A 95381-nucleotide genomic window follows, 5' to 3' on the forward strand; every position below is an offset into this window, starting at 1 on the left:
CTCAGCAGCAGCGAAAGGCTGGCGAGCAACAGGCGTGTCGGTCTTTCAATGATCATTGCTTCGTCCTTCTCATGAACTCATCCGGTTTTCAGGCGTTATTCCACAGCCATGATGCCGTTGGGTTTCCAGCTTTTGTCGAAATAGGCACCGGTTGGCGCATACAGCGGCAAGTAGCTGAACACACAAGCGCCAAGGCTCACAAATAAGCCTGAATAGCCAGTTGAAAGTCCAGTTCGGCGTAGCGTTTGGCAATGGCGTCGCGGGACGGCAGTTCGCCCTGCATGTTGATTGGGCCGAGGCGAGTGTCCAGAGACTGAGCTTGAGCCTGAGCACCGACGCCACAACTTGCGAAAAGCGCCATCAGGCTGAAACCCGCTGCGCGAAGAAAAACATTCATAGCAACTTCCTTATTTTCCGAAGGTGACATTCAGTCCGGCAAGCAGCGTGAATTGCGGTACGCCGTCACCTTTGCGCTCAGCTGTGTTGTAGCGTTTGGGGGTTGGTTGTCCCCTATTGCGCAAAACGCAGGCGATAACGTTGCGGCCAATAACATGGCGGGCGCATGTAGAGTTTTCGACATCATTCCCCCGATTCCTTCGTGGCTCAGTGGACGACTCGGCACTTCATGGCCGATTGATATAGCTTTTCGCTCTAGGACTCCAGCAGGACGCTTCTGATGAAACTAGCAGGGAAAGTCGACTTAGCCAGTGGAAGGCATTCATTCGTTGGGTTTTGTGCACGGCTTTGCCGGGGTTGAGGGGGCGGACGGGCAAGTTCTTCGTAGCAGCTGCCGAAGGCTGCGTTCGAGCGCGTAGCGGTCGTAAAACCGGCGAGCGCTTCCTTCCTGAAAACAGGCGGTTCACTCAATTGCGACTGCTGCGCACTCGAACGCAGGCTTCGCCAGCTTGTGTCTTGGGCATAGAAGTGTTGCCCGGCCTTCTCCGACAGAGGATCGCGTCACATTAGTGGGAGCGAGGCTTGCCCGCGATAGACGGTCCGTCATTCAACGTAGAAACCTGCATCTGCTGACGAGCGTGTATTACAGTCATGAGCAGGACATTTCAGGTAATGGAACGGGAGTTATTTGTCAGCAATACGGGATAGGCCGCAAAGCACTTTCGTGTTTAACTTTGGCTCCTCGAAATGTTCAAGATTTCTCACCACAACTCCTCTCAAAAGGACTCCGTTCATGGCTCAAGTCACTCTTAAAGGCAACCCGGTTCAAGTCAACGGCCAGCTGCCGCAAGCCGGTTCCAAGGCGCCTGCGTTCTCCCTGGTTGCTGGCAATCTGTCCGACGTTACCCTGGCGAGCTTTGCCGGCAAGCGCAAAGTGCTGAACATTTTTCCAAGCATCGACACCCCGACCTGCGCCACTTCCGTGCGCAAGTTCAATGCCCAGGCCAACGACGTGGCCAACACGGTTGTGTTGTGCATTTCGGCTGACCTGCCGTTCGCCCAGGCGCGTTTCTGCGGCGCGGAAGGTCTGGAAAACGTCCAGAACCTGTCCACCCTGCGTGGCGTCGAGTTCATCCAGAACTACGGCGTGGCTATCGCTGACGGTCCACTCAAAGGCCTGACTGCTCGTGCCGTTGTCGTCCTTGACGAAAACGACACTGTGCTGCACAGCGAACTGGTCAAGGAAATCGCTGAAGAGCCCAACTACGAAGCGGCGTTGGCCGTTTTGAAGTAACAGGTTTTACGATTATTGACGGCCTGGCCTTGTCCAGGCCGTTTTTATTTGTGCGTCAGTGGTTTAGCAAGCACTGACGAACGTAAGCCCAACGTAAATTGCCGGTAAAGGCGCTTTGCTAAATCCCCGCCAGTGCTTATCTTTCAGCCTTCAGTAGAAGATGCTCACGCGCCCAATGGTTGATCCTTCCATGCAATCCACTGCTTCCCGTAACCCCCGTCGCTGGCTGCTCGGCCTGCTTGTCCTGTTGGTCATCGCTGGTCTGTGCTGGAAGTTCTGGCCAACCGACGTTGCTCACAAAGAAGCCGCAGCGCAGAAAGCCAGCACCGGGCATACCGGCAAGTCCGGCCTCATGCGCCCGGGGTTCGGCGGGTCCGCCGGACCGGTTCCGGTACGCGTGGCGGCAGTAACGCGTGGAGATTTCCCGCTGTACTACAAAGCACTGGGTACCGTCACGGCGTTGAATACCATCAATGTGCGCAGTCGCGTGGCTGGCGAGCTGGTCAAGATCGCGTTTGAGGAAGGGCAGATGGTCAAGGCCGGCGACTTGCTGGCCGAGATCGACCCGCGTCCCTACCAGAATGCCTTGCTTCAGGCCGAAGGCACCTTGCTGCAGAATCAGGCGCAACTGAAAAATGCCCTGGTCGATCTTGAGCGCTACCGCGGCCTGTACGCCGAAGACAGTATCGCCAAACAGACGCTGGACACCGCCGCGGCGCTGGTGGGCCAGTATCAGGGCACGGTCAAGACCAATCAGGCGGCGGTCAATGACGCCAGGCTCAACCTGGAGTTCACCAGGATTCGCGCACCGATTGCCGGACGTCTGGGCTTGCGTCAACTGGACGTCGGTAACCTGGTGGCGGCCAATGACACCACGGCGCTGGTGATCATTACCCAGACTCAGCCGATCAGCGTGGCCTTCACCTTGCCGGAAAACAGCCTGACGACGGTCCTTGAGCGCTTCCACAGCGGTGCCCGATTGCCAGTGGAAGCCTGGGACCGCGGTGACGTGAAATTGCAGGCTACCGGCGTCTTGCAGAGTCTGGATAACCAGATCGACATCACCACCGGAACCCTGAAATTCAAGGCGCGCTACGAGAACCGTGATCAAACGCTGTTTCCCAATCAGTTCGTCAATGTGCGCGTGCTCGCCGACACCTTGAAAGGCGTAGTGCTGGCGCCGTCGGCAGCGATCCAGTTCGGCAACAACGGTACCTTTGTCTACGCGATGGACGGCGATAAAAAGGTCAGGATCCTGCCGTTGAAGGTGGGTGCCAGCGACGGCGATGTAACGGTTATCAACGAAGGCCTGAGCCCGGGTGATCGTGTGGTTCTGGAGGGCACCGATCGCCTGAAAGAGGGCAGCGAGGTGGAAGTGGTCAACGACAGCCAGGAGATTCCGGCCACCCCGGCCAAGGATCTGCAAGGCACGCCGGCAAGCAGCGCAGTTGAACCAGCAGCCACTGGCAAGGCGATAAAGGGCAGCGCATGAACATCTCACGGCTGTTCATCCTCCGTCCGGTGGCCACGACCCTGAGTATGCTGGCCATTATTCTGGCCGGCCTGATCGCCTACCGGCTGTTGCCGGTCTCGGCATTGCCCCAGGTCGATTACCCGACCATTCGGGTGATGACGCTTTACCCCGGTGCCAGCCCTGATGTGATGACCAGTGCGGTCACTGCGCCGCTGGAACGTCAGTTCGGGCAAATGCCAGGGCTGACCCAGATGACCTCGACCAGTTCTGGCGGCGCCTCGGTGCTGACCTTGCGTTTCAGCCTCGAGATCAATATGGATGTCGCCGAGCAGCAGGTGCAGGCCGCGATAAACGCCGCCACCAACCTGTTGCCCAAGGATCTGCCGGCACCGCCGGTGTACAACAAGGTCAACCCGGCGGACACCCCGGTTCTGACGTTGGCCATTACCTCCAGGACCATGCTGTTGCCCAAGCTCAATGATTTGGTCGATACCCGCATGGCGCAGAAGATCGCCCAGATCAGTGGCGTCGGCATGGTCAGCATCGCGGGTGGTCAGCGTCAGGCGGTGCGGATCAAGGTCAATCCCGAGGCTCTGGCGGCCAACGGCTTGAACCTCTCGGACGTGCGCACCCTGGTCAGTGCCTCTAACGTCAACCAGCCCAAGGGCAACTTCGACGGTACGACCCGGGTCTCGATGCTCGATGCCAACGACCAGCTGACCTCGCCCAAAGACTACGCCGAGCTGATCCTCGCCTATAAAGACGGTGCTCCGCTGCGTCTGAAGGACGTGGCACAGATCGTCGACGGCGCCGAGAACGAGCGCCTCGCCGCCTGGGCCAATCAAAACCAGGCCGTGTTGTTGAACATCCAGCGTCAACCTGGCGCGAACGTGATCGAAGTGGTCGACCGGATCAAGGCATTGTTGCCGAGCATCACCGACAACCTGCCGGCCGGCCTTGACGTGATCGTGCTGACCGACCGTACCCAGACCATCCGCGCCTCGGTCACCGACGTGCAACACGAACTGCTGATCGCCATCGCCCTGGTGGTCATGGTGACGTTCCTGTTTCTGCGCAGGGCCAGCGCGACGATCATTCCGTCGGTTGCCGTACCGCTGTCGTTGATCGGTACCTTTGGTGTGATGTACCTGGCCGGATTCTCGATCAACAACCTGACCCTGATGGCCCTGACTATCGCCACCGGCTTTGTGGTGGACGACGCCATCGTCATGCTGGAGAACATCTCGCGCTTCATCGAGGAGGGTGACAGCCCGCTAGTGGCGGCGCTCAAGGGCGCCAAGCAGATCGGCTTCACCTTGATCTCGCTGACACTGTCGCTGATCGCGGTATTGATTCCGCTGCTGTTCATGGCTGACGTGGTAGGGCGGTTGTTCCGCGAGTTCGCCATCACCCTGGCGGTGGCGATCCTGATTTCCCTGGTCGTCTCCCTGACCCTGACACCGATGATGTGCGCGCGTTTGCTCAAGCGTGACCCCGGGGAGCAAGAGCAGGGCCGTTTTTACCGTGCCAGCGGCGCCTGGATCGACTGGATGATTGCCGCCTACGGGCGCAAGTTGAAGTGGGTGCTGAAACACCAGCCACTGACCCTGCTGGTGGCCATCGCCACTCTGGGCCTGACGGTGTTCCTGTATATGGTAGTGCCCAAGGGGTTCTTCCCGGTGCAGGATACCGGGGTGATCCAGGGCATTTCCGAGGCGCCGCAGTCGATTTCGTTCGCTGCGATGAGCCAGCGTCAGCAGGAGCTGGCCAAAATCATTCTGCAAGACCCGGCCGTACAAAGCCTGTCGTCCTACATCGGCGTCGACGGCGATAACGCCACGCTCAACAGCGGGCGCCTGTTGATCAACCTCAAACCCCATAACGAGCGTGGCCAGAGCGCAACGCAAGTGATTGCGCGCTTGCAGCCCGAACTGAACAAGTTGGTGGGCATCCGGCTGTTCATGCAGCCGGTGCAGGATTTGACCATCGAAGACCGGGTCAGTCGTACCCAGTATCAGTTCAGCATGTCCTCGCCGGATGCCGACATGCTCAGCCTCTGGAGCGGCAGGCTGGTCGAAGCGCTGGCCAGGCAGCCGGAGCTGACCGACGTTGCCAGCGATTTGCAGGACAAGGGTTTGCAGGTCTTTTTGGTGATCGACCGCGATGCGGCGTCGCGCATTGGTGTGTCCGTGTCGAACATTACCGATGCGCTGTATGACGCCTTCGGCCAGCGGCAGATTTCCACCATCTACACCCAGGCCAGCCAATACCGTGTGGTGCTGCAGTCGCAGTCCGGCGAGAAGATCGGTCCGCAGGCTCTGGAGCAGATCCACGTCAAAACCACCGCTGGCGGTCAGGTGCGGTTGTCCAGTCTGGCCCATATCGAGGAGCGTCAGGCGCAACTGGCGATTACCCATATCGGCCAGTTCCCCGCAGTGATGATGTCGTTCAACCTGGCGCCCGGCGTGGCGTTGGGGCAGGCGGTACAGCTGATCAACAAGGTGCAGCAGGATATCGGCATGCCGATCGGCGTGCAGACCCGGTTCGAGGGCGCCGCCCAGGCCTTTGAAGCGTCGCTGTCGAGCACCTTGCTGCTGATTCTGGCGGCGGTGGTGACCATGTACATCGTGCTTGGCGTGCTCTACGAGAGCTACATCCACCCGGTCACCATTCTTTCGACCTTGCCCTCGGCGGCGGTTGGCGCCTTGCTGGCGTTGATCCTCAGCGGCAATGATTTGGGGATGATCGCGATCATCGGCATCATTCTGCTGATCGGTATCGTGAAAAAGAACGCGATCATGATGATCGACTTCGCCCTCGATGCCGAACGCATTCAGGGCATGGACCCGGAGGCGGCGATCTATCAAGCGGCGTTGCTGCGGTTCCGGCCGATTCTGATGACTACCCTGGCCGCACTGTTCGGCGCCGTGCCCTTGATGCTTGCCACCGGTTCCGGCGCTGAACTGCGTCAACCGCTGGGCCTGGTGATGGTCGGCGGTTTGTTGGTCAGCCAGGTGCTGACGCTGTTCACCACGCCGGTGATTTACCTGTACTTCGACCGTCTCGCCCGGCGCTGGCGGCCGGCGCCGGATCGTCTGGAGCCGGTTGAGCCATGAACCTGTCCGGACCCTTCATTCGCCGGCCGGTAGCGACCATGCTACTGAGCCTGGCGATCCTGCTGCTGGGTGGCGTGAGCTTCGGTTTGCTACCGGTGGCGCCGCTGCCACAGATGGACTTCCCGGTGATCGTGGTTCAGGCGAGCCTGCCTGGCGCCAGCCCGGAAGTCATGGCGTCGACCGTGGCAACGCCGCTGGAGCGTTCCTTCGGCGCCATCGCCGGGGTCAACACCATGAGCAGCCGTTCCAGCCAGGGCTCGACCCGGGTGATCCTGCAGTTCGACCTCGATCGGGACATCAACGGCGCGGCGCGGGAAGTGCAGGCCGCGATCAACGCTTCGCGCAACCTGCTGCCCAGTGGTATGCGCAGCATGCCGACCTACAAAAAGGTCAACCCGTCCCAGGCACCGATCATGGTCTTGTCGCTGACCTCGGATGTGCTGCAAAAGGGCCAGCTCTATGATCTGGCCTCGACCATTCTGTCGCAAAGCCTGTCCCAGGTGCCGGGGGTGGGTGAAGTGCAGATCGGCGGCAGCTCGCTGCCGGCAGTGCGCATCGAGCTGGAGCCGCAGTTGCTTAACCAGTACGGCGTGGCACTGGACGATGTGCGTACGACCATCGCCAACGCTAACGTGCGTCGGCCCAAGGGCTCGGTCGAAGACGACCAGCGCATGTGGCTGGTGCAGGCTAACGACCAACTGGAGAAAGCCAGGGATTACGAGCCGCTGATCATTCGCTACCAGAACGGCTCGGCGTTGCGCCTCAGTGATGTGGCGAAGGTCAGCGATGGCGTCGAAGACCGCTACAACAGCGGCTTTTTCAACGATGATGCGGCGGTGCTGCTGGTGATCAACCGTCAGGCCGGGGCTAACATCATCGAAACGGTCAACGAGATCAAGGCTCAGCTGCCAGCGTTGCAGGCAGTGTTACCGGCCAGCGTCAAACTGAACCTGGCCATGGACCGCTCGCCGGTGATCAAGGCCACCTTGCACGAAGCGGAAATGACCCTGTTGATCGCCGTGACCCTGGTGATTGTGGTGGTGTTTGTGTTCCTCGGAAAGTTGCGCGCCTCGTTGATCCCTACATTGGCGGTACCGGTGTCGCTGGTTGGCACCTTCGCCATCATGTACCTCTATGGGTTTTCCCTGAACAACCTGTCGCTGATGGCGCTGATTCTTGCCACCGGGCTGGTGGTGGACGACGCGATCGTGGTGCTGGAGAACATTTCCCGGCATATCGACGAAGGTATTTCGCCAATGAAAGCGGCGTATAGGGGGGCCCAGGAGGTGGGGTTCACGCTGCTGTCGATGAACGTCTCGCTGGTGGCGGTGTTTCTCTCGATTCTGTTTATGGGCGGGATCATCGAGAGCCTGTTCCGCGAGTTTTCCATCACCCTGGCAGCGTCCATCGTGGTCTCGCTGGCGGTCTCGCTGACCCTGACGCCGATGCTCTGCGCGCGCTGGCTGAAGCCCCACAACCCCGGCCAGGAAAATCGCTTGCAACGCTGGAGCCAGCGGGCCAACGAGTGGATGGTCAGCGGCTATGCGCGCAGCCTGGACTGGGTGTTGCATCATCGGCGGCTGACCTTGTTCAGCCTGCTGATCACCATCGGGGTCAACGTCGCGCTGTATGTGGTAGTGCCCAAAACCTTCCTGCCGCAACAGGACACCGGTCAGTTGATTGGCTTTGTGCGCGGTGATGACGGGATGTCGTTCAACGTGATGCAACCGAAGATGGAAACCTTCCGTCGCGCGGTATTGGCCGACCCGGCGGTAGAAAGTGTCGCCGGCTTTATTGGCGGGAACAACGGCACCAACAACGCTTTCATGCTGGTGCGTCTGAAACCGATCAAGGAACGGCAGGTTTCCGCGCAGAAAGTCATCGAGCGTCTACGCAAGTCGGTGCCCAAGGTGCCGGGCAGTCAATTGATGCTCATGGCCGACCAGGATCTGCAATTTGGTGGTGGTCGCGAGCAAACCACCTCGCAATATTCCTACATCCTGCAAAGTGGCGATCTGGGGGCATTGCGCGAGTGGTACCCCAAAGTGGTCAAAGCGCTCAAGGCCTTGCCCGAGCTGACGGCCATCGATGCCCGCGAGGGGCGGGGTGCCCAGCAGGTGACGCTGGTGGTCGACCGCGACCAGGCCAAGCGCCTGGGCGTTGACATGAACATGGTCACAGCAGTGCTGAACAACGCCTACAGCCAGCGACAGATTTCCACCATTTATGACAGCCTCAACCAGTATCAGGTGGTGATGGAGGTCAACCCGAAATATGCCCGGGACCCGATAACCCTCAATCAGGTGCAGGTGATCACCGCCACTGGCCAGCGCATCCCGCTGTCGGGTATCGCCCATTACGAAAACAGCCTGGAAAACGACCGGGTCAGCCATGAAGGGCAGTTTGCTTCTGAAAGCATTACCTTCGACATGGCCGAAGGCGTCACCGTCGAACAGGGTACTGCGGCCATCGAACGGGCCATTGCCAAAGTCGGGCTACCCGAAGAAGTGATTGCCAAGATGGCGGGTACCGCGAACGCCTTCGCCGCGGCGCAAAAGAGTCAGCCGTGGATGATTCTCGGCGCGCTGGTGGCGGTGTACCTGGTGCTGGGGGTGCTCTATGAAAGCTATATTCACCCGTTGACCATTCTTTCAACGCTACCGTCGGCCGGGGTCGGGGCGCTGCTGTCGATCTACGCGTTCGGCGGCGAGTTCAGCCTGATCTCGTTGCTTGGGCTGTTCTTGCTGATCGGCGTGGTGAAGAAAAACGCGATCCTGATGATCGACCTGGCACTGCAGTTTGAACGTCAGCGGGGCATGCCACCGCTGGAGTCGATCCGCAGCGCCTGCCTGTTGCGACTGCGGCCTATTCTGATGACCACGCTGGCGGCGATTCTCGGTGCCTTGCCGTTGTTGCTCAGCACCGCGGAGGGCGCGGAGATGCGTCAGCCGCTGGGCCTAACGATTATCGGCGGGCTGATCTTCAGCCAGGTACTGACGCTTTACACCACCCCGGTGGTTTACCTCTATCTCGACCGTCTGCGCCATCGCTTCAATCACTGGCGCGGGATACGTACCGATGCTGCTCTGGAAACTCCGCTATGACTGACCGCTCGCCTCCCAAAGCCCCCGTGCCGTTCACCCAACGCCTGGTCATGGCCCGCGGTTCGCGTCTGCTTAGCCTGACCTTGTGCGGGTTGATGCTCAGCGCCTGCGCTATCGGCCCTGATTACCAGCGCCCGGAACTGAGTGCTCCAGCCCAATTCAAAGAAGCCAAGGGCTGGCGTCAGGCCAACCCCAGCGACTCCCTGGCCCGTGGTGCCTGGTGGGAGTTATACGGCGATCAGCAACTCGACGGCCTGATCGAGAAGCTCAACAGTGCCAACCAGACCGTTGCCCAGTCGGAAGCCCAGTACCGCCAGGCCCAGGCCCTGGTTCGCAGCGCCCGAGGTTCGTTTTTTCCGAGTGTGAACCTGAGCGCCGGGAAAACCCGCTCCAGTCAGGGCACTGGCAGCAGCAGTTCGAGCTTGACCAGCTCCCTCAGCGGCATTCGCGATACTTACAACACCCAGCTGGGTGTGAGTTGGGAGGCGGATGTCTGGGGTAAATTGCGTCGCGGCCTGGAGGCCAATGAGGCCAGTGCCCAGGCAAGCTTTGCGGATCTGGCGGCAATGCGCCTGAGCCAGCAATCGCAGCTGGTGCAGAGCTACCTGCAACTGCGGGTGATGGATCAACAGAAGCGCCTGTTGGAAGCGACGGTCGAGACCTATCAGCGCTCACTGACAATGACCGAAAACCAATACCGCGCCGGCATATCCGGCAAAGATGCGGTCGCCCAGGCGCAAACTCAGCTAAAGAGCACTCAGGCGGACCTCATCGACCTGATCTGGCAGCGCGCCCAACTGGAAAACGCCATCGCCGTACTGACGGGGGTGCCGCCGGCAGAGTTCAACCTGGCAGAGACTCAGGACATCCCCGCGTTGCCGCAGATTCCCTTGAGCCTGCCGTCGCAGCTGCTTGAGCGGCGTCCGGACATCGCTTCGGCCGAGCGTTCGGTGATTGCCGCCAATGCCAACATCGGCGTAGCTGAAACAGCCTACTTTCCAGACCTGACTCTCAGCCTGAGCGGCGGTTACAGCAGCAGTACCTTCGCCGACTGGATCAGCCTGCCAAACCGCTTCTGGTCGGTGGGACCGAAACTGGCCATGACCCTGTTCGATGGCGGCCAACGCTCGGCGGAGGTCGATCGCACTGAAGCGGTGTATGACCAGACCGTGGCCAAATACCGGCAGACCGTGCTCGATGGCTTTCGCGAGGTGGAAAACTTCATGGTGCAGCTCAAGGTGCTGGAAGACGAAGCGGCGGTGCGACAGCAAGCCCTGGAGTCAGCCCGCGAATCCTTGCGTCTGACCCAGAACCAGTACAAGGCCGGTTTGATCGCCTACCTCGATGTGGTGGTGGTCCAGGCCACTGCCCTGAGCAACGAACGCAGCGTGCTGACCCTGCTGCAAAGCCGCTTGATTGCCAGCGTACAACTGATCGCTGCGTTGGGCGGTGGCTGGGATGGGCAGATGCAGCTGAGTGAGAAGGAGTAGGGGATAAAGATACAGGCAGGTTTTGTAGCAGCTGGCGAAGCCTGCGTTCGAGTGCGAAGCGCTCGTGAATGAGCCTCTGCGATCAGCCTGCGGAATCTTGGTGTTTAATTTACGTCCGCTACGCGGTCGAACGCAGGCTTCGCCAGCTGCTACATACGGATTATCGACTAATGGCCTATTGATAGTTTTTCTCAGTGCGTTCTGTAGCGCAATCGGTACAATCGCCACTTTGACACCGAGCATGGACGCCGTTCGGCTCATTGGCCACGAGAAGCCCCATGCTCATTGGTAGTTATTCCCCCGCCCTGGTCTTGATCTCCCTCTGTGTAGCGATTCTCGCTTCCTATACCGCTCTGGATCTCACCGGACGCATCGCTACGGCCAGGGGCCGGGCGGTTCATCTGTGGACGGCGGGCGGGGCGCTGGCCATGGGTGTGGGTGTCTGGTCGATGCACTTTATCGGCATGCTGGCATTCGAGTTGCCGGTTGACCTGGGGTATGACCTCACGATTACCCTGTTATCCCTGCTGATCGCCATTGTGTCCTGTGGTTTTGCCCTGTGGCTGGTCAGCCAGCCACGTTTGCCGGCCTGGCAGTTGGCGTTCGGCGCCCTGATCATGGGCGCCGGGATCAGCGCCATGCACTACACCGGCATGGCCGCCATGCGCATGCAGCCGGGTATCGATTACGACCCGGCGCTGTTCAGCGCGTCCTTGTTGATCGCCGTCGGGGCTTCAGCCGCTGCGTTGTGGATCGCCTTCCGGCTGCGTCAAAACACCCCTTACGTCATGTTTGCCCGTGGCGGCGCGGCAGTGATCATGGGCATCGCCATAGTCGGCATGCATTACACCGGCATGGCCGCAGCGCGTTTCGCCGACGGCAGCTTTTGTGGTGCAGCGCTCGACGGCCTGAGCAGCAAGGGCCTGGATAACCTGGTGCTGGTCACCACCCTGGCGGTGCTGTGCATCGCGTTGCTGACCTCGGTCCTCGACGCCCGCCTCGAAGCCCGTACCGCCGATCTGGCCAACTCGCTGACCCTGGCCAATCAGGAACTCACCCAGCTGGCACTGCACGACACCCTGACCGGATTGCCGAATCGGGTTCTGCTGGCCGATCGCATTGATCAGGCGATGCATCTGGTGCGCGAGCAGGGCGGTTGTTTTGCGTTGATGTTCCTCGATCTGGATGGCTTCAAACCGGTCAACGATGCGTTTGGGCATCACATGGGCGACCAGTTGCTACGTGAAGTCGGCCTGCGCCTGCGCGAGGATTTGCGTAGCCAGGACACGCTGGCGCGCATCGGTGGCGATGAATTCGTGTTGTTGGTGCAGCTCGGCGAGCCGGATGATGCCCTGAGCCTGGCGGCGCGCCAGGTCGGGCTGATTTCGCGCTCGTTTCGGGTGGCCGAGCATGACCTGCAAATCTCCGCCAGCGTGGGTATTGCCGTTTACCCCGGTAATGGTGAGACCGCACAAGAATTGCTGATGAACGCCGACGCGGCGATGTACCACGCCAAAGGTACCGGCAAGAACGGTTATCGCTTCTTCGACGCCTCGATGAACACCGACGCCCGTAAACAATTGCAATTGCTGCAAGACCTGCGTGCCGCCGTCGAGCACGAGCAATTCAGTCTGTATTACCAACCCAAGTTCGATGCCTGCAACGGCCAACCAGTAGGTGCCGAGGCCCTGTTGCGTTGGGTACACCCGCAGCATGGCATGATGCTGCCGGACAAATTCATTGATCTGGCGGAAAAGACCGGTCTGATCATCCCGATCGGCGAATGGGTATTGAACGAAGCCTGCCGCCAGATGCGTGAATGGTACGTGCAGGGCTACACCGACTGGCGTATCGCAGTGAACCTGTCGGCTTTGCAGTTTTGTCATGCCGGGCTGGTGAAAAGCGTTGCCGGCGCGTTGGCGCGCCACCACTTGCCGGCCAACAGCCTGACCCTGGAAATCACCGAAACCACGGCCATGAGCGACGCTGATGCGAGCATGACGGTCCTCCAGGAGCTTTCGCAAATGGGCGTCGATTTGTCCATTGATGACTTTGGTACCGGCTACTCGAGCCTGATGTACCTCAAGCGTTTGCCGGCCAACGAATTGAAGATCGACCGTGGTTTTGTCCGCGATCTGGAACATGATAGCGATGACGCCGCCATCGTTTCAGCCATCGTCGCCCTCGGTCAGGCGTTGGGGCTGCGAATCGTCGCAGAAGGCGTGGAAACCGATGTGCAGCAAAATTTCCTGACCCAGTTAGGGTGCGATTCGTTGCAAGGCTACCTGCTCGGGCATCCGCTGCCAGCGGAGCGCTTCATGGCAGATATCCATAGAACGGAGCAACTGGCGGCAAGTTGAACTGCGATGTGCTTGACTTGAACCCATGCAAAAGCACTCGCTGGCAGGTATTGTGCAGCCAATGCTTAAGGTTTGAATGGGGGAGCAAGCATGGACAGAGTCATGGTCATCACCGGCGGCGGCCGCGGTATCGGCGCGGCCACTGCACTTCTGGCAGCGCAGCAGGGTTATCGGATCTGCATCAATTACCAGGCGGACGAGCTGGCCGCTCAGCAGGTGCTCGAGCAAGTCCGCGCGCTGGGTGTCCAGGCGATTGCCGTGCGCGCCGATGTCAGTATCGAAGACGAAGTCATCGGCCTGTTCCATCGGGTCGATACCGAACTGGGTCGGGTGACGGCACTGGTCAGCAACGCGGGCACCGTGGGGCACAAATCCCGGGTCGATCAAATGTCCGAGTTTCGTATTCTCAAAGTCATGAAAACCAATGTGCTGGGGCCGATTCTCTGCGCCAAGCATGCGGTGTTGCGCATGTCCCCCAAACACGGCGGCCAGGGCGGCAGTATCGTCAACGTATCCTCCGTCGCCTCGCGTCTGGGCGCCCCCGGTGAGTACGTCGACTACGCGGCCTCCAAAGGCGCACTGGACAGCTTCACTATCGGTCTTTCCAAAGAAGTGGCAGGCGAGGGTATCCGCGTCAATGCGGTGCGCCCCGGCTACATCTACACCGATTTCCACGCCCTGAGCGGCGACCCGGACCGCGTCAGCAAACTCGAATCCGGCATTCCGATGGCCCGCGGCGGCCGCCCCGATGAAGTGGCCGAGGCGATTATCTGGCTACTGTCGGACAAGGCTTCCTATGCGACCGGGACTTTTGTGGATCTGGGCGGTGGGCGGTAGTTAATGATCGTTCCCACGCTCTGCGTGGGAATGCCTCACTGGACGCTCCGCGTCCGCTTCGGCAGTGACGCAGAGCGTCACGGGCTGCATTCCCACGCAGGAGCGTGGGAACGATCACACTGAACCATCAGAACGACCGCACAATCCGCCCCAGCGTTTCCATCGCCTTCTCGGCAGCCTCGTTCCAGGGGCTGCCGTAATTCAACCGAATGCAATTCCTGAACCGCCGGGTTGGCGAGAAGATCGGCCCCGGTGCGATGCTGATGCCCTGGGCCAGTGCCATCTGGAATAACTTCAATGAGTCCATCTGCGCCGGCAGTTCCAGCCACAGGAAGTAGCCGCCGGCCGGTTGGCTGACGCGGGTTTGCGCCGGGAAGTAGCGGGCGATGGCGGCGAGCATGGCGCTTTGTTGCTCTTCCAGGGCGTAACGTAGTTTGCGCAAGTGGCGGTCGTAGCCGCCGTGTTGCAAGTAGTCGGCGATGGCGGCCTGGGCAGGCATCGAGGCGCAGAGTGAGGTCATGAGTTTCAGGCGTTCGATTTTCTGTGCATAGCGCCCGGCGGCGACCCAGCCGATACGGTAGCCGGGAGCCAGGCTTTTGGCGAAGGAGCCGCAGTGCATCACCAGGCCTTCGGTGTCGAAGGCCTTGGCCGGTTTCGGTGCCTGTTGGCCGTAATAGAGTTCGGCGTAGACGTCGTCCTCGATCAGCGGCACTTGATGAGCGCGCAGCAGCTCCACAAGCTCCTGTTTCTTGGCCTCGGGCATCGTCGCGCCCATGGGGTTCTGGAAGCTGGTCATGCACCAGCAGGCCTTGATCGGGTGGCGCTCGAGGGTTTGCGCCAGGACGCCAAGGTCGATGCCGTCCCGTGGATGCACGGGGATTTCCACGGCTTTGAGCTTGAGTCGTTCCAGTACTTGCAGGCTGGCATAGAACGCCGGGGCTTCGATGGCCACCAGGTCACCGGGTTCGGTCACCGCTTGCAGGCACAGGTTCAGGGCCTCGAGGGCGCCGTTAGTGATCAGCAGCTCTTCCATGGGCAGCATCAAGCCGCCGACCATGTAGCGCAGGGCGATCTGCCGACGCAGTTGCGGGTTGCCTGGCGACATGTCGGTGACCACCATCCGTGGGTCCATTTCGCGGCTGGCGCTGGCCAGTGAACGGGCCAGACGTTGCAGCGGGAACAGGGTCGGGCTGGGGAAGGCCGAGCCGAAGGGGATGGTGGTCGGGTCCTTGATCGAATCAAGGACCGAGAACACCAGTTCGCTGACATCGACTTCAGTGGATTCGTTGACCTGGCTGCTGATCACCGGCTCCGAGAACGGGCTCGGCGCGTGGGTGTTGACGAAGTAACCGGAGCGCGGTCGGGCACGGATCAGACCGCGACGTTCCAGCAGGTAATACGCCTGGAACACCGTGGACGGGCTGACTCCATAGGTCTGGCTGGCATAGCGCACCGATGGCACGCGCTGGCCAGGGCCGAGCACCCCGCGGCGGATCAGTTCAGCGATGTCGTCAGCGAATTTTTCGTAGCGTTTCATCTAAGGCCCGGTTCAGTGTCATACAGAAATATTCGGCTGACTTCTTCTTCGCGGGCAAGCCTCGCTCCTACAGAATTGCGCACACCATGCAGGAGCGAGGCTTGCCCGCGATCGAGCGCGAAGCGCTCGCTAGAGAGTCTACCGATTCAACGGCGCAACAAAACGACTTTGCGCGACGCTGTGTACGCTCGGGTCATCGCTGTCGGTAATCATGAAGCTGATTTTTTGCGAGCTGCTGCTTGGGCGGTCAGTCGTCATCGCCACCGACACGGGGATATCCACGATCTCGCCGGGCGCCAGGCTCAGCTCCGTCTTGCCCTGCAACTGGAAGCCATCGCCATCCACCAGGGCCAGGTTGTATTGCTGGCGTTGCTGGGTCTTGTTGATGATCTTCAGGCTGTAGATGTTCTCGATCTGGCCCAGACTGTTTTCGCGGAACAGGCCACGATCCTTGCTCACATCCAGCGAGACCATCGGCCGTTCCACCAACGCCAGGGCCAATGCGCCGATCATCAGCAGCAGCACCACGGTGTAACCGACCAGTCGTGGGCGTAACAGGTGAGTCTTGCCACCTTGCAACTCATGCTCCGAGGTATAGCTGACCAGCCCGCGGGCATAGCCCATTTTGTCCATGATCGAATCGCAGGCATCGATACAGGCTGCGCAACCTATGCATTCCATCTGCAAGCCGTCACGGATATCGATACCGGTGGGGCAGACCTGCACGCACAGTTGGCAGTCGATGCAGTCACCCAGCCCAACCTCGGCCGATGCCACGCCGCGTTTGCGTGGGCCACGGTTTTCGCCGCGGGCAACATCGTAGGAAATGGTCAGGGTGTCTTTGTCGAACATCACGCTCTGAAAGCGGGCATAGGGGCACATGTGCATGCACACCGCTTCGCGCAACCAACCGGCATTGATGTACGTCGCACCGGTAAAAAACAGCACCCAGAACAGACTGACGCCACCCATTTGCAGGGTCAGCAGCTCGTTGGCCAGCGGCCGGATTGGCGTGAAGTAACCGACAAAGGTCAAGCCGGTGAGCAGGCTGATGGCCAGCCACATAGTGTGCTTGACCGAGCGGCGCATCAGTTTGTTCAGGCCCCAGGGCGCGGCTTGTAGTTTGATTCGCTGGTTGCGCTCGCCCTCGGTGACCTTTTCGCACCACATGAACAGCCAGGTAAAGGAGCTCTGAGGACAGGTATAGCCACACCAGACTCGCCCGGCGAACACGGTGATCGCGAACAAGCCAAAGGCGCAGATGATCAGTAGCGCCGAGAGCAGAATGAAATCCTGCGGCCAGAAGGTAGCACCGAAGATGTGGAATTTGCTGTCCGACAAGTCCCAGAGCACCGCCTGACGGCCACCCCAGTTCAGCCACACGGTGCCAAAGAACGCCAGGAACAAAAAGCCTGCACCGCTCACCCGCAAGGTGCGGAACAAACCGGTGAAGCTTCGGGTGTGAATCAGGTTGTCGCTGGATTTGGCCTTCATCTTTGGACGCGAAGGCTCGAATGTTTCTACTAGTCGGACGGGGATTCTATCGCTCATGGTCTTTCGCTCATCAGCCTCCATCAGGCAGCTGCACTATGACGAGCGATCTGTTTGCATAACAGACTCAGGTATCGGAATAAAAAGCGGATCAGATGAGCGCCAGACGCTTGCCTGCGACAAGTTGCAGCACCCTTGGCGTCCCCATTACAGCGACACGACAGCCCCCGACGCAGGCGCTGGCCGCTGCCTGCAATCCGGATCAGTCAAATCACCGAACCACCCTCGGTGGCCTGCGAATGCTAACGACGGTCAACCGTGCCCGCTACGGTGCCAAGTACCTTGCTGGTATTGGCGGTGCTCAGTGTGATGCCGAGGGTGGTACGGTTGCCGGAGACGGATGAGTAATAGTTCGCGCAGGCCTTATTCAGTTTCCGATAAAGGTGTGTCGTCCCCAGTCGATGGTTTCTGCAGTTCATGTTTACTGAAGTCGATGTCGTTGTTTTTGCTCAGTTGATCAAGGGTTTCTCTTAGTGACCGCTGTCTCTTTTCGGGTACGGCTCTTTCGTATGTTTTGAAGTGTTTGTTGTAGAAGTTAAGTAGCTCGTAGTTGTAGGGGGGCACAGGTCGGTCGACTATCTTTTAGTTGCTCGCGATTCAGTGCGCAGGGCAGTGCTGCTGTAGGGCGTTTATTGGAGTTTCTAAAAAATAAAGCCTGCGACTTGCAGGCTTGCCATGAATAAAGCGACGAACGGTAGGCTGTAAAAACCATCCCTCACGCAGGTCACCCATTGGTTTTCTACCTATGCTTATCGCTTCTGTTGGGCCGCTAATAGGGGGCCGCTTGAGTCGGCGGATCTTTTTCACGCGCAATTGAAATACCCATGAACATGGCCTCGTTTCTGCTTGTTGGTGACAGGAGTAAAGCGGTTGAACGTCGGCGGGTGACGATGACTGCCGATTTTGCCGAGGGTACGCCGCAGGCAAATCAGTCTGAACTTTTGTGCCTGCTCTTGGCTCGGAACCTAAGTGAGTTCATTCACAGACAGACCAGCGCCTGTGAGGCACGACCAGGCACAAGAGCGTCCAAGGGGGCGTAGGGAGAGATGCTCAATGATTGCTGAAACACCGACAGAACTTGAACACAACCCGAAATTGCCTTTGTCGCAGGCGTTGCTGTTGCCACGCATTGCGATCGAAAGCACCCAGCCTGTCATCGATGGAGGGCAGTTTGCGGCCAAAGCCCTGGTGGGCCAGCCGGTGACAGTCACCAGCAAGGTGTTCGCCGACGGGCATGACAAGCTGGCGGTCAACCTCCGTTGGCGCGCGGAGGCTGATAGCGCGTGGCAAAGCGAAGCCATGGCCGACCTCGGTAATAACGGCTGGCAAGGGCAGTTCACGGTGCCCGCCCAGGGTCGCTATGTGTTTTGCATCGAAGCCTGGATCGATCAGTTCGCCAGTTTTTGTTATGAGCTGGGCAAGAAACATATGGCCGGCGTACCGGTCAGCCTGGAGTTGCAGGAAGGACGCAACCTGGTGCAACAAGCGGTCGAGCGCAGTGAAGGGGTATTGAGCGAGCAGTTGAGCGCTTTGCATCATGAGCTCTGCGGTTTGCCGGAAACCCGGCAAGTCGCGTTGTTTGTGCATGAGTGCAGCGCTGAGCTGATGGCCCAGGCCAATCATCGTGCCTACTTGAGCATCAGCCCTGAATACCCGTTGGACGTCGAGCGTGAGCTGGCGCAGTTCGCCAGTTGGTATGAGCTGTTTCCCCGCTCGATCACCGATGACCCGGCGCGCCATGGCACGTTCAATGATGTGCACTCGCGATTGTCGATGATCCATGACATGGGCTTCGATGTTTTGTACTTTCCGCCGATCCACCCGATTGGCCGCAGCTACCGCAAAGGTCCGAACAATTCGCTGACGTGTGGTCCTGATGATCCGGGCAGCCCTTATGCCATCGGCAGCGACGAGGGCGGGCATGAGGCGATTCATTCAGAGTTGGGCAGTCGTGAAGACTTTCGCCGCCTGGTGGCCGCTGCCGCTGAACATGGGCTGCAAATCGCTCTGGATTTCGCCATCCAGTGCTCCCAGGATCACCCCTGGCTCACGCAGCGCCCAGGCTGGTTCAACTGGCGGCCGGACGGCAGCATTAAGTACGCCGAAAACCCGCCGAAGAAGTATCAGGACATCGTCAACGTCGACTTCTATGCCACCGATGCGATTCCCGGTCTGTGGATGGCGTTGCGGGATGTCGTCGTCGGCTGGGTCGAGGAGGGGGTGAAGATCTTTCGCGTCGATAACCCGCACACCAAGCCTTTGCCGTTCTGGCAGTGGATGATTGCGGATGTACGGGCGGTGTACCCCGAGGTGATTTTTCTTGCCGAGGCCTTTACCACGCCGGCGATGATGGCGCGCCTGGGCAAGGTTGGCTTTTCCCAGAGCTACACTTACTTCACCTGGCGCAACACCAAGGCTGAACTGGCGACGTATTTCACCGAGCTCAACCAGTCGCCGTGGCGCGAGTGCTTCCGCCCGAATTTCTTCGTCAATACGCCGGATATCAATCCGGCTTTTCTGCATGAGTCCGGTCGTGCCGGTTTCCTGATCCGCGCCGCGCTGGCGACCATGGGCTCGGGGCTGTGGGGTATGTACTCGGGCTTCGAGCTGTGTGAAGCCGCGCCGGTGCCGGGCAAGGAAGAGTATCTGGACTCGGAGAAATATCAGATCCGCCCCCGCGACTTCAACGCCCCCGGCAACATCATCGCCGAGATCACCCAGCTCAACCGCATACGTCGGCAAAACCCGGCACTGCACAGTCATTTGGGTTTGAAAATCTATAACGCCTGGAACGACAACATTCTGTATTTCGGCAAACGCAGCGCCGATGGCAGCAACTTCGTTCTGGTGGCGGTCAGCCTCGATCCATTCAATGTGCAAGAGGCGAACTTCGAGCTGCCGCTATGGGAGATGGGCTTACCCGACGACGCGCAAACCCGCGGCGAGGATTTGATGAACGGTCATCGGTGGACCTGGTACGGCAAAACCCAGTGGATGCGGATCGAGCCGTGGAATCAGCCGTTCGGGATCTGGCGGATATCGGCAGTGTGACGATGACGGGTTGATCGTTCCCACGCAGAGCGCTTTTGATCGTTCCCATGCGCAGCAAAGGAATGCAGCCCGTGACGCTCCGCGTCACACCAAGAGCGGACGCGGAGCGTCCGGTGAGGCATTCCCACGCAGAGCGTGGGAACGATCCGATGAGTCCAGGAGTTTCCAATGGCAAAGAAACCCAAGTCAGCAAGCTTTATCAAGGACCCGCTCTGGTACAAGGATGCGGTGATTTATCAAGTTCATATAAAATCATTTTTCGACTCCAATAACGACGGAATCGGCGATTTTCCAGGTCTGATCGCCAAGCTCGATTACATTGCCGATCTGGGTGTGAACACCCTCTGGCTGCTGCCGTTCTACCCCTCACCGCGTCGCGACGATGGTTACGACATTGCCGAGTACCGGGGCGTTCACGCCGACTACGGGACCATGGCCGACGCCAGGCGCTTTATCGCCGAGGCTCACCAGCGCGGGCTGCGGGTCATCACTGAACTGGTGATCAACCACACTTCGGACCAGCACCCGTGGTTTCAGCGGGCGCGCAAAGCCAAACCGGGATCAAAGGCGCGGGACTTTTATGTGTGGTCCGATAACGATCAGAAGTACGACGGCACGCGGATCATCTTTCTCGACACCGAAAAATCCAACTGGACCTGGGATCCGGTGGCCGGCCAGTACTTCTGGCACCGCTTCTATTCCCACCAGCCCGATCTGAATTTCGATAACCCGCAAGTCATGAAAGCCGTACTCTCGGTGATGCGCTACTGGCTGGACATGGGCATCGACGGCCTGCGGCTGGACGCCATTCCGTACCTGATCGAGCGTGACGGCACCAATAACGAGAACCTGCCCGAAACCCATCAGGTGCTCAAACAGATCCGTGCCGAGATCGACGCCAACTACCCGGACCGTATGCTGCTGGCTGAAGCCAACCAATGGCCGGAAGATACACAGCTGTATTTTGGCGATGCTGACAGCAAAGGCCAGAATGGCGACGAGTGTCACATGGCCTTTCACTTCCCGTTGATGCCACGCATGTACATGGCGTTGGCCCAGGAAGACCGTTTTCCGATCACCGACATCCTGCGTCAGACCCCGGAGATTCCCGTCAACTGCCAGTGGGCGATTTTCCTGCGCAATCACGATGAACTGACCCTGGAAATGGTCACCGACAAAGAGCGCGATTACCTGTGGAATTACTACGCGGCCGACCGTCGGGCGCGGATCAATCTGGGGATTCGTCGACGCCTGGCACCCTTGATGGAGCGTGACCGCCGTCGCATAGAGCTGCTCAACAGCCTGCTGCTGTCGATGCCGGGCACCCCGACGCTGTATTACGGTGATGAGATCGGCATGGGCGACAACATCTATCTGGGCGACCGCGACGGCGTGCGCACGCCGATGCAATGGTCGATCGACCGTAACGGTGGATTCTCGCGCGCCAATCCGGCCAGCCTGGTGCTGCCACCGATCATGGACCCGCTCTACGGCTATCTGTCGGTCAACGTCGAGACCCAGGCCGTCGATCCGCATTCATTGTTGAACTGGCATCGACGGATGCTGGCCGTTCGTAAACAGTCGAAAGCGTTCGGTCGCGGTACGCTGAAAATGCTGTCGCCGAGCAATCGACGGATTCTGGCCTATACCCGGGAATACACAGGAGCCGACGGCAAGCACGAAATTATCCTCTGCGTGGCCAACGTGTCCCGCAGTGCACAGGCCGCAGAACTGGATCTGTCGGCTTTCGCGGGCATGGTGCCGGTGGAAATGCTCGGCGGGAACGCCTTCCCGCCGATTGGCCAATTGAATTTTCTGCTGACGCTGGCTCCGTACGGTTTTTACTGGTTTGTACTGGCGGCGGAAAATCAAATGCCGAGCTGGCATGTGGAGCCGGCGCAAAGCATGCCGGACTTCACCACCCTGGTCCTGAAAGAACGCCTCGAAGAATTGCTCGAAGCGCCGTCACGCACCACCCTGGAGCAGACGTCGCTGCCGACCTGGTTGCCGAAGCGGCGTTGGTTCGCTGGCAAGGACTCGGCGATCGAACGGGTGCATATCGCCTACGGCGTGCGCTTTGGCGACCCGCAGCATCCGGTGCTGCTCAGCGAAATCGAGGTCACCAGCGATGGGCAGGCCAGTCGCTATCAGTTGCCGTTCGGTCTGTTGGCCGAGGATCAGTTCAGCACAGCCTTGGCGCAGCAGCTTGCATTGGCGCGGGTCCGGCGTGGACGACAAGTCGGTTTGATCACCGATGCCTTCAGCCTCGATACCTTTGTGCGGGCGATTTTGCAGGGCATCCAGACGCAGACCGTATTGCCGACAAACGCAGGCGAGATTCGCTTCGAGGCCACCGCCGAACTGGCCAGGCTGGGCCTGAGCGACGAAGCTGAAGTGCGATATCTGTCGGCCGAACAGTCCAACAGTTCAGTGGTGGTCGGCAGCAGTCTGGTGCTCAAACTGATCCGCAAAGTCAGCGCCGGTGTTCATCCGGAGCTGGAAATGGGGGCTTATTTGACCTCGGCGGGCTTCCCTCATATTTCACCGCTGCTCGGCTCGGTGATTCGCCGTGACGAGCAGGGCCAGGACAATCTGTTGATGATCGCACAAGGGTATCTGAGTAATCAGGGAGACGCCTGGGAGTGGACGCAGAACAACCTTGAACGGGCGATTCGCGATGAATTGGCCGAGGCTGTTTCCGAACAGGAACAGCATTACAACGCGTTGGGCGAACTGAAGGATTTCGCCGGCATGCTGGGTCAGCGCCTCGGCGAGATGCACCAGGTGTTGGCCGCGCCCAGCGATAACCCGGACTTCAGTCCGAAACCGAGTACGCTCAAGGATACGCAAGAGTGGGCCAGACACATCGGCACGCAACTGGGGTGCGCCTTGCAGATGCTCGAGCAACATCGGACCGGGCTTGGGCCTGAAGATCAGGTATTGGTCAGCCGTTTGCTGCAACACAAAGAAGCCCTGCTGAGCCACATCCAGAGCCTGGCAAAACAGACTGTCGGCGGTTTGCGTATGCGGGTACACGGTGATCTGCACCTGGGACAGGTGCTGGTGATCAAGAACGATGCCTACCTGATCGACTTCGAAGGCGAACCGGCCCGCGCATTGCATGAACGTCGTGGCAAACACAGCCCGTACAAGGATGTCAGCGGCGTGCTGCGTTCGTTCGACTATGCGGCGGCGATGGCGCTGAATGTGCAGGGTGTCGACGGCTCGGCACAGGCCCATGCCGCGCGCGAGCGTGTGACGGATCGGTATTTGAGTGAAGCGCGGCATGCCTTTGTTCAGGCATATCGGCTGGCAACGGCTAGTCTTGCTCATGCATGGCAAAACGACGAAGGTGAAGACGCCGCGCTGGCGTTGTTCTGTCTGGAGAAAGCAGCCTATGAAGTGGTGTATGAAGCCGAAAATCGACCCACTTGGCTGCCGGTGCCATTGCACGGCTTGTATGGATTATTGAGGGGGCTTAAACCCTTTTCCGACACAGAGACCAGTGGAGAGCAGTCATGAGTTTCTCAAACAGGGAACAGGGTCATTCGAGAGTGACATTGCTGCCCGGCGCAAAGGATATTGACGCCTTGGTGCGTGCCGAGCATCGCGATCCGTTTGCAATTCTGGGCCCCCATGACGATGGTGCAGGCGGGCAGATTATCCGCGCGTTTTTACCGGGTGCCCTGAGTGTTCAGGTGCTGGCCAGGGACAGTGGGGAGGTGCTCGGAAGTTTGAGCGAGGCTGATGTACCGGGTCTGTTTGTCGGGCATTTCGACCGGGCTCAGGCCTATCAGTTGCGGATCAATTGGGCTGGCGCCGAGCAGACCAGCGAAGACCCCTACAGCTTTGGCCAACTGCTCGGCGAGATGGACCTTTACCTGTTCGCCGAAGGCAACCACCGCGACCTGAGCGCCTGCCTTGGCGCGCAATTGAAGACCGTGGACGGCGTCGACGGTGTGCGCTTTGCAGTGTGGGCACCGAATGCCCGGCGGGTGTCGGTGGTGGGTGACTTCAACGTCTGGGACGGTCGTCGGCATCCCATGCGCTTGCGCCATTCCTCAGGTGTGTGGGAATTGTTTATCCCGCGCCTGCAGGCAGGCGAGGCCTACAAGTACGAAATTCTTGGTGCGGACGGGATTCTGCCGCTCAAGGCCGACCCTATGGCGCTGGCGACTCAGCTGCCGCCGGACACCGCGTCGAAAGTCGCTTCCCCGCTGAAGATCGACTGGCAAGACAACGACTGGATGCAGGCCCGAGGCGAGCGCCAGCGACCGGATGCACCGCTGTCGATCTATGAGCTGCATGCCGGCTCCTGGCAGTGCGAAGTCGACGACCTGGGTGAGGTCTCGCGCCAATATAACTGGCATGAGCTGGCCGAACGTGTGATTCCTTATGTGAAGAGTCTTGGGTTCACCCATATCGAACTGATGCCGATCATGGAGCATCCGTTCGGTGGCTCCTGGGGCTATCAGCCGTTGTCGCAGTTTGCCCCGAGTGCTCGTTACGGCTCGGCAGATGATTTCGCCGCCTTCGTCAACGCCTGCCATCAGGCGGATATCGGCGTGATTCTCGATTGGGTGCCGGCGCATTTCCCTACCGACGCCCATGGTCTGGCGCAGTTCGACGGCACGGCGCTGTATGAGTATGGTAACCCGCTGGAAGGCTTCCATCAGGACTGGGACACGCTGATCTACAACCTGGGTCGCACCGAGGTTCACGGATTCATGCTGGCTTCGGCGCTGCACTGGCTCAAGCATTACCATGTCGACGGTTTGCGCGTGGATGCAGTGGCCTCGATGCTCTACCGCGACTACTCACGCAATGCGGGCGAGTGGGTGCCCAATCGTCATGGTGGTCGCGAGAACCTGGAAGCCATCGATTTTGTTCGCCACCTGAACGACGTGATTGCCCTGGAGGCACCGGGTGCACTGATGATTGCCGAGGAGTCCACGGCCTGGCCTGGTGTGAGTCAGGGCACTCAGCAGGGTGGGCTGGGTTTCGCGTACAAATGGAACATGGGCTGGATGCACGACTCGCTGCACTACATTCAGCAGGATCCGGTGTACCGCGCTCACCATCACAACGAGTTGAGCTTCGGCCTGGTTTACGCTTGGTCCGAGCGTTTCATCCTGCCGATTTCCCATGACGAAGTGGTGCACGGCAAGCATTCGCTGATCGACAAAATGCCCGGTGATCGCTGGCAGAAATTCGCCAACCTGCGGGCTTACCTGACGTTCATGTGGACGCATCCGGGCAAGAAGCTGCTGTTCATGGGGTGCGAGTTCGGCCAATGGCGGGAGTGGAATCACGATCAGCAGCTTGATTGGTATTTGCTGCAGTACCCGGAGCACAGAGGTGTGCAGAAACTGGTGACAGACCTCAACCGGCTGTACCGCGAGGAGCCGGCACTGCACGATCAGGACGATGCGCCGCAGGGTTTCCAGTGGTTGATCGGTGATGACGCGATCAACAGCGTCTACGCCTGGTTGCGCTGGAGCAAGCAAGGGCGCCCGGTGCTGGTGGTGGCCAACTTCACGCCGGTGCCTCGTCAGGCCTATCGGATCGGTGTGCCCTTTGCCGGGCGCTGGAGCGAGGTGCTCAACAGCGATGCCGACACCTATGCCGGCTCCAACTATGGCAACGGTGGCGGCGTTATCACCGAGGAGGAGCCCAGCCATGGTCAGGAGTTGTCGCTGGTGTTGAATCTGCCGCCGTTGGCGGTGTTGATCTTGCGGCCGGAGGGTTGAGCGGGCGATAGCGGCCGCTGTGTAATCATTCGCGGGCAATTGTGGCGAGGGGCAAGCCCTACTGCCGGTAAGTTAAGGAAATGAGGTCTCTGTAGGAGCGAGCCTGCTCGCGATGGACGTTAACGATGACGCGTGTTTTCTGAATAAACGCGTCGCCCTTGAGTCCATCGCGAGCAGGCTCGCTCCTACAGGGGCAGCGCTCGCTTAACTTACCGGCAGTAGGGCAAGCCCCCTCGCCACAGGCTTTCACCAACGCATCTGCACACCCAGGACGCCGATCAAGCCGTTGAGGGCATTGGTGTCGACGTCGCTGCTGTAATCGGCGCTCATATAAAGGTTCACAGTGGGCGAGACCTTGGCTATCAGACCAAGGCCCAGTTCAACGGTGGAGGAGTTGCGGCTATTGCTGATCTTGTCGACCTGGCCGAGAGTCAGCGTGTCAGTGCTGTTTACCGTGTGCCACAAGTCGGTCCGCACGTAGGGTTCGATCGGCAGCCCGCTAATCTGGTAGTTACCTTTCAAGCGCGCACCAACCCGGCCACTCCAGGAGGTCAAGTCGCTGGACGAGTAGTTGCCACTTCCGGCATTCGGGGTGTCCAGGCTAATTCGTTGGTTGATCAACTGCGCCTGGGGTTCGACTACCCAGTTTTCGTTGATGCCGATGGGAAATCCGCCTTCGACCGACAGGGTCACCGCGCTACCTTCGGTCGCTTGCCGTGCGCCCTGATCGGTGCGGCTGTAGCCGTTGACCCGGCCACCGCTTGCGGTCAAATCCACATGCCAGCCCTGCGAACCGGTCAGGCTCCAGTAGGCGCCGAGGCTCGAGCCTTGTAGATCGAGGCTATCGTTACGGGGGGCGGCCATGGCGCGGGTAATCACAATGCCATTGCTGTTGGTCTGGAACTGGCTCTGACCACCCAGCAAGCCGACACGTTGGGTGTGCCCGCTATCGTTTTGCACGGTGTAGAGCGCTGGTCCCTTGAGAAGGCCATCGACGTTGCCGGAAGACTGGGAGGTGAGGTAGTCGGTTTCAGCCTGTCTGGAGGCTTGACCATACACGCGCTCCCATGCAGCGGGCGCGGCCTCGTAAACAGTCAACGGGTGAGTGTCGAGGGTGGGGTTTGTAGTGTAACGGCCAGTGAACATCGAGTCAGGTGTTGGCAAGGTAAACGCTGGAACGTCCTGGCGATACCAGGGGATCGACTCATCATCGGCGGAGGCTGCCTGAACCTCCATGGCAGAGCACAGCAGCAGTGAAGTCGAAACGGTGTAAATAGTGATTTTGATCTCTTGTGAGGTGATGGAAATTTTCATGGAGGTCTACCTTGCAATGGCATGCCTTATCTCGCTTTGGCGTCTCTCCTACCCCGAATGAGGGGCGACCGAATTTATTGGGGCAAAGCCCTGTCGGCCTGCTTGCGCGGGCGTTTGGAGGCTTGCCCCTGATGGTATTTCCGGGGGTAGTAAGGTGAAGCTAAGAAGACCCTTGACGTTGCGTCAAGAAATTGGACGATGGGCGGTATGGTTAATTTAGAGTCGTCAAATTATTGATATTTATACATTCTCTAAGCTCTTGTTTGTACGTCAAATCATTTTCCAGGACGCTGGCTAGAGCCTTTTGTCGGGTAGCTATTAGACTACCGGACTACCCTGACACCCGGATCGCCGACGGTGCCGACTCGGCTAAAATGATCGGCTTCGGGTTGTTAGAAGTGCACTTCAACTGCCAATGGCAAGTGATCGGAAAGATGCGTCCACGGCCTGTGACTGAGAATCTTCGGCTCGTGGCTGCTGGCATTGCGCAGGTAAATACGGTCCAGACGCAGCAGTGGCCAGCGTGCCGGATAGGTCTTGGCCGGGCGCCCGAGATGGCGCTCGAAGGCTTCATGCAGATAGTCGCGCCGGGCGAGGGTGGCGTTGCCTTGCAACTGCCAATCGTTGAAGTCGCCAGCGATGATGACCGGCGCATCGTCGGGTAGCGATTCGAGCAGTTGACAGAGCAGGGCCAGCTGCAACTGACGATGGCTTTCCAGCAAACTCAAATGCACGCAGATCGCATGAACTTCGTTATGCCCCGGCACTTCCAGCACACAATGCAGCAGCCCGCGACGTTCGGGGCCGGTGATGGATACGTCGAGATTGCGGTGTTGCCTGATTGGGTATTTCGACAACAGGGCGTTGCCGTGATGGCCGTCCGGATAGACCGCGTTGCGTCCATAGGCAAAGTCCTTCCACATGCTGTCAGCGAGAAACTCGTACTGTGACTGCTGCGGCCAATTGAAGTAGCGCGAGGCGTGGCGGTCGTGCTCGCCCAGCACCTCTTGCAAAAACACCAGGTCCGCCGAGGTGCTGCGAACCGCTTCGCGCAATTCTGGCAGGATGAAGCGCCGGTTGAAGGCCGTGAAGCCCTTGTGGGTGTTGACCGTCAGAACTCTCAGGCGATGAATCACCGATGGGTTGCTGGTTGATGCCGGGCTGACGGGGCGCCTGTCTGATTCGTTGCTCACGGTCGCTCCTCTGATTCAGGGCTGATGACTTATGCGACTGATGCTTTGCCCGACAGTTCAGCGTTTACCGGTGTATTGATCCGCGCTTGCATCGATTACACAAACACGATCTCGTATGGCAGGCGCATGCGCTCCAGGATGACCCGCGGCAGCATCGGTGCGATACCGATAGCGGGCTCGCCATCCAGTTGGCTGGCGTAGGCATGGGTCGCATGACTTTTTCGGGCCACGGTCCAGGTGTTCAGACGAATCTTACGCGCCCGTTGCCAGGGAATCAGGCCTTGTTCGCGGACCGGCCAGTGCCAGGCCCAGACCGGTACTTCATGAAAGTGCGCGTCGACCATCGCCGCGGCCTTGGCGCTGGCCCGGCCAACGGTGTCATGGTCGACATCGCCATCTTCACGCCAGGTGCTGAAGACCACATCACCAGGTCGCAAATAGCGCGCTATGAACTGGGTCAGCTGATGCTCGCATTCGCCCAGGGCGTTGTCGGTGAAGCCGCCGCGGATCCACTTCAGGCTGTGCATCGGCAGCCCCAGACGCCGGAGGGCTTCGACGCTTTCCTGCGGGCGGAATACGCTCAGGCGCTTGGCCGACCATAGGTTCGAGCCCGGATGACTGGCACTGCCGTCGGTGATCGAGATCAGTTGCAAGGGGTGGCCCAGACTGGCCAATAGCTGTAACAGACCACCGCAGGTCACCACCTCGTCGCCGGGGTGAGGAGCGATCACGACCGCGCGAGCGCCTGGCGGGACCAGCATGCTGGTACTGATGACCGGGATATTTTCCAGCTCGAGCGCACTGTTCCATATCTGCGCAGGGAGGGTGCTGTCGGGGAGGGAGACAGGTTTCATTGGCGTCACGTCCTTGTTTTGATACCGCAGCCAGTCTTGAACGGTGGCTTGTGGTCAATCCTCTGCACGCCGGTGATGACGTGTCGATAGAGGTTTGCTGGCGCTCCGAGTCCTGGATCGCCGCGAGCTGAGTATTGCTCATACTCCGGGTTAAGTCTCCCTTGTATGAAGAACCGGTCGCAGTTTTTTTATACCGGCAGGATCAATGCCTTCAACTGCGATTTCAATCTTCTTCCTCATGCTGCAGCTCGAACAGCAGTAGCGAGCGGCCGGTTACCGAGTATTGGTGATCGAAGTCCAGGCGCTCCTGGCCTCGAATCGACGGTTGGTTGGTGTCCACCATACAGGTCCAGAAACCGCCGTCAGGCACTTGCGGGAGACGAAAATTGACCACGTCGTGATGGGCGTTGACCACCAGTAACAAGGTCGCGTCTGCGCCCGGGCGGCGAATGCCGGTCTCCTGGGCGCGGCCGTCGAGCAACATGCCCAGGCAGCGGCCGTGGCTCTCTTCCCATTGTTCGGTGGTCATTTCACCACCGTGCGGCGCGAGCCAGGTGACGTCCTTGACGCCGATGTCCTCGTTGTAATTGCCCACCAGAAAGCGTCCGCGACGCAGGACCGGATAGGCCAGGCGCAGCTTTATCAGGCGTTTGACGAACTTGAGCAACGACTTGCCGTCTTCGTCCAGGTCCCAGTTGACCCAGCCGATTTCGCTGTCCTGGCAGTAGGCGTTGTTGTTGCCGTGCTGGGTGCGGGCGAATTCGTCGCCGGCCACCAGCATCGGTGTGCCTTGGGACAGCAACAGGGTGGCAACCAAGTTGCGCATCTGGCGCGCGCGCAGAGCGTTGATTTCAGGGTCGTCAGTCGGGCCTTCCACGCCGTGGTTCCAGGACAGGTTGTTGTTGCTGCCGTCCTGATTGTTCTCGTCGTTGGCCTCGTTGTGTTTGTCGTTGTAGGACACCAGGTCGTACAGGGTGAAACCATCGTGGGCGGTGATGAAATTGAGCGACGTATAAGGCCGACGGCCGCGCTGATTGAACAATTCGCCGGAGGCGGTCATGCGTGCGGCGAAGTCTGCGAGCTGGCCGTCGTCGCCTTTCCAGAACGCCCGGACGGTATCGCGAAAGCGGTCGTTCCACTCGACCCAACCCGGAGGGAAACGACCGACCTGATAACCACCGGGACCGATGTCCCAAGGCTCGGCGATCATTTTTACCTGACGTAGCACCGGATCCTGGCGGCAGGCAACGAGGAAGCTGTGGCGTTCGTTGAAGCCATTGTGATAACGCCCGAGAATGGTCGCCAGGTCAAAACGAAAGCCGTCCACGTGCATCTCCGTGGCCCAGTAGCGCAGTGAGTCGGTGACCATCTGCAGCACGCAAGGGTGACTCAGGTCCAGGGTGTTGCCAGTCCCGGAATCATTGATGTAGAAGCGTTTGTCGTCCGGATTCAAGCGGTAGTAAGAGGCGTTGTCGATGCCACGCATGGACAGGGTCGGGCCTTGCTCGTTGCCTTCGGCCGTGTGGTTGTAGACTACGTCGAGAATCACTTCCAGATTGGCTTCGTGCAGGTGCGCAACCATTTCCTTGAGCTCGGCGATCTTGCCACTGGCCAGGTACCGCGGGTCCGGGGCGAAGAAAGCGATGCTGTTGTAGCCCCAGTAATTGGTCATGCCCTTGTGCAGCAGATGCTGGTCGTTGACGAAGGCATGGATCGGCATCAATTCGACCGACGACACACCGAGTTTGCGGATATGTTCCACAACGTCGTCGACCATCAGCCCGGCGAACGTGCCGCGCAGGTTCTCGGGGACGCCAGGGTGTCTCATGGTCATGCCGCGCACGTGAGCTTCGTAAATGATCGTCCGGTCCCACGGTACACTGATGCGATGATCGTGCCCCCAGGTGTGGGCCGGGTCGATGACCTTGCACTTGGGCACGAACGGCGCGCTGTCACGTTCGTCGAAACTCAGGTCAGCGTCAGGGTGGCCGATAGTAAAGCCGAATAATGCCTCGGACCATTTCAACCTGCCCACCAGTTGCTTGGCGTACGGGTCAATCAGCAGCTTGTTGTGGTTGAAACGATGACCGTTTTGCGGATCGTAGGCGCCGTAGACGCGGTAGCCGTAAATCAGGCCGGGATGGGCATCGGGCAGATAGCCGTGGAAAATTTCGTCGGTGTATTCCGGCAGCTCGATGCGTTCAAGCTCTACTTCGCCGGTGTCGTCGAACAGGCACAGTTCGACCCTGGTTGCGTTGGCGGAGAACAGCGCAAAATTGACCCCAAGGCCATCCCAGGTGGCGCCCAGCGGAAAGGGCAAGCCTTCACGGATACGTGAAGCCACTGCGTGAAGCTCGGGCGCGGCTTTATGTGGCTTGGCCATAGGTGCTCCTGCAAATGAGTTCGATGTTCCGCTCTGGCGTTTTTTGCAGGGAGAACGAACCCATCGTGGCGAGCCAGCTCGCCACACAAAAATGCATGGATAGCATGGGCTGTTATGACGTCACTTGACTGCTGGTTTACGCGGTGCTCGTGGTTTTTTCACGGTAGCCGGTTTCTCACCCGCTGGCACCACTACCGGCGCAGCAGCGGAGGGCGTGGCTTTGGGTTTGGCCTTGGTCGTACTGGTTTTAGGTGGTTTGCTCGGGACCAGGGCTTCGGCTTCTGCCAGCTTGCACGCCATCTCCCAATGGCGGGCTTCCTGGCCATCAGGTTTACCTTCGGACTCCCAGATTTGATAGGCAAATTCACGGACGCGTTTTTCGTCGGTACTCATCGTAATGCTCCTGAACTGAACTCAAGTTTGTATAAAGAGATTGACCGGAAAGTCCCTCAGCGCGGCACTGATCATTAACTCCTTGTGGAGTGTGACTGCGCACGTTGAAAAAAGTCCTTTCAGGTTTTGCCCGGACGCGGCGACCGGAAGTCTTACCCGGGTATCGCCCCAAACCGGAGCGTCTAACAGCGGTTTGGCGCCAATTTCCAGCAAGTTGGCCGCAAGCCTTGGAACAATTACTACGGCCCGCTGACCATCGATTTCGCGCATGAACGCCAGCACGTGTCCGGCCTGGCTACCGAGCACTTCCAGTGCCTGATAGCGGCCCCGGCGAAACAGCTCCGGATGCTCGGCGCGCCGGGTCAGTGCCTGGGCAATCAACGCTTGTTTGACATGCCCGTCACGCCAGCTCACCAGTAGCTGCGAGATATCGCAAGACGTGTCCAAAGCGTGCTGCCGAAGGCTGAAATCCACGGGCCGTCGGTTGTCCGGATCCACCAGGCTGAAGTCCCAGAACTCATTGCCCTGATAGAGATCAGGGACGCCAGGTACGGTAAGACGCAGCAAGGTTTGAGCCAAACCATTCAAGGCGCCGGCAGGGGCGATCACGTGCGCGGCCTCGCCGATGGCAGAGCGCAACTCCAGCCCCTCGGGGGACAACAACAGGCGCTCAAGGAATCCATGAACGGCTTGTTCATATGCCTCGTTAGGTGCGCTCCAGCTGCTCTGGAGTTTGGCCTCGCGCAATGCTTTTTGCTGCCATTGCCAGAAACGTTGAGCGAAGTCCTGCAGGGCTGTTTCGTCGCTGCGCAGTTCCAGCGGCCAACTGCCGAGCAGTGTCTGATAGAGGATCAGCTCATCGCCGGCTGAAGGCACTGCGGGATCGATTCGCAGCGGTGCGGCCAGCGCTCGCCAGTGCTCGACCTGCTCGACATACCAGGCGCTGCGTTCGCTGAGCACGGCCAGCCTGGCGCGGGTGTCTTCACCGCGTTTGTGGTCATGGGTAGCCGTCGTCAGCAGGTTGTCCGGGCAGGTTGCCAGGCGCTGGCTGCAGGCTTGGTGAAAGTCGGCGACAGGGGCGCTGAACTGCCCGGTATTGAAGCCGACATCGTTGCGTGACAGCAGCACCGCCGAGCGATAGAGCGCGGTGTCTTCCACGGCCTTGGCCGCCGTCGGAGACGTCAGCTGTTGAAAACGCACACAGGCATGCTTGAGGATCTTGCGATGCCTGCCCACGGGGCGCTTGCGCCATGGCTCGCCGCCGAGCCAGCGTTCGAGGTAGTCGAGCACCGGCCAGTCAGTTTCGCCCAGCGTGCTACGGGCACCGGTCATGGCTTGCTGAAAAAACATCTCGTCTTGCGCTGACCGGCCACAGGCACTGATGTAGGTGCGGTATACCGCAAAGTGCACGATCAGTGCCTGCAACGCCCGGCGAATTGCACCCAGGGTCAAGTCGCGGCTCATCAGGTCATCGCGGGCAATCTGTAACAGCGCCTGGGCGACGCTTTCGAAATCCCCCGCAAGAGAGCCGTTGAGCATCTGCTGACGGGCCAGCAGTGCCTCTTGAACGAAGTCGGCGGGGCGTTCGCTGTGAGTCGTCCACAGCCAGGCAAGGGTGTCGGCGCCTTGCGGGTCATGTTGCAACAGCGACACCTGATCCATGAACTCATAGCCGGTGCTGCCGTCCACCTGCCAGTCGCGGTGCAGCGTTTCGCCCTGGCCAAGAATTTTCTCGACGTAGATCGGGAAGTGCCGCGAAGGCGACAAGGCATCGACCCGACGTCGCAGTTTGCGGCAATACCCCCGCGGATCAGCAAGACCGTCGATATGGTCAATACGCAACCCGTCCACCAGGCCGTCGCGGATCAGTTGGAAAATTTTTGCGTGGGTGGCCTCGAACACTATTGGCCGTTCGATCCGCAGACCGGCGAGCTCATTGACGTCGAAGAAGCGCCGCCAATTGATATCGTCGGCCGCCGTGCGCCAACTGGCCAGGCGATAACTCTGCCGCTCCAGCAGGTTGTGCAGGCGGGCGAGGCCTTCAGGTTGGCGGGAATCGTACAGGCTCAGGGTGTGTTCAATGGCTTGTCGGATGACCGATTGCCGGGCCAGTTCGAGCAATTTCTGTTGCAGCGGCAACGCCAGGCAATGGGCATCAGGCAGGTAGCGAAGGGTGGTGAAACGATCAGCCAGGGACTTGAGCGGTTGCGCGTGTTCGGGATCCAGCTGATCGTCGGGTTTGAGCAGTTCACCGTAATCGGTGGGACAGATCGGGAAATGGTGCTCATAGTGCTCGACATAAAAGAGCCCGCGTGCGGCATCGAAGCGCAAGGGAATCGTCCCGTCCTGTAATGCCACGCCATAGTCAGTGTCGAGAAATGGCAGCAGTAACTGGCCTTCAAGCAAAGGGTCGGGGGAGTGCCACTGGATATCGAAGAACTCACCGTAGGGGCTGAGCCGACCCCACTCCAGTAAATCCAGCCACCAGGGATTGTCGGCACCGCCTACAGCCATATGGTTGGAGACGATATCGAGGATCAGGCCCATGCGTTGTTGGCGCAGGGCGTGGACCAGATGATGCAAGGCCGCTTCGCCGCCCAGCTCGGGATTGACCGTGGTCGGGTCGACCACGTCATAACCGTGCATGGAGCCGGCACGGGCGCTGAGCAGTGGCGAAGCGTAGATGTGGCTGATGCCCAGGCTGGCGAAGTACGGCAGCAAAGGCACCGCGTCATTGAGCGTGAAGCCCTTGTGAAATTGCAGGCGCACGGTTGCCCGCAGCGGGTGGCTGAGTGTGGCATTCATCGGTCACGCTCAAAGGCCTGTTGTCGTGCGCAGGCGAGCATTTCCAGGCGCCGTGCGGCATCTGGGTCATCGAGCAGTGCTTCGCTGTCGCTGGCGAATCGACGGCGCCAGTTGGGGTGGCTGTCGGTGGTACCGGGCAAGTTGGCCTGTTCCTCGATACCCAAGGCGTCCTCAAGTGGCAGCAATACCAGTGGCGCGCGGGTGTGGCCGAGGAAGCGCACACTGGCATCGAGCACTTGATCGGTCTCGTGGGACTCTTCGCGAAAATTCTGCGGGTCCTGGCTCAAGGCCCGGCGCAACCCGTCACGTTCGCGCTGTCGATGCGCTCGCCAATGGGTCTGGGCGCTGGTGTCGGCCAGCCCGAGACGCGCGTTCCACTCGATGTCGCGGCCATGCCACCAGCCGTTGAGCGTTGGCAGGTCATGCGTGCTGGTGGTGGCCAAGGCGTTGTCCGGCCAGTCGAGGATCGGCTTGAAATGCGCGTTGTCTTGCTCAAAGAGCAGCACGCGCGTGCCCAGCATCGAGCGGGCGATGAGCTTTTCCCGCAGGCCGTCAGGCACGGTACCGAGGTCTTCGCCGAGCACGATGGTCTGATGCCGGAACGATTCCAGTGCCAGCAGCCGCAGCAGGTCGTCCACCGGGTAATACAGATAGGCACCATCGCTCGGTGGCGCGCCGAGCGGGATCACCCATAGACGCTGCAGGCCCATCACATGGTCGATTCGCAGCCCGCCGGCGTGGGCGAAGTTGGCCCTGAGCATTTCGATGAACGCCCGAAAGCCGTTGCGCACCAGCCCCTCAGGACTGAACGCCGAAATGCCCCAGCTTTGTCCGGTGCGATTGAGGATATCCGGTGGTGCACCGACCGTCAGAGCAGCGAGTAACTCGTCCTGGCGACTCCAGGCCTGGCTGCCACCGCCGTCCGCCCCCACCGCCAGATCGGCGATCAGGCCGATGCCCATGCCGCTGCTGCGTGCCGCCGTTTGCACACGCTCCAGACAGCGGGCGATCAACCATTGGCAGAAGGCGAAGAAACCGATGTATCCGGCGTTTTGCTCGGCGAATTCGGCCAGTGCCGCGCTGCGTGGGTCGCGCCATTGTTCTGGCCATTGGCGCCAGTCAAGGCTTTCTCCGCGGGCTGCGCGCTCGGCTTGAACCGCCTCGAATCGGCAATGGTTCTCCAGCGCTTCGCCACCGCAATGACGAAAACTGCTGAAGTCCTCTTGCAGTGGATGATCACCGTGACAAAAGCCTTCATACAGCGCCCGTAACAGGCGCTGTTTGGCGTCTGCGGCGGCGGGCCAGTCGATCAGTGTTTGTTGCTCCAGTCGGTGCTGCACCTCGGCAAGGCCGGTGGCGTCTATCGCTGTGCGCAACGCACGCTCACCCAGAATCTCTCCAGGCGAGGCGTACAGGCTGTTGAGAAACAGGCGGCTGGAGGGCGAGTAGGGGCTGTAGCGCTGGGTGTCGCTGCTGAACATCGCGTGCAGCGGGCTGATGGCCAAGGCATCGGCACCGCGCTCGCCGGCGACCCTGGCGAGGTTCTCCAGCGCCTGGGTGTCGCCGAAGCCGCCATCGCCCGGGCGTCGCAGGGCATACAGCTGCACGCTCAGGCCCCAGGCGCGCGGTGTCGTGCTGTCGAGTGCATCGGCCATGCTATAGCAATGCTGGGGCGCCACCGCGAGAGTGAAGTGCTGCCCGGCGATACTGACACCTTGATAGCCGACCGGAATCAGCCCCGGAAGTACAGCCTCGGCGTCCAGTTTCAGGTTGAGGATGGCGCCGTCTTCCAGATGAATCTCACAGGGCGTTCCCGGGGCAAAGTAATGTGCCAGGTCCAGCCCTTTGCCGACGTCGGCAGTCAACAGCGGTGGCAGTTTTTTGTTCTGTTGGACGTGTTGCAGTTCGAGCAGGCTGGCATCGATTTCCTGTTTCGTGGAGGCGGGGTGACCCAGCCCGCTCAGTACGGCACGCAGCACGGCGGGGGTGACTTTTTGCGGCTGTCCGTTGGCATCGATCCAGTCGACCGCCAGCCCCGCACGTCTGGCGAGTGTTTCCAGTTGCGCATCGTTCATGGGCGCTCTCCAGTCAGGGGTGGCGCCGTCAGGCTGACAAGCGCGCAGTATGGGGCGAGTGTGCCCTGTTGCAGAAGGCTGAATGCCTCTTGCGGGTATTCGAAAAGCTGTTGTGCCTGAACCTGCGGTGCCGGGTCCGGTGATGAATGGGCCACCGGTTGCGCGCTGAGGTTCAGGTCAATTCGCAGCAGGCTGCCGTCACCCAGTCGCCAGCGCGCGCTGAGCGCACCCTCGGCCAGAACGTCGGCGCCCAATGCCTGGGCACCGGGCAAGCGCGCAGTGATCTTGCGGTGGCGGATCTCCAGCAGCTGCCGATACAGCTCCTGAGTCGCGCGTTGCGCATCCGTATTGGCTTGTGTCAGCACCGGTCGTGAGGCGTGAAAGGTTTCTGGTGCATTGGGGTCAGGAATCAGCTCACGTTTGCGCGGATCGGCGAAGGCGCTGAAGGCGGCAAACTCATTGCGCCGCCCCTCACGAACAGCGTCGGCCAGCTCACCGCGGTGACTGGTGAAAAACAGAAAAGGCTCGCTGACAGCACCTTCATCACCCATGAACAATAAGGGGATCATCGGCGATAGCAGCAACAGCACGGTGGCGGCATGCAGCGCTTGAGGCGCAGCCAGGTGGTTCAGTCGTTCACCCAAGGCGCGGTTGCCGATCTGGTCGTGGTTCTGCAGGAACAGTATGAAAGCGCTGGGCGGCAAATGTCCGCTGGGTTCACCACGCGGTGTGCCGTGGCGGGTGGTATGGCCCTGGTAGGCAAAGCCCTGACTCAGGCAGCGGGCGAGTTTTGCGGTCGGCTGGTCAGCGAAGTCGGCGTAATAAGCGTCGGTTTCGCCCGTCAACAACACGTGCAACGCGTTATGGCCGTCATCGTTCCATTGCGCGTCGAAGCCTTGTTCCAGAAGGCTGGCCTGATTGAACTCGTTTTCCAGCGTGAGCCAGACATGCCTTGAGGCGGGGATTTGTTGTCGCACGCGGTGCGCCAGTTCTTGCAGGAAATCCGGATCATCGATGGCGTGCACGGCGTCCAGGCGAAGACCGTCGAAGCGATACTCCAGAATCCACATCAATGCATTGTCGATAAAGAAGTCGCGCACTTCGCGGTGGCGCAAGTCAATGGCGGCTCCCCAAGGGGTGTGTTTGTCTTCGCGAAAGAAGCTTTTAGCGTAGCGATGCAGGTAGTTGCCGTCCGGGCCGAAGTGGTTGTAGACCACGTCGAGAATCACCGCCAGACCATAACCGTGGGCACTGTCGATCAGCTGTTTGAGTTGCTCGGGCGAACCATAGGAGGCTTGCGGTGCATATGGAAAAACCCCGTCGTAACCCCAGTTGCGTTCGCCGGGGAATTGCCCGAGAGGCATCAGTTCGATCGCCGTGATGCCCAATGCGGCCAGGCGCGGCAAGTGTTTTTCGACTTCGGCATAACCACCCAGTACGCCGACATGCAGCTCATAGATCACCGCTTCATGCCAGGGGCGGCCTTGCCAAGTGGTGTGTTGCCAGTGGTAGGCGAGAGGGTCGACTACCACGCTGTGAGCGTCCACGTCGCCATCCTGAGCCCTGGCGGCGGGATCAGGTACATCCAGTTCGCCATCGATGCTGTAGCGATAGCGGGTACCGGCGGGGCAGCGGGTTTGAATCACGAACCAGCCGTCGGTCTGCGGCAACAGCGGCAGCGACTGGCGGTTTTCCAGTTCGACACTCACATAAAACGCATCTGGCGCCCACAAGGCAAAGCGGGTGTGCTCCGCATCCAGCATGATTGCGCCGTGGGGCCAGGCTTCCAGAGTCCGTAAAGGCATCTATTATGAAGACCTCTTACTGTTTGCCCGATTTACCCAGCGCTTTAGCGACCAATTGCTCATAAAGCTCGGCGTAGGGTTCGACTGCCTTGCACCAGATGAAGGGCACCGCCATGGCCCTGCAGCGCATGGCGTGGAGCAGATCAGGGTAGGCGAATACCTTGAACGCCCGCTGCAGCGCTTCTTGATAGCTGGGCACTGTGGACTCATCGAACAGAAAGCCGGTTACGCCGTTTTCGATGGTGTCGGCCAGGCCGCCGGTATTACGGGCCACTGGCAACGAGCCATAACGCTGGGCATACATCTGGCTCAAGCCGCAGGGCTCGTACCTTGAAGGCATCAACAGGAAATCGCTGCCGGCGAACATGCGTCGGGCATCGGTTTCATTAAAGCCGATATGTACACCAATCTGCCCGGGGAAACGTTGGGCCAGCGCGCGCATGGCTTGTTCTTCTTCCGGCTCGCCACGCCCGATGATCGCGATCTGACCGCCCGAGGCAACGATGAACTCGGCCACGCCTTCGGTCAGGTCCAGTCCTTTTTGATAGACCAGGCGCGAGACCACGGCGAACAACGGACCTTCAGACGCCTGCAGACCAAACAGCTCGCGTACATGAGCGGCGTTGACCGCTTTGCCTTGCCAGTCGCCGATGCTGAACGGGCAGACCAGATGCGGATCGGTAGCCGCTTCCCAGCTGTCATCGATGCCATTGGGAATGCCGCTGAGCAGACCTTGCTGGGTCTTGCTGGCCAAAAAGCCATCGAGACCACAGCCGAAAGCCGGTGTAGTGATTTCCTGGGCGTAGGTCGCGCTGACCGTGGTGATATGGCTCGAATACGCCATCCCGGCCTTGAGAAAAGACAGTTTTCCGTAAAACTCCATGCCTTCCTGTTGCAGGGCATGCACTGGAATGCCCAGCTCCGGGCAGCAGGCCAGGCTGACCACGCCCTGATAGGCGAGGTTATGGATAGTGAACAGGGTTGGTGTGCGCTGACCGCGCCAATGCATATAGGCCGGCGCCAGGCCGGCAGGCCAGTCGTGGGCGTGCACCAGATCAGGGCACCAATGAATTTGCGCCAGATTGGCGGCGATGTCGGCAGCGGCCAGACCGAGGCGGGCGAAGCGGATATGGTTGTCCGGCCAGTCGCGACCGTTATTGGCGCCGTAGGGCGTGCCCTCGCGCTCGTACAGCTCAGGGCAGATCAATACATAAATGACCAGGCCGTCGGGCATGTCCATGCGGCCGATCTTGCAGGGCGGTAGCGCAGCATGGCCGCCCAGCTCGCCGATGATATGGATCGGATTTTCGCTGTTGAGTACTTGCCGATAGCCGGGAATCAACACCCGTACATCATGCAGTTGGGCCATCGCTCTGGGCAGCGCCGCAGAGACGTCGCCCAAACCGCCGGTTTTCACCAGGTCGGCCATTTCCGAGGTTACGAACAGGACTTTTTTTCGATTGGAGTTCTGCCTGGGCGCCGGTAGCACCGTCTTGTTCGCAGGAGCGAAAACCGCTATCGGCACCGTTTCGCCGACCTGCTGATGAGAAAGCTCTCCTTGGGTTTCTACAGCGGCACTGATCATCTGTTTTTCCCCTTTTATTGATCTGTTCCTGGCAAAACACCAGAGATAGGGTTGGTCAACTCCTGTGACCAGGCGCATGAGCGCTACGCAATCGAGAGAATGGCACTGAGTACGCTGAAGCAATAAAGAGTGGATTGGCCGTTGCAAGGAATGCACCAAACAATGCGGCCTTACCTTAAACCTGACCTTTCTCTTGGGTAGAAAGTTTCGACTTTTTTATGCTGTTGGCCGATCGTTTTTCACCCGCGAAACTGAGTCTAGGCCAGAAGTTAGAAGGGGAGAGGCAACTTGGCAAAATTGTCCGACAAAATGCCAAGGGAGGCGTTCGCCTAGCATGCAAGTGTTACAGGCGCACTGGCGAAGGGCAGATAAATTGAGCCCCAGGCGCGAAAAAGGTGAGGGGATTGCCAGATGCAAGTGCGCGAAGAAAATGCGCTTGCACCGTGATAGTGCGCATAACCTGTGGGTTGTCGGGGGGTGTGTCAGGTCAACAGACGGATCGGCTGCCCGTTCGCCCAGGCCTGGATGTCGTCGATCATCTGTGAATAGAACTGCCGGTAGTTCTGTTCACTGACGTAGCCCACATGGGGTGTGGCCAGCACATTGCTCAAATGCCGGAACGGATGATCCACCGGCAAAGGTTCGCGCTCGAATACATCAAGCGCCGCACCGGCCAGACGCTGTTGCTGGAGCGCCTCGATCAACGCGCCTTCATCGACAATCGGCCCGCGCGCGGTGTTGATCAAGTGCGCAGTGGGCTTCATCCAGCCCAAAGCCTGTGCGTCCACCAGGCCACGGCTGCGCTCACTGAGTACCAGGTGGATCGACAGCACGTCAGCCTGTTCGAACAGTTCACGTTTGCTGACCCAGGTTACGCCGGACTGCGCCGCGCGCTCGGCGGTGAGGTTTTCGCTCCAGGCGATCACGCGCATGCCGAACACCTGACCAAACTGGGCAATACGTTTGCCGATACTGCCAAGGCCCAGAATGCCCAGGGTCTTGCCGTAGAGATCGCCGCCCAGGCCTTGCTGCCAGTCACCGCTGCGCAGGGCGTTGGCTTCCTTTACCAGATTTCGGGTCAGGGCCATGATCAGCGCCCAGGTCAGTTCCGGAGCGGCGTGTTTGTAGCTGTCGGTGCCGGACACCTGAATGCCCAGCCCGGCCGCAGCCTTCAGATCAATCGCGGCATTGCGCATACCGCCGGTGACCAGCAACTTGAGCTTGGGCAAGCCGCGCAGCAGGGTTTCGTCGAACAGGGTGCGCTCACGCATGACGCAAATCACTTCGAACGCGCCCAGCCGTTCTTGCAGTGTTGCGCTGTCAGCCGGGTAGTCATGCAGGAAGCTGACCTCGCCGATCTGTTCCAGGGCTGACCAGTCCACCACACGGCTGGCGACGTTCTGCCAGTCATCGATTACCGCGATCTGTACACGCATGGACGCTACCTCGTTATCGAGTGGGGGCACAGCAAACCCGTCGATGCTGTAATCCGCCGATTATGGCGACATTAATCAGCGGCAATCCGGTGAGTCAAAGGTTCACTGCATCTAGCCCAGGGTCAGCCAGGCCAACATCAGGTAGCGTGCGGACCTGGCGAAGGACACGACCAGCAAAAAACGCCAGAACGGTTCGCGCATCACCCCGGCGACCAACGTCAGAGGATCGCCGATGACCGGCACCCAACTCAGCAGCAATGACCAGTGACCATAACGTTGATAATGCCGCTGAGCCTTTGCCAATTGAAGTCCCGTCGGGCCTGATGTGCCGGGTTCGACGGGACTTTAATCAGCGCAGCCTGTCAGCTAACTGATAGGGGTATTGCAGATTTGTCAGGCTCGAGATCCACGGGCCCGTTCGCAAGGGGATTGAACGGGCGTATGGATATCGCTACTACTTATTGAGCATTTGCATTACCGCTTCGGGGTAACGCAGACCTGCGGTGGCATCCGCCGGGAAGATCGCTTCCAGGGCCTGCAACTCGCCAGCGCTCAACTTGATGTCCAATGCCGCGACGTTTTCCTCCAGATATTTGCGCTGCTTGGTCCCGGGAATCGGAATCAGGTAATCACCCTGCGCCAACACCCAGGCCAGTGCCAGTTGCCCGGCGGTGACGCCCTTGTCGGCGGCCAGGGCCTGCACTTGCTCCACCAGCCGCAGGTTCCGGGCGAAATTTTCACCCTGAAAGCGTGGGCTGAAGCGCCGGTAGTCATCGGCGGCGAAGTCGTCCGGGCTTTTCAGGGCTCCAGTCAGAAAACCCCGACCGAGCGGGCTGTAAGGCACGAAAGCGACTCCCAGACGCTGGCAGGTCGCCAGGCAGCCGTTATCTTCCTGATCGCGGCTCCACAGTGAGTATTCACTTTGCAGCGCGCTGATGGGATGAACCTTGTGCGCCCGCTCCAGGGTGTTGGCCGATGCTTCGCTCAAACCGAGATAGCGCACCTTGCCTTCGTTGACCAGTTCGGCCATGGCACCCACGGTTTCTTCGATCGCGACATCGGGGTCGATGCGGTGTTGGTAATACAGATCCAGGGTTTCCACGCCCAGGCGTTTCAAGGTGCCGTCGATCGATGTGCGAATGTAGTCCGGACGACCATTGACCGAACGGCTGGCCGGGTTTGCCGTATCGCGGACGATGCCGAATTTGCTGGCCAGAAATACTTGATCCCGTTTACCCCGAATCGCCTTGCCGATCAGTTCCTCATTGCTGTGAGGGCCATAAATGTCAGCGGTGTCCAGCAGGTTGATGCCCAGCTCCAGGGCGCGGTGCAAGGTCGCGATCGCCTCTTGGGTATCTGTGCCGGTGGTGTAGAAGTCGGTCATGCCCATGCAGCCAAGACCGATGGCGGAAACCTGTGGGCCGTTTGTGCCTAGTTGACGAGTGTGCATAGGTTTGAAGCTCCTTATAGATGACCGGAGCTATTGTTCTCCTCGACAAAAACAAGATAAACCGGCTAAAACCGCTATCACTATTTGTAATTTCTAAATAATGCTCGGGCAGGGCAAAACAATGGATCGTTTTAACGCCATGCGTGTGTTTACGCGGATTGTTGAATTGGGTGGCTTTGCCAAGGCCGCCGACAGCCTGCAATTGCCTCGCGCCTCAGTGACTATTCTGATCAAGCAGCTGGAGGCGCACTTGGGTGTGCAGCTGTTGCAACGCACAACGCGGCAGGTCAGTCCGACTCTCGACGGAGCGGCCTATTACCAGCGCTGCATTCGTCTGTTGGCGGATCTTGAGGAAGCGGAGGCGGTATTTTCTGCCGCTCGCAACAACCCACGCGGCACGTTGCGGGTTGACATGCCTGCCGGTATCGGTCGTTTGATCGTGATTCCGGCACTCCCCGAGTTCACCACTCTTTATCCGTTGATCGAGCTGGAAATCGGCTTGAACGATCGGCCTGTGGACCTGATTCGTGAGGGTGTCGATTGCGTGCTGCGTGGCGGGCTGTCTCTGGATGACTCGCTGGTGGCCCGTCCATTGGCACTGATAGGTCAAGTGACCTGTGCCAGCCTCGAGTATTTGCAGCGCAACGGCAGGCCGCAATGTCTGGATGACCTGGCTGGACACCAAGTGGTCGAGTATTTTTCCAGCGCCACGGGCAAGCGCTATGGCCTGGAATTTCAGGTGGGTGATGAGGTGCGCTTGATCGACTTGCCCAAGCAGGTCTCGGTCAACAGTGCCGATGGTTATCTGGCGGCTTGTGAAGCGGGATATGGCCTGGTGCAGATGCCTCGTTACCACGTTGACCGACAGCTACGAGAGGGCAGCTTGTGCGAGGTCCTGAGGGATATACCGCCGCCAAGGCTGCCACTGACTGCGCTCTATCCCCCGCACCGCCAGTTGTCCCGGCGGGTGCGGGTATTTGTCGACTGGCTGGTTGATCTGTGCTCCCGGGAGCAAAGTGGTTTCAAGCGCCCGGGAGGATGATCGTGGTTATGAGAAGGGGGGAGTCGAGAGGTTCACTGAAGGCTTTTTAGCGACGTTCATAATAACTATGGCCACCATCGTAATGGCGGTGCTCGTGCCAGCCACCTTCGCGAGGGAAAAACAGGCAGTCGCTCAGGGTCAGGATAATCAGCAGGGGAATCAGCATTGTGATTCGACGGAGCCTTTCAAAATCCTCATGGTTAATGCCGCGATGAAGCCAAAACTCTTCATCGGCTGTAACATGAGATCCCGTTTGTAGCTGCCCATTCCCGCACAAAGGTAGGGTCTTGGCATGCATCTGGATACAAACCGGATACACATTTTCAGGCTCAGGAACCCGCAATGACCCAGTCGCAACGTTTGAAATATTCGATTCTGATCTCCCTGGTGGTACTGGGGATCATGTTTGGCCTCTCTTACATGCAAAACGCCGGGATGATCACCGAAAAAATGTTCCAGTACATCGCCATTGGCGTGGCGGTGGTCGTGGTGGTGGTCAATGGCATCATGCGCCGCAAGGTCAAGCCCTGAGTCGGGGCTGCAAGGTTTCAGTCTTTGCCGTGCAGTAGCGCGATAGCCTGTTGATTCAGGCTGTAGCTCTTGTCCGGATTCAGCGTGATCACACCTTCGCTGCACAGGCGCTTGAGCACCTCGCGTACGCTGAGAAAGGACAAGGGGATGTCCAGCTCCAACAAATGGCTGTGCACACCGCGCACGCCAAGCGAGCGGTCGTTCTCGGCCGCCGTCAACAAGGCGTCGATGACCTTCAGGCGAATCAGGCTGGTGCGCAGGCCGAAGCTTTTGAGCAACAGCCTGATCCGGTCATTGTTGTGGCGCTCGGCGCTTTTGCTGAATACATCGGTCTCACCACCCAGTGTCGGGCTGTGCAGCGTTTTGTTGCCATCCATTGGCAATTGCTGGTTGTACATGCAAAAACTCCTTTTCAGAGCCTGATCAGGAAAATGATGGGTGCTCTCTGTTACTAAGACGAATGAGTACACCAAATCATGAAGCGCCAGATGTAGAAAAATTGTCGGTATCAGGTTGCCGGCATGTCGTCTACCCAAAATAGCTGACTCGACAACGCCGTCACCCTCGGCAGTGAACGCTCGTTCAACGGGCGCGGGATGCTGTAGGTCAATTCGCTGCCAAGGTTCAGTTCGACCTGGCTGCCATCGGCCAAGGTGATGTGACGCACATGGCTCTCGGCCTGGAAGTGTTCATAGGAACCTGGTAGCCAGCCCAGGGTCCAGCCGGTAAATGCCGCCAGCGGCAACGCCAGCAGACTGATTGCCGCGGCCAGGCCGTAAGCTCGCCATGGGTGGTGTGGCGCTGAAACGGGAGTGATTTGTGGCGTTTCTGTGCGCGGAAGTTGCTCCGAGACATCCCGGATTTTGCGCATTGCCTCGTACTCGAAGGCGTGCAATGGATGAATATCTCGCCATTGCTCAAACGCCAGGCGCTCGGCTGCCGTGCAGTCATGCGCGTGCAAACGGATGCACCAATGCGCAGCGGCATCCGTAACGGCATCGTATTCGGCTTCTGAGAGGGATTGTTCGCTCACTGACTCTTCCTGATTTCCTGCATTCTAACCTTCACGGGCAGGCGACGAGAATGGCGGTAATGGCAAATAGATATCAATGTGGAACCTGTTGCCCCGGAAAATACCCAAGAAAACAGCACATCTATCAGCAATGCCCGTCAATGGAGTACGAAAATGATCAAGAAAATCTCGCGCTCTTGAGCGTCTGCTCGAGCGACAAAAGTTGACAGGGCGCTCGCTAAGCGTTGTTTAATCCGGGTGCCGGAATTTCATACGCTGTTGCCCCCTCCAATAATTAAACTGGAGCTTCAGATGTCTGCATCACCTTTGGTTGACGAAACCCTGTCAGAACGCATCACTTATGCTCAGTTGGTGGCGTTGTTAGAGAAAATTTTCCTGCGCCAGGGTACTTCCCTCGAAGTGGCTCGCGTCCTGTCCGAGAACTGCGCGGGCGCCGAGCGCGATGGTGCCCACAGTCACGGCGTATTCCGTATCCCCGGTTATGTATCGACGCTGGCGAGCGGCTGGGTCGATGGCAAGGCCGTGCCTGTCGTTGAAGACGTGGCATCAGGTTTTGTCAGGGTCGACGCGGCCAACGGCTTTGCTCAGCCGGCCCTGGCGGCGGCCCGGGCGCTTCTGGTCGAGAAAGCCCGAAGCGCCGGGATCGCAGTGTTGGCGATACGCAATTCTCATCACTTTGCGGCACTCTGGCCGGATGTCGAACCCTTCGCTTATGAAGGGCTGGTGGCATTAAGCGTGGTAAACAGCATGACCTGCGTCGTGCCCCATGGCGCCGATCGCCCGCTGTTTGGCACCAACCCGATTGCCTTTGCCGCACCGAGGGCCGACGGTGATCCGATTGTCTTCGATCTGGCCACCAGCGCCATTGCCCACGGTGATGTACAGATCGCTGCGCGCAAGGGCGAGCGCCTGCCAGCCGGCATGGGGGTGGACAGCCTGGGCCAGCCGACCCAGGACCCGAAGGCGATTCTCGAAGGCGGTGCGCTGTTGCCGTTTGGCGGTCACAAGGGGTCGGCGCTATCAATGATGGTCGAACTGCTGGCCGCGGCCTTGACCGGTGGAAACTTCTCGTTCGAGTTCGATTGGTCTAATCACCCTGGGGCGAAAACCCCTTGGACCGGTCAGTTGATCATCGTGATCGACCCCAGCAAAGCGGCCGGGCAGAGTTTCGCCGAGCGCAGTCAGGAATTGGTGCGGCAGATGCACGGGGTAGGGCTCAAGCGTTTACCAGGCGACCGTCGTCATCGTGAGCGAGCGAAGGCTGGCGAAGAAGGGATTCGGATTGCCAGCGCAGAGTTGACGCAGCTGCGCGAGTTGGCAGGACTTTGATGTGAAAAAGGCGAGCTGACTACGGCTCGCCTTTTGAACTGACGTATTAACGACGGCCCACTAACAAGCCGAGCACCAGACCAAAACCGGCTGAGATCGCCACAGTCTGCCAAGGATGCCCGCCTATGTAGATTTGCGTGGCATCGACCACCGGCTTGCTGCGCTCACGTACGCTCGATACGGCGTTCAGTGCCTGCTTGAGTTTCAACGCGACTTGTTCGCGCAGGCTTTCGCCTTCCTCGCCCACCAGCGAGGCACTGCTTTTGAGTAATTTTTCCGACTCTTCGATCAGCGCCCGCAGCTCGCTGAAAGCTTGATCCTTGATTTGTTCGTCAGCCATTTGCGCGGCGTTTTTCCGGGCCATCGAGATACTCCTTGCAGGTGAGTGTGCAGTGAACCATGGAGTCAGCTGCACGTGTAAAAGTTGCAGCTATTTTGTGCCTGAGCCGAAAGTCGACAAGAAATCCAGGCAAAGACATTTCTTCCTACAGTGTAAGATGTTGCCAATTTTACGCAGCAGGTAACTCCCATGAGCTTCAATCTGGCTAACCAGCCCCTTGCCGAGCGCGCTGCGCTTGAAGATGAAAAGTCCCGTCTGTTCGATCTTTGGCAGAGCAATCTGGGTAAAGCCAAAGGCGAGGGCGCACGCTTGTTCGGCGAGCGCGCCAAGCGTAAGGGCAAATGGGCGGAATGGGTGCGCTCGGAGCTGGATCTCATGTCTCCGCCGGAATTCGCCAACATGGTGCGCAGTGAAGTCAATCGGTTGATGGCGGCGAAGTAACCGGGCTTTCTTGTCAGTGTGTAGCCAGCCGAGCACAGGGTTACTCCCAAAAGATCGCAGCCTGCGGCAGCTCCTACAAAAAGCACGCCACTATTGCTTCCCGTACTTTTAGCACCACCGGATCGAGCTGAGTACTGGTGCGCCAGCCCAGTTCGATCGGGTAGCGTGGCAGCGTCAGAGGGCAGGGCAACAGCGTCAGCCCGGTGAGCGTCGCAATGCTCTGCGCTGCATGGGCCGGGATGGTCGCTACGGCCTGGCTACCCTTGAGCAGATAAGGCAACGCCGCGAAGTGGGTGGTCGAGGCGCAGACTTGTCGGCTCAGTCCCAATCCGGCCAACCCCTCATCGGTGATCCCGATAAATCCTCCCGAAGACACCAGGATATGCTCGCGGGTGACAAACTCCTCGAGGCTGATCTCATGCTGCCCGTCGGCCAGGCTGGCCGGGTCCACCAGGCACAGATAGCTTCCTTCACCGAGCACCTGGCGGCTGAGCATGCGCTCGGCAAAACCACCGGCGGTGATTGCCAGGTCGATACTGCGCTCCATCAATGCATGGGCAACAATCTGACTGTGGGTTTGACGAAAGATCAGCCGCAGTTTCGGCGCGCGTTGTGCAATCTCCTCGATCAGCCGCCGACCGTAGGCAATTTCGAAGTCATCCGATAAACCGATGGCGACCGAGCGACCTTCGTAGTGGCTGACATGAGGGTCGACCATCGCCAGGCTTTGCCGACACTTGTTCAGTGCTTCACTGATCACCGGTTTCAGTTGGTTGGCGCGAAGCGTCGGTGCCAGTCCGCGACCCGTGCGAACGAATAGTTGATCGCCATACACGTCTCGCAGCCGGCGCAACGCCGCACTCATGGCCGATTGTGTAACCCCCAGACGTAACGCCGCCCGGCTGGCGCTGGACTCGTCATGCAACGCTTCGAAAGCTTTGAGCAGGTTGAGGTCGATGTCGGTGATATTCATTTGGTTCATATCATTCAGCATTGAAATGGACTTTATTCATAGTCGATCGTGGCGGGAGAATGAGCAACACCTCATTGCTCATGGAGTTACCGCGATGCCCAAGTCCATCGTTGCTGCACTGCAAATCGGTTCGTTGCCCGGCGGCAAGGGCGAGACACTGGAACAGATCCTCTCTTACGAAAGTGCCATCGTCGAATCCGGTGCGAGCCTGGTGGTCATGCCTGAAGCCTTGCTTGGGGGTTATCCAAAAGGCGAAAGTTTTGGAACGCAATTGGGCTATCGCTTGCCGGAAGGCCGAGAGGCTTTTGCCCGCTATTTCGCCAACGCGATCGACGTTCCCGGTGTTGAAACTGAAGCCTTGGCTGGATTATCCACGCGTACAGGCGCCAGTCTGGTGCTGGGAGTCATCGAACGCTCTGGTAGCACGCTGTATTGCACCGTGCTGTATTTCGAGCCCCAGGACGGCCTGGTGGCCAGGCATCGCAAACTGATGCCTACCGGTACCGAGCGGCTGATCTGGGGCAAGGGCGACGGCTCGACATTGCCGGTGATCGACAGCAAGGTCGGGCGAATCGGCGCGGCGGTGTGCTGGGAAAACATGATGCCGCTGCTGCGTACCGCGATGTACGCCAAAGGCGTGGAGGTCTGGTGTGCACCGACGGTGGATGAGCGGGAGATGTGGCAGGTCAGCATGCGTCATATCGCTCACGAAGGGCGCTGCTTTGTGGTCAGCGCCTGTCAGGTTCAGGACTCACCGCAAGCCTTGGGCCTGGATATCGCCAACTGGCCGGCCGAGCGCCCGTTGATCGCCGGCGGCAGCGTGATCGTAGGTCCCATGGGCGATATTCTTGCCGGGCCGCTATTGGGCGGCGCCGGTCTGCTGAGCGCTGAAATCGACACGGATCAATTGGTCCGCGCTCGTTACGACTACGACGTGGTCGGGCACTATGCACGCCCGGACGTGTTCGAATTGACCGTGGATGAGCGGGCCAAACCGGGCGTGCGGTTTATCTGAGGCGTTGCCATTCTTCGCGGGTGATTTCCCAGGTATCGCACGGGAAGCGTCCGCTGACGAAGTTGCTTTCTTCGGTGTTGATCAGGCGCATACCGTCGCGCTCGGAGATACGCCGTGAGGCCAGATTCGGCGAGGCCTTGGGCACTCGCATCAGCGCGCGACCGAGGGTTTCGAACCAGTATTGGGTCACCGCCGCGCTGGCTTCACTCATCAGCCCCTGACCTTGCCATTGTGGTGCAAGCCAGAAGCCACGATTGTTGCCTGGCTCGTCCATCAGGCTGACATTGCCAATCAGTTGATTCGGTGCCGACTTCAAACGGATCGACCAGTGCCATTCTTCGCATCGGGCAATTGCTGGCAGGGCCATGCCTTGCAAATAGCGAAGTGCACCGTCCGCAGGGTAAGGCCATGGGACCATGGCATTGAGATAACGCACCACTTCCCAGTGCGGGAACTGCTGCTGAATGGCTTCGGCGTCGGCCAGCTCCAGCGGGCGCAGAATCAGCCGTTCGGTGTACAGGATCGGGACGGGTTCCATGTGCGAGGTTTCCTCCTTGGAGTGTGCGATAAAACGGCTTTCACGGTTCAGAGTTCAGGGTTTTCCCAATACCAGCCGCTCGGCCAGAAAGTCGACAAACACTCGCAGTTTTGGCAGCAGGTGTCGACTGCTCGGCCACAGAATCGAGAATTTTCCGCTGTCGGTCTGGTAGTCATCCAGCACCGAGACCAACGTGCCGTCGGCCAATGCTTCGCGGACCACAAAATCCGGGATAAAGGCGATACCCAGCCCTTGGGTCGCGGCGAAGATCAGCGCTTCCAGGTTATTGCTGATCAGCGCGCTTCTGAGTAGCAACGGTGGTTCATCGGCTGCACTGCGCAGTTTCCATTCCTGCAACTGGGCGGTGCCTGGAAATTTGTAACGCAAGCAAGCGTGCTGCTCCAGTTCCCTCGGCGTCGTGGGTGTGCCATGACGAGTAAAGTAGTGGGGAGCGCTGATCAGCACGAAGCGAAACGGTCCTAGCGTGCGCGACTTGAGCTGAGAATCCATCAACTCGCCGCTACGAATCACCGCATCGACACCTTCGGCGATGACATCGATCAGTCGGTCATTGAAGTCCAGGTCCAGCTCGATGTCCGGGTAGCGTTCGGCGAACTCGGGGAGGATCGGCAGCAGCATGCGATAGCCGACGGCAGGCAGGCTGACGCGCAACTTGCCCCGGGGTTTGTCGGTGATTCGTGCGAGTTCCGCTTGCGCCTCCTCGACTTCGCTGACGATGCGTTGGCATCGCTCGAAAAACAGCGTGCCCTCGTCGGTCAGGCTAATACGTCGGGTGCTGCGGTTGAGCAGTCGTACGCCGAGTTTTTCTTCAAGCCGCGCCACGCTTTTTCCGACCGCCGAAGCGGAAATCCCCAATCGCTCTCCAGCGGCGACAAAGCTGCGCATTTGCGCCGCGCGGACGAAGGCAAGCAAGCCATTCAAATTGTCCAAAGTTAGTCTCGATTCGAGCGTTTTAGTCCTTTAAATAGGGACTTTCGCCCTATTTATCGCTGATTGAAGCGAATCTACCATCGAATCGACTTGAATGCCGCGTTGTCGGCCACAGACACCTGAGGTGCAAATGAGCCGCGAAGTCGATATTTCCAACACTGTAGATTTCCCGTCCAGCACCCGCGATCCCTACGTGGTGTTGGCGGCGGTTTGCCTGGCGGCGTTGATATTGCCGCTGACGTTTGTCGGGGTCGCCGTCGCCACTCCGGCAATTGGTCGTGAGCTGGGTGGCAGTGCCTTAGCCCTGAGCTGGATGACCAATGCCTTCATGCTGAGTTTCGGCAGCGCGCTGATGGCTGCCGGGACGCTGGCTGATGAATACGGTCGCAAGCGAGTATTCGGTATTGGCATCGCGCTATTCGCCGTGACATCTCTTGCGTTGGCGTTTGCACCTTCGGTGCTTTGGCTCGATCTACTGAGGGCCGTCCAGGGACTTGCCGGAGCCGCCGCGTTGGCCGGCGGTTCGGCTGCACTGGCGCAGGAGTTCGACGGTGTGGCGCGAACCCGGGCCTTCAGTCTGCTGGGCACGACGTTTGGCGTCGGCCTGGCCTTCGGCCCGATTCTGGCCGGAGTGTTGATCGAGCACTTCGGTTGGCGCGCTATTTTTTTGTCCGCGACGCTTATCGGCGGTATGTCGTTGTTGTTTGGTGTGCCACTGATGCACGAGTCTCGCGACCCTGACGCCGCTGGCGTCGATTGGCCGGGTACCCTGAGTTTTACCGCAGCGCTGGTGCTGTTTACCTGGGGGATTTTGCAGGCGCCGGAAAGTGGCTGGAGCAGTGGGCTGGTGTTGGGTCTGCTACTGGGAGCGCTGGCGTCGTTGCTGGGGTTTGTCGCGGTGGAGCTGCGGGTCTCGCGGCCGATGCTTGATTTGTCGTTGTTTCGTTACCCGCGTTTTGTCGGCGTTCAAGTGCTGCCGATTGCCACCTGTTACTGCTTCGTAGTGCTGTTAATTCTGCTACCGATACGCTTTATCGGTGTCGAAGGCTACAGCGAGGTCGACGCCGGCTTGATGATGATCGCTTTGTCTGCGCCCATGGTTGTTGTGCCGTTTCTCGCGGCGCTGCTGACCCGCTGGATTAACGCCGGGGTGGTTTCGGGTGTCGGATTACTGATCGCCGCAGCCGGTTTGTATGGGCTCAGTTGCGTCGCGCCAGGACAGCCACCGGCAGAATATGTGCTGCCGATGTTGGTGATCGGGTTGGGTGCAGGCATGCCGTGGGGCTTGATGGACGGGTTGTCGGTGAGTGTGGTACCCAAGGAGCGCGCTGGCATGGCCACCGGAATTTTCAGTACGACCCGGGTCGCCGGGGAGGGCATTGCGTTGGCGCTGGTGATCGCTGTATTGGCCGGATTACTCAAGGTTTCGATCAGCGACGCAGTTGCGGACTCAGAACACATTTCCCTCGCGGCGCAACAGTTGGCCAACGGCAACCTGCAAGCCAGTGCAGCGCTGTTGCCGCACCTCAGTCGTGAGGCGTTGTTGCTGCTGTATGCCAACGCCTTCAGCCAACTGCTGTATGTGCTGATCGGGATTACTATCGTCTCGGCATTGGCGGTGTTTGTGGCTTTACGTGAACCGCGCAAAACATGACGGGCTCACCAGACTGCGGTCGAGCCTGGCAGGCTGAGATTGCCTCGATCAACGAAACGCATGGTGCCGAACACACCCCCCGCCAGTTTTCCGTGCAGCACGTAAGGCAGGTTGTCCAGGCTTTGGGTCTGGCTCAGTCCCAGCGTTTGACGCAACACTGAGAATGCCGAGATGCTCACCGGCACCGTCAGGATCGCTTCGGAGAAACGCGGGATCGAGCCGTGTTGATCGCTCACGCCACTGGCCAGTGGCCGCCCGTTGACCTCAAGATTCAGGGCCACGCCGTTGTAGTCGATCGGCGTTTCGTTGGGGTTTTGCAGACGAAGTTTCACCGCGAATCGTACTTCCAGACCCTGGCTCTGCAGCGGTTCGATGCCCACCACGTTGATGTTCAGCGGATCCCGGCTGGGGAACTGGGCGCAGGCGCTCAAGGTGAGCAGGAGCAGGGCGAGGGATAAACCGAAGAATCTGCGCATGGACGTGATCTCGAAAAGAAAAGGGCCGAACCGCCAGTGGCTGGGCCCTCGAGCCTCTCTAACGGTTCACCGCATGTTCAGCAAGATAGCGCAGAACGCGCCGACAGTGAGCTGGATCGATATTCCATCCTCACATCTTCTCCTTCGCAACGGGTACAGGCTTGGGCGTTAGCACTTTCACCACATCATCGATCACCGCCTTACTCATCTCCTGCAAATAGTGCGACGCCCAGGCATAACGGTCGGTATTTCGTTCCATCGCGGCATCTTCTGCCAGCATCTTCGCGACATGGAGCAAGTCGGACACGTGCGACAGCGCCTCTCGGATCGACACGCCACTGTTGACCCGGAACAGCGCCTGATCCGAATGGATGGAGAACGGCGTGAGGCCGATGGTTTTGAGGTCTTGGTGATCGGTCATTGGACACCTCCGAGGGTCTGGAGGTGGCGCAGGGGGGAGGTTTGAAACGTGGCCGAGGGTGTAGTGCGGTAAGCGCAAATGCGGATTTTGGACGGATTTATGCTGTACATGGTCTGGCTCCTCGATTCTAGGGGAACCACCACCGTCTGCCGCCAAGCAGATGAGGGTGGCGGATTGCGCAGGATTGGCGGACCGGGAATCAAGGAACCGGCGAACCCGAAGGTTCTCCCACGCAACCCGCCATAACGCAGATATGCGGGCGCAAAAAAAGCGCCTGCAATGTGTGTGGGAGGCGCTGTCGCGCCTTGATTAACTCAGGCCGCCAAGCCCGGTCGCTGAATGTGCAACGACCGCCGAAGGATAGCGGGGAGGTCGGGTGACTGCAACTCAAAATAACGCCGGAAAAATCTCAACCCGACACATCCCCTGTAGTCACTGCCGAAGGCCTGCGATAAGACCGGAAACCTTTGGCATCTCCCGCCGAGGCTTATGCCAAATCTCGTTTTAGAGTGCGTTTTTTCTGTCAGCTCCAGGTGCAGCGAATTCAGCGCACTTCCCACAGACTATCAATCCGCAACTGGCATCCGGCCTTACCGTTTGGGGCGCATTTTTAGCTTGAAGCCTGCCATTGGGCTTCCGGCCCAAGGATGGGTCGACTGAAAAAGGGATGCCGAATGAAAAATGAAGTCGATGGATACCATTGCGCCGTGTGCCGTGATCAGGCGTTGGCAACACAACGGGCGGAACGAACCAAGGACAGAGCCTTCTGCGCCGAGACGGCGCAACAGCAGAACGCAGCCATGCTGGCCCGGCAACAGGCCCATGAAGACGAATGCAATCGTCGATGGGAAGAGAAACAGGCCGAAGAACAACGCCGACAAGTCACCGTCACCTTGCGCATCGGCGTGTTTTTCGATGGCACGGGCAACAACCCGTTCAACGTGGAGCTGGGCCAGCGTTGTGGCGCTCATCATCCGATCGCCCCGCAGGATCTGGATGGGAGTTGCAAACCGTACATGCAGGATCCGAACGGGAGTTATGGGAATGAGGTGACGAATGTCAAATGGCTTTATGACCTGTACGAGCTATCGATTGGCCGCGAGAAAATCATTCAGCAAAAGCTGGCCTTCAAAAAAGTTTACGTTGAGGGGATCGGCACCACGGCCGGTGAGCCAGACAGCGTCCTGGGCTCGGCTTTGGGGCGGGGTGAGACGGGTATCGAGGCGCGGGTGTTTCAAGCCTTTCGTGAGATCAAAAGGCTAATGTGGAGCTTCCACGATGAAAATCCTGACCTTCAAATCCACTCCCTCATTGTTGACATATTCGGCTTCAGCCGTGGTGCCGCAGCGGCGCGGCACTTTGCCTACCTGACGATGGCAGGAGTCGGCAGTCCCTTGCACGAAACCCTGGCTTTGCCCAAAAAATTCTTCGCCAATGGTTTCAGCAAAATCTATGGCGAAAGCGTGCATACCGGGTTTATCGGGCTGTTCGACACCGTGGCCTCGGTGGGCGGCTGGAGCAACCTGGGTTATGTGCGCAGCCCCGCCGCGCCGGGGGTCAAACTGCATTTGCACCCGAAGTTCTTTCCCCATGTACTGCATCTGGTGGCGCTGGACGAGCACCGCGCCAACTTCGCCCTGAATCGGGTGGGCCCGGACCATACGGAAATCAGCCTGCCCGGCGCCCATTCGGACCTTGGCGGCGGCTACCGGGACGAGGCCGAAGAACGGGTGATGCTCATCCCGCTGCAGGCACTGGACGTGCCTGTGCACACCGATGTGAAAACCACCTCGATCTACCGCGACGCCCAACAAGCGCAAGCCACATGGCACGCCAAAGGCTGGCCCCTGGACATGTTGAGGCTTGTCACCCCTGAGCCCGAACTACTGCCGGCCGACTCACAGGACCGTATGGCCCCGAAACACAAAAGGGTTTTTGTCGGCTTGCTGCTGCAGCGTAAGGTCAGCGCCGGGCTGGCGAAGGTGTATTTGCGGGTGATGTACGAGGCGGCGAAAAAGCACGGTGTGCAGTTTGAAGAGATCAATGAAAGACCGGGGTTACGTCCGCCTTCTGAACTGCAAACGCTATGCGATCGTTTTATCTCGGGCGACTACAGCACGACGCCCACCGAAGAGAAGCTGCTCAGGCACTGCTACATCCATAGGTCTGCCCACTGGACGCCGGGCCTGCTCGCCGGACCGCGCACCAGCAAACTCGAGCTGATCTATGTCAACGCCCCGACCACGGACGCCGTGCGGGTGCAACACCCTCATGTACCGGAATGGATGCTGTAGCCATGAAAAGATTTTTTCCCCTTCTAGCGCTATTAGCTCTGAGCGGATGCCAGACACCGGACCCGCTCTCCGCCAAAAATGATTACAAGAGCCGCTGGTGGTACATCGGTTTTACCGAACCGGCCCATATGACCGTGTGGGTGGAAACTTCCTCAGTCGAAGACATTCAAGGTCGACTATTTCGCAATATCGCAGCCGGCAGCGCTGGGAGTAGCGACTACGAAGATGGTACGGAGAACGCGAGAGGCTGGGTGGGGGTCGGCAGCTCAGGCATGCCGGTTGTTGGCGCCGACCTGCCCAAGCGCATCTATGTGCGCTGGCAGTCGATTGTCGAGCGAAAAACCTACAGCGGCTGGATCGATATCTCGGAGGAAACCCGGCAGATCATGCGCGACTCCACAGCGCAGCGCTGCCACAAGTACCCCGAATACAGCGCAAACCCTAGTGCGGCCTTGAGTCTGGGCCTGGCCCCCGGCGGAATCATTCAGGTCTGGGTGCAAGACGACTGCTTCCACGCCAACAAAGCCGACCGCGCCGTGGTCGGCATCGAGCCATTGGGGCCGGATCAAGGGATGTACGAAGGGTATTACGTCAGCATCAAAGCCGCCTCCAAGCGCTACATCGAACGCTTCGGCATCCCTTACGGAAGTTGGTGATGGAAACTCCTTTGATATCAACTCGAAGCTGGATCCCACTGACAGTGGGATTTCCACAACAGGCCCGAGCAATGCTGACGCAACCTCATGCCAGCCCCACGCGAAAATCCCCCGCAGCTGTCTAGGCCAGGGAAAACGCCGTCAACAAGTCCTCCTCGAATGCCCGCTGTGCATCCCCCGGCACCTGCGCCCGATGCCGGGCCAGGTGAAAGGCCACTTCAAAACTCAGGTCTTGTTGACGCACGGCCTTGAGTAAGCCTTTTTCCTCCCAGGATCGGGCGAAGTGGTTGGGTAGATAGCCGACATGTTTTCCGGAAAGGATAAAGGCGAGGGTGCCTTCGACCTGTTCCGAGCGGGCCGAACAGAGCTTGCCCTGGAAGGGTTCGGCGCTTCGCAGAAAGCGATAGGGGTGGTCGACCCGATCGGTGTTTTGCAGTGCTTCATCGTCCGGTGCATCGTTGGTGAATAGCGGATGACCTTTCGCGCAATACAGATGCTGGGTTTCAGTGAACAGTTCGCGGTAGTCGAATGCACTTTGTACCTGTGAGAAATAGCCGATCGCCAGGTCCAGCCGCTGTTGCAGCAATAGCCTTTCCATCTCGCCGGGCATGGCGCTGATCAGTTCGATGCGCACCGACTCGTCCCGCTCGCGAAAGCGCCGGATCGCTTCGGCGACCCGTTGCAGAATTGACTGATCGAGGGCCTCGGACAGGCCCAGGCGCACTTCACCGAGCAATCGACCGGCCACGCCGTTGGACTGATGGCGGAACGCTTCAATGGATTGGAACAACTCGCGAGTCGAGCTGAGCAGTTGTTCGCCTTTGGGCGTCAGTTTGAAACCGCCTTTGCCGCGACTGCACAGCCGGTAGCCGAGACGGGTTTCGAGCTTGGCCATCTGCTGGCTGATGCTTGACTGGCTGAGACCGAGTTCACCTTGGGCGGCGCTGAAACCACCGCACTCCACCACGCTGACAAACAGGCGCAGCAGGTGCAGGTCCAGATCGTGAATTTGTCCGAGCATCAAACATTACTCCCGGTGAAAGTCAGGATAATAAACTTAATATTTTTCCAATGTATCCCCTGGCGCATCCTGCAGGCACTTACTCCCTGCAGGTATTCATCATGGGTCCGCTTCTCAGGTTCTGTTGTCCCGCTCTGGTTTTTGTCCTGGCCCTACCGGTAGTGGCCGAAGAAAAGGTGATCAATCTTTACAGTTGGGCCGATTACGTGGCGCCCGAGGCCTTGCAGCGTTTTGAACAGGAAACCGGCATCCACGTGCGCTACGACACGTTCGATACCTCGGAAGTCCTGGAAACCAAACTGCTCACCGGCGGCAGCGGTTATGACGTGGTGGTGCCGTCGTCCAGCGTATTGGCCCGTGGTCTGGCCGCTGGCGCCTTGAAGGAAATTCCCCACGACAACCTCAAAGGCTACGACAACCTTGATCCGGATTTGCTGAAAAAGCTTGCCGCTGTCGATCCGGGTAACCGTTATGGCGTGCCTTATACCTGGGGCACGCTGGGCCTGGGCATCAATGTCGAAGCCGTGAAGAAGCGCCTGCCGGGCGTACCTCTGAATAGTCTGGATCTGCTGTTCAAGCCCGAATACGCCAGCAAATTGAAGGACTGTGGTATCGCCATTCTTGATTCGCCTCAGGAAGTGATCGGTCTGGCGCTGCATTACCTCGGTAAAGATCCCTACAGCACTGACAAGAATGATCTGGCCGCCGCCGAAGCCTTGTTGCATCAGTTGCAACCTTCGGTGCTGTACGTGGCCACCGGGCGACAGATCAGTGATCTGGCCAATGGCAGTGTGTGTCTGGCGCTGACCTATAACGGTGACGCAAGCATGGCTGCCGATCAGGCGCACAAGGCCAACAAGCCGTTCGAGGTGACTTACCGGATACCCACGGAAGGCACACTGGTGTGGCAGGACAACCTGGCGATCCCCAAGGACGCACCGCACCCGGAAGCGGCGCGGGCCTTTATCGAATTCATGTTGCGCCCGGAGTCGGTGGCAGCGCTGACCAACACGCTGTTTTTCGCCACAGCCAACCAGGCAGCGACACCCTTGGTGGATACCGCCGTGCGTGAAGACGCCAACATCTACCCGCCCGCCGATGTGCGTGATCGTCTGTACGCCGACCGCAGCATGAGCCTCAAGGACATGCGTCAGCGCACCCGCGTGTGGACCACCTTCCGTAGCCACCAATAATAAGGAATTGTGTATGGATATCGCTGATTTGAACGACCAGGCCATGACCCGCGACAGCCTCTACGGGACTGCCGCTGAAAGCACCTACGCCGGCATCACCAGTTTCATGCGCCGCCGTTATAGCCGCGACTTGCGCGGTGTGGACGTGGTGGTCAGTGGCGTACCGTTCGACACCGCCACCAGCAACCGCCCGGGCGCGCGCTTTGGGCCGCGGGGGATTCGCAGTGCCTCGACCGGGATCGCCTGGGAACGGCATTGGCCCTGGACCTTCGACCCGTTCGACCATCTGGCCGTGATCGACTACGGCGATTGCAACTTCGATTACGGCACGCCGCAGTCGATACCGGACAGTATCCAGGCCCATGCCGAGAAAATCCTCGCGGCGGGTTGCGCAATGCTGACCTTTGGCGGTGACCACTTCATCAGCTATCCGCTGCTCAAGGCCCATGCCCGGCAGCACGGTCCGTTGTCGCTGATCCATTTTGACGCCCACAGCGACACCTGGCCCGATGAAGACGGTAAACGCATCGACCACGGCACCATGTTCTGGCATGCGGCGAAAGAGGGGCTGGTGGATCCGTCCCGTTCAGTACAAATCGGTTTGCGCACCACTAATAATGACCACCAGGGCTTTCAGGTGCTGGACGCGCGGCAAGTGCATCGGCGCGGCTGCGACGCGATCATCGAATCGATCCGTGAGCGGGTTGGCGATAACCCGGTGTACCTGACGTTCGACATCGATTGTCTGGACCCGGCATTCGCACCAGGGACTGGCACACCGGTATGTGGTGGCCTGAGCACGGTGCAGGCGCTGGAGATTCTCGGCGGCTTGCGCGGGATCAATCTGGTGGGCATGGACGTGGTGGAAGTCGCACCCGCCTATGACAGCGCGGACATCACGTCACTGGCGGCAGCAACCCTGGCGATGGAGATGCTGTGCTTGTATGCGGCGCGGCATAAAGTCGATCGCTAGGGCTGTATTCGCTACAAGTCTGTAGTGACCTCCAGGCCGTCTTCGCGGGCAAGCCTGGCTCCTGCAAGTATTGAGCCGAATCGTTAGCGTTTCGCCATCCCTGGCCATTCACGCTAGAAGTGAAACCGTCTCCTGCCCAGCCATTCAACACTCAGCTGGTCGCTGACTCAAACCGCCAGGCGATGACAGAAGTACACCACCAGCACACCCGCCACCAAGGTCACATAGGGCAGCATCCCGGCCCGCCTGGCGCCTTCATCGGTCTGGATATGCAAGTCGCTGAGCATCGCCACCGGGAAGCTGCCCCTGTCCTGCACGTAGTGCCGATAGACGAAGACCGGGATAATCAACAGTGCCAGCAGCACCCCGGTGAACAAGGTGCCGGCGCCCCAGATGTCGGCGCCCAGGCCCATGCACGCCAGGTTGACGAAGCTCAGCACGCCACCCAATGCCAGCAGCACAGTCGGTGCCTTGTATGGGCGCACCCAGTCCGGGCGGTCGAGGCGATGGATCCAGCCGGCGTTGAGGTTGAGGAAGTTGAAGATGATGTAACTGACGTTGGACGCCGCGAGGACGAACACGTAGTCGGACATCAGCAACAGCAGCAGATTGAACGACAGGTCGGTCCACATGGCTGCGGTGGGAGCGCCGTGTTCGTTGGTGTGGCCCAGGTATTTGGGCAACCAGCCATCCACCGAAGCCTGATACAAGGTGCGCGAGGAGCCGGACATCGAGGTCATGATCGCCAGCAGCGTGGCGAGGATCAGCATGATCAACACCACATTGGCCACGACTTTACCACCGCCGATGCTGTCGGCCATCGCCTGGCCAACACCCATGCCGCTGTAGATCGCCGGTGACAGCAAACCGCTGTAAACCGCTGGCGTCACGACGGTGCCGTTGGCATCCAGCACCGCGGCGCTGACCAGTTGACCGAGGCCGAGACTGCCCTGAAACGCCATCGGCACCAGGGTGAACACCAGAATGCACAGCAGGCCGGCATAGAAGATCGCCTTGAACGTGTCGCGCTTGGGGTCTTTGAACTCGCGGGTGTAGCACACGGCAGTCTCGAAACCGTAGGTCGACCATGCCGCCATGAACAGCCCGCCGGCCATCAACGACCAACCGGAAATGTCCCACGCGCCATCGATGACCTGGCCGCCGGCGTCGTGAGCCAAGGGATACAGCGGCAGGAAGTTGGCCTGCAGCGCATCGCCGGTCAACAATGGCACCACGCCCACCAGCAGCAGCGGAATCAGCGAGGTGACACCGAGTATCAGGGTCAGGCGTGCCGAGCGCAGGATGCCGCCGTGCTGTATGACAAACACCCCGAGCAGAATCACCACGCCGACCACGAAGGTCGCATTCATGCGCAGGGACAGCCCGCTCTTGATCCAGCCAAGATCCAGCAAGGTCAATTGCCAGGTGTTGATCAGCGCGTCCGGCGCAAACAGCGCGGTGAGGATGTAACCGGCGGCCAGCCCGGAGCCGATGGACAACACCGGTGACCAGGCCAGCCAGTTGCACCACACCGACACCGGCGCGATCAGCTTGCTGTAACGCACCCAGGCCACCGCACCGTAAACCGATGCACCGCCGGATTTATGCGGGAACAATCCGGCGATCTCGGCATAGGTGAAGGCCTGGATGAAACCGAACAGGATCGAAATGATCCAGACGATCCACGCCGGTTTGCCCACCGTCGCGGCAATCGCGCCAATGGAAAACAGCACCAGTGCTGGCACGCCGCTGGCAACCCAGAACGCACCTCTCCAGTCAATTTTGCGCTGCAGGCTGCCAACCGTCTGGCCAGCCTGCGATACGGTCTCGAACGTAGTCGCTTCCATTTCTGTGATCCCATGTAAGAAGAGTTGTCGGGGCAGTCGGAAGGTCAGCCGATACCCTGGCACTCGGCCGGATGCGTTGGCATCCGGTTCGGCGGCAGGGCTTCGGTCAGCGAGTGTTTTTGGTCTTGTCGAAAGACTCTTTGTCTCGCTGGTGGGCAACGCAGTAGCGGTATTCGGTGCAGCAACAACTTGTCTGGCCGATCAGCTGCGCACCCGGCATTTCTGCGGGTCGTAGAAAATCGGCGCCATGACCTGGGCATCGATGCGCTTCTGCAAGCCATCGACCTTGCCCACTTGCAGCGCGGTACCTGCTTCGCTGCTGGCGACATCGACCCGGCACAAGGCGATATTGCTGCCCAGCAGCGGTGAACGGCAGGCACTGGTGACCACGCCGACCTGGGCGCGACCGCTGTACACGCCGTCGCCGTGATGGGCGCCTTCATTGCCGCTCAGTTGCAGGCCTACCAGTTTGTGCATGGGATTGGCACTGCGCCGCAGTAGTGCATCGCGGCCGATGAAATCGTCGGTCTTGCTCTTGAGCGGAACACTGAAGCCGATCCCGGCCTCGAACGGATCGGTCTGGTCGCTGAACTCATAGCCGGCAAAAATAAGTCCGGCTTCGATGCGCAGCATGTCCAGTGCTTCAAGGCCCAGCGGGACGATGCCCAGCGGCTCGCCCAGTTGCCAGATCCGGTCCCAGACCCGCTCGGCGTCCTGCGGCTGACACCAGACTTCGTAGCCCAGCTCGCCGGTGTAGCCGGTGCGGGAAATCATCAGCGGGCAGCCGTCGTAACCATCCAGGCGCCCCAGCAGAAAGCGGAACCAACCCAAGGCTTCCACGCCGGGCTGGGTGGCCGGGGTCCAGACCATTTGCTTGAGCAGTTCGCGGCTCAGCGGCCCCTGTACCGAGAGGTTGTGAATCTGCTCGCTGGCGGACTTCACCCAGACTTTCATGCCCAGCTTCTGTGCCTGCTCACGCAGCCAGACCCCGGCGTAATCCTCGCCGCAGATCCAGCGGAAGTTGTCCTGGCCCAGGCGCAGCAGGGTGCCGTCGTCGAGCATGCCGCCGTGTTCATGGCACATGGCCGAATAGACCACCTGACCGATCGCCAGACGCCGCACGTCGCGCGTCAGGCAGTACTGGAGCAGGGCTTCGGCATCCGGGCCGATGATTTCGAATTTGCGCAGGGCGGTCAGGTCCATCACCGCCACTCGTTCGCGGCAGCCGTAATATTCATCGATGGCGCCGAAACCGTCGTAGCGCAGCGGCAACCACCAGTTGCGGTAGTCGGTGAAGCTGCCGGTCAGGGCGCTGGTGCGCGAGTGGAAGCCCGATTCGCGGGTCAGCGTCGGATCGGCATCGGCGGTTTTTCGAGTGGCCATGGCGATGGAAAAGCGCTCCTTGTCGGAATACACACGAATATGGATGTCGGTCGGGTTCCAGCCGTTGGCCGGGTCGATGTCGTCCGGGCACGACGAGCTGGCGCAGACAAGATCGGTCATGGCCCGCAGCAACACGTAATCCCCCGGCCGGGACCAGGGTTCATCCAGGGTCATCTGCTGGTGGGCATCGATCCCGGTGTTGTAGAAAAAATTGATCGCCGGCCAGCCGCTGCGGGCCTGGACCCCAAACGGTTCCAGCGCCCGACTGAGGTTGTCACTGCAGTTGTCGTGCCCGAAATAGCCCTGGCTTTCGTAGTAACGGGCAGCGCAGGCCAACGCGAAGGAATCATGGCGGCCGACGGTGTCACGCACCACCTCGAGCATCGGTTGCATCTGCCGGTCGAAGAACTTCGAGAACAGCCCCGGTGCCGGATAGGCGTTGCCATTGAGGGTGCGGGTGACCGTCTGGTCCAGGTCCAGTTCTTGCCCGCGATCCAGCGCCCGGCGATTCAGGGCGACGAAATCCGAACACTGGCGTCCGGCGACGTCCAGCACCTGCAGGTACTGACCTTTGCCCACGGTGTAGCTGTGGGCGGTTCCGGCGCGGATGGTGAATTCATCCAGCAGCTCGCCCAGCGGTTCGGGCAGCGGCGGGACCAGCAGTGGCGATGGATTGGCCCGCTGGACCACGACGCGCAATTCGCTGGCGGTGTATTGCAGGTCAACCGCACTCGGTCCGCTGGGCGCGGCGACGATGATCAGTAACGCTTCGCCGGCCACAAAGTTGCGGCTGTAGCCGGCGGGTGATTGCTCATCCCACAGTGTGGCCGCGCCGGGGAGTGGATGAGAGGCGATGCCGCGCTTGCTCAAGCCTTGTGCGATGCGGCGTGCCTGCATGTCGGGCTCGGACATCCGCGTGGCGATGAAACTGCAATCGGGTCTCGCAGCCAGACCCAGCGCCGCCAGCGCTGAGCGCCCAAGGGCGTCGAAGGCCAGCAGCTCGCAGGTTTGCAGCCCTTCGACGTCGATCACTTGCAGGTTATCGCCGGCTTCCAGAGCGATCAGTGTCAGCCCGCCGGCGGCCACCCGATAACGCTCCAGAGCCGGTGCCCGGGCAAACAGCCCCGGTTCCCAGGGGGTCGAAACACGCGGTGCGTTCATGTGCAGGCTCCTGTGCTTTTAAGTGCTGTGGTCATCGGCACAGGCTCAACCGACCGACTTGATGGCATCGGGCTCTTCACTCAGATAGGCCGCCATGGAGTCGTCCAGCGCGTTGAGCCACGGCGTGTGATGGGGCGGCGACTGGGTGCCGGTCATCAGCGAGCGGTAGGACTTGTCGCGGTAACCCATGATGTTGTGCGCCTTGTCGTGCTTCCAGTGCAGGAAGGTGTCGTTGACCGCGGCGATATCGAAGTTCGGGTAGTCGGTGGCGTCCACCAATTGCTGGATGTAGGCGCCCTGGTATTCGAACATCTGCTGGTTGGTTTCAAGCTGCTGTTCGCGGGCTTGCCACTCCAGGCTGTCGGCGATCATTTGCGCCTGATCGGGCAGGGCAATGCGTTGCAGGATCACGTCGCGGGCGTACCAGGCCTGGGCATCGAACATGTTGAAGGAGTACCACTGGTCCTGCATGCCGAGGTAGATCAGCTGTGGGTTGGGCTCCCAGAAAATCCCCTTGTACAGGTTCATCGGCCACAACCGGTTGTCGGTCTTGAGGCACAGTTCGTCCGGCAGGAACGGGAAGTGATGCTTGTAGCCGGTGCACAGAATCACCGCGTCGATGTGTTTGTGAGTGCCGTCGATAAAATACGCGCGGTTCTTTTCCAGGCGCTGCAGCAGCGGTTTTTCTTCCCAGTTGGCGGGCCAGTCATAGCCCATGGGCGCGGTGCGGTAGCAACTGGTGATGCTGCGGGCGCCGTACTTGTAGCACTGCGAACCGATGTCTTCGGCGGAATAACTGCTGCCGACGATCAACAAGTCCTTGCCCTTGAACTCCAGCGCTTCGCGAAAATCATGGGCGTGCAGGATGCGCCCGCCGAAATGTTCGAACCCGGGGAAATACGGCATCTTCGGCGTCGAAAAGTGCCCGCAGGCATTGATCACGTAGTCGAACTCTTCCCAGGTCTGGGTATCGCTGCCATGGTCGTGTGCGACCACGGTGAAGCGCCCGGTCTGTTGGTCATAGGTGACCTGGCGCACTACGTTGTTGAAACGGATGTAGTCACGAACCCCGGCTTTTTCGACGCGGCCCTTGATGTAATCCCACAGTACTTCCCGGGGCGGATAGGAGCCGATGGGGCGACCGAAGTGCTCCTCGAAGGTGTAGTCGGCGAACTCCAGGCATTCTTTCGGGCCGTTGGACCACAAATAGCGGTACATGCTGCCGTGGACCGGTTCACCGTTTTCATCCAGGCCGGTGCGCCAGGTGTAATTCCACATGCCACCCCAGTCTTGCTGTTTTTCGTAGCAGACCAGTTCCGGGATGGGGGTTCCCTTGTCCCTGGCCGATTGAAATGCCCGCAGTTGAGCCATGCCGCAAGGGCCGGCGCCGATGATTGCAACGCGTGTGGTCATGGTCGTGTCTCGTGCCTGTCGGTCGGAATGGGTTCGAGGTGGTGGCTCGCTCAGCGAAAGATCACCGTCTTGTCCTGGTTGATGAACACCCGGTGTTCCAGGTGGTATTTCAGGGCTTTGGAAAGTGCGACGGTTTCGGTGTCGCGGCCGATGGCGACCAGCGCATCGGGCAGGTAGGTGTGATCGACGCGCTGGATTTCCTGTTCGATGATCGGGCCTTCGTCGAGGTCCGAGGTGACGTAGTGGGCGGTGGCGCCGATCAGTTTCACGCCGCGCTCGTAGGCCTGGTGATAGGGCTTGGCACCCTTGAAGCCGGGGAGAAACGAGTGATGGATGTTGATCGCTCGCCCGGACAGCTGTTTGCACAGGTCATCGGAAAGGATCTGCATGTAGCGGGCGAGCACCACCAGATCGGTCTCGGTCTCTTCGACGATGCGCAGCAGTTCGGCTTCCTGTCGGGACTTGCTCTCTTTGCTCACCGGCAGGTAAATGAAGCGGATCCCTTCACGTTCGGCCATCGGCCGCAGGTCCAGGTGGTTGGAGACGATGGCGGTGATCTGCATGTCCATTTCGCCCTTGCGATGGCGATACAGCAGGTCGGTCAGGCAGTGGTCGAACTTGCTGACCATCAGCAGCACACGGGTCGGCTGAGCCGAACTGAACAGCTGCCATTGCATGTCGAAACCGCCGGCCAACTCGCTCAAGCCCAGGCGCAGCGGGGCGATGTCGCCGACCACACCTTTGTTGAAACGAAACACCGCGCGCATGAAAAAGCGCCCGGTGAATTCATCGTCGAATTGCGACAGCTCGCTGATGTAGCACGCTTGCCCGGCCAGCCAGGAGGTGACTGCGGCAACAATGCCGGAGGCGGCGGGGCAGCTGATCTTGAGGATGTAATGTTGGTGTGGCGTGTCCATCGAGGTCTCCCTTGGAATGCGTGGTTGGCGTTCGATCAGCCTTTGGCGGTGCGTTTGGTTTTTTCCGGATCATCGAACGGCAAGGCGTGGGTGATGGCCGCGACCTCAAGGCTGCCGTGTACCTGCATGGCAAATCCCGGTGCGGCGCAGTCGGCGTCCATGCGGGCGATGGCCATGGAGCGTTTGCTCAGGCGCGAATACATGCCGCAGGTGATGACGCCGACTTTCTTGCCGGCCTGCCACAGAGTGTCTCCGGCTTCAGCGGCGCGGGCGCCTTCGAGCAACACGCCGGCGATCTTGAAGCGTTCTTTACCGCGCAGGCGCCGGTGCTCGTCGGCACCGCGAAAGTCCTGTTTTTCCGGCGATACGGTGAAATCCAGGCCGAGCTCCCACAGGGTGTCGCCGGCTTTTTGATCGGCGAAGGGGTACATTTGCGAGTTGTCGTAGGGGAAGAACATCAGCGAGCTTTCGACCCGCAACCAGTCCAGGGCGGTGAAGGCACACGGGATGATGCCCATGCCCGCACCCTGTTCGAGGATTTCGTCCCATAGGGTCGGGGCGTCGGTGGCCTTGCAGAAGATTTCGTAACCGCGCTCGCCGGTGTAGCCGGTGCGGGAGATCATCACCGGACGGCCGAACAGTTTGGTTTGCAGGTGATGGAAGTACGGCAGCTGACGAATGCCCGGAACGTGTTCGGCGAGAAAGTCCACCGCCAACGGCCCTTGTAACGACAGGTCGTGCAGGTCGTCATCGAACAGCACCGCAACCTGACGGCCCTGAGCCGAGCGCACCAGCATCTCGTAACCGGTGCCCGCGCCGTGCACCACCATGAAGGCATTGGGGCCGGTGCGGTAGACGATGCAGTCATCGATGAACTTGCCGTCCTCATCGAGCATCGAGGCATAGACCGACTTGCCGGGGTAGAGCTTGGCGATGTCACGGGTGGTCGCCCATTGCAGCAGGCTTTCGGCGTGGGGCCCGACGTAATGGACTTTTTTCAGCCCCGAGACATCCATCAAACCGGCGCGGGTACGGATCGCCTGATGATGCTCGGCCAGGTCCGAGCTGTAGGTCCAGGCAGTGCCCATTCCGTTCCAGTCTTCAAGCTGTGAGCCGAGCGCGCGGTGACGTTCGGCCAGTGCGGAAATGCGCCAGGAGTTGGCCATATCGTGATTCCTTGTCTGAATGGGGTTGGGTCAAGGTGTTTCAGGCCTGGTCGAACTGGCTCAGCCAGTCCACCAGCGTCTGCCGATAACGGGTCATGCCTTTGTATTCGGCGATCGGGTCGGGTAAGTCACGCAGCACCCGGTGCAGGCGCCGGCCCCAGCCGGGATGGCTGACCAGTTCGTTCATGCTGATCAGGTAGGTGCGGATGCTGAACATCAGGCCGTTGCTGCGGGGCAGGCGGGCCATGAATTGCAGCTCCACGCGCAGGTGGACGAGTTGGCCGACGTTTTCATCGGTGATGCTGCCGCGCTCGGCGCCCCATTCGTGGTAAGTCTCGGGGGACGAATCCAGGCGCGGATTGATTGTCAGCGTCCAGTTGAGCCTGCGCACCGGTTGATCGACCTGGACGTTGAGCAGGTACTTCAGTGCCCGGTCGAACACGCCCATCTGGTTGGCCATGGGCACCGGCGAATGCCATTGCTTGAAGCTCATCCCGGCATCGAAGGCCAGCGACCAGTCGGCGGGACTGGTGACCATCCCGGCGTCCATGAACAGATCGCCATCGCGCTGGTCGAGCAGTGCGATGTCGCCCTGAACCTGACGGGTGATGAACTCCAGCGGTTCGCAGGGGAGGGTCGAGGCATCGCCGAAGACAAACGCCTGATCGATGCCCAGCGCCTTGTTGCGCCAGTGCCAGCGGTTAGCGTCGCAGCTCAGCTCGAACCACTGCGGATAGTCGGCAGCCAGATGTTCCATGAACATCTGCAAGGCATCCCACGACGCTTCCTGCATATGCGGCATCACCAGGTAGCGGCGCGGGTCCTTGTCCAGTACCAGTGCACGCTCGGCTATTTCCGACAGGTAATGCTCGTCGATATCGAACCAGTGTTGGTACACCGAGCCCGGTTCTTTGGCGCGCGCCGGCTCGATGTTCACCGAGTACATGTAGCTGTCTTCGGTGAACGGAAACGGAAAACGCTCGATGGCCGATGCACTGTTGTGGAAGCTGAAGGTGTCCCGGTAGCTTTCCAGGGGGCTGAATTGAACGGTCATGGTCGACTCCTAAAGGTCCAGCAAAACGCAAGAGCCGCAGCCGCGTGATACGCAGGGCATGAGAAATTCGGCCTGCTCGGTGCTGCTCAGAATGCTGTCGCGGTGATCGATATCGCCTTTGAGATGGCGCGTGACGCACTGCCCGCAGACCCCGCCGCGGCACAGGCTGGGGACTTCCAGACCGGCCGATTCCAGTGCTTCGAGCAGGCTTTGCTCGGCGCTCACCTGAATCCGCCGTCCGCTGCGCGCCAGTTCCAGGCTGAACGGCAAGCCCGGTTCTGCGCCGCTGAAGGCTTCCCAATGGACCCGGCCGGGTGGCCAGCCGAGGGCTTTGGCCTGTTCCCGAACGCCCATCAACAGTCGCTGCGGGCCGCAGACGTAGACATGACTGCCCAAGGGCCGGTCGCTGAGAATCGCCGTTAGGTCCAGGGCTGCGCCAGTGCTGGCGTCATAGCGATGCAGGCGTGATCCCAGGCGTTGCTGCAGTTCGTCGGCATAGGCATCGGTCAGGTTTTTGCGGTAGGCGTAATGCAATTCGAAGTCGGCGTTGCGCAGTTCCAGCGCACTGATGTACGCCATGAACGGCGTGATACCGATGCCGCCGGCAATCAGGATGTGCTGGCGAGCGGTCGAATGCAGGGCGAACAGATTCGCCGGGGGCGACAGGTGCAAGGTATCGCCGACATTCACCCGTTGATGCAGGTGGCGCGAACCACCGCGGGAGTCGTCCTGCAAGCGTACGGCGATGCGATAGTGGCGAGTGTCAGCCGGATCGCTGATCAATGAATAAGCGTTGCGCACGCTGCGCTCGGCCAATGACAAATGGACCTGTACGTGACTGCCCGAGGAAAACCCCGGCAACCGGCCAGAGCGACTGACGAAGGTGAATTCGCGAATCACCGGTGTCAGCATTTTTGCGTCGGCGACCTGTACCTCCAGCGCCGTGCTCATGATTGAGCCTGCGCATAAGGCTGATCGGGGTTTTCGCAGACGCCCAGATAAGCACCCAGGCGCTGGGAGAAGTGCTCGCGCACGCCCAGGCGGAGCTGGCAATTGGAGCAGCACACTTGTGCCTGTGGGCCGCTGTCCTGAACATGGCGGCAGTGCACGCAAAACACCCTGCGCAGCACCGGTCCGGATTCGATCAGGTCAATCTCTTCGCTGTGCATTCCGGCAGTGCGGGCCACGCCGTGGATGCGCCAAAGAAAGGCTTCGTCGCCGAGAACGTACAGCTGGGTGCCGACCGCAGTGGCGTCGAGCAACGCTTTCAACTGTCGCTCGAACCCGTCTACCGCGGCGCACAGTACGCGGGGAGTGGGCAGCGCCGGCTGATCGAAGTTCTTGAGCAGACGCCCAAGCGCCGCGGCTGTCGCCGTTTGCGTCACCAGAATGTGATGCAGCGCGTGAGAGCGCAGAGTCGGTTCACGGTACACCGGCACACTCTGGGGTCTGTACGGCGCAGCGCTTTGTGTCTCAGTCATTGCAACCCTCCTGGCTGTCCAGCGTTTCAACAGCGCCTGGCGAATAAATGTCCCGATCTGGTGCGCAAGCCAGGCGTCAAAGCCTCGGTCTGGTGCGCTGTCTTTCGGCGTTTGGCCGTGCTCAGAATCGGCGTCGTTATTTCTTGGTGGGGAAGATAGTTTCCCGAAAGGAATTACCGTTCAATCCGGAAAAAGAGATATCTCTTTGGGGGTAGTCCGTCGGCGATAGCGGGCAGGCATGGAAGTTGCTCGACTAATCGCCACGGTTTTCCAAAGGGCAGGCGGATGTCATTGAAAGCTCGAATGCGACCTGGCGGGTGGGCGCAATGGTTCTTGCGTTCGCGGCCGCGTCAGGTGGACAGCGTGCGGGCATTGCTCGCCCAATTGCCGCTGCGCCTGGTCGACGCGGACGATGCCTTGCCACATTTTCTCGATCGATTCGAAGCACTGAACCCTGGCAGCAAATTGGGGTTGTTGTTGACTGGCGAGGACTTCGGCCCCGGCCGTCGGGCCATGCTCAGCTCCTGCGATGAGACGCCGGGCTGCCCGTGGCGCACCGGTGCCGCGACAGCTGTACCGCAGCAGTGCATGGCCTGCCGGCATCGGGGTCGTTATCGCCTGCTGAGTGTTCTGCCCTGCATCGCGCCCGATAGGCGCGGGGTATTGCTGCTGGACACGCCGCGCGCGGCCAGTCGCGGGTTTCATGGGTTGCTTGGGGAAACGGCGCGGGTGCTGGGAGTGACGGTGCAGCTACTGCGGCACAAGCGTGAACAGCAATGCAGGGAGGCAACGTTCCAGCATGGTGCACTGGCCCGTGAACTTCACGATTCGGTGGCACAGCAATTGGGCTATCTGTCGTTTCAGGCCAGCCTGATGCAGGCCAAGCTGCGTGAGCCGGAGCAGGCCGCCCCCTTGCTGGCCGAGTTGCGCGGCGGGTTGAGTCATTTGCAGCGCCAGGTGCGCGAATTGATCACCAGCGCACGGTTGACCATGGACGGGCGTTCACTGCGCCAGGCGCTGGCGGACTCGGTGGCCGAGTTTTCCCGACGCTGCATCATCGTTTTCGAGCTGGACAACCGTCTGGCCGAGGATGCGCTGTACCCGGAAACCGAACTGCAGATTCTGCAGATCATCCGCGAGGCGCTGGCCAATGTGGTGCGACATTCCCACGCCCGGCACGTGCGGATCGAACTGCGCCAGACCCGGCATGGCGAGATTACGGTGACCGTCGAAGATGACGGCATCGGTCTGAGTCCGGCCTCGGTTGAGGAGAACCACTATGGGCTGGCGATCATTCGTGAACGTGCATCGACCATCGGTGCGCAGCTGTCCATCGAAACCATTCGCCCCCATGGCGCTCGCGTGCACCTGAGCCTTATCCAGAACAATGACGACCCGCAGAGGCACTTCGATGAACAGCACGACCTTATTGTTGATCGATGATCATCCCTTGTTCCGCAAAGGTCTGGCGCAACTGTTTGCCGCCAGCGATGACTTCGATGTGGTTGGCCAGGCGGCCAGCGGCAGGGAAGGGATCAACCTGGCGGTGCAGCTGCTGCCCAGGCAGGTGTTGCTGGACTTGCACATGCCGGGTTTGAGCGGCTTGCAGGTACTCGACGAGATGAAACAGTTGGGGCTCGAATGCCAGATTGTCGTATTGACCGCTTCGATGGATCGCGGCGAGTTGCTGACGGCCTTACGCCTGGGAGCCAGTGGTTATGTCCTGAAGGAGACCGAGCCCGAAGCGCTGCTGTCGTACATGCGCAATTGCAGCAAAGGCGCGATTGTTCTGGATGATTGCCTGGTGTCGCTGCTGGCCGGGCATGGCGAAACCGAGGCGCCGCAAGAAAAAATCGAAGACGGCAGCCTGACTGATCGTGAAGGGCAAACCCTGGCGCTGATCGCTTCGGGCATGAGCAACAAACAGATAGGCCGGGAGCTGGGCATCAGCGACGGCACGGTGAAGATCTACGTGAAGAACCTGCTGCAAAAGCTCAATTTGCGTTCGCGACTGGAGCTGGCAGCCTGGGTCCACAAGGTCGGGTCATTGAGAACAAAGGAGCGTCATTGATGGCGGACGAATGTGCTTCACCCGTTGAGTCGGTGTTTGGCCGGCCGGCGTCGCAACCCCTGGACGTGTTTCCTATCGCCTTGCTTGAACTCAAGGACAACGGCGAGATTGCCCATTTCAATACGGCCTGGGCGGACTTGATGGAGTCGCCTGGCGATGAGCGCAACATCGTTGAGTATGTGCATCAGGAAGACCGTTCCCTGTGGCGTCAGGCGCTGTATGAATTGCGCCATCGGCCGGATATTTCCTTCAGTCAGCGCCTGCGTTTCGTCCATCCTCAGGGAGATCTGCGCTGGTTCGATATCAGCCTCAAGCGCCGGGACTTACGGTTCTATCTGGTGGTCAACGACATCACCCAGCACAAGCGTCGCGAAATCGCTTTGCAGGCCAGTCAACGCAGCGCCCTGAGCCTGCTCGATAGCATGCCCGGGCTGATCTATCGTGGGCGCAACAACCACGACTGGACCATGGAATTCGTCAGCGCCGGCTGCCTGCAACTGACGGGCTATGCCGCCGAAAGGCTGATGGACAGTCACGACTGCACCTATAACAGCCTGATCCATCCGGACGATGCCGATTACGTCTGGCGCGAGGTTCAGCACGCTTTGTCCCGACACCAGCCTTACGAACTTCGCTACCGGATCCGCTGTGCGGACAACACCATCAAGAACGTCTGGGAAAAGGGCGTCGGCATCTATTCGGACAGCCGCGAAGTGCTGGGTATCGAGGGCGCGATTTTTGAAATCGTCAATCTGCCTGCGGGGCGCATATGACAGAGCCGCGATAGAAAGTGTGATGCTCATCCCGCGGCGCAGCCGCCGTTGATTGGTTAAGCGCTTTGGCAAACCAGACATTCAGGTACAGCCCGGATCAGGACCTGGCCTGCTGCAACGAACGCTGCTATCTCAGGCGATGCTTGAAGTACTAAACTCGGAAAGTGTTCTGTTAAGCGCGCTATCGTACCGAAGCTGTGTTCATTCACTGCGATGATCCAGGTGTCCCCTCCAGCCCCAGGAGGATGCTCAATGAGCCCGCTTTCAATGTGGAATCTGGTGCGAGCCTCGGCAGTGCTGAGCCTGACACTGCTCATGCCAGCAGTGTTCGCTCACCTCTGGGAGTACTGGCTGTGACTCATGCACAGGTGATGCCTGCAAGGCGCGGCAGCAGGGCGAAGATCAGCTTCTACGGATGTACCAGGCTGCTTTGGATGGTCTTGCTCTGTACGCTGGTTGGCATGCCGCTGGTACATGCGCAGGATGCACAAACGCTTAAGGCACGCTACGTTGCCTTGCATGAGCAAATGCTCAGCAACTCGTTTCACCGTCCGCTCTACCTTGAATCCAGTGAAACCTCAGGGAGCCTGAAAGGCGACATCTATTCCTTGGTTGAGCAGCCCTATGCGGTGCTCAGTCCGGCATTGCAGGGCATCGACCGCTGGTGTGACATCCTGATCCTGCATCTGAACGTAAAGAGTTGTCGTTCCTCATCCAGCGGCGACACATTGACCGTCTATATTGGGCGCAAGTTCGATCAGCCGCTGGCTGATGCCTACCGGTTCGACTTTCTCTATCAGGTAGTGGTGGCCGGTCCCGACTATCTGCAGATCACACTGAACGCTGCGCAAGGACCGCTTGGAACGAATCGCTACCGTGTCGAACTCGAGGTGGTGATGCTCGACTCCCAACACAGCTTCCTTCATTTGTCGTATTCATACGGCTATGGCATTGCGGCCCGCCTGACCATGCAGAGCTACCTGGCAACGACGGGGCGCAACAAGGCAGGTTTCAGTATCGTTGGCACAAAGGTCGACGGACAGCCAGCCTATATTGGCGGCATGCGCGGTATCGTCGAGCGCAATGCGATGCGCTACTACCTGGCGATCGAAGCCTACCTGGGTGCGCTGTCGACGCCTGCGCCGGAGCAGCTCGAAAAACGCCTGAGCGATTGGTACGCGGGGACCGAGCGTTATCCGCGGCAGCTTCATGAGTTGGAGAGAAGCGAGTATCTGAACATGAAGCGCCTGGAGGTCCAGCGCCAGCGCGCCGCCGACTCTGCATCACCGGTGAAATAGGTGCTGCGCCACCCGGTCTTTCAACAAAGACAATACTGATTCCACCAGGCAGGGCAACCCGTAACTGGACGCTGTCAACTGGCAACGTGCTAAGGAATGTAAGGTAGCAAACGATCGTTTTTTTTCCTGGTCACCGAGTAACACTCGCAACAAAGCCTTTCACGCCTGGATCGGTCCAACATCGTAATATGCCCACGGCTGTACTCGATCACGCCGAGCATCTGCAACTTGCCCGCAGCATCGCTAACGACTTCCATGAACATGGATACCTCAATTCGCGACTGTTTGAGCCTTGAACGACATTCGTTGAAATTTCACGTTGAACGACTGTTCAGTTTCATTTATGTTGGCTGCACCCCCCGGCTGGTTACATGCGGGCTTGCGCTTTTTCTATCTGAACGAGAGGCTCTGGCATGCGGTTTTCACCCTTTGTTGAGCGAATTTCAGGGCAGGGTGTTGCTGCCTGGGACATCCACCAGGCTGCGTTCAACGCTCAGCGCAAGGGCGAAGATGTGATTATCCTCAGCGTGGGTGATCCGGATTTCCCCCCACCGAATTTGATTACCGGCACCGCCATCGACGCCTTGCGGCAAGACGACACCTCCCACACTGAAATCGCCGACTGCACAGCGTTGCGCGAGGCCATCGTCGCCCGTTACAGCCAATCCCTCGGCCGACCCTTGCAAACACAGAATGTCCTCGCCGTGGCCGGTGCGCAGAACGCCTTGTTCGTCACCTCGATGTGTCTGTTGCAGGCCGGCGATGAGGTCGTTGTTCTCGATCCGATGTATGTCGCCTATGAGGCGGCGCTCAAGGAGAGCGGCGCGACCCCGGTACGGGTGCCGTGCGCGGCAGACTCGGGTTTTCGCCTCGACGCCGCGCTGTTGGCAAAGGCCATCACCCCGCGGACCCGGGCGATTTTTTTCTCCAGTCCGAACAACCCCACCGGCGTCGTGCTCAGTCGCGAAGAGCTGCAGGGCATCGCCGACCTGGCGATTGCCCATGACCTGTGGGTGGTGGTGGACCAAGCGTATGAAAGCCTGGTGTTCGAGTGCGAATACACCAGCCTCGCGGCCTTGCCCGGCATGGCTGAACGCTGCGTGGTGATTGGCAGCCTGGCGAAATCCCACGCTGTGACGGGTCGGCGCATCGGCTGGATCATCGCCGAGCCGACCCTGATCGCCCACGCCGAAACCCTGGTTCTGAGCATGCGTTACAGTTTGCCCGGTTTTGTCATGGAGGCGGCGCTGGCCGCGGTATTGGCCCATGACGAGGTCTCCCGGAGCCTGCGCGAATCCTACCGCCGTCGGCGCGATCTGCTGGTCGATGGCCTGAGTCATTGCCCGGGTATTGGCGTGCTCAAACCGCAAGCGGGAATGTTCGTATTAGTGGATGTGCGCGATACCGGGCTCAGCTCGCTGGATTTCGCCTGGCGCCTGTTTCGTGAAGCCGGCGTGTCGGTGCTCGACGCGGCGGTGTTCGGCAAACCCGCCGAGGGCTTCGTTCGGTTGTCGTTGACGTTGGCTGAAGAACGCCTGTTGCAGGCCTGTGAACGAATCACGGCCTTCGTCCGGGCCCTGCAGGCCCAAGTGCCGACCAGAGTCAGAATCACTGCCGCTGCGGCTAAAACACCCGCTGAGCCCGCAGCGGCAAAAAAGATGATCGAGATCGACACACTGCACAAACGCTTCGGCAATATCGAGGTGCTCAAGGGTATTTCCCTGACCGCTCACGAAGGCGAGGTGATCTCCCTGATCGGTGCCAGTGGCTCGGGTAAAAGCACACTGCTGCGCTGCATCAACATGCTCGAAGTGCCGGACCAGGGCAGCATTCATGTCGACGGCGAAAGCATCAAACTCAATTACGACCGCCCCGGCAGCCCGCTGGTGGCCGACGCGAAACAATTGGTGCGCATCCGCTCCAGCCTCGGCATGGTCTTCCAGAATTTCAATCTGTGGCCCCATCGCACGGTGCTGGAAAACCTCATCGAAGCACCGATCCAGGTGCTGCGCGAAAGCCGGGCCGAATCCATCGAGCGCGCCGAAGCGCTGCTTGAACGGGTCGGGTTGGCGGCCAAGCGTAATGAATACCCGGCCTTTTTGTCCGGTGGACAGCAACAGCGGGTAGCCATCGCCCGCGCTTTGGCCATGCGGCCCAAGGTCATGCTGTTCGATGAACCCACCTCGGCGCTGGACCCGGAGCTGGTCGGGGAAGTGCTGAGGGTGATCCGCTCACTCGCCGAAGAAGGCCGGACCATGATCCTGGTGACTCATGAAATGGCCTTCGCCCGCGATGTCTCTTCCAAAGTGGCCTTTCTCCATCAAGGGCTGATCGAGGAAACCGGTTCGCCGGATGAGGTGTTTGTAGATCCACGCAGTGAACGTTGTCGTCAATTCGTCAACGCACATCAAACTCGCTAACTCCAACACACAATAAAAAGACGGGGCAACATCATGGGACAGAAGCGTTTGGCAAACTGGTTGGGCAGTGCAGTGCTTATGCTTGCGGCAAGCTCTGGCCTGGCTCAGGCAAAACCCATTGTATTTGCGGTCGCGGCGGAACCCTATCCGCCGTTCACGTTGAAACAGGCCAATGGGCAATGGTCCGGGTTTGAGGTCGACCTGATTCACAAGCTGTGCGATGAAATAAAGGCGCAATGTGAAATCAAGGAAGTGGCCTGGGACGGGATCATCCCATCGCTGCTGGCGAAGAAGATCGATGTGATTTTCTCGTCGATGTCGATCACTGAAGAGCGTGAAAAACAGATTGCCTTCAGCAAGGCCTATTACGATACGCCAGTAGCGATTGCCGGCCCCAAAGGGACCAAAGTGGACATTTCCCCGGCCGGGCTCAAGGGCAAGGTTATCGGTGTGCAGATCTCCACGGTCAGCGCCAACTACCTGAAGAAATACTACGAAAACATCGCTGACCTGCGTTATTACGATACTCAGGATTCAGCCAATGCCGACCTCATCGCCGGGCGCATCGACATGATGATGGCCGATGGCACCGCGGTTTCCAGCTTCGTCAAATCCCCCGACGCCAATGGACTGGACAACCTCGGCACCGTGCCATACGACCCGGTGTTCGGTCGCGGTGTCGGCGCGGGTCTGCGCAAGGACGACACGGATCTTAAAACCCATCTGGATTCAGCCATCCAGTCCCTATTGGCGAGCAAGGACTACGACGCCATCTCCCGGAAATATTTCGATATCAGCGTCAAGCCTGCTCAATAACGCAGGCAACCCGAACCCGTAGGAGCCGAGCTTGCTCGCGATGGACGTGAAGCTGACGCGTTTCGTCAGCAAGCACGCATAATCGTTAACGACCATCGCGAGCAAGCTCGGCTCCTACGGTAGATCTTTGATACAGGGGAGACAGTCGATAAATCCGTGGAGGGCTGAAATGCCAGCGATATTCGATTTGATCGATTTCAGTGAGCAGGGATGGGGAAGTGCACTGTTGCAAGGGTTATGGATGACCCTGCAAATTTCGGCCGGGGCCTTTGTAGTTGGCCTGTTTATCGGCCTGGTGGTGGCCTGCGCCAAACTCGGCGCACCGCGACCGGTGGCGACACTGATGCGTGGTTACACCACATTGTTTCGGGCGATCCCGGAACTGTTGCTGATTTTACTCCTGTATTACGTCGGCTCCATGGGCCTCAACGCGCTGATGGTGTGGGCCGGCTACGCCGAAGTGAACGTCAGTGGGCCGCTGGTGGCGATTCTGGTATTGGGCCTGGTGCAGGGTGCTTACGCCTCGGAAATTTTCCGCGCGGCGATTCTGGCCATTCCCCATGGGCAGATCGAAGCGGCGCGTGCTTTCGGTTTGCACGGCTTCGGGCTGTTTCGTCGGGTCACGTTGCCGATCATGGCGCCGTATGCGTTGGCTGGCATGGCCAACTTGTGGATCAACCTGATCAAGGACAGCGCATTGATCAGCGTGGTCGGGACCAACGAGCTGCTGTACACCGCCAAGCAGGCGGCCGGTTCGACCCGTCACTACCTGCTGTTCTACCTCACGGCGGCCGCGCTGTATTACGTGGTGACACTGACCTCCAACTACCTATCGGGACGCCTCGAGCGACGAATCCGTCGCTGGATGCCTTTGGCTGAGTAAACGCGATGATTCCAGTGTGGATGTTCGATTATGCGGCGTTGATAGGCCGAGGCTTGCAGACGACAATCTCGATTTTGTTGATTTCCAGCGTGTTGGGTTTTGGGCTGGCGGTGCTCACGGCGCTGGCCCGATTGTCGCGGCGCAAACTGATTGCCAGATGCAGCCTGGCCTACACCAGTGTGATTCGCGGTACGCCGTTGCTGATCCAGATTTACATCTTCTACTACGGGCTGGGCAGTCTTTTCGCACAGTTTCCGGCGCTGCGCGGTAGCGTTCTCTGGCCGTTTCTGCGGGAGGGTTACTGGTACATCGTGTTTGCGTTGGTGCTGTCGGTCGGCGCTTATGTCGGTGAAGTCATTCGCGGCGGGCTGATGGCGGTGCCCAAGGGGGAAATGGAAGCGGCTTCGGCGTTCGGTATGACCGCGCGTCAGGCGTTGCTTCGGGTCCGCCTGCCGCGCGCGATGCGCCTGTTATTGCCAACCCTGGCGGGTGAAAGCGTGATGTTGATGAAGTCGACCGCATTGGCCTCGACCATTGCAGTGGTCGATTTATTGGGCGCGGCCAATGTGGTCCGGGCCCAGACCTTTCAGGTATTTCAGCCATTGCTGTTGGTGGCGGGTGTTTATGTCTGCCTGACCTTCCTGATCGAGGCCGTGTTCACCATCGCCGAGCGGCGGGGCACACCATTGCGCAGGTCAATGGGATGAGTTCGTCGAAGGTCGACCGTTCGCTGCAAGGCATCGGCAAAGGAGGGGAGTGTATGGCGCAAGATGTTTCCTTGAGCGTTCAGGGTGATTCCGGTGAAACGCTGCGCATTGGCGCATGGCGTTTCGACGGTGATGGCAGCGGGCCGAACGTACACCTCCAGGCCGGGGTGCATGCCGACGAAATCGCCGGCATGCTGGTGCTGCACCTGTTGTTGCCCCGGCTACAGTCGGCCCAGGATCAGGGGCTGCTCAAGGGCAGCGTGACGGTGGTGCCGCAGGCCAATCCGTTCGGCATCGGGCAATTTCGTCAGGGCCGGATTCTCGGCCGTATTCATGAGGCCACGGGGCAGAATTTCAATCGGCTGTTTGATCAATCGCTGGCCCTGACTCGACCCGCGACCAATCTGGGGCATTGGCAAAAATGCCTGGCGCAATTGGCGGCCGATGCCGACCTGATGCTCGACCTGCACACCGATGATGAAGCGCTGCCTTACCTCTATATCCACCGCAGTTTCTGGCCCCGAGGTCGTGAGCTGGCGGCAGCGCTGAAGGTCGACGTGGCAATTCTCTGGGACGAAGGTGGCGACGGCTCCTTCGAAGAAACCATTATCTCGCCCTGGCTGCGAGGGGCCGGAGGCGCTCAGCGGCTGGCCGCGACCATCGAGCTGCGGGGGCAGGCCGACGTCAACGATCTGTTGGCAGAGCAAGACGCCGCCGGGCTCTACGCCTGGCTCTGTGCTTGCGGCGTCATTGATGAGCATGTGCCGCTGGAGGAGTGGCAGGGCGAGGCGGTGGATATCGGCTGCATGGAGTCGATCTTCGCTCCGCAGGCCGGCGTACTGATTTTCGAGAGGGCGCTGGGCGATTACCTTGAAGAAGGTGAACGCTTCGCCAGGATCCTCGGCAGGCCAGGCGACCCGGCGTCGGAGGTGGTGCTGCAGGCTGCCCAGTCAGGGCGGATGGTGACTCGCTATCGCGATCGATTGATCCCCCAAGGCGCGGTGGTCGCCAAGTTCACGGGGAGTCGGCAGTCGCAGAACTGGGCCGGTGGGTTACTGGACCCTTAAAATTCGCGACAGGCTGTGGTCGATGGTGCGGCGGTTGCCGTGGCCGGTTTTCATATCGCAGCTTGGGTATCAGAATGCTCAATGATGTCGACGCAGGTGACGTATCAGGCCAAGTACCAATGCCACGCCGATGATCAGCAGTAGTGTGGCTTCCTCATAACGCTTGATATCGGCGAACAGCCATTCCAGAGACTGGCCAAACAGGTAACCGACTCCGGCAATCAGTGGTGCCCAAATCGCAGCCCCTATCCAGTTCAACAGCATGAAACGCCAGGCGGGTACTCCACTCATGCCAATGGCCAAGGGGCCTGCAATGCGCAATCCATACATGAAACGCACGCCGATGATCAGTCCGGTTTGATAGCGCAGCAGCAAGCGATAGACCCGCTGTGCGTTTGGATCAAATTGCGGGAAGCGTTGCAACAATAAGCCGCCATACCGGCGACCAACAAAAAACAGAGCCTGATCGGTCATTGCCCCACCGCACATGGCGATAACAGCCACCAAAAGGAAAGATAAATACCCTTGGTGTGCGGCGAAACCCGCCAGAATCAGAATGGTTTCACCTTCCATGACTGCACCGATAAATACCGCCAGGTAACCATATTCGGCGACTGCTTGTGTCAGCGTCATGCGGCATCTCCCGGCAGGATCATCAGGTGTTCGTCAACCAGCACTCACACAACGACAGGCTGGACACAGCTCCATTCCCTGGCCCACAGAGACTTCTGGCCCTATGAGGTCGAAAGCCCGGGAGGCACAGATGAATGTCACGCATGAACCCATCCCTTGGAGATCGGCAATGCGAACAGGCGCCGGTACAGATTTTCCAGCCCATCGAGCAGACGCGCGCGCAAGGTTTCGAAGCTCAGTGCCAGCGCTACGATCCAGTTGCTGACGAATGCCACCGCGAGGGCTCCGACGATGTCGAACGGAAAATGCACACCCAGGTAAACACGAGCCCATCCAACCGCTATGCCGAACAGCACGAGCAGAGCCCCGGCCTTGCGCAAGGAGCCCCGCATGAAGGCCAGACCCAAGGCGAAGAACACAACGGCATGATCGCTGGGAAAGGAGGTTTCCGCTTGATGTGCCAGGAATGTGTGACCCAACTCAATCATGAAGGGTCGTGGGTGTGTCCAGAAGACGCCGATCGACACGTTGCAACCCAGTGCGAACACTGTACTCAGTACGCCAGCCAATGCGACGGTTCTGCTCTCTCGCCCGCCCCAAAGCCAGAGCCCGGCCAGTAACAGGGGAACACCATAGATCAGCCATTGTGCCAGGACATTCGCCATGATCAGTGCGCCTGGCGAGGGGTGTGCACTCGCATTGATGATCAGAAACAGTGAACGATTCAGTTCTTCCATTAGGCGATTTCACTTATAGACAAAATATTGATGGCGGCGAAAGCCTTGTCACCTCGATCGCCCCCTGCCTTTGGCTCTGAGCGGGCAAGGTGCTTTGCACTCTGGTGGTTTTTCAAGGCGCATAAAGCTTGCCCGAGGGGCCGTGAAGAAACCGTTATTTTGGACGTGGCAAATCAATAAGTCGGTGTTAACGCTGGCTCGACGGTGCTTCAGTGGACTGACCCATCGAATGCTGGACCTTTTGCAGTTACTGCGCGGGAGCGACCACGCGGAATTTGATATGGATATCATTGGAAATGATTCCGAAATTGGCCCATTCGCCTTCACCGATATTGAAATCGGCGCGCTTGAGGATGAATTCGCCATCGAATACGCCGATGGCGTTCTGCGGCTTCAAAATGATCAGCGCGCTGACGTCGCGAGTGCGGCCCTTGATCGCGAGCTTGCCGGTGACCTCGTAGCGGTTGTTGTCGAGCGCCTTCACTGCGTTCGATTCAAACCTGGCCACGGGAAACGCGGCGGTGTTGAACCAGGCGGGTTTTTGCAGTTCGGTGTTGGCGTCACGGGTGCCGGCGTCGATGCTGGCGAGCTGGATGGTGAGCTCGGCGTGGGCCGCTGCGGGGTTCGCCGAATCAAAATCGATCTTGGCGTCGAACTTGCCGAAACTGCCGTACACCCTTGCGCCCATCTGGATGTAGGTGAAGGCAATCTGGCTGGCAGCCGCGTTCACCTGCTTGTATTGAACCGCGTGGGCGCAGGTCAAGGCGCTGAGCGAGAGTGCGACGGTCAGCGCGGCAGAACGCAGGAATCGATAACTCATGGGACTCTCCGGCCGGGGCGTGAGCGTAATGGATTGAAGTGCCGTGGGTCAGCCTTTGTTCCTGAGCGGCAGTATGCGCGTGAGCACATCGTCGCGATCAATGAAGTGGTGCTTCAGCGCGGCGACTGTATGGGCAATCACCAGGCCAAGCAAAATGAAGTTCAGCGCCTCATGCACATCCTTCAGGCGGTCACCCAGCGCGGCGTCCCTGGGCAGCAGATCGGGCAGTGGCAGTAGGCCAAACCACACGGTCTGGAAGCCTTTCGCCGAGTCCATCAACCAGCCGCTGAGCGGAATCGCGAGCATCAGTGCATACAGCAGCCAATGCATGGCATGGGAGGCAAGACGCGACACGGCCGGTATCGTCGTCGGTAGGGGCGGTGCCGGATGGGTCAGGCGCCAGGCGAGCCGTATCCATACCAGGAGGAACAGGGTTATACCAGCCCATTTGTGCCATGAGTACAGTTTCAGCTTGATCGGTGAAATCGGCAGTTCCGGCATGTAGAAACCGAGCGCGAAGGTGCCGATCAGCCCCAGAGCCATCAGCCAGTGGAGCGCAATCGCCGTGCGGGTGTAACGATGATTCATGAATGCTGCGCCTCGGCTGGCTGGAGTGGCTGGGCGGTGCAGACGTCTGCAAAGGCCTTGACCGGGATTTGCGTTCCCACGGGTTTTTAAGTGTAGATGAGTTCAATAGTGGTTCTGCATCAAATAATCACCGGACTTTGCCACTGGCCACGGGGCTAGAGGTGAAAATCCCGCCCCGGATATTTGGTGTTTCGGGTGCAGAGTCAATGCTTGAGCCGATGGGTGGTGTGTTGCGCTGGTGAAATTTATGATGTAATTTTTCATGAAATTATAAAAGCATAATTTCATGGGCGTCCCTATGTTTCAGCAATCCACACAGCACGTTGCCAGCTATTACGCCCACAGTTGCGCGGATCGCCTATTGACTCGAGCCGCTCTGGAAGGCGAACAAAACACCGAGGTGCTGATCATCGGTGCCGGCTTCAGTGGCCTGCACACAGCCTTGCGCCTGGCCTTGGCGGGCAAGCGTGTGACGTTGTTGGAAGCCAGCCGGGTTGCCTGGGCGGCTTCGGGGCGCAATGGAGGTCAAGCGATTCTCGGGTGGTCGTGTGATATGCCACCGTTGGAGGCTGCGCTTGGCTACGAACGAGCACGGCGGTTGTGGGACAGCATGCGCTGGGCTGCGCAGGAGTTGCGTGAGTTACCCGCGCGCCATGACTTCGATTGCGATTACCGGGCCGGCCATCTGTGGACGTCGGTCATGCCGCGGCGGGTAAGCATCCTGACTGAGTGGCAGCGCGAGGCCAGCCACAAGTGGGGGCACGATGGCTTGCGATTCATTCCCCGTGCGCAGCTATCGCAATGGGTGGCCAGCGAGCGTTATCAGGCAGGCCTGTTCGACCCCGAAGGCGGGCATCTGAATCCGCTCAAATTGGCCCTCGGTCTGGCCGCGGCCATAGAGCGTGCGGGCGGCTGCATCCACGAGCAGAGCAAAGCGTTGAGCTACCGCGAAGAAGGCAATCAGTATGTGGTGACCACCGAACGCGGACGCATTCGGGCGAATGTGCTGGTGCTGGCGTGCAATGCCTATCTCGATCGACTTGATCCGAAGCTGGCCAGTTGCGTGTTGCCGGTAGGTACCTACCAGGTAGCCACCGCGCCGCTGACCGCGGAGCAGGCCACGGCGCTGCTACCGAGTAATGTCTGCGTCACCGATAACCAGTTCGTCCTCGACTATTTTCGTCGCACACCGGATAACCGCCTGCTGTTCGGTGGTGGCTGCACTTATCTGGGAGGGATGCCAAAGGACATCGCCGCAGCGACCCGGCCTTATCTGCAGCGGGTATTCCCGCAGCTTAAGGACGTCAAGCTGGAGTTTGCCTGGGGAGGGCATATCGACCTTACCCTCAAGCGCACCCCCCACATCGGCCGGCGTGGTGACCTCTACTGGCTACAGGGCTACTCCGGGCATGGTGTACTGCCGACGCTGGCCGGTGCTCGCGCGGTGTCCGAGGCGATTCTCGGTCAGCCGGATGACCTGGCCTTGTACCAAGGTTTGAGCAATGGCCGCTTTCCCGGCGGTAAATACCTGGCAGCACCATTGGAGGCCATCGGCAAGGCCTGGTATCGACTGCGCGACAGTATTTGATGAGCAATCTTTTGGAGCTCTGGCATGAACAAGCAAGAAGAAATCGCCGCCTTAGCGATCCTTATTCACGATCTACGCAAGCACAAGAAATACACCCTCAAGGAGCTGGCAGACAAAATCGGCCGCTCCGTCGGTTTTCTCTCGCAAGTCGAGCGTGGCTTGTCACGGCCCACCGTGGCGGACTTGACGGCGATCAGCGAAACCCTTGGGGTACCGACCACCTATTTTTACAGTTTGCCAAAACCCAAGGAGTTGCCTTGGGTTACCCGGCCGGATGAGCGACGCACGCTGTATTACGCCAACGGGATTACCGATATTTTGGTCTCGCCGAAGATGAGGGCCTCCTTCTCCATGCTCGAAAGCCAACTGGAGGCCGGTGCCAGCAGTGGCGAGCGGCACTTGAGCGACAGCTCGGAGCAGGGTGGCTATGTCCTGGAGGGGGAGTTGACGCTGTGGCTGGACGATGACGACGCGCCGGTGACCTTGTATGCCGGAGACAGTTTTCAACTGGCCAGCCACACCCGGTGTCGCTACGGCAACCTCACAGACCAGCTCACGCGAGTGCTTTGGGTTTACACCTGATAAAAATAAAAGGAACAACAATGATGGATGCTACCTGCTCTGATCTGCTGGCTGAGGTTCGTGCTTTTCGCCATTGCTATCCCAAGGTGCGTTATGTCGACCTGATTTCCCTGGATATTCCCGGGCATTTTTACGGCAAGCGTTATCCGGTAGAGATGCTCGAGAAGGTTGCGGCTGGTAGCGCGCTGAAACTGCCGCAGAACTGTGTGTTACTGGGCGTTCAGGGCGGACTGTTCAAAATCGGCGACTACTGCTTTAACGATGGCGACCCGGACGCACTGCGTCGCCTGGTGCCCGGTACGCTCAAACCGGTGAGCTGGGAAACGCAGCCGCTGGGGCAGATGCTGATTACCTCGGATGGTACTCAAAAGCCGATCGTCTTCGAGCCACGCGAAGTCCTGGCGCGGGTGTTGGAGCGGTTAGGGAATAAAGGTATTCATCCGGTGGTGGCGTTCGAGCTGGAGTTCTATCTGTTCGATAAACAGCTGCGCGATGGCCAGCCACAGTTCCCCCGCGATCTGCTGACGGACGATGCCGATGACCAGCCGAATATGCACATCGAGCGGCTGTCGCGCTTTTCCCCGGTGCTCGATGAAATGGTCGAGGCGGCGCGGGCCCAAGGCATCGATACCACGGTGATCACTGCCGAACTCGGGCCGGGACAGTTCGAGATCAATTTTGCTCACCTCGATGACGGCCTGCGTGCCGCCGACTGGGCAGCGCTGTTTTGCCGCAGCACTCGTGGCGTCGCTCTCAAGCACGGTTACCGCGCCAGCTTCATGGCCAAGCCTTACTTGCAGCACCCGGGCAGCGGCATGCACGTCCATGTCAGCCTCTACGACGCGGCAGGTAAAAACCTGCTGGCGGCTAACCAACAGCAGGCGCTGCGTCATGCGGTCGCCGGTTGTCTGGAGCTGCTACCGCATTGCATGCCGATCTTCGCGCCGAACCAGAATGCTTTTCGCCGTCTGGGCGGCACGGTGAACGCGGCGACAACAGCCAGCTGGGGTTTTGAGGATCGCGATGCCTGTGTGCGGATTCCTGACTCAGATTCGAAAAACCTGCGGATCGAGCATCGCCTGGCCGGTGCTGATGCCAACCCTTATCTCGTTCTGGCGGCGATTCTGGTTGGTCTGGAGCAGGGCCTGGAAGCCGGTCGGGAGCCGATCACATCACTCAATGAAGACCGCAGCAGTGGTATCGCATTCCCCCTGGAAATGCTCGAAGCAGTGCGCGCCATGCAGCACCAGGCACAGCTGCGCGAGGGTTTGGGGGCAGAGTTTATTGATGTCTACTGCGAGAACAAGCGCCAGGACCATCTGGCCTTTATGCAGGAGATCAGTGCGCGCGAATACCGCTGGTATCTGTAAACGGGCATGCATTGTTCTTGTGCGTTGGCGCCGCACAGAATGCTGGATGCTATTGTGGACCGCACTCCAATGAATGATGGCCTGCAGCATGACTGATAGCGTACTTGATAGACACACTCCCAGCGCTGAAGAAGTGGTCGCGGCACTCGACCTGGAACCACACCTGGAAGGTGGTTACTACCGCAGAACCTTTCAGGCTGATCGGCACGCCATGATCGAGACCGATGGTGGCCGGCGTTACTTGATGACCTCCATCTACTACCTGCTGACCAAGGGCTCCCCCATTGGTCATTTTCACCTGAACCAATCCGACATCGTGCACTACTACCATCTGGGAGACGCGATTCAGTACATCCTCATCTTCCCGGACGGCACATTGAAAACCGTGGTGATGGGCAGCGACGTGACAGCCGGGCAGTGCTTGCAACTGCACGTGCCTGGCGGCGTCTGGAAAGCTTCGCAGCTTATGGCCGGGGCGGCTGCCTACGGCCTGATCAGTGAAGCGGTTTTACCAGGGTTTGATTTTGCGGATATGGAGTTGGGCACTCAGCAAAAGCTCAGCGAGCTGTTCCCCGAACATTCGCTGTGGTTTGAAAAGCTGACGCGAGAGTAGGCTCCATTTGGCGGTCAAGGTGCCGCCAACGCAAACCCGGGCCGCGTCGATCAATGGCCGCCCACGACCATATGGCTGAAGGGCGCCACATACGCCTGCAAGGTGACCAGGCCGCCGACCAGCATGGCCAGAACGATGGAGTGGAAAAAGACGTAACGCAGGATTTCCCCTTCATGGCCGTACCAGCGGGTCGCGGTGGACGCCACCACGATCGACTGGGCGTCGACCATCTTGCCCATGACCCCGCCGGAACTGTTGGCGGCGGCCATCAACACCGGGTTGAACCCCAATTGCTCGGAGGTCACCCGTTGCAAGCCGCCGAACAGCACATTGGATGCAGTGTCTGAGCCGGTCAAGGCAACGCCCAGCCAGCCCAGGAGGGTGCCGAACATGGGGTAGAAGGTGCCGGTTGCGGCAAAGGCCAGGCCCATGGTGGCATCCAGGCCTGAGTAGCGGGTGAGGAAACCCAAGGCGAGCATGGCCACTATCGTAGTGAGCGAATAGCGCACCACCCACAGGGTTCGCAGGTAATGGCGCAGCAGTTGGGGGATGGAGTAGCCCATCAGCAGCCCGCCGAGGACTGCCGCCAGCAAGATGCCGCTGCCGGTGCTGGTGAACCAGGTGAATTTGTAGATCGCTTCCTCGGTTTTAGGCTGGGGCACCACGGGCGGAACCTTCTCGATCTGCAGATGCAGGGTGGTGAAGGTCAGGGCTGGCGCGAAGATCGGGTTCGCCTCGCGCATCGGCTTGCCCTGGGGATCGAGCCTGGCCGCGTTGGTTTGCGGGTCCATGGCCGGACGGGTATCGAACATGTTTTTGAAGCCCTGGGTGCCCCAGGCGAAGACGAAGATCGTGAGGATGATCCAGGGCATCCACGCACGCATGACGGCGGGCCGGGCATCGCTGGCAAAGGTCGCGCTGGCCACGGGTTTTTCGTCCTCGGCGGCATCGATTCGGGAGTTGTCGGTTCGCCCCGACAGGGCCGCGGAGGTGTGCACATGGGCTGGCTTCCAGACCTTGAGGAAAGCCGTCAGGCAGGCCATGGAAATCAGTGCGGCGACCACGTCCACCAGCATGGGGCCGTGGTAGTTGGAAACGATGAACTGCGGCACAGCGAAGCTCACCCCGGCGACCAGGATCGCCGGCCAGATTTCCAGCATCTTGCGCCAGCCGGCGAAGGCCCAGATCAACCAGAACGGCACGATCACCGAGAAAAACGGCAATTGCCTGCCGACCATCATCGACAGCTCCATTTCATCCAGCCCGGTCACCTTGGCCAAGGTGATGATGGGCGTGCCCAGGGCGCCGAAAGCCACGGGCGCGGTATTGGCGATCAACGCCAGACCAGACGCGGCCAGGGGAGAGAAGCCCAGCCCGATCAGAATGGCCCCGGTTACCGCCACTGGCGTGCCGAAACCGGCAGCCCCTTCGAAAAAAGCACCGAAGCAGAAGGCAATCAGCAGCAATTGCAGGCGGCGATCGTCGGTGATGCGCGCCAGGGAATCTTGCAGCACCTTGAACGAGCCGTTCTCGGTGGTAAGCCGATGCAGGAAGATGATGTTGAGCACGATCCAGCCAATCGGCAGCAGGCCGTTGGCGGCACCGAAGAGCGCGGCCGAGCCGGCCATGCCTGCTGGCATGCCGAAGGCGAAGATCGCGATCAGCAAGGCCGAGCCAAGGGCAAGCAATGCCGCCAGATGTGCCTTGATATGGAAAAACGCCAGGGATGTCAGCATCACCACCACCGGCACTGCCGCCATGATGGTCGATAGCGCCGGGTTACCGAAGGGATCGTAGATTTGCTGCCAGACCATTTTCCACCTCTGCTTGTTCTTGTCGGTAGTGCAGGCACCAAGGGTCGGTCGCTTGTAGTGCTTCTAGTATAGGTGGCATTACGCCGCTGTCTGGGCAGGGCTCGTTTTTTAGCAAGATCACAACAGGTTGGGCAAAAGCGTGGCGGAGCACATCACGCGATTACGTCCTGTCATCTCGGTGACCGCGAGCTTTACAGGAGCCCGATCCATTGGAATTGCCCATTAAAAATCCCGCTGAGCCGGTAATGGTCAGCGGGATTTTGTGGCTGTGGGTTTTGCGGTTTTTATCAGGAATCAACCGTGGGAGGTGCGCCTTTCACCAGACTGATCGTCTACTCCATCGCGTCCTACCTACCGCTAAATACTGCTGGTCGGCGCGCAGCAAATGCTGCCAGGCCCTCATCAAAGTCGCCGCTTTGGCACGCCTGTCGGCGCAGTTCGGCGATCTGCTCCATTGCCTGGACGGGCATCGGTTGCAGGTCTTCGAGGATGCGCAACTGCTCCTTGACCGCCGCAATCGCCAGCGGCGCTTTGCCAGCAATCGTGCGTGCCAGTTCAAGCGCAGTCGCCTCCAGCGCGTCGCTGTCGACCAGCCTGTTCACCACACCGAAGCGTTCGGCGCGCTCTGCATCGAGCTTCTGCGCGCAGAAAAACATTTCCTTCAACACGTGAATCGGCAGGTTGTTGAAGAAGCGCAGCAGCCCGCTGGTGGTGTAAGGCAAGCCGATGTTTGCCGGGGTCATCGCAAAGCTCGCGCTGTGATCGGCGACGACCAGGTCGCAACTCATCACCAGGTCGACCGCGCCTCCCCACACCGAGCCGGATACCATGGCAATCACCACGCCGGGGTAGGCGCGTATGCGGCGCAACAGGTGTTCGAGTGGCTTGCCGTAGGCAATCGGGTCGCGGTCATGTTCCAGTTCGCGAATGTCATGGCCGGCGCTCCAGACTGCCTGCCCCACATCGCTGCCCAGAACAACGACCGGTATGCGTTGTGAGGCCAGTGCGGCAAGACCTTCGTCGAAGGCCGCCAGTAGTTGCGCGCTGAGTGCGTTGCGGTGTGTGGGGTTACTGAAGACCAATCGCCCGATTTGTTCATCGACAATGTTGACAGTCACGGTGGCGGAAGAGGTTTGCGTCGGGGTCATTGTGCTGTTCCTGTTGATTGTCCGGAAGCCATTACTGGCGAATCGTTTGAGTCCTGGTACACAACCTTCGCGCTCAGAAGCGCATTGATCGACGCTGTATCGAAACCCGCCTCGCGCAGCACCTCGACGGTGTGCTCGCCAAGGAGGGGCGGTGGGCGCTGGCTGACGCCAGGCGCAGGTTCTGCTGCGTCATTGGCGCTGAATACGGGTGTCACCACCTGACGCAATGCGCCAAGTTCTGGATGCATGAGTGTTTTGGTCAGTTGGCTATGCAGCACCTGCGGGTCGCCGAACACTTCGTCAAGTGTGTTGATCGGGCCTGCGGGTAAGCCTGCCTCGATGAACAGTTCGGTCCACGCTCGTTTGCTGCGGGTTTTTAAACGGCTTTCCAGGATCGCTTTCAACTCGTCACGCCGCGCGACCCGGGCTTCATTGGTCGCGAAGCGCGGGTCGTCCGGCAGCGTGGGTAAATCGAGCAGCACACATAAACGTCCCCACATGGCCGAGGTAATCGGCGCCAGATTGAGCGGTCCGTCCTGCGTCTGGAACACGCCGTAAGGCGCAATGACTGAATGGGCGTTGCCCGTGCGGCGGGGGACATCGCCCAGGCTGAGGTAGCGTTGACCGTGCACACTTAACAAGCCGACCAGGCTGGCCAGCAACGAGGTGCTGACGTGCTGGCCGTGCCCGGTGCGTTCGCGCTCCAGCAGGGCGGCCAATACCGCCGTCACCAGCCACATGCCCGAGGTCAGGTCACCGATGGCCGTGCCGGTGCGGGTCGGGTCGCCATCGACGAAACCGGTCAGGCTCATCAGCCCCGAGTAGCCCTGAGCGATCTGGTCGAAACCCGGCCAGCTGCTCATCGGCCCATCGGTGCCGAAGGCGTTGATGCTGCCCATGACCAGCCGCGGATTGCCTGCGCTGAGCACGTCATAGCTGAGCCCCATGCTCTCGAGGGTACCGGGTTTGAAGTTCTCGATCACCACGTCGGCATCATCGATCAGCCGCTGGATCGTGGCCAGCCCCTGGGGATTGCGGAAGTCGATGCACAGACCGCGCTTATTGCGATTGCACGATAGATAGTAGGTGCTCACGCCCCGGTCGAACGGGCCCCAGGTCCGGCTCATGTCGCCGGTCGGGCCGGGCTCGATCTTGATCACATCGGCACCCAGGTCCGCCAGCACCATGGTGCAGAACGGCCCCGACAGCGCACGGCTCAGGTCGATGATCTTCACGCCTTGCAAAGCTTGCATACAGTTCTCCAGTCAATATTTGAGCGGCGCTGTTTTATTGCGGCAACGTCTGATCCCGGGTTTCAACGGCAAACGGCAGGATCAGCACACCCAGCACGAAGGCGGCGGCCGTCCAGGCGATCGGGGCGCCTATCGAGCCATACCAGTGGATTGCAGCGGCCAGCAGGAAGTTGACGCCGGCGCCGATGAAGCGGCCGACCGATGCGTTGAAGGCGAATGCCGTAGCGCGTATCCGGGTCGGATACTGCTCGGGCAACCAGAGCGAGAAAATCGCGAAGTTGCCGCCGAAGAAACCGAGGAACACCAACGACACCATGAACAGATGCAGGCCATCGTCCATGTAGAACACCCAGCCGAACGCGAAGACGATCGACGCGGCCATACCGGCAAAGTAAGTGCCCAGCGCAACCCGTCGCCCCAGTCGTTCGGCCAGCCATGGCGCCACCAGGCACCCCAGGATCGTGCTGAGCGACAGCACCGCCGCGCCAATCGACGCCAGATGCACCGCCCCGACGTGGTCGATACCGGCGCGCGTCGCCAGTGTCACGACGGCCGTCGCTTCGTAAACCGAGCCAGCCCACAAACCGACAATGGCGACCCCGACCAGGGCAGAGCTGGTCAGCGTGCGGCGCCGAAACGCCGGTGCGAAGATTTCCCACCAGGGCGCACGCGCCGAAGCAGTGGGCGAGTGGGGACGTGCGACGTTATGCGCAGCGTTGCGTATCTGGTCGGGTTCTTTGACCTTCAACGCGGTATAGATCGCAACGACCGCCGGGGCGAGGCCGCACAGGAACATTACGCGCCAGCCATAGGTTGCGCCAACGGTGTAGTTCAGCAACGCGGCAATGAAAAAGCCCAGGTAGTAGCCGGTTTGCAGATAGCCCGCACCCATCTTGCGCCGGTCTTCCGGCCAGCTCTCCGCCACATAGGTACCGGCCAGTGCCCACTCGCCACCGACACCGATCCCGGCAATCAGCCGAAAAATGGCCAACTGCCAAATGTTGTCCGAGAAAGCCGCCGCTCCGGTAAAGAGCGAGTAGACCAGAATGCTTGCGGCCAGCGTCTTGACCCGGCCGAAGCGGTCGGCGAGGGGGCCCCAGATGAACGACAGGCCCCAACCGATCAGAAATAGCCCGAACATCACAGAGCCGTACATGGCGATGTTGGCGGGGGTTGGGGTAATGCCCGAGTTGGGCAGCAGCTCGGTCAGGGCGGGAATCAAAACCAGGGCGAAGATCACCGAATCCACGCCATCCAGAACCCATCCCAGGTAGACCGCCCAGAAACCGCGAATCTGCTCGCGGGTCAGAGGCGTTTTGATGGGCTTCACGCTAGTTGCCGATGCTGTTAATGCTCTAAACATTAAGATCTCCCATTGACCTTGATCAGGCCTATAGAAGCGTTGCGAGGCCGTTGCGACCGTCAGCGCTTCGTTTATTGTGAAATCAGTCTAGGCAGCGCATATCATAAGTATCAAATATGAAATTTCTTTGGTCCCATCGGATTTTTATATAGAGTCAGATTCTTTGGACGCTCTCCCATGGACCTTCGCCAGTTGCGGTATTTCGTCAAGGTGGTTGAGTGCGGCAATATCACCCGCGCCAGTGAAGCGCTGCATATCGCGCAGCCCGCGATCAGCCAGCAGATGCGCAATCTGGAACGGGATATGGACATGCAATTGCTCGAGCGCAGCGTGCAGGGCGTGGTGCCCACTGCGGCTGGCCAGACGCTGTACCGGCACGCCATCGAGCTGCTGCGCCAGGCCGACGGCACCCGTGAACTGCTCCGTCAGGACGCCGAATTTCCGCAAGGAAAGGTGTCGGTCGGCATGCCGTCGAGTACGGCCCGGATGTTGGCGATTCCGCTGGCTCGCACGATCCGCAGTCGCTATCCGGGTATCAAGCTGGAATTGATCGATGCACCGAGCGCTGACCTGGGAGGCCTGATCACGGTTGGGCGGGTTGCTCTCGCGGTGATTGTCGATGCGGTCCAGACCCGTGGTGTGGCCTCGCGGCGGCTGCTGACCGAAACGCTGTATCTGGTTGCGTGGCCGGAGTTTTCGATACCGGACGAGCCTGTGACGATCGATGCCTTGGCGAAGATGCCGCTGGTTCTGCCCTGTGCACCGAACACGATTCGCAGTCGAGTCGAATCGGCACTGCAGCAGGCTGGTCTGCACTGTGAGGTTGAGTTCGAAGCCAACTCCACGGACTTGTTGTTCGCAGCCGTTCTGGCAAAGCTGGGTGTCACGATCCTGCCTTGGGCGGCCGCCCATGTTGAACTTGATCAGCATAAGCTCAAGCTGGCCAGGATCGATCACAGGCTGTTCACTCGTGATCTATCTCTGTGCTGGCCTGACACGGCCGTGCAGAGCAATGCAGTGCAAAAGGTCAAGGCGACCATTTTTGAACTGTTCGAGGCGTTTGGACGGCATCCGGGGTGGGCTGACGGACAATGACGTGGCCAGTGGCGTGGGTGAAGTACGGATAACTTCAGATCAGCCATTGTCGTACTCGTCATGCCTGAGCCACCAAGGCCCCGTCTCATTGCGCCCCTTGGGTGCACGGTCGAGCCACTGGTACATGCCCCACAGGCCATCCAGTCCACGCGCATAGGTTGAATAGGTGTGGTAAACCACGCCGTCCTCGAGCACAAACGCGCTCATGCCCGGTCTGTCGCGCGAGTAGGTGGAGGCATCGGTTCCGCAGGTGGCGGCGAACCGGGCGACGGGTTCCGGGACTTGTGTGGCGTCCATGGCGTGGCCGCCGCGCTGGTAGTTGTATTCGATGAGCCCTTCGCGCTGTTGCGCCTCGCTGAACGAGACGTTGAAGTCAAAGGTGAAGTCGCTGTCGGGCGCGGACGCCCAGGGAAAGGTCCAGCCCATCCGCCGCTTGTACGCCTGCAACTTTGCGAGCGGCGCCCGCGATACCGCCGCCAGTGTGACGTCGTGGTTCGCCAGGTGGACGACGAAGCCGTCGAACCCGTCCGCGATCGCCGAGCAGGACGGGCAGCCGGCCTTGTAGTCGGGCCCGAACATGAAGTGGTAGATGAGAAGCTGCGAGCGCCCTCTGAAGAGGTCGGCCAGCGAGGCACTGCCTTCATCGGTGTCGAATCGGTACGCCTTGTCGACCCGAACCCACGGCAGCGCTTGACGTTGCCGCGCCAGTTCGTCGCTGCGACGCGTCAGCGCCTTCTCCGCCTGGAGCAGCTCGAGTCGCGCTGCCAGCCATTGTTCACGTGTCCCGGTCATGTGTCTGGTCATCATTCTTAGCTCCCTTTGTCGTTCGTTCAATTCTCGATACGACGTGTTGGTGGGTGGTCGTGAGATAGACTAAACAGCGGGCATCGGACGGTGGGAGTGACAAGTGTGGCGCGATTGATATGGACTCGCTGATCACGGCCGCGGCGCGTGCGCTGGCGGCGGGTGATCCCCTTGGTGCACTGAACCGGGTCGCCTTGCGCGACGATGCGCCGGCGCTCGCGTTGCGAGGTATCGCGATGGCGCAGCTCGGCGATCTGGTTCGAGCCAAGGCGCTGGTGCGAAGTGCGGCGCGTGCCTTCGGCCCGAAAGAGGCGCTGGCGCGGGCGCGGTGTGTCGTCGCCGAGGCCGAGATCGCGCTGGCCTCGCGCGACCTGGGCTGGCC

At 59.7% G+C, this 95381-nt stretch carries 75 protein-coding genes and 4 pseudogenes (1 of these 79 cut by a window edge); 36 read left to right on the forward strand and 43 right to left on the reverse strand.

Annotated features, from left to right (window positions below; all coding sequences use genetic code 11):
* Together AC07VR_RS16780 and AC07VR_RS16785 are read right to left on the reverse strand one after the other, a co-directional pair.
* Positions 1-53 carry the 5' end (the start) of a DUF1254 domain-containing protein gene (locus AC07VR_RS16780; RefSeq protein ID WP_495011942.1) on the reverse strand. It extends 1348 nt beyond the left edge of the window, so 53 of the gene's 1401 nt are visible here — the first part of the coding sequence; the start codon lies at positions 51-53; the stop codon falls past the left edge of the window.
* A gap of 143 nt (positions 54-196) precedes the next feature.
* Positions 197-397, reverse strand: a complete 201-nt coding sequence (locus tag AC07VR_RS16785) for a hypothetical protein (RefSeq protein WP_495011887.1) — start codon at positions 395-397, stop codon at positions 197-199.
* Between the two features lie 792 nt (positions 398-1189).
* Here AC07VR_RS16785 and tpx point away from each other — a divergent pair.
* From tpx to AC07VR_RS16820, 7 genes are all read left to right on the forward strand, one after another.
* Positions 1190-1690 carry a thiol peroxidase gene (tpx, locus tag AC07VR_RS16790; RefSeq protein WP_495011888.1) on the forward strand — a complete coding sequence of 167 codons (501 nt, stop codon included), beginning with the start codon at positions 1190-1192 and terminating at the stop codon, positions 1688-1690.
* Between the two features lie 175 nt (positions 1691-1865).
* Positions 1866-3182 (forward strand): MdtA/MuxA family multidrug efflux RND transporter periplasmic adaptor subunit, encoded by a 1317-nt coding sequence (locus tag AC07VR_RS16795; RefSeq protein ID WP_495011889.1) that lies wholly within the window; start codon positions 1866-1868, stop codon positions 3180-3182.
* Entirely contained in the window at positions 3179-6280 is a 3102-nt protein-coding gene (locus tag AC07VR_RS16800; RefSeq protein ID WP_495011890.1) for an MdtB/MuxB family multidrug efflux RND transporter permease subunit, read from the forward strand. The genes AC07VR_RS16795 and AC07VR_RS16800 overlap by 4 nt, the downstream gene beginning before the upstream one ends.
* A complete protein-coding gene (locus tag AC07VR_RS16805) occupies positions 6277-9384 on the forward strand; it encodes an efflux RND transporter permease subunit (protein WP_495011891.1) in 3108 nt (1035 codons plus the stop codon). Before AC07VR_RS16800 ends, AC07VR_RS16805 begins: the two co-directional genes overlap by 4 nt.
* Positions 9381-10874 carry an efflux transporter outer membrane subunit gene (locus AC07VR_RS16810; protein WP_495011892.1) on the forward strand — a complete coding sequence of 498 codons (1494 nt, stop codon included), beginning with the start codon at positions 9381-9383 and terminating at the stop codon, positions 10872-10874. The genes AC07VR_RS16805 and AC07VR_RS16810 overlap by 4 nt, the downstream gene beginning before the upstream one ends.
* Before the next feature lie 278 nt (positions 10875-11152).
* A complete protein-coding gene (locus AC07VR_RS16815; RefSeq protein ID WP_495011893.1) occupies positions 11153-13234 on the forward strand; it encodes a putative bifunctional diguanylate cyclase/phosphodiesterase in 2082 nt (693 codons plus the stop codon).
* Positions 13235-13324: 90 nt separating this feature from the next.
* Positions 13325-14071 carry an SDR family oxidoreductase gene (locus AC07VR_RS16820; RefSeq protein WP_494991504.1) on the forward strand — a complete coding sequence of 249 codons (747 nt, stop codon included), beginning with the start codon at positions 13325-13327 and terminating at the stop codon, positions 14069-14071.
* A gap of 127 nt (positions 14072-14198) precedes the next feature.
* On the opposite strand, the gene mapR is transcribed toward AC07VR_RS16820, so the two are convergent.
* Both mapR and ccoG read right to left on the reverse strand, forming a co-directional pair.
* Positions 14199-15608: a GntR family transcriptional regulator MpaR gene (gene mapR / locus AC07VR_RS16825; protein ID WP_495011894.1), complete on the reverse strand. Its 1410-nt coding sequence runs from the start codon at positions 15606-15608 to the stop codon at positions 14199-14201.
* 138 nt (positions 15609-15746) lie between these two features.
* Positions 15747-17159 carry a cytochrome c oxidase accessory protein CcoG gene (gene ccoG / locus AC07VR_RS16830; protein ID WP_494991506.1) on the reverse strand — a complete coding sequence of 471 codons (1413 nt, stop codon included), beginning with the start codon at positions 17157-17159 and terminating at the stop codon, positions 15747-15749.
* Between the two features lie 1053 nt (positions 17160-18212).
* On the opposite strand from ccoG, the gene AC07VR_RS16835 reads away from it, so the two are divergent.
* The 3 genes from AC07VR_RS16835 to glgB all read left to right on the forward strand — a co-directional run bounded on the left by AC07VR_RS16835 (position 18213) and on the right by glgB (position 25960).
* Positions 18213-20210, forward strand: coding sequence for an alpha-1,4-glucan--maltose-1-phosphate maltosyltransferase (locus tag AC07VR_RS16835; protein ID WP_495011895.1), 1998 nt, complete (start codon positions 18213-18215; stop codon positions 20208-20210).
* A gap of 168 nt (positions 20211-20378) precedes the next feature.
* A complete protein-coding gene (gene treS / locus AC07VR_RS16840; protein ID WP_495011896.1) occupies positions 20379-23732 on the forward strand; it encodes a maltose alpha-D-glucosyltransferase in 3354 nt (1117 codons plus the stop codon).
* Positions 23729-25960 carry a 1,4-alpha-glucan branching protein GlgB gene (gene glgB / locus AC07VR_RS16845; protein ID WP_495011897.1) on the forward strand — a complete coding sequence of 744 codons (2232 nt, stop codon included), beginning with the start codon at positions 23729-23731 and terminating at the stop codon, positions 25958-25960. The genes treS and glgB overlap by 4 nt, the downstream gene beginning before the upstream one ends.
* A gap of 246 nt (positions 25961-26206) precedes the next feature.
* Here glgB and AC07VR_RS16850 read toward each other — a convergent pair whose 3' ends face one another.
* From AC07VR_RS16850 to AC07VR_RS16905, 12 genes and pseudogenes are all read right to left on the reverse strand, one after another.
* On the reverse strand, positions 26207-27274 hold the full coding sequence (locus tag AC07VR_RS16850) for an autotransporter domain-containing protein (RefSeq protein WP_495011898.1): 1068 nt from the start codon (positions 27272-27274) through the stop codon (positions 26207-26209).
* Positions 27275-27666: 392 nt separating this feature from the next.
* The gene (locus AC07VR_RS16855; RefSeq protein WP_494991512.1) at positions 27667-28467 is read right to left on the reverse strand and encodes an endonuclease/exonuclease/phosphatase family protein; all 801 of its coding nucleotides are present in this window, start codon (positions 28465-28467) and stop codon (positions 27667-27669) included.
* Positions 28468-28562: 95 nt separating this feature from the next.
* Positions 28563-29321, reverse strand: a complete 759-nt coding sequence (locus tag AC07VR_RS16860) for a PIG-L deacetylase family protein (RefSeq protein WP_494991513.1) — start codon at positions 29319-29321, stop codon at positions 28563-28565.
* A 223-nt stretch (positions 29322-29544) separates the two neighbouring features.
* Positions 29545-31704, reverse strand: a complete 2160-nt coding sequence (gene glgX / locus AC07VR_RS16865; RefSeq protein ID WP_494991514.1) for a glycogen debranching protein GlgX — start codon at positions 31702-31704, stop codon at positions 29545-29547.
* 120 nt (positions 31705-31824) lie between these two features.
* Complete coding sequence (locus AC07VR_RS16870) at positions 31825-32097, reverse strand: DUF2934 domain-containing protein (RefSeq protein ID WP_494991515.1); 273 nt, start codon at positions 32095-32097, stop codon at positions 31825-31827.
* 21 nt (positions 32098-32118) lie between these two features.
* Positions 32119-34902 carry a malto-oligosyltrehalose synthase gene (locus tag AC07VR_RS16875; protein ID WP_495011899.1) on the reverse strand — a complete coding sequence of 928 codons (2784 nt, stop codon included), beginning with the start codon at positions 34900-34902 and terminating at the stop codon, positions 32119-32121.
* On the reverse strand, positions 34899-36977 hold the full coding sequence (gene malQ / locus AC07VR_RS16880) for a 4-alpha-glucanotransferase (RefSeq protein ID WP_495011900.1): 2079 nt from the start codon (positions 36975-36977) through the stop codon (positions 34899-34901). Before malQ ends, AC07VR_RS16875 begins: the two co-directional genes overlap by 4 nt.
* Positions 36974-38782 (reverse strand): malto-oligosyltrehalose trehalohydrolase, encoded by a 1809-nt coding sequence (gene treZ, locus AC07VR_RS16885; protein WP_495011901.1) that lies wholly within the window; start codon positions 38780-38782, stop codon positions 36974-36976. Before treZ ends, malQ begins: the two co-directional genes overlap by 4 nt.
* 16 nt (positions 38783-38798) lie before the next feature.
* Positions 38799-40367 (reverse strand): glycogen synthase GlgA, encoded by a 1569-nt coding sequence (gene glgA / locus AC07VR_RS16890; protein ID WP_495011902.1) that lies wholly within the window; start codon positions 40365-40367, stop codon positions 38799-38801.
* Positions 40368-40849: 482 nt separating this feature from the next.
* Positions 40850-41803, reverse strand: a complete 954-nt coding sequence (locus AC07VR_RS16895) for a D-2-hydroxyacid dehydrogenase family protein (RefSeq protein ID WP_494991520.1) — start codon at positions 41801-41803, stop codon at positions 40850-40852.
* A gap of 111 nt (positions 41804-41914) precedes the next feature.
* A pseudogene (locus AC07VR_RS16900) lies at positions 41915-42109 on the reverse strand (YqaA family protein); the annotation flags it as partial.
* 148 nt (positions 42110-42257) lie between these two features.
* Positions 42258-43253, reverse strand: coding sequence for an aldo/keto reductase (locus tag AC07VR_RS16905; RefSeq protein ID WP_494991521.1), 996 nt, complete (start codon positions 43251-43253; stop codon positions 42258-42260).
* 121 nt (positions 43254-43374) lie between these two features.
* On the opposite strand from AC07VR_RS16905, the gene AC07VR_RS16910 reads away from it, so the two are divergent.
* Entirely contained in the window at positions 43375-44295 is a 921-nt protein-coding gene (locus tag AC07VR_RS16910) for a LysR family transcriptional regulator (protein WP_495011903.1), read from the forward strand.
* Between the two features lie 342 nt (positions 44296-44637).
* Positions 44638-44826: a hypothetical protein gene (locus AC07VR_RS16915; RefSeq protein ID WP_494991524.1), complete on the forward strand. Its 189-nt coding sequence runs from the start codon at positions 44638-44640 to the stop codon at positions 44824-44826.
* A gap of 17 nt (positions 44827-44843) precedes the next feature.
* Here the strand turns inward: AC07VR_RS16915 and AC07VR_RS16920 are convergent, their stop codons facing one another.
* Complete coding sequence (locus AC07VR_RS16920; RefSeq protein ID WP_495011904.1) at positions 44844-45224, reverse strand: fe2+ zn2+ uptake regulation protein; 381 nt, start codon at positions 45222-45224, stop codon at positions 44844-44846.
* Between the two features lie 134 nt (positions 45225-45358).
* Positions 45359-45859, reverse strand: a pseudogene (locus AC07VR_RS16925) (FecR/PupR family sigma factor regulator); the annotation flags it as partial.
* 291 nt (positions 45860-46150) lie between these two features.
* On the opposite strand from AC07VR_RS16925, the gene AC07VR_RS16930 reads away from it, so the two are divergent.
* Positions 46151-47188, forward strand: a complete 1038-nt coding sequence (locus AC07VR_RS16930) for an Ldh family oxidoreductase (protein WP_495011905.1) — start codon at positions 46151-46153, stop codon at positions 47186-47188.
* A 46-nt stretch (positions 47189-47234) separates the two neighbouring features.
* Here the strand turns inward: AC07VR_RS16930 and AC07VR_RS16935 are convergent, their stop codons facing one another.
* Positions 47235-47552 (reverse strand): ElaB/YgaM/YqjD family protein, encoded by a 318-nt coding sequence (locus AC07VR_RS16935; RefSeq protein ID WP_494991527.1) that lies wholly within the window; start codon positions 47550-47552, stop codon positions 47235-47237.
* Positions 47553-47717: 165 nt separating this feature from the next.
* On the opposite strand from AC07VR_RS16935, the gene AC07VR_RS16940 reads away from it, so the two are divergent.
* The gene (locus AC07VR_RS16940; protein WP_494991528.1) at positions 47718-47969 is read left to right on the forward strand and encodes a hypothetical protein; all 252 of its coding nucleotides are present in this window, start codon (positions 47718-47720) and stop codon (positions 47967-47969) included.
* 73 nt (positions 47970-48042) lie between these two features.
* Here AC07VR_RS16940 and AC07VR_RS16945 read toward each other — a convergent pair whose 3' ends face one another.
* Positions 48043-48951 carry a LysR family transcriptional regulator gene (locus AC07VR_RS16945; RefSeq protein WP_495011906.1) on the reverse strand — a complete coding sequence of 303 codons (909 nt, stop codon included), beginning with the start codon at positions 48949-48951 and terminating at the stop codon, positions 48043-48045.
* 85 nt (positions 48952-49036) lie between these two features.
* On the opposite strand from AC07VR_RS16945, the gene AC07VR_RS16950 reads away from it, so the two are divergent.
* The gene (locus tag AC07VR_RS16950; RefSeq protein WP_494991530.1) at positions 49037-49957 is read left to right on the forward strand and encodes a carbon-nitrogen hydrolase family protein; all 921 of its coding nucleotides are present in this window, start codon (positions 49037-49039) and stop codon (positions 49955-49957) included.
* Here AC07VR_RS16950 and AC07VR_RS16955 read toward each other — a convergent pair.
* Positions 49950-50495, reverse strand: a complete 546-nt coding sequence (locus tag AC07VR_RS16955) for a GNAT family N-acetyltransferase (RefSeq protein WP_495011907.1) — start codon at positions 50493-50495, stop codon at positions 49950-49952. The two genes, AC07VR_RS16950 and AC07VR_RS16955, sit on opposite strands and share 8 nt — an antisense overlap.
* Positions 50496-50549: 54 nt before the next feature.
* On the reverse strand, positions 50550-51446 hold the full coding sequence (locus AC07VR_RS16960) for a LysR family transcriptional regulator (RefSeq protein WP_495011908.1): 897 nt from the start codon (positions 51444-51446) through the stop codon (positions 50550-50552).
* A gap of 130 nt (positions 51447-51576) precedes the next feature.
* Between AC07VR_RS16960 and AC07VR_RS16965 the strand changes: the two genes are divergently transcribed.
* Complete coding sequence (locus AC07VR_RS16965) at positions 51577-53100, forward strand: MFS transporter (protein ID WP_495011909.1); 1524 nt, start codon at positions 51577-51579, stop codon at positions 53098-53100.
* A 5-nt stretch (positions 53101-53105) separates the two neighbouring features.
* On the opposite strand, the gene AC07VR_RS16970 is transcribed toward AC07VR_RS16965, so the two are convergent.
* Both AC07VR_RS16970 and AC07VR_RS16975 read right to left on the reverse strand, forming a co-directional pair.
* Positions 53106-53576, reverse strand: coding sequence for an LEA/WHy family protein (locus AC07VR_RS16970; protein WP_494991534.1), 471 nt, complete (start codon positions 53574-53576; stop codon positions 53106-53108).
* 130 nt (positions 53577-53706) lie between these two features.
* Positions 53707-53997: a DUF3077 domain-containing protein gene (locus tag AC07VR_RS16975; RefSeq protein ID WP_495011910.1), complete on the reverse strand. Its 291-nt coding sequence runs from the start codon at positions 53995-53997 to the stop codon at positions 53707-53709.
* Between the two features lie 674 nt (positions 53998-54671).
* Here AC07VR_RS16975 and AC07VR_RS16980 point away from each other — a divergent pair.
* Entirely contained in the window at positions 54672-56291 is a 1620-nt protein-coding gene (locus AC07VR_RS16980; RefSeq protein WP_495011911.1) for a T6SS phospholipase effector Tle1-like catalytic domain-containing protein, read from the forward strand.
* A 2-nt stretch (positions 56292-56293) separates the two neighbouring features.
* Complete coding sequence (locus tag AC07VR_RS16985; RefSeq protein ID WP_495011912.1) at positions 56294-56947, forward strand: DUF2931 family protein; 654 nt, start codon at positions 56294-56296, stop codon at positions 56945-56947.
* A gap of 121 nt (positions 56948-57068) precedes the next feature.
* On the opposite strand, the gene AC07VR_RS16990 is transcribed toward AC07VR_RS16985, so the two are convergent.
* On the reverse strand, positions 57069-57968 hold the full coding sequence (locus AC07VR_RS16990) for a LysR family transcriptional regulator (RefSeq protein WP_494991538.1): 900 nt from the start codon (positions 57966-57968) through the stop codon (positions 57069-57071).
* A gap of 101 nt (positions 57969-58069) precedes the next feature.
* On the opposite strand from AC07VR_RS16990, the gene AC07VR_RS16995 reads away from it, so the two are divergent.
* Both AC07VR_RS16995 and speB read left to right on the forward strand, forming a co-directional pair.
* Positions 58070-59161 (forward strand): polyamine ABC transporter substrate-binding protein, encoded by a 1092-nt coding sequence (locus AC07VR_RS16995; RefSeq protein WP_495011913.1) that lies wholly within the window; start codon positions 58070-58072, stop codon positions 59159-59161.
* Between the two features lie 13 nt (positions 59162-59174).
* Positions 59175-60134 (forward strand): agmatinase, encoded by a 960-nt coding sequence (gene speB, locus AC07VR_RS17000; RefSeq protein ID WP_495011914.1) that lies wholly within the window; start codon positions 59175-59177, stop codon positions 60132-60134.
* 167 nt (positions 60135-60301) lie between these two features.
* Here the strand turns inward: speB and AC07VR_RS17005 are convergent, their stop codons facing one another.
* From AC07VR_RS17005 to AC07VR_RS17040, 8 genes are all read right to left on the reverse strand, one after another.
* Entirely contained in the window at positions 60302-61981 is a 1680-nt protein-coding gene (locus tag AC07VR_RS17005) for an APC family permease (protein WP_495011915.1), read from the reverse strand.
* A gap of 201 nt (positions 61982-62182) precedes the next feature.
* A complete protein-coding gene (locus AC07VR_RS17010) occupies positions 62183-64525 on the reverse strand; it encodes a trimethylamine N-oxide demethylase (RefSeq protein WP_495011916.1) in 2343 nt (780 codons plus the stop codon).
* Positions 64526-64570: 45 nt separating this feature from the next.
* The gene (locus AC07VR_RS17015; protein ID WP_495011917.1) at positions 64571-65938 is read right to left on the reverse strand and encodes a trimethylamine monooxygenase; all 1368 of its coding nucleotides are present in this window, start codon (positions 65936-65938) and stop codon (positions 64571-64573) included.
* A 50-nt stretch (positions 65939-65988) separates the two neighbouring features.
* Positions 65989-66855, reverse strand: coding sequence for a formyltetrahydrofolate deformylase (purU, locus tag AC07VR_RS17020; RefSeq protein ID WP_495011918.1), 867 nt, complete (start codon positions 66853-66855; stop codon positions 65989-65991).
* A gap of 35 nt (positions 66856-66890) precedes the next feature.
* Positions 66891-68021, reverse strand: a complete 1131-nt coding sequence (locus AC07VR_RS17025; RefSeq protein ID WP_495011919.1) for an aminomethyl transferase family protein — start codon at positions 68019-68021, stop codon at positions 66891-66893.
* A 40-nt stretch (positions 68022-68061) separates the two neighbouring features.
* Complete coding sequence (locus AC07VR_RS17030; RefSeq protein WP_495011920.1) at positions 68062-69075, reverse strand: heme-dependent oxidative N-demethylase family protein; 1014 nt, start codon at positions 69073-69075, stop codon at positions 68062-68064.
* A gap of 9 nt (positions 69076-69084) precedes the next feature.
* A complete protein-coding gene (locus tag AC07VR_RS17035) occupies positions 69085-70026 on the reverse strand; it encodes a PDR/VanB family oxidoreductase (RefSeq protein WP_495011921.1) in 942 nt (313 codons plus the stop codon).
* A complete protein-coding gene (locus AC07VR_RS17040; RefSeq protein WP_495011922.1) occupies positions 70023-70556 on the reverse strand; it encodes a dimethylamine monooxygenase subunit DmmA family protein in 534 nt (177 codons plus the stop codon). The genes AC07VR_RS17035 and AC07VR_RS17040 overlap by 4 nt, the downstream gene beginning before the upstream one ends.
* Before the next feature lie 285 nt (positions 70557-70841).
* Between AC07VR_RS17040 and AC07VR_RS17045 the strand changes: the two genes are divergently transcribed.
* The 4 genes from AC07VR_RS17045 (at position 70842) to AC07VR_RS17060 (ending at position 74698) form a co-directional block, all read left to right on the forward strand.
* Positions 70842-71999 carry a sensor histidine kinase gene (locus AC07VR_RS17045; protein WP_495011923.1) on the forward strand — a complete coding sequence of 386 codons (1158 nt, stop codon included), beginning with the start codon at positions 70842-70844 and terminating at the stop codon, positions 71997-71999.
* Positions 71968-72627: a response regulator gene (locus tag AC07VR_RS17050; protein ID WP_495011924.1), complete on the forward strand. Its 660-nt coding sequence runs from the start codon at positions 71968-71970 to the stop codon at positions 72625-72627. The genes AC07VR_RS17045 and AC07VR_RS17050 overlap by 32 nt, the downstream gene beginning before the upstream one ends.
* Positions 72627-73400: a PAS domain-containing protein gene (locus tag AC07VR_RS17055; protein WP_495011925.1), complete on the forward strand. Its 774-nt coding sequence runs from the start codon at positions 72627-72629 to the stop codon at positions 73398-73400. Before AC07VR_RS17050 ends, AC07VR_RS17055 begins: the two co-directional genes overlap by 1 nt.
* 434 nt (positions 73401-73834) lie before the next feature.
* Positions 73835-74698, forward strand: a complete 864-nt coding sequence (locus AC07VR_RS17060) for a hypothetical protein (protein WP_495011926.1) — start codon at positions 73835-73837, stop codon at positions 74696-74698.
* An 89-nt stretch (positions 74699-74787) separates the two neighbouring features.
* Here the strand turns inward: AC07VR_RS17060 and AC07VR_RS17065 are convergent.
* A pseudogene (locus tag AC07VR_RS17065) lies at positions 74788-74952 on the reverse strand (Crp/Fnr family transcriptional regulator); the annotation flags it as partial.
* 159 nt (positions 74953-75111) lie between these two features.
* Between AC07VR_RS17065 and AC07VR_RS17070 the strand changes: the two are divergent.
* The 5 genes from AC07VR_RS17070 to AC07VR_RS17090 all read left to right on the forward strand — a co-directional run bounded on the left by AC07VR_RS17070 (position 75112) and on the right by AC07VR_RS17090 (position 80591).
* Positions 75112-77118: an aminotransferase class I/II-fold pyridoxal phosphate-dependent enzyme gene (locus AC07VR_RS17070; RefSeq protein ID WP_495011927.1), complete on the forward strand. Its 2007-nt coding sequence runs from the start codon at positions 75112-75114 to the stop codon at positions 77116-77118.
* 33 nt (positions 77119-77151) lie between these two features.
* A complete protein-coding gene (locus tag AC07VR_RS17075; RefSeq protein ID WP_495011928.1) occupies positions 77152-77934 on the forward strand; it encodes a transporter substrate-binding domain-containing protein in 783 nt (260 codons plus the stop codon).
* Positions 77935-78103: 169 nt separating this feature from the next.
* Entirely contained in the window at positions 78104-78817 is a 714-nt protein-coding gene (locus tag AC07VR_RS17080; RefSeq protein WP_494991555.1) for an ABC transporter permease, read from the forward strand.
* 5 nt (positions 78818-78822) lie between these two features.
* Positions 78823-79524, forward strand: coding sequence for an ABC transporter permease (locus AC07VR_RS17085; RefSeq protein ID WP_494991727.1), 702 nt, complete (start codon positions 78823-78825; stop codon positions 79522-79524).
* Positions 79525-79577: 53 nt separating this feature from the next.
* A complete protein-coding gene (locus AC07VR_RS17090; protein WP_495011943.1) occupies positions 79578-80591 on the forward strand; it encodes a M14 family metallopeptidase in 1014 nt (337 codons plus the stop codon).
* 78 nt (positions 80592-80669) lie between these two features.
* Here the strand turns inward: AC07VR_RS17090 and AC07VR_RS17095 are convergent, their stop codons facing one another.
* From AC07VR_RS17095 to AC07VR_RS17110, 4 genes are all read right to left on the reverse strand, one after another.
* Positions 80670-81224: a DedA family protein gene (locus tag AC07VR_RS17095; RefSeq protein WP_495011929.1), complete on the reverse strand. Its 555-nt coding sequence runs from the start codon at positions 81222-81224 to the stop codon at positions 80670-80672.
* 137 nt (positions 81225-81361) lie between these two features.
* Positions 81362-81961 carry a phosphatase PAP2 family protein gene (locus tag AC07VR_RS17100; protein WP_495011930.1) on the reverse strand — a complete coding sequence of 200 codons (600 nt, stop codon included), beginning with the start codon at positions 81959-81961 and terminating at the stop codon, positions 81362-81364.
* Positions 81962-82208: 247 nt separating this feature from the next.
* A complete protein-coding gene (locus tag AC07VR_RS17105) occupies positions 82209-82781 on the reverse strand; it encodes a YceI family protein (RefSeq protein WP_495011931.1) in 573 nt (190 codons plus the stop codon).
* Between the two features lie 48 nt (positions 82782-82829).
* Entirely contained in the window at positions 82830-83369 is a 540-nt protein-coding gene (locus tag AC07VR_RS17110) for a cytochrome b (protein ID WP_494991560.1), read from the reverse strand.
* Positions 83370-83371: 2 nt separating this feature from the next.
* Between AC07VR_RS17110 and AC07VR_RS17115 the strand changes: the two genes are divergently transcribed.
* The 5 genes from AC07VR_RS17115 to AC07VR_RS17135 all read left to right on the forward strand — a co-directional run bounded on the left by AC07VR_RS17115 (position 83372) and on the right by AC07VR_RS17135 (position 87522).
* Positions 83372-83611: a hypothetical protein gene (locus AC07VR_RS17115; protein ID WP_495011932.1), complete on the forward strand. Its 240-nt coding sequence runs from the start codon at positions 83372-83374 to the stop codon at positions 83609-83611.
* A gap of 56 nt (positions 83612-83667) precedes the next feature.
* Complete coding sequence (locus AC07VR_RS17120; protein ID WP_495011933.1) at positions 83668-84957, forward strand: NAD(P)/FAD-dependent oxidoreductase; 1290 nt, start codon at positions 83668-83670, stop codon at positions 84955-84957.
* 24 nt (positions 84958-84981) lie between these two features.
* Complete coding sequence (locus AC07VR_RS17125; protein WP_494991562.1) at positions 84982-85539, forward strand: helix-turn-helix domain-containing protein; 558 nt, start codon at positions 84982-84984, stop codon at positions 85537-85539.
* A 23-nt stretch (positions 85540-85562) separates the two neighbouring features.
* A complete protein-coding gene (locus AC07VR_RS17130) occupies positions 85563-86909 on the forward strand; it encodes a glutamine synthetase family protein (protein ID WP_495011944.1) in 1347 nt (448 codons plus the stop codon).
* 88 nt (positions 86910-86997) lie between these two features.
* Positions 86998-87522 (forward strand): cupin domain-containing protein, encoded by a 525-nt coding sequence (locus tag AC07VR_RS17135; RefSeq protein ID WP_495011934.1) that lies wholly within the window; start codon positions 86998-87000, stop codon positions 87520-87522.
* A 50-nt stretch (positions 87523-87572) separates the two neighbouring features.
* Here AC07VR_RS17135 and AC07VR_RS17140 read toward each other — a convergent pair whose 3' ends face one another.
* The 4 genes from AC07VR_RS17140 to AC07VR_RS17155 form a co-directional block, all read right to left on the reverse strand.
* On the reverse strand, positions 87573-89336 hold the full coding sequence (locus AC07VR_RS17140) for an L-lactate permease (RefSeq protein ID WP_495011935.1): 1764 nt from the start codon (positions 89334-89336) through the stop codon (positions 87573-87575).
* Positions 89337-89683: 347 nt separating this feature from the next.
* The gene (scpB, locus tag AC07VR_RS17145; protein WP_495011936.1) at positions 89684-90484 is read right to left on the reverse strand and encodes a methylmalonyl-CoA decarboxylase; all 801 of its coding nucleotides are present in this window, start codon (positions 90482-90484) and stop codon (positions 89684-89686) included.
* Entirely contained in the window at positions 90481-91737 is a 1257-nt protein-coding gene (locus AC07VR_RS17150; RefSeq protein WP_495011937.1) for a CaiB/BaiF CoA transferase family protein, read from the reverse strand. The genes scpB and AC07VR_RS17150 overlap by 4 nt, the downstream gene beginning before the upstream one ends.
* A 34-nt stretch (positions 91738-91771) precedes the next feature.
* The gene (locus tag AC07VR_RS17155) at positions 91772-93067 is read right to left on the reverse strand and encodes an MFS transporter (protein ID WP_495011938.1); all 1296 of its coding nucleotides are present in this window, start codon (positions 93065-93067) and stop codon (positions 91772-91774) included.
* A 210-nt stretch (positions 93068-93277) separates the two neighbouring features.
* On the opposite strand from AC07VR_RS17155, the gene AC07VR_RS17160 reads away from it, so the two are divergent.
* Entirely contained in the window at positions 93278-94195 is a 918-nt protein-coding gene (locus tag AC07VR_RS17160; RefSeq protein WP_494991568.1) for a LysR substrate-binding domain-containing protein, read from the forward strand.
* A 39-nt stretch (positions 94196-94234) separates the two neighbouring features.
* Here the strand turns inward: AC07VR_RS17160 and AC07VR_RS17165 are convergent, their stop codons facing one another.
* The gene (locus AC07VR_RS17165) at positions 94235-94999 is read right to left on the reverse strand and encodes a DUF899 domain-containing protein (RefSeq protein ID WP_494991729.1); all 765 of its coding nucleotides are present in this window, start codon (positions 94997-94999) and stop codon (positions 94235-94237) included.
* Positions 95000-95118: 119 nt separating this feature from the next.
* On the opposite strand from AC07VR_RS17165, the pseudogene AC07VR_RS17170 reads away from it, so the two are divergent.
* A pseudogene (locus AC07VR_RS17170) lies at positions 95119-95381 on the forward strand (helix-turn-helix domain-containing protein); the annotation flags it as partial.

It is taken from the genome of Pseudomonas sp. GW821-FHT02H09 (assembly GCF_059421425.1).

Bases quoted from the DNA above. Each gene is read 5' to 3' on its own strand.
- glgA (WP_495011902.1), bottom strand. From the start codon at position 40,367: ATGATCAGTGCCGCTGTAGAAACCCAAGGAGAGCTTTCTCATCAGCAG.
- AC07VR_RS17120 (WP_495011933.1), top strand. From the start codon at position 83,668: ATGTTTCAGCAATCCACACAGCACGTTGCCAGCTATTACGCCCACAGT.
- speB (WP_495011914.1), top strand. From the start codon at position 59,175: ATGGATATCGCTGATTTGAACGACCAGGCCATGACCCGCGACAGCCTC.
- tpx (WP_495011888.1), top strand. From the start codon at position 1,190: ATGGCTCAAGTCACTCTTAAAGGCAACCCGGTTCAAGTCAACGGCCAG.
- AC07VR_RS17070 (WP_495011927.1), top strand. From the start codon at position 75,112: ATGCGGTTTTCACCCTTTGTTGAGCGAATTTCAGGGCAGGGTGTTGCT.
- AC07VR_RS17095 (WP_495011929.1), bottom strand. From the start codon at position 81,224: ATGACGCTGACACAAGCAGTCGCCGAATATGGTTACCTGGCGGTATTT.
- AC07VR_RS17010 (WP_495011916.1), bottom strand. From the start codon at position 64,525: ATGAACGCACCGCGTGTTTCGACCCCCTGGGAACCGGGGCTGTTTGCC.
- AC07VR_RS16815 (WP_495011893.1), top strand. From the start codon at position 11,153: ATGCTCATTGGTAGTTATTCCCCCGCCCTGGTCTTGATCTCCCTCTGT.
- AC07VR_RS16800 (WP_495011890.1), top strand. From the start codon at position 3,179: ATGAACATCTCACGGCTGTTCATCCTCCGTCCGGTGGCCACGACCCTG.
- AC07VR_RS16980 (WP_495011911.1), top strand. From the start codon at position 54,672: ATGAAAAATGAAGTCGATGGATACCATTGCGCCGTGTGCCGTGATCAG.
- AC07VR_RS16955 (WP_495011907.1), bottom strand. From the start codon at position 50,495: ATGGAACCCGTCCCGATCCTGTACACCGAACGGCTGATTCTGCGCCCG.
- malQ (WP_495011900.1), bottom strand. From the start codon at position 36,977: ATGAACGATGCGCAACTGGAAACACTCGCCAGACGTGCGGGGCTGGCG.
- AC07VR_RS16850 (WP_495011898.1), bottom strand. From the start codon at position 27,274: ATGAAAATTTCCATCACCTCACAAGAGATCAAAATCACTATTTACACC.
- purU (WP_495011918.1), bottom strand. From the start codon at position 66,855: ATGGACACGCCACACCAACATTACATCCTCAAGATCAGCTGCCCCGCC.
- AC07VR_RS16795 (WP_495011889.1), top strand. From the start codon at position 1,866: ATGGTTGATCCTTCCATGCAATCCACTGCTTCCCGTAACCCCCGTCGC.
- AC07VR_RS16970 (WP_494991534.1), bottom strand. From the start codon at position 53,576: ATGCGCAGATTCTTCGGTTTATCCCTCGCCCTGCTCCTGCTCACCTTG.
- AC07VR_RS17060 (WP_495011926.1), top strand. From the start codon at position 73,835: ATGGTCTTGCTCTGTACGCTGGTTGGCATGCCGCTGGTACATGCGCAG.
- AC07VR_RS17140 (WP_495011935.1), bottom strand. From the start codon at position 89,336: ATGGTCTGGCAGCAAATCTACGATCCCTTCGGTAACCCGGCGCTATCG.
- glgX (WP_494991514.1), bottom strand. From the start codon at position 31,704: ATGGCCAAGCCACATAAAGCCGCGCCCGAGCTTCACGCAGTGGCTTCA.
- AC07VR_RS17075 (WP_495011928.1), top strand. From the start codon at position 77,152: ATGGGACAGAAGCGTTTGGCAAACTGGTTGGGCAGTGCAGTGCTTATG.
- AC07VR_RS16860 (WP_494991513.1), bottom strand. From the start codon at position 29,321: ATGAAACCTGTCTCCCTCCCCGACAGCACCCTCCCTGCGCAGATATGG.
- AC07VR_RS17080 (WP_494991555.1), top strand. From the start codon at position 78,104: ATGCCAGCGATATTCGATTTGATCGATTTCAGTGAGCAGGGATGGGGA.
- AC07VR_RS16805 (WP_495011891.1), top strand. From the start codon at position 6,277: ATGAACCTGTCCGGACCCTTCATTCGCCGGCCGGTAGCGACCATGCTA.
- glgB (WP_495011897.1), top strand. From the start codon at position 23,729: ATGAGTTTCTCAAACAGGGAACAGGGTCATTCGAGAGTGACATTGCTG.
- AC07VR_RS17105 (WP_495011931.1), bottom strand. From the start codon at position 82,781: ATGAGTTATCGATTCCTGCGTTCTGCCGCGCTGACCGTCGCACTCTCG.
- AC07VR_RS16930 (WP_495011905.1), top strand. From the start codon at position 46,151: ATGTCTGCATCACCTTTGGTTGACGAAACCCTGTCAGAACGCATCACT.
- AC07VR_RS17015 (WP_495011917.1), bottom strand. From the start codon at position 65,938: ATGACCACACGCGTTGCAATCATCGGCGCCGGCCCTTGCGGCATGGCT.
- AC07VR_RS17150 (WP_495011937.1), bottom strand. From the start codon at position 91,737: ATGCAAGCTTTGCAAGGCGTGAAGATCATCGACCTGAGCCGTGCGCTG.
- AC07VR_RS17125 (WP_494991562.1), top strand. From the start codon at position 84,982: ATGAACAAGCAAGAAGAAATCGCCGCCTTAGCGATCCTTATTCACGAT.
- AC07VR_RS17005 (WP_495011915.1), bottom strand. From the start codon at position 61,981: ATGGAAGCGACTACGTTCGAGACCGTATCGCAGGCTGGCCAGACGGTT.
- treS (WP_495011896.1), top strand. From the start codon at position 20,379: ATGGCAAAGAAACCCAAGTCAGCAAGCTTTATCAAGGACCCGCTCTGG.
- AC07VR_RS17030 (WP_495011920.1), bottom strand. From the start codon at position 69,075: ATGACCGTTCAATTCAGCCCCCTGGAAAGCTACCGGGACACCTTCAGC.
- AC07VR_RS16895 (WP_494991520.1), bottom strand. From the start codon at position 41,803: ATGCGTGTACAGATCGCGGTAATCGATGACTGGCAGAACGTCGCCAGC.
- AC07VR_RS16965 (WP_495011909.1), top strand. From the start codon at position 51,577: ATGAGCCGCGAAGTCGATATTTCCAACACTGTAGATTTCCCGTCCAGC.
- AC07VR_RS16920 (WP_495011904.1), bottom strand. From the start codon at position 45,224: ATGTACAACCAGCAATTGCCAATGGATGGCAACAAAACGCTGCACAGC.
- AC07VR_RS16975 (WP_495011910.1), bottom strand. From the start codon at position 53,997: ATGACCGATCACCAAGACCTCAAAACCATCGGCCTCACGCCGTTCTCC.
- AC07VR_RS16810 (WP_495011892.1), top strand. From the start codon at position 9,381: ATGACTGACCGCTCGCCTCCCAAAGCCCCCGTGCCGTTCACCCAACGC.
- AC07VR_RS17050 (WP_495011924.1), top strand. From the start codon at position 71,968: ATGAACAGCACGACCTTATTGTTGATCGATGATCATCCCTTGTTCCGC.
- mapR (WP_495011894.1), bottom strand. From the start codon at position 15,608: ATGAAACGCTACGAAAAATTCGCTGACGACATCGCTGAACTGATCCGC.
- AC07VR_RS17040 (WP_495011922.1), bottom strand. From the start codon at position 70,556: ATGACTGAGACACAAAGCGCTGCGCCGTACAGACCCCAGAGTGTGCCG.
- AC07VR_RS16785 (WP_495011887.1), bottom strand. From the start codon at position 397: ATGAATGTTTTTCTTCGCGCAGCGGGTTTCAGCCTGATGGCGCTTTTC.
- AC07VR_RS17045 (WP_495011923.1), top strand. From the start codon at position 70,842: ATGTCATTGAAAGCTCGAATGCGACCTGGCGGGTGGGCGCAATGGTTC.
- AC07VR_RS16910 (WP_495011903.1), top strand. From the start codon at position 43,375: ATGGATCGTTTTAACGCCATGCGTGTGTTTACGCGGATTGTTGAATTG.
- AC07VR_RS17115 (WP_495011932.1), top strand. From the start codon at position 83,372: ATGCTGCGCCTCGGCTGGCTGGAGTGGCTGGGCGGTGCAGACGTCTGC.
- scpB (WP_495011936.1), bottom strand. From the start codon at position 90,484: ATGACCCCGACGCAAACCTCTTCCGCCACCGTGACTGTCAACATTGTC.
- AC07VR_RS17025 (WP_495011919.1), bottom strand. From the start codon at position 68,021: ATGGCCAACTCCTGGCGCATTTCCGCACTGGCCGAACGTCACCGCGCG.
- AC07VR_RS17160 (WP_494991568.1), top strand. From the start codon at position 93,278: ATGGACCTTCGCCAGTTGCGGTATTTCGTCAAGGTGGTTGAGTGCGGC.
- AC07VR_RS16995 (WP_495011913.1), top strand. From the start codon at position 58,070: ATGGGTCCGCTTCTCAGGTTCTGTTGTCCCGCTCTGGTTTTTGTCCTG.
- AC07VR_RS16905 (WP_494991521.1), bottom strand. From the start codon at position 43,253: ATGCACACTCGTCAACTAGGCACAAACGGCCCACAGGTTTCCGCCATC.
- AC07VR_RS16915 (WP_494991524.1), top strand. From the start codon at position 44,638: ATGACCCAGTCGCAACGTTTGAAATATTCGATTCTGATCTCCCTGGTG.
- AC07VR_RS16820 (WP_494991504.1), top strand. From the start codon at position 13,325: ATGGACAGAGTCATGGTCATCACCGGCGGCGGCCGCGGTATCGGCGCG.
- AC07VR_RS17130 (WP_495011944.1), top strand. From the start codon at position 85,563: ATGGATGCTACCTGCTCTGATCTGCTGGCTGAGGTTCGTGCTTTTCGC.
- ccoG (WP_494991506.1), bottom strand. From the start codon at position 17,159: ATGAGCGATAGAATCCCCGTCCGACTAGTAGAAACATTCGAGCCTTCG.
- AC07VR_RS16835 (WP_495011895.1), top strand. From the start codon at position 18,213: ATGATTGCTGAAACACCGACAGAACTTGAACACAACCCGAAATTGCCT.
- AC07VR_RS17135 (WP_495011934.1), top strand. From the start codon at position 86,998: ATGACTGATAGCGTACTTGATAGACACACTCCCAGCGCTGAAGAAGTG.
- AC07VR_RS17035 (WP_495011921.1), bottom strand. From the start codon at position 70,026: ATGAGCACGGCGCTGGAGGTACAGGTCGCCGACGCAAAAATGCTGACA.
- treZ (WP_495011901.1), bottom strand. From the start codon at position 38,782: ATGCCTTTACGGACTCTGGAAGCCTGGCCCCACGGCGCAATCATGCTG.
- AC07VR_RS17110 (WP_494991560.1), bottom strand. From the start codon at position 83,369: ATGAATCATCGTTACACCCGCACGGCGATTGCGCTCCACTGGCTGATG.
- AC07VR_RS16945 (WP_495011906.1), bottom strand. From the start codon at position 48,951: ATGAACCAAATGAATATCACCGACATCGACCTCAACCTGCTCAAAGCT.
- AC07VR_RS17085 (WP_494991727.1), top strand. From the start codon at position 78,823: ATGATTCCAGTGTGGATGTTCGATTATGCGGCGTTGATAGGCCGAGGC.
- AC07VR_RS17055 (WP_495011925.1), top strand. From the start codon at position 72,627: ATGGCGGACGAATGTGCTTCACCCGTTGAGTCGGTGTTTGGCCGGCCG.
- AC07VR_RS16950 (WP_494991530.1), top strand. From the start codon at position 49,037: ATGCCCAAGTCCATCGTTGCTGCACTGCAAATCGGTTCGTTGCCCGGC.
- AC07VR_RS16870 (WP_494991515.1), bottom strand. From the start codon at position 32,097: ATGAGTACCGACGAAAAACGCGTCCGTGAATTTGCCTATCAAATCTGG.
- AC07VR_RS17100 (WP_495011930.1), bottom strand. From the start codon at position 81,961: ATGGAAGAACTGAATCGTTCACTGTTTCTGATCATCAATGCGAGTGCA.
- AC07VR_RS16875 (WP_495011899.1), bottom strand. From the start codon at position 34,902: ATGAATGCCACACTCAGCCACCCGCTGCGGGCAACCGTGCGCCTGCAA.
- AC07VR_RS17165 (WP_494991729.1), bottom strand. From the start codon at position 94,999: ATGACCAGACACATGACCGGGACACGTGAACAATGGCTGGCAGCGCGA.
- AC07VR_RS16940 (WP_494991528.1), top strand. From the start codon at position 47,718: ATGAGCTTCAATCTGGCTAACCAGCCCCTTGCCGAGCGCGCTGCGCTT.
- AC07VR_RS16990 (WP_494991538.1), bottom strand. From the start codon at position 57,968: ATGCTCGGACAAATTCACGATCTGGACCTGCACCTGCTGCGCCTGTTT.
- AC07VR_RS16985 (WP_495011912.1), top strand. From the start codon at position 56,294: ATGAAAAGATTTTTTCCCCTTCTAGCGCTATTAGCTCTGAGCGGATGC.
- AC07VR_RS17090 (WP_495011943.1), top strand. From the start codon at position 79,578: ATGGCGCAAGATGTTTCCTTGAGCGTTCAGGGTGATTCCGGTGAAACG.
- AC07VR_RS16935 (WP_494991527.1), bottom strand. From the start codon at position 47,552: ATGGCCCGGAAAAACGCCGCGCAAATGGCTGACGAACAAATCAAGGAT.